The organism is Chryseobacterium bernardetii (genome assembly GCF_003815975.1).
Taxonomy (GTDB): Bacteria; Bacteroidota; Bacteroidia; order Flavobacteriales; family Weeksellaceae; genus Chryseobacterium; species Chryseobacterium bernardetii.
The window spans coordinates 4,181,933-4,297,275 of the sequence record NZ_CP033932.1 but is presented as its reverse complement, the minus strand read 5'-3'; the positions used below and the strand labels follow the sequence as shown (position 1 = coordinate 4,297,275).

General features: G+C 36.3%; 113 protein-coding genes and 5 tRNA genes (2 of these 118 running past the window's edge). 56 read left to right on the top strand and 62 right to left on the bottom strand.

Annotated elements, in window-relative coordinates:
* Window positions 1-578 carry the 3' portion of a redox-regulated ATPase YchF gene (gene ychF / locus EG339_RS19620; RefSeq protein ID WP_123871589.1) on the top strand. The gene continues 514 nt to the left of window position 1, outside the view, so 578 of the gene's 1,092 nt are visible here — the last part of the coding sequence; the start codon falls outside the window, past its left edge; the stop codon is at window positions 576-578.
* 169 nt (window positions 579-747) lie between these two features.
* Here the strand turns inward: ychF and EG339_RS19615 are convergent, their stop codons facing one another.
* From EG339_RS19615 to EG339_RS19605, 4 genes are read right to left on the bottom strand one after another with little or no spacing between them, the layout of a single operon-like run.
* Window positions 748-996 (bottom strand): hypothetical protein, encoded by a 249-nt coding sequence (locus EG339_RS19615; RefSeq protein ID WP_123871588.1) that lies wholly within the window; start codon window positions 994-996, stop codon window positions 748-750.
* A gap of 36 nt (window positions 997-1,032) precedes the next feature.
* Window positions 1,033-1,191 carry a hypothetical protein gene (locus EG339_RS24350; protein WP_164465363.1) on the bottom strand — a complete coding sequence of 53 codons (159 nt, stop codon included), beginning with the start codon at window positions 1,189-1,191 and terminating at the stop codon, window positions 1,033-1,035.
* A gap of 28 nt (window positions 1,192-1,219) precedes the next feature.
* Entirely contained in the window at window positions 1,220-1,378 is a 159-nt protein-coding gene (locus EG339_RS19610; RefSeq protein WP_123871587.1) for a bacteriocin, read from the bottom strand.
* 15 nt (window positions 1,379-1,393) lie between these two features.
* Entirely contained in the window at window positions 1,394-1,600 is a 207-nt protein-coding gene (locus EG339_RS19605; protein WP_123871586.1) for a bacteriocin, read from the bottom strand.
* Window positions 1,601-1,745: 145 nt separating this feature from the next.
* Here EG339_RS19605 and EG339_RS19600 point away from each other — a divergent pair, with 145 nt between their 5' ends.
* A complete protein-coding gene (locus tag EG339_RS19600) occupies window positions 1,746-2,684 on the top strand; it encodes a helix-turn-helix domain-containing protein (protein ID WP_123871585.1) in 939 nt (312 codons plus the stop codon).
* An 87-nt stretch (window positions 2,685-2,771) separates the two neighbouring features.
* Window positions 2,772-3,536, top strand: coding sequence for an SDR family NAD(P)-dependent oxidoreductase (locus EG339_RS19595; RefSeq protein WP_123871584.1), 765 nt, complete (start codon window positions 2,772-2,774; stop codon window positions 3,534-3,536).
* A 75-nt stretch (window positions 3,537-3,611) separates the two neighbouring features.
* Here EG339_RS19595 and EG339_RS19590 read toward each other — a convergent pair whose 3' ends face one another.
* The 4 genes from EG339_RS19590 to EG339_RS19575 form a co-directional block, all read right to left on the bottom strand.
* On the bottom strand, window positions 3,612-3,809 hold the full coding sequence (locus tag EG339_RS19590; RefSeq protein WP_123871583.1) for a hypothetical protein: 198 nt from the start codon (window positions 3,807-3,809) through the stop codon (window positions 3,612-3,614).
* Window positions 3,810-3,834: 25 nt separating this feature from the next.
* Entirely contained in the window at window positions 3,835-4,029 is a 195-nt protein-coding gene (locus EG339_RS19585; RefSeq protein ID WP_123871582.1) for a bacteriocin, read from the bottom strand.
* 30 nt (window positions 4,030-4,059) lie between these two features.
* The gene (locus EG339_RS19580) at window positions 4,060-4,230 is read right to left on the bottom strand and encodes a bacteriocin (protein WP_123871581.1); all 171 of its coding nucleotides are present in this window, start codon (window positions 4,228-4,230) and stop codon (window positions 4,060-4,062) included.
* A 153-nt stretch (window positions 4,231-4,383) separates the two neighbouring features.
* Complete coding sequence (locus EG339_RS19575) at window positions 4,384-5,532, bottom strand: methionine aminotransferase (RefSeq protein WP_123871580.1); 1,149 nt, start codon at window positions 5,530-5,532, stop codon at window positions 4,384-4,386.
* 304 nt (window positions 5,533-5,836) lie between these two features.
* On the opposite strand from EG339_RS19575, the gene EG339_RS19570 reads away from it, so the two are divergent.
* From EG339_RS19570 to EG339_RS19550, 5 genes are all read left to right on the top strand, one after another.
* Window positions 5,837-6,379: a DUF2867 domain-containing protein gene (locus tag EG339_RS19570; RefSeq protein ID WP_123871579.1), complete on the top strand. Its 543-nt coding sequence runs from the start codon at window positions 5,837-5,839 to the stop codon at window positions 6,377-6,379.
* 174 nt (window positions 6,380-6,553) lie between these two features.
* A complete protein-coding gene (locus EG339_RS19565; RefSeq protein WP_123871578.1) occupies window positions 6,554-8,443 on the top strand; it encodes a DNA topoisomerase IV subunit B in 1,890 nt (629 codons plus the stop codon).
* A gap of 87 nt (window positions 8,444-8,530) precedes the next feature.
* Complete coding sequence (locus EG339_RS19560; RefSeq protein WP_123871577.1) at window positions 8,531-8,947, top strand: hypothetical protein; 417 nt, start codon at window positions 8,531-8,533, stop codon at window positions 8,945-8,947.
* 8 nt (window positions 8,948-8,955) lie between these two features.
* A complete protein-coding gene (locus EG339_RS19555; protein ID WP_123871576.1) occupies window positions 8,956-11,544 on the top strand; it encodes a DNA gyrase/topoisomerase IV subunit A in 2,589 nt (862 codons plus the stop codon).
* 41 nt (window positions 11,545-11,585) lie between these two features.
* Window positions 11,586-12,227: a rhomboid family intramembrane serine protease gene (locus EG339_RS19550; RefSeq protein ID WP_123871575.1), complete on the top strand. Its 642-nt coding sequence runs from the start codon at window positions 11,586-11,588 to the stop codon at window positions 12,225-12,227.
* Between the two features lie 113 nt (window positions 12,228-12,340).
* On the opposite strand, the gene EG339_RS19545 is transcribed toward EG339_RS19550, so the two are convergent.
* The 6 genes from EG339_RS19545 to EG339_RS19520 all read right to left on the bottom strand — a co-directional run bounded on the left by EG339_RS19545 (window position 12,341) and on the right by EG339_RS19520 (window position 15,867).
* Window positions 12,341-13,240 (bottom strand): SDH family Clp fold serine proteinase, encoded by a 900-nt coding sequence (locus tag EG339_RS19545; protein WP_123871574.1) that lies wholly within the window; start codon window positions 13,238-13,240, stop codon window positions 12,341-12,343.
* Entirely contained in the window at window positions 13,240-13,452 is a 213-nt protein-coding gene (locus EG339_RS19540; protein ID WP_123871573.1) for a hypothetical protein, read from the bottom strand. Before EG339_RS19540 ends, EG339_RS19545 begins: the two co-directional genes overlap by 1 nt.
* A 111-nt stretch (window positions 13,453-13,563) precedes the next feature.
* Window positions 13,564-13,809, bottom strand: a complete 246-nt coding sequence (locus EG339_RS19535) for a hypothetical protein (RefSeq protein WP_123871572.1) — start codon at window positions 13,807-13,809, stop codon at window positions 13,564-13,566.
* Window positions 13,800-14,726, bottom strand: coding sequence for an IS1595 family transposase (locus EG339_RS19530; protein WP_123871571.1), 927 nt, complete (start codon window positions 14,724-14,726; stop codon window positions 13,800-13,802). Before EG339_RS19530 ends, EG339_RS19535 begins: the two co-directional genes overlap by 10 nt.
* Before the next feature lie 5 nt (window positions 14,727-14,731).
* Complete coding sequence (locus tag EG339_RS19525) at window positions 14,732-15,211, bottom strand: hypothetical protein (protein WP_123871570.1); 480 nt, start codon at window positions 15,209-15,211, stop codon at window positions 14,732-14,734.
* Window positions 15,212-15,651: 440 nt separating this feature from the next.
* Complete coding sequence (locus EG339_RS19520) at window positions 15,652-15,867, bottom strand: hypothetical protein (RefSeq protein ID WP_123871569.1); 216 nt, start codon at window positions 15,865-15,867, stop codon at window positions 15,652-15,654.
* 123 nt (window positions 15,868-15,990) lie between these two features.
* On the opposite strand from EG339_RS19520, the gene EG339_RS19515 reads away from it, so the two are divergent.
* The 3 genes from EG339_RS19515 to EG339_RS19505 all read left to right on the top strand — a co-directional run bounded on the left by EG339_RS19515 (window position 15,991) and on the right by EG339_RS19505 (window position 18,992).
* Window positions 15,991-17,079 (top strand): helix-turn-helix domain-containing protein, encoded by a 1,089-nt coding sequence (locus EG339_RS19515; protein ID WP_123871568.1) that lies wholly within the window; start codon window positions 15,991-15,993, stop codon window positions 17,077-17,079.
* Window positions 17,080-17,238: 159 nt separating this feature from the next.
* On the top strand, window positions 17,239-18,024 hold the full coding sequence (locus EG339_RS19510; protein WP_123871567.1) for an SDR family NAD(P)-dependent oxidoreductase: 786 nt from the start codon (window positions 17,239-17,241) through the stop codon (window positions 18,022-18,024).
* The gene (locus EG339_RS19505) at window positions 18,021-18,992 is read left to right on the top strand and encodes an NAD-dependent epimerase/dehydratase family protein (protein WP_123871566.1); all 972 of its coding nucleotides are present in this window, start codon (window positions 18,021-18,023) and stop codon (window positions 18,990-18,992) included. The genes EG339_RS19510 and EG339_RS19505 overlap by 4 nt, the downstream gene beginning before the upstream one ends.
* Before the next feature lie 48 nt (window positions 18,993-19,040).
* Here EG339_RS19505 and EG339_RS19500 read toward each other — a convergent pair whose 3' ends face one another.
* From EG339_RS19500 to EG339_RS19470, 7 genes are all read right to left on the bottom strand, one after another.
* On the bottom strand, window positions 19,041-20,582 hold the full coding sequence (locus EG339_RS19500) for an L-type lectin family protein (protein WP_123871565.1): 1,542 nt from the start codon (window positions 20,580-20,582) through the stop codon (window positions 19,041-19,043).
* 7 nt (window positions 20,583-20,589) lie between these two features.
* Entirely contained in the window at window positions 20,590-21,162 is a 573-nt protein-coding gene (locus tag EG339_RS19495; protein ID WP_123871564.1) for a hypothetical protein, read from the bottom strand.
* Window positions 21,163-21,716: 554 nt separating this feature from the next.
* Window positions 21,717-22,076 carry a DUF4180 domain-containing protein gene (locus EG339_RS19490; RefSeq protein ID WP_123871563.1) on the bottom strand — a complete coding sequence of 120 codons (360 nt, stop codon included), beginning with the start codon at window positions 22,074-22,076 and terminating at the stop codon, window positions 21,717-21,719.
* 43 nt (window positions 22,077-22,119) lie between these two features.
* The gene (gene prmC / locus EG339_RS19485) at window positions 22,120-22,968 is read right to left on the bottom strand and encodes a peptide chain release factor N(5)-glutamine methyltransferase (RefSeq protein WP_123871562.1); all 849 of its coding nucleotides are present in this window, start codon (window positions 22,966-22,968) and stop codon (window positions 22,120-22,122) included.
* The gene (gene yaaA / locus EG339_RS19480; RefSeq protein ID WP_123871561.1) at window positions 22,969-23,727 is read right to left on the bottom strand and encodes a peroxide stress protein YaaA; all 759 of its coding nucleotides are present in this window, start codon (window positions 23,725-23,727) and stop codon (window positions 22,969-22,971) included.
* Between the two features lie 4 nt (window positions 23,728-23,731).
* Window positions 23,732-24,433, bottom strand: coding sequence for a CPBP family intramembrane glutamic endopeptidase (locus tag EG339_RS19475; protein ID WP_123871560.1), 702 nt, complete (start codon window positions 24,431-24,433; stop codon window positions 23,732-23,734).
* Between the two features lie 54 nt (window positions 24,434-24,487).
* Window positions 24,488-25,099, bottom strand: coding sequence for an L-threonylcarbamoyladenylate synthase (locus tag EG339_RS19470; RefSeq protein ID WP_123871559.1), 612 nt, complete (start codon window positions 25,097-25,099; stop codon window positions 24,488-24,490).
* A 101-nt stretch (window positions 25,100-25,200) separates the two neighbouring features.
* Here EG339_RS19470 and EG339_RS19465 point away from each other — a divergent pair.
* The 5 genes from EG339_RS19465 (at window position 25,201) to EG339_RS19445 (ending at window position 25,717) form a co-directional block, all read left to right on the top strand.
* Window positions 25,201-25,273, top strand: a tRNA-Met gene (locus EG339_RS19465).
* 38 nt (window positions 25,274-25,311) lie between these two features.
* Window positions 25,312-25,384, top strand: a tRNA-Met gene (locus EG339_RS19460).
* Window positions 25,385-25,422: 38 nt separating this feature from the next.
* Window positions 25,423-25,495, top strand: a tRNA-Met gene (locus tag EG339_RS19455).
* Between the two features lie 38 nt (window positions 25,496-25,533).
* Window positions 25,534-25,606 (top strand) — tRNA-Met (locus tag EG339_RS19450).
* A gap of 38 nt (window positions 25,607-25,644) precedes the next feature.
* A tRNA-Met gene (locus EG339_RS19445) sits at window positions 25,645-25,717 on the top strand.
* Window positions 25,718-25,999: 282 nt separating this feature from the next.
* Here the strand turns inward: EG339_RS19445 and EG339_RS19440 are convergent.
* The 3 genes from EG339_RS19440 to EG339_RS19430 form a co-directional block, all read right to left on the bottom strand.
* Window positions 26,000-26,806 (bottom strand): class I SAM-dependent methyltransferase, encoded by an 807-nt coding sequence (locus tag EG339_RS19440; protein ID WP_123871558.1) that lies wholly within the window; start codon window positions 26,804-26,806, stop codon window positions 26,000-26,002.
* 48 nt (window positions 26,807-26,854) lie between these two features.
* A complete protein-coding gene (locus EG339_RS24795; RefSeq protein ID WP_123871557.1) occupies window positions 26,855-27,118 on the bottom strand; it encodes an Ada metal-binding domain-containing protein in 264 nt (87 codons plus the stop codon).
* Between the two features lie 141 nt (window positions 27,119-27,259).
* The gene (locus EG339_RS19430; RefSeq protein WP_123871556.1) at window positions 27,260-27,973 is read right to left on the bottom strand and encodes a 2OG-Fe(II) oxygenase; all 714 of its coding nucleotides are present in this window, start codon (window positions 27,971-27,973) and stop codon (window positions 27,260-27,262) included.
* A gap of 195 nt (window positions 27,974-28,168) precedes the next feature.
* On the opposite strand from EG339_RS19430, the gene EG339_RS19425 reads away from it, so the two are divergent.
* Entirely contained in the window at window positions 28,169-28,615 is a 447-nt protein-coding gene (locus EG339_RS19425; RefSeq protein WP_123871555.1) for a GNAT family N-acetyltransferase, read from the top strand.
* A gap of 332 nt (window positions 28,616-28,947) precedes the next feature.
* On the opposite strand, the gene EG339_RS19420 is transcribed toward EG339_RS19425, so the two are convergent.
* A complete protein-coding gene (locus EG339_RS19420) occupies window positions 28,948-29,529 on the bottom strand; it encodes a hypothetical protein (protein WP_123871554.1) in 582 nt (193 codons plus the stop codon).
* 258 nt (window positions 29,530-29,787) lie between these two features.
* Complete coding sequence (locus EG339_RS19415; RefSeq protein ID WP_123871553.1) at window positions 29,788-30,129, bottom strand: DUF2511 domain-containing protein; 342 nt, start codon at window positions 30,127-30,129, stop codon at window positions 29,788-29,790.
* 302 nt (window positions 30,130-30,431) lie between these two features.
* Here EG339_RS19415 and EG339_RS19410 point away from each other — a divergent pair, with 302 nt between their 5' ends.
* The 4 genes from EG339_RS19410 to EG339_RS19395 all read left to right on the top strand — a co-directional run bounded on the left by EG339_RS19410 (window position 30,432) and on the right by EG339_RS19395 (window position 34,189).
* A complete protein-coding gene (locus EG339_RS19410; protein ID WP_123871552.1) occupies window positions 30,432-30,797 on the top strand; it encodes a BlaI/MecI/CopY family transcriptional regulator in 366 nt (121 codons plus the stop codon).
* Window positions 30,798-30,802: 5 nt separating this feature from the next.
* Window positions 30,803-32,524, top strand: a complete 1,722-nt coding sequence (locus tag EG339_RS19405) for a M56 family metallopeptidase (RefSeq protein ID WP_123871551.1) — start codon at window positions 30,803-30,805, stop codon at window positions 32,522-32,524.
* A 55-nt stretch (window positions 32,525-32,579) separates the two neighbouring features.
* Window positions 32,580-33,485 carry a GLPGLI family protein gene (locus tag EG339_RS19400; protein ID WP_123871550.1) on the top strand — a complete coding sequence of 302 codons (906 nt, stop codon included), beginning with the start codon at window positions 32,580-32,582 and terminating at the stop codon, window positions 33,483-33,485.
* 137 nt (window positions 33,486-33,622) lie between these two features.
* Window positions 33,623-34,189, top strand: coding sequence for a sugar O-acetyltransferase (locus EG339_RS19395; protein ID WP_123872730.1), 567 nt, complete (start codon window positions 33,623-33,625; stop codon window positions 34,187-34,189).
* Between the two features lie 55 nt (window positions 34,190-34,244).
* On the opposite strand, the gene fsa is transcribed toward EG339_RS19395, so the two are convergent.
* Window positions 34,245-34,898: a fructose-6-phosphate aldolase gene (fsa, locus tag EG339_RS19390; RefSeq protein WP_066700362.1), complete on the bottom strand. Its 654-nt coding sequence runs from the start codon at window positions 34,896-34,898 to the stop codon at window positions 34,245-34,247.
* A 229-nt stretch (window positions 34,899-35,127) separates the two neighbouring features.
* On the opposite strand from fsa, the gene EG339_RS19385 reads away from it, so the two are divergent.
* The gene (locus EG339_RS19385) at window positions 35,128-35,616 is read left to right on the top strand and encodes a YdeI/OmpD-associated family protein (protein WP_123871549.1); all 489 of its coding nucleotides are present in this window, start codon (window positions 35,128-35,130) and stop codon (window positions 35,614-35,616) included.
* A 60-nt stretch (window positions 35,617-35,676) separates the two neighbouring features.
* On the opposite strand, the gene EG339_RS19380 is transcribed toward EG339_RS19385, so the two are convergent.
* The gene (locus EG339_RS19380) at window positions 35,677-36,234 is read right to left on the bottom strand and encodes a tetratricopeptide repeat protein (protein ID WP_123871548.1); all 558 of its coding nucleotides are present in this window, start codon (window positions 36,232-36,234) and stop codon (window positions 35,677-35,679) included.
* 182 nt (window positions 36,235-36,416) lie between these two features.
* Here EG339_RS19380 and pepE point away from each other — a divergent pair, with 182 nt between their 5' ends.
* The 4 genes from pepE (at window position 36,417) to EG339_RS19360 (ending at window position 40,641) form a co-directional block, all read left to right on the top strand.
* The gene (gene pepE, locus EG339_RS19375; protein ID WP_123871547.1) at window positions 36,417-37,109 is read left to right on the top strand and encodes a dipeptidase PepE; all 693 of its coding nucleotides are present in this window, start codon (window positions 36,417-36,419) and stop codon (window positions 37,107-37,109) included.
* Window positions 37,109-37,972, top strand: coding sequence for a hypothetical protein (locus EG339_RS19370; RefSeq protein ID WP_123871546.1), 864 nt, complete (start codon window positions 37,109-37,111; stop codon window positions 37,970-37,972). The genes pepE and EG339_RS19370 overlap by 1 nt, the downstream gene beginning before the upstream one ends.
* A 122-nt stretch (window positions 37,973-38,094) precedes the next feature.
* Window positions 38,095-39,468, top strand: coding sequence for a D-alanyl-D-alanine carboxypeptidase/D-alanyl-D-alanine endopeptidase (gene dacB / locus EG339_RS19365; RefSeq protein WP_123871545.1), 1,374 nt, complete (start codon window positions 38,095-38,097; stop codon window positions 39,466-39,468).
* Between the two features lie 6 nt (window positions 39,469-39,474).
* Complete coding sequence (locus EG339_RS19360; RefSeq protein ID WP_123871544.1) at window positions 39,475-40,641, top strand: sensor histidine kinase; 1,167 nt, start codon at window positions 39,475-39,477, stop codon at window positions 40,639-40,641.
* A gap of 207 nt (window positions 40,642-40,848) precedes the next feature.
* Here the strand turns inward: EG339_RS19360 and EG339_RS19355 are convergent, their stop codons facing one another.
* The 7 genes from EG339_RS19355 to EG339_RS19325 form a co-directional block, all read right to left on the bottom strand.
* A complete protein-coding gene (locus EG339_RS19355; RefSeq protein ID WP_123871543.1) occupies window positions 40,849-42,705 on the bottom strand; it encodes a M61 family metallopeptidase in 1,857 nt (618 codons plus the stop codon).
* A gap of 135 nt (window positions 42,706-42,840) precedes the next feature.
* Window positions 42,841-44,472, bottom strand: coding sequence for a M1 family metallopeptidase (locus tag EG339_RS19350; protein ID WP_123871542.1), 1,632 nt, complete (start codon window positions 44,470-44,472; stop codon window positions 42,841-42,843).
* 142 nt (window positions 44,473-44,614) lie between these two features.
* The gene (locus tag EG339_RS19345; RefSeq protein ID WP_123871541.1) at window positions 44,615-47,602 is read right to left on the bottom strand and encodes a reprolysin-like metallopeptidase; all 2,988 of its coding nucleotides are present in this window, start codon (window positions 47,600-47,602) and stop codon (window positions 44,615-44,617) included.
* A 282-nt stretch (window positions 47,603-47,884) separates the two neighbouring features.
* On the bottom strand, window positions 47,885-48,712 hold the full coding sequence (gene tatC / locus EG339_RS19340; RefSeq protein WP_123871540.1) for a twin-arginine translocase subunit TatC: 828 nt from the start codon (window positions 48,710-48,712) through the stop codon (window positions 47,885-47,887).
* 203 nt (window positions 48,713-48,915) lie between these two features.
* Window positions 48,916-49,602: a type 1 glutamine amidotransferase domain-containing protein gene (locus EG339_RS19335; protein WP_123871539.1), complete on the bottom strand. Its 687-nt coding sequence runs from the start codon at window positions 49,600-49,602 to the stop codon at window positions 48,916-48,918.
* A 101-nt stretch (window positions 49,603-49,703) separates the two neighbouring features.
* Window positions 49,704-50,264 carry a Crp/Fnr family transcriptional regulator gene (locus EG339_RS19330; RefSeq protein ID WP_123871538.1) on the bottom strand — a complete coding sequence of 187 codons (561 nt, stop codon included), beginning with the start codon at window positions 50,262-50,264 and terminating at the stop codon, window positions 49,704-49,706.
* 15 nt (window positions 50,265-50,279) lie between these two features.
* Complete coding sequence (locus tag EG339_RS19325; protein ID WP_123871537.1) at window positions 50,280-51,239, bottom strand: KpsF/GutQ family sugar-phosphate isomerase; 960 nt, start codon at window positions 51,237-51,239, stop codon at window positions 50,280-50,282.
* Between the two features lie 158 nt (window positions 51,240-51,397).
* Between EG339_RS19325 and recQ the strand changes: the two genes are divergently transcribed.
* From recQ to lpdA, 5 genes are all read left to right on the top strand, one after another.
* The gene (recQ, locus tag EG339_RS19320; protein WP_123871536.1) at window positions 51,398-53,602 is read left to right on the top strand and encodes a DNA helicase RecQ; all 2,205 of its coding nucleotides are present in this window, start codon (window positions 51,398-51,400) and stop codon (window positions 53,600-53,602) included.
* 445 nt (window positions 53,603-54,047) lie between these two features.
* On the top strand, window positions 54,048-55,127 hold the full coding sequence (locus tag EG339_RS19315) for a glycosyltransferase (protein WP_123871535.1): 1,080 nt from the start codon (window positions 54,048-54,050) through the stop codon (window positions 55,125-55,127).
* A gap of 63 nt (window positions 55,128-55,190) precedes the next feature.
* Window positions 55,191-55,535 carry a hypothetical protein gene (locus EG339_RS19310; RefSeq protein WP_123871534.1) on the top strand — a complete coding sequence of 115 codons (345 nt, stop codon included), beginning with the start codon at window positions 55,191-55,193 and terminating at the stop codon, window positions 55,533-55,535.
* A 31-nt stretch (window positions 55,536-55,566) separates the two neighbouring features.
* Window positions 55,567-55,953 (top strand): cupin domain-containing protein, encoded by a 387-nt coding sequence (locus EG339_RS19305; RefSeq protein WP_123871533.1) that lies wholly within the window; start codon window positions 55,567-55,569, stop codon window positions 55,951-55,953.
* A 130-nt stretch (window positions 55,954-56,083) separates the two neighbouring features.
* Window positions 56,084-57,487, top strand: coding sequence for a dihydrolipoyl dehydrogenase (gene lpdA, locus EG339_RS19300; RefSeq protein WP_123871532.1), 1,404 nt, complete (start codon window positions 56,084-56,086; stop codon window positions 57,485-57,487).
* A 322-nt stretch (window positions 57,488-57,809) separates the two neighbouring features.
* On the opposite strand, the gene EG339_RS19295 is transcribed toward lpdA, so the two are convergent.
* Window positions 57,810-58,256, bottom strand: a complete 447-nt coding sequence (locus EG339_RS19295; protein ID WP_123871531.1) for a hypothetical protein — start codon at window positions 58,254-58,256, stop codon at window positions 57,810-57,812.
* Between the two features lie 128 nt (window positions 58,257-58,384).
* Between EG339_RS19295 and EG339_RS19290 the strand changes: the two genes are divergently transcribed.
* The 5 genes from EG339_RS19290 (at window position 58,385) to EG339_RS19270 (ending at window position 65,748) form a co-directional block, all read left to right on the top strand.
* Complete coding sequence (locus EG339_RS19290; protein ID WP_123871530.1) at window positions 58,385-59,212, top strand: CvfB family protein; 828 nt, start codon at window positions 58,385-58,387, stop codon at window positions 59,210-59,212.
* Between the two features lie 226 nt (window positions 59,213-59,438).
* A complete protein-coding gene (locus EG339_RS19285; protein WP_123871529.1) occupies window positions 59,439-60,032 on the top strand; it encodes a TetR/AcrR family transcriptional regulator in 594 nt (197 codons plus the stop codon).
* A gap of 87 nt (window positions 60,033-60,119) precedes the next feature.
* Complete coding sequence (locus EG339_RS19280) at window positions 60,120-61,487, top strand: TolC family protein (RefSeq protein WP_123871528.1); 1,368 nt, start codon at window positions 60,120-60,122, stop codon at window positions 61,485-61,487.
* 6 nt (window positions 61,488-61,493) lie between these two features.
* Window positions 61,494-62,555, top strand: coding sequence for an efflux RND transporter periplasmic adaptor subunit (locus EG339_RS19275; RefSeq protein WP_123871527.1), 1,062 nt, complete (start codon window positions 61,494-61,496; stop codon window positions 62,553-62,555).
* A 7-nt stretch (window positions 62,556-62,562) separates the two neighbouring features.
* Window positions 62,563-65,748, top strand: a complete 3,186-nt coding sequence (locus EG339_RS19270) for an efflux RND transporter permease subunit (protein WP_123871526.1) — start codon at window positions 62,563-62,565, stop codon at window positions 65,746-65,748.
* 525 nt (window positions 65,749-66,273) lie between these two features.
* Here the strand turns inward: EG339_RS19270 and EG339_RS19265 are convergent.
* The 4 genes from EG339_RS19265 to EG339_RS19250 form a co-directional block, all read right to left on the bottom strand.
* A complete protein-coding gene (locus EG339_RS19265; RefSeq protein WP_123871525.1) occupies window positions 66,274-66,720 on the bottom strand; it encodes a KTSC domain-containing protein in 447 nt (148 codons plus the stop codon).
* A gap of 88 nt (window positions 66,721-66,808) precedes the next feature.
* Window positions 66,809-67,135: a hypothetical protein gene (locus tag EG339_RS19260; RefSeq protein WP_123871524.1), complete on the bottom strand. Its 327-nt coding sequence runs from the start codon at window positions 67,133-67,135 to the stop codon at window positions 66,809-66,811.
* 110 nt (window positions 67,136-67,245) lie between these two features.
* The gene (locus EG339_RS19255; protein ID WP_123871523.1) at window positions 67,246-68,007 is read right to left on the bottom strand and encodes a hypothetical protein; all 762 of its coding nucleotides are present in this window, start codon (window positions 68,005-68,007) and stop codon (window positions 67,246-67,248) included.
* Window positions 68,008-68,168: 161 nt separating this feature from the next.
* Window positions 68,169-68,927 carry a hypothetical protein gene (locus tag EG339_RS19250; protein ID WP_123871522.1) on the bottom strand — a complete coding sequence of 253 codons (759 nt, stop codon included), beginning with the start codon at window positions 68,925-68,927 and terminating at the stop codon, window positions 68,169-68,171.
* Window positions 68,928-69,155: 228 nt separating this feature from the next.
* On the opposite strand from EG339_RS19250, the gene EG339_RS19245 reads away from it, so the two are divergent.
* Window positions 69,156-71,456 (top strand): hypothetical protein, encoded by a 2,301-nt coding sequence (locus tag EG339_RS19245; RefSeq protein WP_123871521.1) that lies wholly within the window; start codon window positions 69,156-69,158, stop codon window positions 71,454-71,456.
* A 16-nt stretch (window positions 71,457-71,472) separates the two neighbouring features.
* Window positions 71,473-73,938 carry an SEL1-like repeat protein gene (locus tag EG339_RS19240; RefSeq protein WP_164466463.1) on the top strand — a complete coding sequence of 822 codons (2,466 nt, stop codon included), beginning with the start codon at window positions 71,473-71,475 and terminating at the stop codon, window positions 73,936-73,938.
* 564 nt (window positions 73,939-74,502) lie between these two features.
* Here EG339_RS19240 and EG339_RS19235 read toward each other — a convergent pair.
* Genes EG339_RS19235 through EG339_RS19195 form a run of 9 tightly spaced genes read right to left on the bottom strand, consistent with a single transcriptional unit; the run spans window position 74,503 to window position 79,566 of the window.
* A complete protein-coding gene (locus EG339_RS19235; protein WP_123871519.1) occupies window positions 74,503-75,141 on the bottom strand; it encodes a DUF2306 domain-containing protein in 639 nt (212 codons plus the stop codon).
* A 7-nt stretch (window positions 75,142-75,148) separates the two neighbouring features.
* Window positions 75,149-75,607 (bottom strand): DUF2750 domain-containing protein, encoded by a 459-nt coding sequence (locus EG339_RS19230; protein WP_123871518.1) that lies wholly within the window; start codon window positions 75,605-75,607, stop codon window positions 75,149-75,151.
* A 45-nt stretch (window positions 75,608-75,652) separates the two neighbouring features.
* Window positions 75,653-76,042, bottom strand: coding sequence for a hypothetical protein (locus EG339_RS19225; protein WP_185147660.1), 390 nt, complete (start codon window positions 76,040-76,042; stop codon window positions 75,653-75,655).
* A 53-nt stretch (window positions 76,043-76,095) separates the two neighbouring features.
* A complete protein-coding gene (gene nudK, locus EG339_RS19220; protein ID WP_123871517.1) occupies window positions 76,096-76,677 on the bottom strand; it encodes a GDP-mannose pyrophosphatase NudK in 582 nt (193 codons plus the stop codon).
* Complete coding sequence (locus EG339_RS19215) at window positions 76,664-77,023, bottom strand: DUF4406 domain-containing protein (RefSeq protein WP_123871516.1); 360 nt, start codon at window positions 77,021-77,023, stop codon at window positions 76,664-76,666. The genes nudK and EG339_RS19215 overlap by 14 nt, the downstream gene beginning before the upstream one ends.
* A gap of 53 nt (window positions 77,024-77,076) precedes the next feature.
* The gene (locus EG339_RS19210) at window positions 77,077-77,667 is read right to left on the bottom strand and encodes a Crp/Fnr family transcriptional regulator (RefSeq protein WP_123871515.1); all 591 of its coding nucleotides are present in this window, start codon (window positions 77,665-77,667) and stop codon (window positions 77,077-77,079) included.
* 6 nt (window positions 77,668-77,673) lie between these two features.
* Window positions 77,674-78,585 carry a TIGR01777 family oxidoreductase gene (locus EG339_RS19205; protein ID WP_123871514.1) on the bottom strand — a complete coding sequence of 304 codons (912 nt, stop codon included), beginning with the start codon at window positions 78,583-78,585 and terminating at the stop codon, window positions 77,674-77,676.
* A gap of 30 nt (window positions 78,586-78,615) precedes the next feature.
* The gene (locus EG339_RS19200; protein ID WP_123871513.1) at window positions 78,616-78,960 is read right to left on the bottom strand and encodes a hypothetical protein; all 345 of its coding nucleotides are present in this window, start codon (window positions 78,958-78,960) and stop codon (window positions 78,616-78,618) included.
* Between the two features lie 3 nt (window positions 78,961-78,963).
* The gene (locus tag EG339_RS19195) at window positions 78,964-79,566 is read right to left on the bottom strand and encodes an HPP family protein (RefSeq protein WP_123871512.1); all 603 of its coding nucleotides are present in this window, start codon (window positions 79,564-79,566) and stop codon (window positions 78,964-78,966) included.
* A 392-nt stretch (window positions 79,567-79,958) separates the two neighbouring features.
* Here EG339_RS19195 and EG339_RS19190 point away from each other — a divergent pair, with 392 nt between their 5' ends.
* Complete coding sequence (locus tag EG339_RS19190) at window positions 79,959-80,750, top strand: hypothetical protein (RefSeq protein ID WP_123871511.1); 792 nt, start codon at window positions 79,959-79,961, stop codon at window positions 80,748-80,750.
* Between the two features lie 107 nt (window positions 80,751-80,857).
* Window positions 80,858-81,880 carry a methyltransferase gene (locus EG339_RS19185; protein ID WP_123871510.1) on the top strand — a complete coding sequence of 341 codons (1,023 nt, stop codon included), beginning with the start codon at window positions 80,858-80,860 and terminating at the stop codon, window positions 81,878-81,880.
* Between the two features lie 112 nt (window positions 81,881-81,992).
* Here EG339_RS19185 and EG339_RS19180 read toward each other — a convergent pair whose 3' ends face one another.
* Window positions 81,993-82,355 (bottom strand): helix-turn-helix domain-containing protein, encoded by a 363-nt coding sequence (locus tag EG339_RS19180; protein WP_123871509.1) that lies wholly within the window; start codon window positions 82,353-82,355, stop codon window positions 81,993-81,995.
* A 325-nt stretch (window positions 82,356-82,680) separates the two neighbouring features.
* Between EG339_RS19180 and EG339_RS19175 the strand changes: the two genes are divergently transcribed.
* The 7 genes from EG339_RS19175 (at window position 82,681) to EG339_RS19145 (ending at window position 88,238) form a co-directional block, all read left to right on the top strand.
* Complete coding sequence (locus EG339_RS19175; protein ID WP_123871508.1) at window positions 82,681-83,013, top strand: single-stranded DNA-binding protein; 333 nt, start codon at window positions 82,681-82,683, stop codon at window positions 83,011-83,013.
* 14 nt (window positions 83,014-83,027) lie between these two features.
* Window positions 83,028-83,483, top strand: a complete 456-nt coding sequence (locus EG339_RS19170; RefSeq protein ID WP_225718379.1) for an HRDC domain-containing protein — start codon at window positions 83,028-83,030, stop codon at window positions 83,481-83,483.
* Window positions 83,484-83,608: 125 nt separating this feature from the next.
* Window positions 83,609-84,976 (top strand): histidine--tRNA ligase, encoded by a 1,368-nt coding sequence (gene hisS, locus EG339_RS19165; RefSeq protein ID WP_123871507.1) that lies wholly within the window; start codon window positions 83,609-83,611, stop codon window positions 84,974-84,976.
* A gap of 285 nt (window positions 84,977-85,261) precedes the next feature.
* Window positions 85,262-86,125: a PH domain-containing protein gene (locus tag EG339_RS24575; RefSeq protein ID WP_228459655.1), complete on the top strand. Its 864-nt coding sequence runs from the start codon at window positions 85,262-85,264 to the stop codon at window positions 86,123-86,125.
* A 10-nt stretch (window positions 86,126-86,135) separates the two neighbouring features.
* Complete coding sequence (locus EG339_RS19155; RefSeq protein ID WP_123871506.1) at window positions 86,136-86,999, top strand: PH domain-containing protein; 864 nt, start codon at window positions 86,136-86,138, stop codon at window positions 86,997-86,999.
* 18 nt (window positions 87,000-87,017) lie between these two features.
* The gene (locus EG339_RS19150) at window positions 87,018-87,653 is read left to right on the top strand and encodes a GNAT family N-acetyltransferase (protein ID WP_123871505.1); all 636 of its coding nucleotides are present in this window, start codon (window positions 87,018-87,020) and stop codon (window positions 87,651-87,653) included.
* A 54-nt stretch (window positions 87,654-87,707) separates the two neighbouring features.
* A complete protein-coding gene (locus EG339_RS19145) occupies window positions 87,708-88,238 on the top strand; it encodes a PH domain-containing protein (protein WP_123872727.1) in 531 nt (176 codons plus the stop codon).
* A 136-nt stretch (window positions 88,239-88,374) separates the two neighbouring features.
* On the opposite strand, the gene EG339_RS19140 is transcribed toward EG339_RS19145, so the two are convergent.
* Window positions 88,375-88,611 carry a YtxH domain-containing protein gene (locus tag EG339_RS19140; protein WP_123871504.1) on the bottom strand — a complete coding sequence of 79 codons (237 nt, stop codon included), beginning with the start codon at window positions 88,609-88,611 and terminating at the stop codon, window positions 88,375-88,377.
* 101 nt (window positions 88,612-88,712) lie between these two features.
* Complete coding sequence (locus EG339_RS19135) at window positions 88,713-89,555, bottom strand: isoaspartyl peptidase/L-asparaginase (protein ID WP_123871503.1); 843 nt, start codon at window positions 89,553-89,555, stop codon at window positions 88,713-88,715.
* A 536-nt stretch (window positions 89,556-90,091) separates the two neighbouring features.
* On the opposite strand from EG339_RS19135, the gene EG339_RS19130 reads away from it, so the two are divergent.
* Window positions 90,092-91,051: an IS110 family RNA-guided transposase gene (locus tag EG339_RS19130; protein WP_123871502.1), complete on the top strand. Its 960-nt coding sequence runs from the start codon at window positions 90,092-90,094 to the stop codon at window positions 91,049-91,051.
* A gap of 270 nt (window positions 91,052-91,321) precedes the next feature.
* Here the strand turns inward: EG339_RS19130 and EG339_RS19125 are convergent, their stop codons facing one another.
* Window positions 91,322-92,212, bottom strand: coding sequence for a cyanophycinase (locus EG339_RS19125; RefSeq protein ID WP_066694737.1), 891 nt, complete (start codon window positions 92,210-92,212; stop codon window positions 91,322-91,324).
* A gap of 197 nt (window positions 92,213-92,409) precedes the next feature.
* Here EG339_RS19125 and cphA point away from each other — a divergent pair, with 197 nt between their 5' ends.
* A complete protein-coding gene (cphA, locus tag EG339_RS19120; RefSeq protein WP_123871501.1) occupies window positions 92,410-95,040 on the top strand; it encodes a cyanophycin synthetase in 2,631 nt (876 codons plus the stop codon).
* Window positions 95,041-95,073: 33 nt separating this feature from the next.
* On the opposite strand, the gene EG339_RS19115 is transcribed toward cphA, so the two are convergent.
* The 9 genes from EG339_RS19115 to EG339_RS19075 form a co-directional block, all read right to left on the bottom strand.
* Window positions 95,074-95,532, bottom strand: a complete 459-nt coding sequence (locus EG339_RS19115; RefSeq protein WP_123871500.1) for a hypothetical protein — start codon at window positions 95,530-95,532, stop codon at window positions 95,074-95,076.
* A gap of 24 nt (window positions 95,533-95,556) precedes the next feature.
* Window positions 95,557-96,735 carry a hypothetical protein gene (locus EG339_RS19110; RefSeq protein WP_123871499.1) on the bottom strand — a complete coding sequence of 393 codons (1,179 nt, stop codon included), beginning with the start codon at window positions 96,733-96,735 and terminating at the stop codon, window positions 95,557-95,559.
* Between the two features lie 196 nt (window positions 96,736-96,931).
* Window positions 96,932-97,765, bottom strand: coding sequence for a type 1 glutamine amidotransferase (locus EG339_RS19105; protein ID WP_123871498.1), 834 nt, complete (start codon window positions 97,763-97,765; stop codon window positions 96,932-96,934).
* A gap of 33 nt (window positions 97,766-97,798) precedes the next feature.
* Window positions 97,799-98,920 carry a carboxylate-amine ligase gene (locus tag EG339_RS19100; RefSeq protein WP_066693312.1) on the bottom strand — a complete coding sequence of 374 codons (1,122 nt, stop codon included), beginning with the start codon at window positions 98,918-98,920 and terminating at the stop codon, window positions 97,799-97,801.
* A 30-nt stretch (window positions 98,921-98,950) separates the two neighbouring features.
* Window positions 98,951-99,904, bottom strand: a complete 954-nt coding sequence (locus tag EG339_RS19095) for an ATP-grasp domain-containing protein (protein ID WP_123871497.1) — start codon at window positions 99,902-99,904, stop codon at window positions 98,951-98,953.
* 269 nt (window positions 99,905-100,173) lie between these two features.
* Entirely contained in the window at window positions 100,174-100,887 is a 714-nt protein-coding gene (locus tag EG339_RS19090; RefSeq protein ID WP_123871496.1) for an alpha/beta hydrolase-fold protein, read from the bottom strand.
* 30 nt (window positions 100,888-100,917) lie between these two features.
* The gene (locus EG339_RS19085) at window positions 100,918-102,132 is read right to left on the bottom strand and encodes an ATP-grasp domain-containing protein (RefSeq protein WP_123871495.1); all 1,215 of its coding nucleotides are present in this window, start codon (window positions 102,130-102,132) and stop codon (window positions 100,918-100,920) included.
* A 140-nt stretch (window positions 102,133-102,272) separates the two neighbouring features.
* Complete coding sequence (locus EG339_RS19080) at window positions 102,273-103,688, bottom strand: M17 family metallopeptidase (protein ID WP_123871494.1); 1,416 nt, start codon at window positions 103,686-103,688, stop codon at window positions 102,273-102,275.
* Window positions 103,689-103,692: 4 nt separating this feature from the next.
* The gene (locus EG339_RS19075) at window positions 103,693-104,817 is read right to left on the bottom strand and encodes an alpha/beta hydrolase-fold protein (protein WP_228459654.1); all 1,125 of its coding nucleotides are present in this window, start codon (window positions 104,815-104,817) and stop codon (window positions 103,693-103,695) included.
* A 199-nt stretch (window positions 104,818-105,016) separates the two neighbouring features.
* Here EG339_RS19075 and glgB point away from each other — a divergent pair, with 199 nt between their 5' ends.
* The 7 genes from glgB to odhB all read left to right on the top strand — a co-directional run.
* Window positions 105,017-106,963, top strand: coding sequence for a 1,4-alpha-glucan branching protein GlgB (gene glgB, locus EG339_RS19070; RefSeq protein ID WP_123871493.1), 1,947 nt, complete (start codon window positions 105,017-105,019; stop codon window positions 106,961-106,963).
* A gap of 3 nt (window positions 106,964-106,966) precedes the next feature.
* Window positions 106,967-108,373 carry a glycogen synthase gene (locus tag EG339_RS19065; protein ID WP_123871492.1) on the top strand — a complete coding sequence of 469 codons (1,407 nt, stop codon included), beginning with the start codon at window positions 106,967-106,969 and terminating at the stop codon, window positions 108,371-108,373.
* A 1-nt stretch (window position 108,374) separates the two neighbouring features.
* Entirely contained in the window at window positions 108,375-108,911 is a 537-nt protein-coding gene (locus EG339_RS19060; protein ID WP_123871491.1) for an FEKKY domain-containing protein, read from the top strand.
* A gap of 15 nt (window positions 108,912-108,926) precedes the next feature.
* Entirely contained in the window at window positions 108,927-110,195 is a 1,269-nt protein-coding gene (locus tag EG339_RS19055; RefSeq protein ID WP_123871490.1) for a glucose-1-phosphate adenylyltransferase, read from the top strand.
* Window positions 110,196-110,426: 231 nt separating this feature from the next.
* Window positions 110,427-111,467 (top strand): SRPBCC domain-containing protein, encoded by a 1,041-nt coding sequence (locus EG339_RS19050; protein ID WP_123871489.1) that lies wholly within the window; start codon window positions 110,427-110,429, stop codon window positions 111,465-111,467.
* A gap of 125 nt (window positions 111,468-111,592) precedes the next feature.
* Window positions 111,593-114,406 (top strand): 2-oxoglutarate dehydrogenase E1 component, encoded by a 2,814-nt coding sequence (locus tag EG339_RS19045; protein ID WP_123871488.1) that lies wholly within the window; start codon window positions 111,593-111,595, stop codon window positions 114,404-114,406.
* A 38-nt stretch (window positions 114,407-114,444) separates the two neighbouring features.
* On the top strand, window positions 114,445-115,343 hold the 5' portion of the coding sequence (gene odhB / locus EG339_RS19040; protein WP_123871487.1) for a 2-oxoglutarate dehydrogenase complex dihydrolipoyllysine-residue succinyltransferase. It continues 355 nt past the right edge of the window; the window shows 899 of its 1,254 coding nt (coding positions 1-899); it begins with the start codon at window positions 114,445-114,447; its stop codon lies off the right edge, out of view.

Sequence of the window (115,343 nt, the reverse complement as noted above, 5' to 3'; positions counted from 1 at the left end):
ATGGAAAAAATGCAAGAGAATTTGCCGTTGATGATCTTACGAAATCAATCATTGGTGATGTTCAGCTTTTAACTAACAAGCCGGTTCTTTATGTTTGTAACGTAGATGAAAATTCTATCAAAAACGGGAACGAATGGATTGGTAAGATCGAAGAAATGGCTCAAAACGAAGGTGCTGAAGTAGTTGTATTAGCCGCTCAGATTGAAGCAGACATCAATGAGCTGGAAACTTTCGAAGAAAGAGAAATTTTCCTTGATGAATTAGGCCTTACAGAACCGGGAGTAAACCGTCTGATCAGAAAAGCTTATGACCTTTTAAAACTTCAGACGTATTTTACCGCAGGAGTAAAAGAAGTAAGAGCATGGACTATCGGACAGGGATGGACAGCTCCACAGGCAGCCGGAGTAATCCACACAGACTTTGAAAAAGGATTCATCCGTGCAGAAGTAATCAAGTATAACGATTATGTTACTTATGGTTCAGAAGTAAAAGTAAAAGAAGCCGGAAAACTTTCTGTAGAAGGTAAAGAATATGTAGTTCAGGATGGAGACATCATGCACTTCAGATTCAACGTGTAATAAAAAATATTAAAGTTAGTTTTATAAAAAAGCGCTTCCATAATTGTTTGGGAGCGTTTTTTGCATTGATTGGGAACAAATGGATTTTGTATTTCTGGTTTGAAATTCGAAATAAATACTACATTACAAAAAATGCTCCCTGAAATCAGAGAGCATTTTTGTAATTTCCTTAAAGCGGAATGCCTATGTCAAATCGGCACTTTGGTTCTACGCATTCTATAGAATAAACTACACATTTATTTACTATATCTGTACATCTTAATGATCCTCCACCTCCTTCTTGACAGGCTGGTTCATAACATGAAGGGCCATACTGGGTACATACTCCATTGTATGAACATATTTTTACTCCTCCGGCTATTGTTCTCAGCTCTTTTTTGTTCAGCTTTTTGCCGTTGTTCAGGTTTTGCTTTTCCATAATTTCTATATCTTAAAAATGGACTTAGTATTGTTCCTAGGGTTCTAATACAGGCTGGCATTGTAGTTCCGCACAAGCAAAAGAAATCTTTTTACAAGTCAGATCTGCAAGCAGGCACATTTCTTTTCCGCCTGTGATTACTCTTAATTCTTTTTTATTTAATTTTTTTCCGTTGTTTAGATTTTGATTTTTCATGATCTTCGTTTTAGATTAATATACCTATTTAAAAAGGAAATGGAGGTTCAGGAACATACCTGCACTCTCTTTCAGCGCATCTTATTCCTGTATCTATGCACCGTCCGGTTTCAGGATCCAGACACATCTGTAATCCGCCTTTGATGGACTTAAGCTCTTTCTTGTTTAGTTTTTTTCCGTTATTCATAGTCTTGGTTTTTCATTATTCTATTGTGATGGGCGCCGGTCTGCATTCTTTCTGTCCGCACACGGGAGAAATAATGGTACAGCCATTAGGATATGGAGATTCACATGGTTCATATGGAGTTGGGCAAAGTACCGGCTCCATACAGTTCAATAATCCTCCGGTAATGGATTTCAACTCTTTTTTGTTCAGTTTTTTACTGAACGGTGAAATTTGATTTTTCATTGTTTTGATTTTTAGTGAGTTAGTTGTGTACTAAAGTAGTAAAAATAATTAATTGTATATCACTTGATGTAGAAAAAAATCAAATAAATATTTTTGTTTTATTAAAAACCAACTTTGTATATTTGAATTTTACAACTCATTGCTTATGGAGAAAATAGCACATTCCTCACTAGAAGATTTTTACAGGGAAATGACGGCCAAGCTGGGAAAAAGCCTGGAAGATATTTTCCCAAAAGGCCTCCATAAGGATATTGGACATTTTAATGTATTTGATATAGCGCAAACTATTGAAAGAATAAAAAATACTTCCGAAATGCCTTATAACAGACGGAAATATTATAAAATAAGTCTGATTAGAGGGAGAAACAGGGCTGAATATGCTGATAAAACCGTTTCCATAGAAAAAAATGCACTGCTGTTTGCTACTCCTAAGGTTCCCTACCATTGGATTCCTGAGGATGCCCGGCAGTCCGGAAGTTTTTGTGTGTTTACAGAAGACTTTTTCATCAAAGATACGTCTTATAATGCCCTGGAAAATCAACCTATCTTTCAGCCGGGAGGCGTTCCTGTGTTTGAAATTGATGATGAATTGGCAGATGAAATAGAACTTCTTTTTAAAAAAATCAAAAATGAAATTGATTCAGATTATATATTCAAATACGATTTAATAAGAAACTATGTCTGGGAGCTGATTCACTATGGTCAGAAGCTCCAGCCTGCAACCAGAATCTCAATGGCAAAAGATGCTTCCATGAGGGTTGTATCTTTATTTATAGAGCTACTGGAAAGACAGTTTCCTATTGAATCAAAAGAGCAGAGGCTGCAATTGAAAACAGCAAATGATTATGCTGAAAGATTATCCGTACACGTTAATTATCTCAATAAAAGACTGAAAGAAAGTACCGGTAAAACTACTACGGAATTTATTGGCGACCGTATTATTCAGGAAGCGAAGATCCTCTTAAAGCAGACCAGATGGAACGTGTCTGAAATTTCTTATGCCCTTGGTTTTGAGGAAATAGCCCACTTTTCCAATTTTTTCAAAAGGAAGACATCATTTACACCTATAGAATTCCGCTCGTGATTTGAATTTTGCAAATTTTGGATTGATTCGGGTAAACTTTATCTGCCACAAATATTCCAACTTTGTATCACTAAAACAACCCAAAATATGGAAACAAAGACAAAAGTAGCATTGGTAACCGGAGGAAACAGAGGTTTAGGAAAAAATTCAGCCCTAAAGATCGCTCAAAAAGGTTTGGATGTCATCATTACTTATAGAAGTAACAGAGATGAAGCAGAAGATGTTGTTAACGAAATAAAAGAGATGGGCAGAAATGCGGTAGCGTTTCAATTGGATACAAAAGATCGTAAAAGTTTTGATGCATTTGTGAAAAATGTTACCACTCATTTACAAGAAACTGCCGGAAACCCAAACATTGATTACCTTATCAACAATGCAGGAACAGCTTTATATTCACCTATAACAGAAGTTACGGAAGAACAGATGGATGATATTGTTGATATTCATTTCAAGGGCGTGTTTTTCTTAACACAGAAGCTGCTGTCTTTTATCAATGATGGAGGAGGAATTATTAATATTTCTTCAGGATTGGCGAGATTTGCAACACCGGGTTCTTCCGTTTACGGCTCCATAAAAGCAGGCGTGGAGATGTTAACCAAATATATGGCTAAAGAATTAGGAATAAGAAAGATCAGAGCGAATGTAGTTGCACCCGGAGCTATTGAAACAGACTTCGGAGGCGGAAGAGTAAGAGACGATAAAGAGATTAATGATATGGTAGCCGGAGCTACAGCCTTGGGAAGAGTAGGGCTTCCTGATGATATTGGCGGAGTTGTAGCGTTCCTTTGTACAGAAGATGCAGGATGGATTAACGGACAACGGATTGAAGCTTCAGGAGGAATGTTTTTATAAATTGATCCAATAATTTATTCTAAAAAAAGAACCAACCTGATAAAGGTGGTTCTTTTTTTATGGTAGGCTTATCAGTTAAGGAAGTGCTATAGGACCATCTGGATCTATTGGCTCTATAGGTTCCGGCAGCTGGCATTCTTTTTCTCTACATCCGGGCCCGTAATATTTACAGTAACCGTTAGGGGCGCATGGGTAACTGCCCAGCCCTCCGTTGATTATCTTCAGTTCAGACTTTGCTAATTTTTTTCCTCTGCTTAAGTTCTTATTTTTCATGGCTTAGATTTTATCAGTGGTGTGGTTAAGGTCTGCATATTTTTTGCCCGCAATAAGGAGAAATCATGGCACAGCCATTTTCATCAACGTTTGATTGGCATGGCTCCATGTGTGGCAGGCAGATTTCCTGGGCAGGCATACAGTCCAGCATACCGCCTGCAATTGTTTTTAATTCTTTTTTACTCAGTTTCTTTGCTTTTAGAGAAGTTTGATTTTTCATATAGTGATATTTTTAGGTTAAGTGGCTAAATTAATTCCATGGTTCCAGTGGCAGGTCTGGTTTGCATTGATCCTCCGCACACTTGGGATGATACTGTCTGCATCTTAGTGAAGGATCAAGGCACATTAAAAGACCTCCGTTGATTGACCGCAGCTCCTTTTTATTCAGTTTTTTCCCTTTTGATGGTGATTTACTTTTCATGATTCTGATTTTTAATGAGTTGGTGATTACGAATATAAGAAAAGTTTTCACATTACATCACTTATTTGAGAAAAATATAAACATATTTTTTCTTATTTATTCTTGAAAATAAGTTTTTAATGATGGTTAATAAAATATTTTTGGATCTTACTGTTATATTTTTGAAAGATTCTCTAAAGCTTTTTCAAGTGTTTCCTGTTTCTTGGCAAAACACAGTCTGATCACATTTTCATTCAGTTTGTTTTTATAGAATGATGAAAACGGAACACTTGCCACCTTATGATTAACCGTCAGCTCACTGGCGAAATCAAAATCATTTTTATCTGAGATCTTAGAGTATTTTACAGCCTGGAAGTATGTTCCCTCACAATCCAAAAGGTCAAACGAAGTTCCTGAAAGTCCTTTTCTCAGGAAATCTCTTTTCTCCTGGAAGAACTGATTAAGATGAATATAATGTTCATCATTTTTCATATACTCTGCCAAAGCAAGCTGAACAGGGGTATTAACACAAAAAACATTGAACTGATGTACTTTTCTGAACTCATCTGTTAAAGCCTTTGGAGCAGCACAATATCCAACTTTCCAGCCTGTCACATGGAAAAGCTTTCCGAATGAAGCAACCAGCAAACTTCTTTCTTTCAATTCGGGATATTTACAGATGCTTAAATGCTGTTTTCCATCAAAGACAATATTCTCATACACTTCATCGCTTAAAATAAGAATAGAAGTGTCTTTTACCAGTTCAATAAGCTCATTGATATCTTTTTCTTTTAAGATTTTTCCTGATGGGTTGTTCGGATTATTAAGGATAATCATCTTGGTTTTATCGCTAATCAGGCTTTTTACAACAGTCCAGTCGATTTGATAATCCGGTGCTTTCATTTCAAATCGTTTTACAATACCACCAAATAGCTCAACGGTAGGTTCATAACAGTCATAAGCAGGTTCAAAAATAATGACTTCATCATCTTTTTTGATAAAAGCGGCAATAGCTGTAAAAATAGCTTGGGTTCCACCTGCAGTAACTGTAATTTCAGCATCAGGATGATAAATGCTTTGATGGCTGTTTTCAATTTTTCTTGCAATTTCTTCCTTTAAGCCAATCATTCCGCCTAGAGGTGCATATTGGTTAAACCCTTTTTTCACAAAATGATCTACGTTGTTTAACAATTCTGGATCCGGCATGAAATCTGGGAATCCCTGGGAGAGATTAATAGCCTCATTTTCATTGGCAAGCTGCGTCATTTGGCTGAAAATAGTAGTTCCTACATTGGAAAGTTTCGATAAAGGAAGTTGTATCATAAAACAGATTTTTGTGATACCGAATTTAATGAATTATTTAAAACACTGCTCATTTAAATATTAGGGCTGTTTAAACTTTACGGCACCACAAAGCTATAAAGCCACAAAAGCTTTTATTTTAAAACATTTGAGTTCACTTAAGCAGGTTTGTTTAATTCAAAAGCTTTTCTTTCAACCTCTTTTCATCTTTTTTAGCTATCAAAATAATGTTAAACATTTGTTTAAAAAAATACAATTTTTGCTTTTAAATATGCTTTGTGATGCTTACATTTGTTATGCTAAAAATAATTTAAAACCAATGACAATGAAAATTAAAAAGATTGAGTTTCCGGCAAAATCTATTTTGTACCAGGGGAAAGAAAAGTTTGATTATGTAGATAGTTTTGAAGGCGGAGTGGTTGGAAACGGACAGAATTTCGATATTACCCAAATCGGGAAGGCCTTTTTTACGAGCGGACCCAAGTGGGGGAAGAAAATGTTTGCTTTCAGAAACAAGGTAGTTGGATTGTTTGGTTTGAAAACAGGTACAGAAACAAATGCAGAGAAAGAAGCCAATGATTTTAGCTGTGAAGTAGGGGATCAGGTGGGCATTTTTAAGGTCTTTAACAAAACCAGCAATGAGATTGTTCTTGGTGAAGATGATAAGCATCTGGATTTCAGGGTTTCCCTGTTGTTTGATAAAAATCAGGGAGGGCAGGATGAGAATTCTTTAACGATTTCTACTACAGTAAAGTTCCATAACTGGCTGGGAGTATTGTATTTTTTGCCGGTACGTCCTTTTCATCAACTCATTGTTCCGGTTATGCTGAAAAATATGATCGGCAAGCTGGAAAGCGCTAAACAATAATTTAAGAAGCAAATGTCGGAATACAAACATTTGCTTTTTATTTTTCATGCAATTAAGTCTACTTTTTTCTATCATAAATCCTGATTTCAGGTAGAATGTTGATAAAAAAATGAAGACTAAAATTCGGATAATTTTGGACAATTTTGTACTTTTGTATGTTTGCTGAAATCATATATGTCACAAGAAATAAATCCAACCTACTCCGAAGAGAATATCAGAACCCTCGATTGGCAGGAACATATCCGTCTGCGTCCCGGCATGTACATCGGGAAGCTTGGTGACGGGTCCTCTGCCGATGACGGTATTTACATTTTGCTTAAAGAAATCCTGGATAACTCTATTGATGAGTTCAGGATGAGAGCCGGAAAAAGAATCGAAATAAAGCTGGATGACGGCAAGGTTACTGTTCGCGACTTTGGTCGTGGAATTCCGCTGGGAAAGGTGGTAGACGCCGTTTCCAAAATGAATACCGGAGGTAAATACGACAGTAAGGCGTTCAAGAAGTCTGTAGGACTGAACGGGGTGGGTACGAAAGCGGTAAATGCCCTTTCAGACTACTTCAGAGTGCGTTCTTTCCGGGATGGAAAAATGAAGGTTGCAGAATTCTCCCGCGGTATGATCAAAGAAAATTTTGATGAAAAAGATACCTCAGACAGAAACGGAACCGAAATTTCATTTATTCCGGATGGAGAGATCTTTCTGCATTTCAAATACAGAAAGGAGTATATCGAAAGAATGCTCCGTAATTATGCGTATCTGAACCCGGGACTGAAAATATTATTCAACGGTGAAACCTATTTTTCAGAAAATGGGCTTAAAGACCTTTTGGAGGAAGAGCTGGAAAGTGATATCCTGTATCCTATTGTTCACCTGAAGGACGATGATATTGAAGTAGCAATTACGCATTCCGATAAATCACAGACAGAAACCTATTTTTCATTCGTTAACGGACAGAATACAACACAGGGGGGTACTCACCTGAATGCTTTCCGTGAAGCCTATGTAAAAACAATCCGGGAATTCTTCAATAAGAGTTTTGATGCTTCAGATATCAGGAAATCAATTATTGCAGCTATTTCCATTAATGTGGAAGAACCGGTTTTCGAATCTCAGACCAAAACAAAACTCGGATCCAATGATATGGGGCCTAACGGACCAACCGTAAGAACCTTCGTGATTGATTTCCTTAAGAGCAAACTAGATAATTTCTTACACAAAAATCCTGAGATAGCTGAAGCCATCCAAAGAAAAATCCTGATTTCTGAGAGAGAAAGAAAAGAACTTTCCGGAATTCAGAAGTTGGCGAGAGAAAGGGCTAAAAAAGTATCTCTACACAATAAAAAGCTGCGTGACTGCAGGCAGCATTATAACGATCAGAAAGCCGAAAGAAAAGGAGATACCCAGATCTTCATCACTGAGGGAGACTCTGCATCAGGATCCATCACCAAATCAAGAGATGTAGAAACGCAGGCGGTATTTTCATTAAAAGGAAAGCCTCTGAACTGTTATGGGCTGACAAAGAAAGTGGTGTATGAAAATGAAGAATTCAACCTTCTACAGGCCGCTTTAAATATTGAAGAAAGTTTGGAAGACCTGAGATATAACCAGGTAATTATAGCAACCGATGCCGATGTGGATGGAATGCACATCCGTCTGCTGATGATTACATTCTTCCTGCAGTTTTTTCCGGATTTGATTAAAAACGGCCACCTTTATATCCTTCAAACCCCTTTATTCAGGGTTAGGAATAAAAAAGAGACAAGGTATTGCTATTCAGAAGCGGAAAGAGTAAAAGCATTGAATGAACTTGGAAAAAATCCTGAAATTACACGATTCAAAGGATTAGGTGAGATCTCTCCGGATGAGTTTAAGCATTTTATTGGAAAAGATATCCGTTTAGAACCGGTAGTGGTAGGGAAAGATCAGACCATAGACCAGCTACTGGAGTTTTATATGGGAAAAAATACACCAGACAGACAGACCTTCATTCTTGAGAATTTGGTAGTGGAAGACGACTCTGATATTGACAAAAAACAAATTCTTGATGAAGTAAGCAGCGAATAAGCTGAAGAACACCATATAAGAATCACAATGAGATTAAGTAACCGTAGTAAAACATCATTTTATAACTTCATAAATACACTGTTGATCATGTTTACAGTGTTTGGAATAGCAGGATTTTTAGTCAATAAGTATAGATTTCATGTGTTGGGAATCGAAAGCTACCTGATGATTATTATTCCCATATTAATGCTGATCATCTTTCACCTTAACGGACGACAGATTTTTGAATATGATAGTGATGGCGAAGCTCTGCATTTTAAGAACAGGAATATCATTCCTTTTTTAAGCAAGCCCCTTCATGATGAGTTTCCGAAATATAAACTGATAAAATATGACGTAATCAGTATAATCTTTATCAAAAGACTATATATTACCGTCTCCAGTAAGAATAACGGATCTGCAATACTAAAGTACCAGATTTCTTACTTAACCAGAAAAGAAGTAAATGATTTAAAACTCTCTCTGAATAAAGTTGTAAAAGCTAATAAAGAGAAAAAAGATTAATATAACAGATGACGACAGAAGAATATTCGCATGAGGGTGAAAGCTTGAAGAAAGTTTCCGGTCTCTACAAAGACTGGTTTCTGGATTATGCTTCCTATGTAATTTTGGATAGGGCTATTCCTTCGGTATATGATGGGTTAAAACCCGTTCAGCGAAGAATTATGCACTCTATGCGGGAACTGGAGGACGGCCGTTACAATAAGGTGGCCAATATCGTGGGAAATACCATGAAATATCACCCTCACGGTGATGCTTCCATTACAGACGCGATGGTGCAGATCGGGCAGAAGGAACTCCTGATTGATACCCAGGGAAACTGGGGAAATATCTATACGGGAGATTCTGCAGCAGCAGCAAGGTATATTGAAGCCAGGCTGACCCCTTTTGCCCTGGAAGTAGTCTTTAATCCCAAAACAACGGAATGGACAAAATCCTATGATGGCAGAAACAATGAGCCTATTGACCTTCCGGTAAAATTCCCTTTGCTTCTTGCACAGGGAGTGGAAGGAATTGGGGTAGGGCTTTCAACCAAAATCCTTCCGCATAACTTCAACGAGCTTATTAACGCTTCTGTAGCTTATTTAAAAGGAAAGAAATTCGAAATTTATCCTGACTTTTTAACGGCTGGTTATCTGGATGTATCAGAATACAATGACGGTCACAGAGGCGGAAAGGTAAGAGCCAGAGCCAAAATCACCCAGACGGACAAACATACGCTGGTGATCTCTGAACTTCCGTATTCCAAAACAACAAGTGATCTTATTGATTCTATCCTGAAAGCCAATGAGAAGGGAAAGATCAAGATTAAGAAAATTGAAGATAATACTTCAGATAAAGTTGAAATCCTGATCCATATTCATAACGATGTATCTCCGGACAAAACAATTGATGCTCTGTATGCCTTTACAGACTGCCAGGTAACAATTTCTCCGAATGCCTGTGTGATTGTGGGGGATAAGCCCATGTTTATGTCTGTTTCTGAGATTCTGAAAATGAACACGGATCATACCGTATCATTGTTGAAAAAAGAGCTTGAAATAGAACTCCACGAGCTTCAGGAAAGCTGGCATTTCTCCTCATTGGAAAGAATCTTCATAGAAAACAGGATCTATCACGATATTGAAGAAGTGAAGACCTGGGAAGATGTTCTGAAAACCATTGATAAAGGATTAAAACCTCATACAAAACATCTTCTGAGAGCCGTAACAGAAGAAGATATCTTAAAATTAACAGAGATCAGGATCAAGAGAATCTCAAGGTTCGATTTAGATAAATTTAAAGAAAATATCGCCTCCCTGGAAGGAAAAATAGAACAGGTAAAGCACCATCTTGCCAACCTGATCGCCTATGCTATTGAGTACTATCTGAATATCCAGAAGAAATACGGAAAAGATAAGCAGAGAAAAACAGAACTTAGGATCTTTGATACCATTGATGCAACCAAAGTAGCCGTTGCCAATGAAAAATTCTATGCTAATTTTGAAGAAGGTTTCATCGGGACTTCTTTGAAAAAAGATCAGTATCTGTTTGACTGTTCGGATATTGATGATATTATTACTTTCAGAAAAGACGGAAGCATGAAGGTAGTAAAAGTGGAAGCCAAAACATTTATCGGTAAAGATATCCTGCACGTTGCCGTATGGAAGAAAAACGATAAGAGAACAGTATACAACATGATCTACCGCGAAGGCAGGGAAGGACCTTATTATATGAAGCGTTTCTCTGTAACCGGTGTTACAAGGAATACAGATTATCCGCTGGCTTCAGATAAAAAAGGTTCGGAGACCTTATATTTTTCAGCCAATCCGAATGGAGAAGCGGAAACGGTTACGGTGCTTTTAAAACCCAACCCGAGAATCAGAAAAAATAAGATGGAAATCAATTTCTCTGATCTTGCCATCAAAGGCCGTGATTCCAAAGGAAATCTCGTAACCAAATATGCCGTAAAGAAAGTAGATCTTAAAGAAGAAGGTGTTTCTACACTGGCTCCACGAAAGATCTGGTTTGATGATACAGTAAGAAGGCTGAATGCTGATGGCAGAGGTACTTTACTGGGCAGTTTCAAAGGGGATGACAGGATATTAACGATCAATACTAATGGCGAAGTAAAACTCGTTTCATTTGATCTTGGAAACCGTTTTGATGATGAGTATCTGGTATTGGAAAAATGGAAGCCTGAGCAGCCGGTTACATGCATTTACTATGATGGCGAAAAAGATATTTATTTCATCAAGAGATTCCTGTTGGAAAATACATTGAACGTACAGACCTTCATGCCATCTGAGCATCCGAAGTCTTTCATAGAGAATGTAATTGTAGCGAATGATGCCACAGCAGAAATTATTTTTGCAAAGGATAAAGGGAAAGAACGCGATCCGGAGATCATTAATATTGATGAGTTTATTGCTGTAAAAGGAATAAAAGCAATAGGAAACCAGTTTACGAAATTTAAAGTAAAAGCCATTAATATCAATATTCCTGAACCTGTAGAAGAGGAACCTGAAGTATATGAAGATCCGGAGCCTACAGGTAGCATGGATGAAGATGGCGGAACCATCGGAGACCTGTTTCAGTCAGATGAGGAAACAGGAACATAATAAAGCATTTAAACTTATAGTAAAGAATAAAATAGCATCACATGGATATATTTGTTTTGATTATTATTGCAGCTACTTGTATCTTTAGTTACATGGGCTTCAACAATACGGTTCTTTTTGAAAAATATAAATTCAATGTTGGAGCTATTGCCAACCGTAAAGAATATATAAGGCTGATAAGCTCTGCATTTTTACATGCAGATTTTATGCACCTGTTTTTCAATATGCTTTCCCTGTATTTTTTCCAGGGGGTTGTGGTTCATTTCTTTGGGCAGATAGGATTTTTGATCATCTATTTCGGATCAATGATCCTTGGAAACTTATTCAGCCTGCAGATTTATCAGAAACAACCTTGGTATTCAGCCATTGGAGCTTCAGGAGCTGTTTCAGGAATTATTTTTGCCTCCATAGCCATGGCACCGAATGAGATCAGTGTGAATTTTTTACCGGGATGGCTGTTCGGGACTTTGTATTTCGGATATTCCGTATACATGATGCTGAATCCTAAACAATGGGATAACCTGGGGCATGCTGCCCATCTTGGAGGAGCTTTTTTCGGATTGGTATACTCTATTGTTCTGCACCCACAACTGGCAATGAGCAATATTTTATACCTTGGGGTGATGTCACTGCCATTAATTTATCTGGGATATCAGATTTTTGTCAGGAAGCGAATAAGATAAAAGACTATTTTTAATCTAGGTAATTATACGCCAGTTTACACTAGTTTGTTAAAAATAAAAAGAGGGCTAAATTAATCAGTCCTCTTTTATACTATTTATTAAAGTTGTTTTAATTAGTCAACTAATTGAACATAAGCTTTTCCCTCTTGATTTTCAATTATTTTATATGTTGGTGTTTGAGTTAGAGTTATTATGCTAGCATGATGAACACTTAAAACCTTATCCTGCAAATCTTGTTCAGATTCTAAATCAATTATTTTTAAACCAAGTCCTTTAAGAATTACAGGAGATAAATGTCTATCGTGAGATAAAGTTAATGCATGACTCCCTAATTCTGCTATTATAGCATTGGCTTTAGTTTCACTATCAGCCTCTCCATTAAACATGTTGTCTTTAAGCCAATTTTTAACCATATCTTCTGACCATTTAATAGCTTTTTCACATTCTCCTATTAATGTCGGATTATATTTAGAAAGGATCGTTTGCCAAACAGGTATTGTTAATGGATTAGCTATAATTTCAGCTTTTGCTTTTTCAAATTCTTCAATAATACCATGAGCAGGTATACCGATTCCAAGTTGAGGATCAATAGGTCCTAAATTAGAATGTTTTCCCATTAAAATCTCTTTACACGAACAAGCAATCATTGTTCCAGCGGACATTGCTGTCTGGGGAATTATTGCTCGTATGTCGTTTCCAAAAATTGATTTTAAATAATTAACTATTGATTCTGTTGCTCCAATTGAACCTCCTGGAGTATGTAAAACTAAGTCTAGACCTTTTGTTTTATCTAAACCATTAATCGTGGACATAAAGCCCATTTTATCAGAATCTGTAATATCAAATCTAAATCCATGTGATGATAAATGACCTTTCTGTAACCAACCAGAATAATATGTTAAAACGTTTCTACCTGTTTTATCAGATAATTGCTTTATATATTTTCTTCTGATTAAATCAAAAGGATTAGGTTGATTATTTATCTCTTCAACTATTTCGTTCCAAGTGGGCATTAGTCAATTGTATGAGTTGCATTAGAATTTATTGATAATCTTGTCCAATGAAGTTTTGTTTTTTTATTATCATCTTTATTAGACACAAATTTATCAATTCCGAAACCAAAAATTTCTGTTTTTGATTTTTCTTCAATCCCTAATTTTTTAAACAATTGCTCAGCCTCTTTTTGTTTGTCTAATCTTATTTTTTCGGCTTCTATCGTTTTCATATTAATATTTTTTGTAAAAGTAATTAAATATACGACAAAATAAGTCGCATATAAAAATATTTACAAATATATTATCAATATATAACATTTACAAAAATGTTAATTCCCAGATTAAGATTCTTTATCTTTCTTTTTAGGTTTAAAGTTTAAAACCTTTTTCATATTCAAATCGAATTCCACTAATTTAAGCACATGTTTGCCATCAACTAAAGGAATATTGTCTATGTAAATTATTTTAGTTCCATCGAATACAAAGTATTCATAATTTTTCTTTATATCTTCAACATAAAAATAATCTACACCATCTTTTGTAATGTATCTCACATTTTTTTCTTTAAGTGCTTCACCTAATGACATAATTCTTTATACTTAGTTCGGACATTTGAATTTGACAACAAATATCTGAATTTTTCTTGGTCTGTGACCTTTCTCAGGTTAAATCTATACACAAATTCATCAACATATTTTTGAAGATGCTTTTTTGAAACGTGATTGTACATTCCTGAAACACTTCTTTTCAGTATGTTCCAACTTCCTTCTATGTTATTTGTGTGTATATTATTGTCCTGCAAACTTACATACTCTTTTTTAGAATGGTCGATTACATTATGAGTATAATATTTATCTAAGCCTTTATAAGCCCACCATTCATCACTTATTAATATTGTTTTTTCAGGATTTACATATCTGCAAATCAAAGGTTGAATGCTTTTTCTTTTTGTATCATCTACAACATATGCATTCATTTTACCATCTCTTTGCAACATTCCCATTACAGGAACTTTGTCTTTAAAACTTCGTCCTTGTGAGTGTGGAACCTTCTTGTCTTTGTGACGGTTCTTGTTCTTACCACCAATAAAAGTTTCATCACATTCTACAATACCTTCAAGCTCATTATTATTCTCAATACCAAAACATGCTCTAATTCTTTGTAACATGAACCATGCTGTTGCTTGTCTCACTCCAATATCTTTTCCTAACTGTATAGAACTAATCCCTTTCTTGTGGGACGTAACAAGCCAAATAGCCATGAACCATTTACGAAGACTAACTTTAGAATTCTCAAACATTGTTCCTGTCTTAACATTAAAATACTTGCCTGTATTCTTGCATCTATATTGATTATTCTTACACTTATATACTTTTGAATTTTCATCAAAAGGACTTACAGGAAGTTTGTTCCATTTCAATATCTCCAAATAATCAATACAATCCTGTTCTGTTGAAAAGGTTTGAGTTAATTCAAATACTGATTTTATGTTGGTGTTAAACATATCTACTATTTTGTATTTTTAATGATTGTATTAGCAGCATCATACAGCCAACTAACATTACCTCTATAAAGACTTTCCATATTATTAATAACAGTCTTATTAAAAGATTCTATGATCCTGTTTTTACGATCATCAGATATATTTAAGGACTTTATTTGATAAAGAATATCATCTACAACAGATTGAGCATTTTTTTGATTGCTATTATATCTGTTCTGCAAAGTGGTTGCAGCGTTCCCCAAATTAGAAATATCTAATTCTTGAGGATCTTTATACTGATAAGGTTGCCTTGATTGTTGAGGGCTTTTTAAGCTATAATATTCCCATTGACCAGAGTAACTATTGTATTTTTCATAACCTATAAGGTTTGATGAAGAATCATAATATTCATATCTATTATAATATGAATTAAACTTTTTGGTTACAGTTTGGGAAAAACAAAAAGTCCCCATTAACATACATAAGGAAAAGATAATTTTTTTCATAGTGAATTTGATAATCCACTCAAACCCAAAGCAGAAATTTTAAGATTATAAATAAAGAAAGGTGTGGGTTTGTAGTCTTTATTTATTACCTGTGGCTCTGGATTGCCAAATGACATAAACAAGACAACCCACACCCATATAGGATGTAAGTGTCAGTTGTTTATTCTGTGTCATTTTGAGAAATTTTCCAGATTTCAGGTAACAGAATAAAAGCTAACGCTTTCTTTTTAATCGATAAATATTCCTACAAAAGTACAAAAATTATACCTTTTTTACTTATATTTAGGGCAAAACTTTCAGCTTATGGACAACGAAAAATTACTTGATACACTAAAAAGACAAACAAAAATTAATAAACAAATTGAAAAGATACTTAAATCTCTAACTTTAGGTGGAACAAGTCATGATCTCGATCAATTAAAGGATTTGATATCATTAAATCAATCTTCATTAGAAGAGGTTGAAAAAAGTATAAAGTTCTCTGAGGAATAGTCTTTCCATACATTTTCTATTTCTTTGTGTATGCTTGAATTTTCAAGTGTCCATTTTTCTAAAAAATTAAGAATTACTTTAATTTTCCAATATGGTTCACCTTGAAATTCTTTTAACAACTCTGTAATTAGTATTTCTACTTTTTGTTGTTTTGTATTTTCCATTTTGTAAAATTTAAAATTGTTAATAAAAAAAGACCTACTAATTTAATAGTTGGTCTTTGTTGTTTTGTTTTTTATGTTTGTGTAAACTAACGTATAGTTACCTTAATCTAAATATCAAAACCAATGAACACATCAGAATTCAACAGTTTCATCGTGATACTTATCTATGGTTCATTGGTTTTGCTTTCTCTGTTCAATATTGCTAATCCTTTAAAAGTTAACCGGAAAGCCAATTTCTGGTTTGGAATCTTCCTCTTTCTCTGGTCCACATTCTGGTTAGACGAAATTCTTTTTCTCATTACCGGTTCACCTATCGAGTTTCATTCCTTATTTCCTGTCCGCATTGTACAATATCTTACACCTGTCTTTTTTTATTTCAGCGTATTGTTTTATACCAATCCCTCTTTCAGGTTTAAAATAACAGATCTAAAGTTTCTGTTATTGCCGACAGCATTTGTGATATGCCTTATTTTGGCAAGGTTAGGCTATACCAGCCCTTTTGAACCTTTGAGCATTATCCTTATTCTGTTTCAGGCATTGTTCTATACCTTACTTTCTTATATTACTATCAGAAAGCACCAGCGAAAGATACAGCAGTTTTCTTCCAACACAGAAGGCATTAATTTGAACTGGCTGGAATATATTATCCTGGTCATTCTTGCCGTGAACATTATCTATGTAGTGTATAATCTGTTCTATGATCCAAAATCTCTAAATTTTTTCATCAACACCATATTTCTCCTGGTGGTTTATTGTGTTGGGTATTATTCTTTAAAACAACAAGAGATTTATCCGCTCGAAGAAAAACAGCGTGAAGAATTAATTTCCATTCAGAATGATTCAGATTCCGGTGAAGTAAAGCGAAAGCTTATTTCCGATGATGAGCTTACAAGAATCAAAGCTCAGCTTGAAAACATTATGGAAATCCAGAAACCTTATTTAGACAGCGAGTTAAACCTTATTAAACTTGCAGAAATGCTTTCCGTTTCTACCCACCATTTATCGTATGTTATCAATACCGGTTTTCAAAAGAACTTTTTCCAGTATGTAAATGAATTCAGGGTGGAATATGCCAAACTGCTTCTTAAGGATTCCGATAGTAAACTATCCATTCTGGGAATAGCTTATGAATCCGGCTTCAATTCCAAGACTTCCTTCAATACTACTTTTAAAAAAGTGACCGGACAAACCCCTTCCGGGTTCAAAAAATAAGTTCAGGATTATAAACTTTTACTTTTTGACATATTTAATGATTTGTTTATCAGTTGTTTGTATTGTTTTGTCCTTTTCTGGAAAAAATAGGTTCGCTGAGATAATCCGGAACTTTCAAATAGGATTTCTACGATAGCTTTGTACCGTAAAATTTAATCTATGGATACCAAAGAATCATATGCCGTGGTTACGGGAGCAAGCCAGGGACTTGGAAAAGCCTTTGCCGAAAACCTGGCCAGGAAAAAGATCAATGTTGTTCTGGTAAGTCTCCCGGATCAAAACTTAAAAGAACTTTCCCGGAAACTCGAAGAAATATACCAGATAAAAGCTTATTGTTATGAAGTAGACCTCTCTGTTAATGAAAATGTAATGAAGCTTACGGAATGGCTTAATTCATCTTTTAATATCCATATCCTGATTAACAATGCAGGCCTTGGAGGGACAAAGAGGTTTACAGAGGCAACTCCGGACTATATCAACACTATTTTGCAGGTTAACGTAACTGCTACATCACTTATTACCCATCAATTGCTCCCCAATCTTTTAAAACAGCCTAATGCTTATATCTTAAATGTTTCAAGTATGGCAGCATTCTCCCCAATAGGTTTTAAGACGGTATATCCTGCTTCCAAAAGTTTCATCCATTCTTTTTCAAGAGGATTGCGTGAAGAATTAAAAGACACGAATGTTTTTGTAAGCGTAGTGAATCCTGGTGCTATGAAAACCAATGCAGACGTATGCAGAAGAATAGAAAAGCAAGGCTTCTGGGGCAGGCTGACACTTTTAAATCCGGATAAAGTAGCAGCCCGGTGTATTCGGCAGTTATTTAAAAAAGATTCCGTAATTATGGTCAATCCAATAAGCTGGCTGGTGATGAAGATTCTTCCCATATGGATAAAGCTTCCCCTGATGACCCAAGCCATAAAAAGAGAGATCAAAGCATGAAAAAAGTTTTTGTAACCGGAGCTACAGGGCTTCTGGGAACCAATGTTATCATTAAACTATTACAAAGTGGTTATTCTGTTACTGCTCTGGTGCGCCAGAAAAGCAAATATCTGGGTGAAAAAAATGAAAATCTGAAGCTGATTGAAGGCAGCCTTGCTTCTGATCTTTCACCATACCTTGCAAACATTGATTGCTTTATTCATATAGCTGCAGAAACAAGTCAGAACCTGATCTGTTATGATGACTATAAAAAAATAAATTCTGATATGACCCTGAATCTTTTTTCCCAGGCTGAATCCTGCGGAATAAGACGGTTTCTGTTTGTAAGTTCAGCCAATACCATTGGATATGGAGACAGAGAACAGCCGGGAGATGAAAGGAAACTTCAGAAATATCCTTTTACAGATTCTTTTTACGCACAAAGTAAACTGGAAGCTGAAAATTATCTTTTAATGAACTGTAAAAATACAGAGATCGTTATTCTGAATCCTACTTTTATGATCGGGGCTTATGATACAAAACCGAGTTCGGGGAAGCTGATCTTCTGGGCCTGGAAAAAGAAACTGGTATTTTACCCTAAGGGAGGAAAGAATTTTGTAGATGTGCAAGATGCAGCCAGTGGAATATTAAGTGCTGTTCAAAACGGAAGAGCCGGAGAAAAATACCTTTTAGCCAATGAAAACTTAAGCTACAGGGAATTTTTCAAGAAAGTAAACCGTATTACAGATCAAAATCCCATCATGATAGCCATTCCTAATTGGGTTTTAAATTTCCTTGGATTGATGGGGGATGGTTTAAGAAAATTAAAGATAAAAACAAACCTCAGTACCTGCAATATGAAAGCACTTCAGATCAATAACTATTATTCTCATCAGAAGTCAGTAGAAGAGCTTGGGATTCAATATCATCCTGTTGATAAGGCTGTAGAGGATGCTATCCGGTATTTTATTAAAAACAATAAATATTAATTGTCATATCAGTAAAAAGCCAGCTTCTAAAAAGCTGGCTTTATTCAATTATCTTATTATGGTCTGGGTAACATTTCTATTCGAAATAACGCAGGCTTTGCTACAGTTATTTGTACTTGAAACCGTAACCTGAACCAGTGCAGGCAATGATCTGTATTCTTCCAAATTATAAGGAGATTCGGTACCATTACGTCCGCCGCCTTTAATATCATACTGTATTTGGGCAACTCCCGTAAAACCAGGCGCAGGCCTGAAAGAAAGCGCTCCGGTAGTAAATGAATAAGTCCATGTTCCCTGGCTGTTGGTATAAGCTCCACCGGTTATATTCGGAATCACAGCTCCATTACTATCCAAAAACCGGAATGAATTAAAATCCAGATTATCATATGAAAGTGTTGGAGGGTTTTGGCCACCTGCTGAAGAATAAGCGGCATCATTAAGTAAAGGGTAATACGTTGACTTAATCCCAGGGCAACCCGCAAACAGGTCATCCGTCACTTCAGCAGCGTAAGGTCTTGTAACTCCTAAGTTTTTCAATAAGTGTATGTTTTTAGCAGCTCCTGTGGAAGCAGCAAACCCAATTCTGAAAGTAGAAGGTGCTGATGTGTCCAGCGTTCTTACTGTGGTATTGGAGATGGTTGTCTCCGTATATTTCAGAGAAGTTGGATAATAATAATTGTCAATCACTTTTTCTTTCACATTTCCGTGCTGTATTTCCAGGGTTATATTGTAACCGCCGGCAGGATTGGGAATCAAAGTAACATAAGCTTTACGGAATCTTGCATCATTTTCATTTTGAGGAATCGTAGTTCCGCCACTTTCAATACTGAATTGCTGAAGACTTGTATTTTTGATGCCAATATATTTTCCTGTTGTAGTATCCAGATAAGCAGATCTGTTACTGCTGGCCGGGGAAGCATTGGTTGCCACACTGTAAAGCAAGGGATAACCGTTATAGCCCCCAGGCTCGGCTGATGACAGGTATTGGCTTCCGCGTTTACCTCTTAAAGAAACATTGCTTCGCCCATCGGCTAATGTAACTCCGAAGATTCCATTTCTGACCCTTTCAGTCTGTTTAAAAGTTGTTTTGAAATTCCCGAATTCATCCAGACCAATTCCCAGATAGGCTCCTCTCAGTCCTTCTGTAGATTCACCTCCCCGTACAAAAGTATATCCTAATCCACCTCCAAAATATCCCAGATTAAGCTGTTCTTTGGGAATAGATCCATCTACAAGGAATATAGAAATACCGTCTCCTCCGTTGATATTTCCTCCATAAATAGCGAACTCAAATTCGAATTTAATTCCCTGATCACTTTTGAATATCTTATCGGCAAGAATAACACCTCCTGAAATATTATTTACACTACGGGTAAGCCGTAATCCGTCTGTGGTAAAGGTAGCGTCATTCTGAACACCGCTTGTTGCTACTTTATAAGCTTCCTGTGGCTGCAGTCCCTGGGTGAAGTTGACAAAATACGGATATCCGGTACCCTGCTCATTCTGCGCCTGCATATTTTGGGCGAAAGCAACCAGGGGAAAGGTAAGCAGAAACCTTTTGTATCGCCCAATTGATTTACTTTTTATCATAATTCAATTATTTGACAACAAAAACAATATTGATAAAAGAGCAGTCTGTAGCAGCTGCTTTTACATCATACCTCATTACACCATCATCAGAAATAGTAATATTACTGAATACATTAGGATCTGCATCAGTTACATAATAGTAAAGATCTCTGCTGGAAGGGAAAAATGGGATAGCTGCAGGAGCACTCGTGCTTTTTGCTTTTGGTGATCCGAATTGGGTCTTATATAATGTATATAGATCTTTAGTTCTGCCAGTTGCAGTGATAGACGTATCGAAAGAAACGCTGGGCATGTAAAACATTTTTACAGCATTATTACTGATACATAGCCAATCCGGGCTGGTTGGTGTTCCCACATTCTGGCTTAAACATTTCTTATCCGTATCATAAATAAGAAGTGAGTTGGCAGGATTGGAAATTGCATCTCTTTGTGCAGTAGTAAGTCTTGGTATCAGCATTCCTTTGCTTTGGCTATAAATATCAAGTGCTGCGCTGGCATCAGGTGTGGGTGTGTTAATCCCAATCTGTGCAAATGAAAACGAACTTACTAAAACGATCGGTAGAAATAATTTTTTAATCATAATGTTCTTAATAATTTTTTATCTATGTTTTTTTATGTTTTTTTTAATGGTTATTTGTATGAAGGAAAAATCTTCAGACCGCATACTTCCAGAAAGGAAATAAAGATTTCCAGCACTTCATTGAAGCAATGAATGTTCTGTCCAAAGAATGACGTAATGGGCCCTTTATTTTAAAAGCCAATAATAGATTGAAAACAATGTTTCACAGAGAAACACTATTTGTCTCATCTAACCAGATAGTCGAAAAAATAAATTGAATTAAGTGGCAGTATAAGCCATTAAATAATTAAGATTCATATTCCCTCGTGTTTTTTGTAAATATACGAATAAAATATTTATCAGCTTGCTTTCAAAAGAATGTTTTTTTATTTTGTCCTTAGTGATTAATTAATTATTATATTTTGATTTAAAATTTTATACAATTAATAAATTATTGAGATTTTTTTTCATGCACATCTCTCTGTATTCTATTAAAGAATCTTAAAAGAACATTCGTAACAGGGAAAATAGGATAAAACTTTCTGTTTTATTTATCTAAATAATTGAAAAAGAGGTTATTTTGAAAAATTGATCAATGCTTCCTCCAGCGTTTCTACAAAATTGATATGTCTGGTTTTATTACTTTCAAAAATAAAATCTTTCATACTTTTACTTTCATACTTTTTGAAATCTCCAAGAATTGCCAACCCGATACGGTAGTTGGAAAATTTTTGCAGAATTTCTCCGGCAATTTTGGTTTTCAGATCAAAGAAACCGGGAGTGATATTTTTTTCATAGACAATTACTTTATCAAATCCCTGATAATAAATGTTTCCCATAAGATCCAGTCCATCTTCTGCAGATTGTATGATGATCTGATCTGAAGTAACTTCAGCAATTTTTATATTTCCGGCATTGTGTGGCTTAATGACCATGGGGTTTGTGATGTAAGGTTATTTTTATGAGAGATAAAATTACTTATTTTTTCCCATAAATAAACCGGTCATTTTCAGATAAGTCTTTTAATAACTGTGCGTTGGTGAAATGTTGATACAATTCCAGTGTTTCAGATCCAAGTTTTTGGTTGATCTCTAAAAACAAAAGACCATTTTTTTTCAGATGTTCTCTGGAATCCTCTGCAATCTTTCTGTAAAAGATCAAAGCATCAGAAGTAGGAGAGAAGAGAGCCATTGTAGGCTCAAATCCTTTTACGTAATATTCAATTTCTGTTTCTTCCTCAATTCCTATATAAGGTGGATTCGAAATAATAACGTCATATTCTTCAGTAAGTTGGGTATTCAGATAATCTGCATGAATAAACTTAACATCAAGCTGGTGATAATCTGCATTCCGTTTTGCGGTTTCCAGCGCCTTTTCAGAAAAATCTATTGATGTTATTGCCGCTTCCGGAAAATGTTTCTTCAAAACCAAAGGGATTACTCCGCTTCCTGTACCCACATCAAGGATCTTTAGTTCCGAATCTTTATTTCCTGAGTTTTGTATTTCCCGAATTGCTATTTCCAGAAGTTCTTCCGTTTCAGGGCGCGGGATCAAAACATGCTCATCCACAAGAAAAGTCATTCCATAAAACTCTGTTTCTCCAATAATCTGCTGATAAGGTTTCCCGGTTTTTAATTCGGAGACCATGGAACGAAGCTCTTGCTCATCATCTTTCAGAAGTTCCTGTTCAGAAAATCTTCTTTGCTCAAAAGAATTAAAACCTGCAATTTTCTGAATAAAAAGGGAAATTAAAAAAGCGCTTTCCGACTCGGTATACAGGTCGGAAAGTTCTGCTTTGAAATATTTTTTAAATGCTGATATTGTCATTTATCTTGTGAAAACCAGTTTTGTATCTGTTGATTTTTCTTCATTAATTCTGTATCCTTCATAGTTGAATGCCTTTACATCATCCAAAGTCTGAGCATTGGTTTCTGCACAGAATCTTACTACAAGGCCTCTTGCATGTTTGGTATAAACCACAATGGTCTTCAGTTTACCATCTTTCAGTTCATAAAAGTCGAAATCAATCACTTTATGATTCAGTTTTTTTCTGTCGATAACCTTTCCGTATTCATTGCTGGCCAAATGAAGAAGGATTTCTCCTTTTTTCATTTCAGTGTTCAGCTGTTCGGTAATCTTTTCTTTCCAGAACTCGTATAAATTTTTGTACTGATCGAACTCAAAAGGGCGTCCCATTTCGAGTCTGTAAAGCATAACCTTATCAGAAGGCTTCAGAAGTCCGTATAATCCGGAAAGAATTCTGTAGTTTTTCTGAAGATAGTCTACCGCCGCTTTATCAAGGGTTTTGGCATCCAATCCTCTGTATACCTCTCCAGTAAAAGCAAACATGGCAGGAGCTGACTCTTTAGCTGTAGGTTTTGATTTCCATTTTTGATTTCTTTCCCAATTCTCATCAGCCAGTTTAGATGATATTTCCATAAGTTCGGAAAGATATTTTGGGGATTTTTCTTTTAAATAAGTTTGTATAATAGCTGCCTCTTCAATGAATTTGGGTGTAGTGGATTTCAACAGGTCTGTTGAATATTCTACGTTCATTAATTTGGCAGGTGAGGTTACAATTTTCATAATATTAAAATACTGATAAATGTTTAAAATCAATAAAATTCATAGCCATGAGCGTGATAAAGTCTACCATAAAATGACAGACAATAAGAATTTTAATGTTTGAATATTTTTTATAAAACAGAGCAAAAACAACTCCAATAAAAAAAGGTACTACAACCTGACCGATGGTTCCGTAAGTGCTGTGCAGAATTCCGAATAAAGCAGCAGAGGCTAAAATCCCGGCAAGCGGACTGTTGTATATTTTTTCTATCCTGGGCTTTATATATCCCCGCATCAGAAGCTCCTCTACAGCACCGGCCGTAAAGCAGGTAAAAATAATTAAAAAATAATTATTTTTAAAAAGGGAAGTGAACTGCAGGATCTTATTACTGTCCTCTTTGTGGATTAAAAATTGGATCAATCCATTCAAAACAGCTCCTCCGAAGATGCAGATAAGGTATAAAACAATTACCGCTTTTATATTGAAGGCAATAGAGTAATTCTTTTCCGTTTTAAGTAAAAAAGAACCTTTCTCTATAAAAAGGCTGTATAGAAATGTGATGAGTAAAACGGCCCATATGGCAATTCTGCTGACAGAAAATGTATTTCCCGTAACAGACTTTGCCCATGTAATCATACTGATAACCGGAAAAACATACAGCATCACGATGCCTAAAAGCACAAATGTGAGCAGAATTCCTAAAGAATATTTTCCATTAAGCCCCATAAAACCTACAACCGTAATTCTTAACCTTGAACTTTAAACATCAAAAACATTGAACTAAATCATTCCTTTTCCCTGACGGATCACTTCAGGTTCTCCGGAAGTAAGGTCCACAATAGTTGATGCTACATTATCTCCGTACCCGGAATCAATAACAATGTCTACCAGATGATCATATTTTTCAGCAATCAGTTCAGGGTCTGTAGAGTATTCTATAATTTCATCATCATCTCTGATGGAAGTTGAGGCAATAGGGTGTCCCAGTTTTTCAACAATAAGCTGTGGAATTGGGTGATCCGGAACACGGATACCGATTGTTTTATGACCTTTATAGGCTAAAGGTAAGTTTTTGTTAGCCTCAAGGATAAATGTAAACGGTCCTGGAAGATGACTTTTCAGGAATCTGAAAACTGAAGTATCAATGGGTCTCGTAAAATCGGAAAGATGGCTCAGATCATTACAGATGATAGAGAATTTTGACTTTTCGAGCTTTATCTTTTTCAATTGAGCCAGCTTCTCCATGGCTTTTATATCAAAAATATTACAGCCAAGCGCATAAATTGTATCTGAAGGATAAATAATCAATCCACCATTGTTCAATGTTTTAATAACTTCATTCACAAGGTTTTCCTGTGGGTTGTCGGGGTAAATTTTTAATATCTTTGCCATAAAACAAAGATACAAATAATAAAATAGTTTTCATAAAAGTCCTTTATTTAAAAGAAAAATTAGGATTTTGAAAAAAAAGTCGTACATTTGCAATCCAATAACGCGGGATGGAGCAGTAGGTAGCTCGTCGGGCTCATAACCCGAAGGTCATCGGTTCGAGTCCGGTTCCCGCTACTAAGTAAGTGTTTTCGGTAGGCACTCTAAAAATACACCGCGGGATGGAGCAGTAGGTAGCTCGTCGGGCTCATAACCCGAAGGTCATCGGTTCGAGTCCGGTTCCCGCTACTAAGCAAGTGTTTTCGGTAGGCACTCTAAAAATACACCGCGGGATGGAGCAGTAGGTAGCTCGTCGGGCTCATAACCCGAAGGTCATCGGTTCGAGTCCGGTTCCCGCTACTAAGCAAGTGCTTTCGGTAAGCACTCTAAAAATACACCGCGGGATGGAGCAGTAGGTAGCTCGTCGGGCTCATAACCCGAAGGTCATCGGTTCGAGTCCGGTTCCCGCTACTAAGCAAGTGCTTTCGGTAGGCACTCTAAAAATACACCGCGGGATGGAGCAGTAGGTAGCTCGTCGGGCTCATAACCCGAAGGTCATCGGTTCGAGTCCGGTTCCCGCTACTCAACGAGAGAAGTAATTTTATATTACTTCTCTTTTTATTTTCTGTTACTTGCAGGAAGGCTTACTTTTTTGTAGCCGTTTCGTGGCTATTACTGGAGTTTTCGGGAATACTTTAATGCCAATATATTCACGGATTATTTATACAGTATCTATATAATTTTGTAAAAGCAACTGTATAGGGACAATATAGTTATTTATTTGTCTATTCGTGGCAACAATATAGAGTTTACTTAGCCTAAAAATCCTGATAAAATGTATGGAAACCCAAGGATTTAGAAAGATTAATGATTCTTCTTGGTAGCCATCACGGAATAAACCATAGGAATTTTATCTTCCAAATGTGCTATTCTGTATTTTTTAGGTTCAAATTCAACAGTTCTGTTGAAACAGTTATAAGGAGAATAATCAAATTCATCAAGGCTGTTAATTTCAAGTCCGTTTTTGATAAGGCTGTTCATTACTTCACTTAATCCGTGGTTCCATGTAACAGTAGATTCAGTGATGTCTGCGTTTCTGTCAGCGTAAGTCCCATTTACAGTTTCAACAATAGCCCCAGAATTAAAATATCTGTATCCTACAGTTTCAAAATTGTCATCAAACATCCATACTACAGGATGGAATTCAACAAATATAAACTTTCCGCCAGGTTTTAGGAAATGTGAAATAACTTTTGCCCATCTGTCCAGGTCCGGTAACCAGCCAATAGTTCCGTAGCTTGTAAAAACAATATCAAACTGTCTGTTCAGGTGATTAGGAAGATCGTAGATATCACTACAGATAAAGTGGGCATTTGAATTGGTATCATGGGCCAGTTTTTTGGCGCTTTCTATTGCTTTATCAGATAAATCAATACCGGTAACATCTGCACCAAGTCTGGTAAGTGAAATGGTGTCCTGCCCGAAATGGCATTGTAAATGCAAAATAGATTTACCTTTTAAGTCTCCTAACAGGCTAAGCTCAATATCGTTTAAGGAGCTGTTTCCTTTCAAAAATCCGTCAACATCATAAAATTCGGAATTAATATGGGCCTCCGTCCTGCTGTTCCAGGATTTTCTGTTAATTTCTATATAGTTATTTTCGGGGTTCATTTTGTAAATTACTTTTATCAATATCAAGCGACTAATTTACATAAAAATTTATTTTTGCTTTTGAAGAAGCGGATACTGTAATTTCCACTGTCTGTAGCTTTCTTTCATACAATGACCACAGGGGCGATATCCATTTTGTAAAGCTTCAGATTCATCAGTAAAGAAAACCCTGTTTTCTTTTTTCATCCTTTTTCCTGACTTACAGTTAAGTAATCCATAGATTTTCAGGTTTTTATTTCCACCCAAGCAAATTTCCTGCTTTCGTAATTTTTTTCTTAGTTCATCATCTGAGAGTTGTGAATGTAGTTGCATATTGCCAGTAGGGTAGCTAAAGGTTACAAGATAGAAGTTCTTGAAGCCTGCAGTTGAGATATTATTATATTGTAATTATTTAAATGGTTCATCATTAGTTTTCTGTCTACTATAACTTCCTGCTTCTATCTTCTGGCAGAATTAATTCTCTGCATCATGGAAAATAATGCCAAGGGCATACCGGTTTCCTGTTTTCACTTCACTTACTCCATGTTTCATATTCACTCTGTAATATCCTTTTGTTCCTTTTTCAGGTTTAAAATTAGTAGTAAATATAAGAATGTCTCCTTTTTTAGGTTTTAAAACAGTGGCTTTGGACTGTGCTCTAGGTATTTGCTGGGTGAGGACAAATTCTCCGCCGGTAAAATCCTTTTCGGGTTCGCTCAGCATCAGTACAATCTGAATGGGAAAATAAAGATTACCATATAGATCCTGATGTAAAGTATTGAAACCGCCTTCTCCATATTTTAAAATTAAAACTGTAGCTTTTTTCTGATCGTTAGCATGGCATTGCTGTAAAAAGACCTGATGCTCTAATGGGAAAGATGTGTCAATATGTAAGGCTTTAAACCACGCATTCGCAATAGGAGCAAGATGTGGATAGATCTGGGTACGTAAAGTATGAAGTAATTCCGGCAACGGGTAATTAAAATACTTATATTCTCCCAGGCCAAAACGATGTCTGGCCATAATAACTGTTTTACGATAGTGTTCAGGCTGGCTGTAACCGGAGATCAACTGGTCGCATTCATGATCTGATAATAGATTGGAAAGAATAGCATATCCGTTTTTATGCATAGAATCTGTAACAGACTGCCAGTCTGTGCTTTTAATTCTTTCGGGTAGATCTGTCATTGTTTTGTTTTTATTGGCCAAAGGTCTGAAGTTGTAGAGAAATATAAAATCCAAAACATGCGGTATTTAAGCTTTTAGAGAATATTTTTAAAACGGATCCTGATTTACTGGACTATCCTGATAACTTAAATCTGGATGATAAATACAGTCCTCTTTAAAGATACTTTTGCATTGTTAATTAAAATGAATATAACAATGAATTACACAATTAAAAAAGCGAGTCTTGAAGATCTTAATGAAACGGCAGAATTATTTAATCTTTACCGGATTTTTTATAGACAGGAATCTGATGTAGAAAAAGGAAAAGCATTTCTTAAAGAAAGATTCCTGAATAGCGAATCTGATATTTTCCTTGCCTGGGCAGATGGTAAAGCTGTAGGGTTTGTACAGCTTTATAAATTATTCCATTATACCAAATTACAAAAACAATGGCTGCTGAGCGATCTGTTTGTACACTCTGATTACAGAGGGAAGGGACTTTCTGTAGCATTAATTGACCGCAGTAAACAATGGTGTGAAGAAACAGGGGCTTGCGGATTAATGCTTGAGACTGAGAAAACAAATGAAATTGGAAATACATTATATCCCCGTTGTGGATTTGAATATGACGGCCTGCACAATTACTACCATTGGTGGAAATAGATAAAAAAGAATGATGGCTGAGGTGATAATATACTCCGATATTAGTTATTTATACTTCATAATAAGTAGTATTACTTCTACAATTACTAGTATTTAATTCTACAGTTATTCTTTTATGGGGAGGGCACATAGTCCTATTTTTGTGCAGCTCTTAGATCAAGGGTAGGACAGTTGATCTTATGAGTGATGCAAATTATCTCCGCCTTATTTCTACTTTTTCCCCAAGTTTTATGATTAGTACCACAAAACTGCTTTTGGCGGGGATTTTTTGCCACAAAAAAAGAGAACTGCTTTGCAGTTCTCTTTGTATATGGTTCGTATATCTGTTTCTTTTATTGAGCAAGTTGGGCATAAGGAGTTAGCTTGTTATCGTCACTCATCGTTGTTCCCAGGAATTCTCTTTTCTGATCGGCTTTCATTCTTCCCGCAGCATCATTGGCGTTGAAATAAGCTTCAGTAAGCTTTGTTGCAATATCAGCAGGCTTGAAATCAAACTTAGTGTCGCCTTCCACTCCTAAATATCCATTTTTTCTGGTAAGGTTGGAAATATAGTTGTTATAATTAATGAATGTATTTCTAAGATATTGGGTATGGTATTCCATACATTTTTTAGCTTTCTTGGAAGAATTGTTCAGGATACAGTTTTTCATATTATTTCTGTATAAAAACCATTCAGATTCTAAGATGCCATATTCTTTTCCCAATGCAGTTTTTCCGTTGATAACGATATTATTGTCGCCTTCTTTTGTAGCAATAGTCTGAAGATGCTGAATGACCAATGGAACTGTAGCTTCAATTTTAGATTTAGTGTCCTTTAATATGCTAAGATCAGCAGCGGGAGATTTTTTCTTTTGTGCTGTAGTAACGTTAAAAATAAGCAGCAGTAGTACAATCAATAAATTATATCTTTTCATGAGAAATTTTTAAGGCACTAAAATAAATATAATTTCCCGGTTTTAACAAATTCATTTTACTTTTATTTAATAAATTTTAACAAATCTACAATGTAAAGTCTTCATTATTGTATAAATGACGTTTTTGAGTACCTTGTAATGACGATGTTTTTATAAAATATCTTAATAATAAATAAAATTAATGCCTGTAAATGGTGTTATTGTTTAATTTATGAATGCATGTTTTCGTTTCAAAAATGAAATCTCATAAATATTTAATTATTTATTCTCACAGATCTTTAAACCTTCTTTAATAAAATCTCCATATGAAATTTTTAATCCAGCAAAGTCAGGATCATCCAGCCATATTTCCTCAACCTTGCTTATAGAAGGATCATTACGGGAAATTCCTTTTGCAGAGCCATTAAGTGCATAGGTTTTACCATTGCTTGCCCTGCAGTAAATTTCTTTATAACCTGAACAGTAAACTTCAATTTCGTTTACAGAGAATGGCCATTTTCCGGAATATTCATCTTTTGTAAACTTCAAAGTATCAGAAGATGCAGATTTAGAACAGGAAACGGTCAATAAGAAGATGAGAAAATAGCAGAATGTTTTCATGTATTAAATTTTATCCAAATATATGGTAGTATCTATTGCATTTATTATGGATTTCCGTAATGAGAATCTCAGATGAAAAGCTGTATTTTTTCTGCTAATTAATAGCTGACAGCCCATTTAATAAAAAAATAATATCTTTGAATGAAAATTATAACATTGATTTACAGGTAATTAATTATTAATTTTGTTTATCACTAAAAAAATAGTTGTTTGAGTCAATTTTATTTCTACATTTGTATAACTAATTTCTTAGTGATATAGAAATTCTCATTTTTATATCACTTTAATGAACAATGAAGGATATGAAAAACCAGACTTTAACAAAGGCAGAAGAACAGGTAATGCAGTATGTATGGAAACTGGAAAAAGGATTTCTTAAAGATATTCTAGAGCTCTTTCCAGAACCAAAGCCGCATACCAATACCGTTTCCACTATTTTAAAAGTATTAAAGGATAAGGAATTCGTAGATTATAATGTACACGGAAGACAGCATGAGTATTTTCCGCTGGTTACCAAAGAGCAGTACTCTGGAAAGACCATGAAGAGCCTTGTGAAAAACTATTTTAAAGGATCTTATAAAAGTGCCGTTTCATTTCTGGTAGAAAAGAATGAAATGACAGTAGAAGACCTTGAAATGCTTTTAAATGAACTTAAAAACAAAGACTAATAACCATGGAGACGATACTTCTATACTTTGGAAAAGTAATTTTATGTTCCGGTGTAATGTTTCTGTACTATCAGTTGTCTTTAAAAGACAAGACATTCCATCATTATAACAGATTTTATCTTCTGTTGGCAATTGTAATATCACTTTTACTGCCGCTTATTAAAGTGGATGATTTTACAATAGAAGTGAATAGTGATGTGTATTTGCTGCTTGATAAGATTCAGAATTTTAACACACAAAAAAACGTAAACAATGGTAACCTTTATTTTAACATTATTTTTTCAGCTCTGGGATTGGTTTCTTTCTACTTTTTAGGGAAGCTTATATACGGGATCTTCAAGATCCAGCAGTTTAAAGAACAGTTTCAGAAAGAAAGTTTTGACGGAATCAATTTTTACAGTACAGACTTAGCTGAAGCTCCGTTTTCATATTTTAAGAACCTTTTCTGGAAGAATACCATTACCCTGGATTCTGCCGTTGGAAAACAGATTTTAAAACATGAGATGGTACATATTGAACAGAAACATTCATTTGATAAGATTCTTATTGAAGTGGTGACGGCTGTTTTCTGGTTCAACCCGTTCTTTCATATCATTAAAAAAGAAATTAGTTTAATTCATGAATATCTGGCTGATAAAAAAGCCGTAAAGAATTCGGACACCAAAGCATTTGCGCAGATGCTTTTAGCAAGCCACTTTTCCGGAACCCAGTTGCCTGCAGCCAGTCCGTTTCTAAGTTCAAACCTTAAAAAAAGACTTAAAATGTTACAAAAACCAAAAACCAAATTCGGGTATGCGCATAGAATTCTTGCGTTGCCGGTTTTATTCACCGTAGCTTTTGCTTATCTGGTAAATGCTAAGAACAGAGAAATTGAAGAAACTAACCTTTCTATTAAAAAAGCAGTTTCTGAAATTAAAAAAGATACTGTAAAGGAAAAATCAGAAAAAAAGGAAAGTACCAGACTTCCTGATCCCGAAGATTCCAACAAGCAATTGGCTGAGCTTCAGAAAAAGATGGATGAAAAACAGAAAGAACTAAATAAACTGGATCCAGACAGTAAAGCTTTTGAAAAGAAAATGGAGGAAATTGATGATTTGGTTTCGGCCATGACGGATATTACGGATGAATCCAGTAAAGAGGTAGAAGAATATTTTAATTCTCCTGAATGGAAAAAGCAAATGGCGGATCTTGAAAATATGGATCCTCTTGATAAAAAAGAACTCCGAAAGATTGAAAGAGAGGCTGCCAAAGCCGCTAAAGAAGCCAAAAAAGTAGGAAAGAAAGCTGCAAAAATAAACATAGAAGCAGCGGAAATAGGAAGAAAAGCTGCCGAAAAGGCAAGAATAGAAGTTGAAAAATCTAAAATTGATGTAGAAGCGGCAAGAAAAGTAGCTGAACAGGCAAAAGTAATTGCTGAACAGGCCAGACAGGAAGCAGAAACGGCAATGAGGAATATAAGCTTCACAACAATAAATAGTTCTCCTAAAGTAATGGTTATGCAGGCAGATTTCATTAAAAAAGATGGAAATGGAGACATTACCATGAATGGAGTGAAAAAGTATAATATGAAAGGCTGGGATAATTTAAAATACTTCATTGATGGAGCTGAAGTTTCCAAAGAACAGGCCCATGCATTAAAGCCTGAAAATATTGCAAGCATCAATATTATTAAAGAAAACGCAGTGCGGGGAACGCAGAATGAAATAAGAATTCAGACTAAGAAATAAAGTTTAACCGGGCTTTGCCAATATCATATTGACAAAGCCTTTTTTATCATCTATTATGAAAAACAAAGTTCTATTTTTTATCTTCCTGGGAATGTTTGCACATGCACAGGTAAACAGGTTTTTCTATGAATATAAGTTTATTCCCGATTCTAATAATAAAGAAGAGGTGAAGAAGGAAATGATGTTGCTTGATATTGATAAAAACGGATCCAGCTATTACAGCCATGATAAATTTGTAGCGGATTCCACTGCACGGGCCAATATTGAGAAGCAGCTGAAATCAGGAGGTGGGAGCATCAGTATGAACAGAACAGAAAAACCGGGAATGGTTTCCTATAAAGTTACCAAGCAGTACCTTGATTTTAAGACCTATCTTTTCAGAAGTATTTCTATGGATAAATACAAAATTAAGGAAGATAAAAAACTGGAATGGAAAATTTTACCTGATCAACAAAAAATAGGCGAATACAAGGTTCAGAAAGCAACTACAAGTTTTGGTGGAAGAGACTGGACGGCATGGTTTACAACGGATATTCCTATTCAGGACGGCCCTTATGTATTTTATGGACTTCCTGGGCTTATTGTAAAAATTGAAGATGCCACAGGATCCCACAGTATGCTGCTGGTAGGTAATAAAAGTGTAAAGACACTAGGGAAGGAAGAAGAACTGCAGCTTCCTGGGAACGTAAAAATACTGGGACTGGATGGGAAAGATATTGAAGTAACCAAAGACCAGTTTAAGAAAGCATGGAAGGCCTATGTAAATGATCCTACCAAAAATGTGAGAGAACTGATGATGAGAAATGGCGGTGAATCTGGTGGAAAAGTAGCTTTTAAAGTGAAAACGGCAGACGGCAAAGAATTTTCAGACCCTAATCAGGTGCTCAAGGAAATGGAAAAGCGAACAAAAGACATGCTTCAGAAAGACAACAATCCGATAGAACCTGATCTGGTGAACTAAAATTATTATTTTCTACTGAACAGGATAGCTCAAAAGGTTGTTCTGTTTTTTTTTAGGTTGTAGGACTATGGCTTTTATTATAGAAAATATTTTTATTTTTAATGATCTTAATCTCAAATTTAAACTGGAAACCATTGATGACAGAAAAAGAAAAATGCAAAGCCGGACTTTTATATGATGCGAATTATGATTCTGAACTGATTCAGGAGCGTATAGCATGTAAAGACCTGTGCTTAGAATATAACGGATTGAAGAATTCTGATACAGAAAGAAGAAGACAATTGCTTAAGAGAATTTTAGGAAGCACAAAAGAAAACCTATATATTGAACCTTCTTTCTGGTGTGACTATGGGTATAATATTGAAGTAGGTGAAAATTTTTATTCCAATCATAATCTTGTGATATTGGACTGTGCTGCAGTAAAATTTGGAGATAATGTCTTTATTGGACCCAACTGCAGCTTTTATACAGCCGGACATCCACTTGATGCAAAACAGAGAAATGCAGGCTTGGAATATGCCCATCCGATTACGGTGGGAGATAATGTATGGCTGGGTGGTAATGTTGTAATTTTACCAGGCGTTACCATTGGTAATAATTCGGTAATAGGAGCAGGGAGTGTGGTTACCAAAAATATTCCGGAGAATGTTGTTGCAGTAGGAAACCCTTGTAAAGTTGTAAAAAATATTGAAGGAAATGAATAAATAAAGTCCCGGAAGCAGTTCCGAGACTTTTATATCTGAAAAAAACAGTCAGTAATTAAGATAGTTTCTGAGAATCAGCAATAAACTGAGCCAATCCGCTGTCTGTTAATGGGTGCTTTAATAAGCTCAAGATTGGAGGCAGTGGAGAGGTAATTACATCAGCTCCAATTTTAGCACAGTCAATAATGTGCATTGAATGACGGATAGAAGCTGCTAAAATTTCAGTTTCAAACATATAGTTATCGAAAATTAATCTGATTTCCTGAATCAGGTTTAATCCGTCAGTAGAAATATCATCTAATCTTCCAAGGAACGGAGAAACATAAGTAGCTCCTGCTTTAGCTGCCAAAAGAGCCTGCCCCGGAGAGAAGATCAATGTACAGTTAGTTTTGATTCCCTTATCAGAAAAATATTTTAATGCTTTGATACCATCCTTAATCATTGGAATTTTAACAACGATATTAGGGTGGATTGCAGCCAATTCATCTCCTTCTTTAATCATTTCTTCATACGTTGTAGAAAGTACTTCAGCAGAAATATCTCCGTCTACAAGTTCGCAGATCGTTTTATAATGGTTTTTGATTGCTTCAGCTCCCTGAATACCTTCTTTGGCCATTAATGAAGGGTTGGTAGTTACACCATCTAAAATTCCAAGATCTTTAGCTTCCTTGATTTGCTCTAAATTAGCTGTGTCAATAAAAAATTTCATTTTGTTAAATAGATTTATTGCTGCAAAGATAAGTCATTTAATTGAGTTCTGGGATATGATTTTTTCATGAGTGGACTTCAGTAGCAGAGTGATAAAATAATAGCCTTAAGTTAAGGAATATGAGGGCTTATGGTAAGTAGTGAGTAATCAATAATAAGTAAATTGAAGTTATAAAAGAATTGAAGGCTATGTAAAATCTAATACCTAATTTTGTTTAATACCATATCCCATGAAAAATACCACTTTTACAGCTACTCTTGAAATTATCGGAATCAATCCTTTTGTTTTTATCCCGGAAGAAGTTCTGGAGAAAATTTTTGAAACCTCAGGAAGAAATAAAAGTCCAATTCCGGTAAAAGGAACTATCAACGGAAAGGAATTTCAGCAGAACCTGATGAAATATCTTGGCGAGTGGAGGCTGTATGTCAATCTTATAATGTTGAAAAATTCACCCAAAAGAATTGGCGAAATCATTGAAGTGGTGCTGGAATATGATAATTCAGACAGAAGTATTGCGATTCATCCTCGGTTGGAAAAGGCTATAAAAGACAGTCCTTTGGCAGCAAGCAATTTTGAAAAACTGATTCCTTCAAGACGTCATGAGCTAATCCGCTATATCAATAATCTGAAAACGGAAGCCGGTATTCAGCGTAATATTGAGAAAATTATCAGGCATCTGCATGGTGAAACAGACTTCTTTGGGAAGATGATAGAATAAAAAGATTAATAAAAAGCAAAAAACAAACTCCGGAATTTCTTCCGAAGTTTGTTTTTGTTGTTATGAATTTAAAGCTTTGCTCAGTTTTATAGCATCCTGATTGTTAGGGTCGTACTGCAGTGATTTTGCAATATGTTCTTTTGCTTTATTCGGATCAGTTTGCTGTTCTGAGAAGGCTATATAGAAGTAAGCATATGCCAGATTCTTCTTATTCTGTTCTACTTCCTCAGGCTTTACAGCAGCAATATACTTTTCGTAAGCCATCTTTGCATTGGCATCATCTTTAGCTGACTGATAAGCGTAAGCCTGGCTGTAGTAAGCCGGAGCCCAATCCGGTAGCAAAACGGATATTTTTTTCCAGGTTTCAACCGCATTTGTCCAGTCTGATGCTTCCTGATAAGCGGTAGCCAATTTAGCTAAGGATTCTGTATCTTTTGGATTGGCTTCGATTTGTTTTTTAAGACCTTCAATAGTAGGGTTTTGCTGAGTGGCAGCAGCCTGAGTGGCAGTTTTATTTGCACTGTCCGTTTGAGTGGTTTGTGCACTTACAAAACTTGCACTTCCTACAAGAATTAAACCTGCAAATAGGTTTTTGATGTTAACTTTCGGCATTTTCATAATCTTATATTTTATAATTCGAGTTTCTAAAATTCAATAATAATTCCATAAAAGCTCAAATTTTAGAGGCTTTAAGTTTTTTTAGAAAATATTAACGGGATTCTTATTTTTTTTAGATTAATTTTTGATTCGTTAGTGTTTGAACCTATCTTTGTAAGTCTATTTTATAATCAAAATATCCTATGAATATTATATTAGCTTCTACTTCTACACTTTTTGGTGGAGAATATCTGGAATATTTAAGAGAAGAATTAATTCAGTTATATAAAGGAATTGATGAGATTGTTTTTGTTCCTTTTGCAAGGCCCGGCGGTATTTCCCATGATGATTATACAGCAAAGGCCCGCGCATTTTTTCAAACCATCAACATAAAAGTAAAAGGACTTCATGAGTTTAACGATAAAATTGAAGCTTTAAACCAGGCAAAAGGTTTCTTCACAGGAGGTGGAAACACATTTTTATTGGTGAAAACGTTACATGAAGAAGGACTGATGTCTGTTTTAAAAGAAAATGTAACCGGCGGAAAACCATATCTTGGGTGCAGCGCAGGAAGTAATATCGGTGGACAGAATATGAAAACAACGAACGATATGCCGATCGTTTACCCGCCAAGTTTTGACTGTATGGGATTGGTTCCGTTCAACCTCAACCCACACTATCTTGACCCGAATCCGGATTTAAAGCATAACGGAGAAACAAGGGAAACCCGCATCATGGAATTCCTTACCCAAAATGATCTTAAAGTAGTTGGCCTTAGAGAAGGAAACTGGATCAGAAGAATCAATGATACCATTACGGTGGAAGGAAGCGAACTGACCAGGATTTTTGAAAAAGGAAAAGAGCCTTACGAAATAGAAGCAGGAAGCTCATTATAATGATGCGGCAAGACATCAACAGCTTTATAGAACGTAATCTGAAGAATTTTTCAGTAAACAGCACCGGTTGGAATGATCTGATCGGAAAAATGCTGTCTGAACTGGTTGATGCAGGATGGAATATGGACCATGATGTCTTTGGCAAGGAGAACTCTGGAGAATTACGTTGTTATATTTATTCTGAGAATAAAGAATTGAATGCCAGGCTGGGAAAGGTCACCAACACCTATTCCCAACTTTCTCAAAAGGTTTGTGAGATTTGTGGCCATGAAGGAAAACTGAGAATGATTAATTCCTGGGAAACCACCTTATGTATTAATCATTTTATAGATCAGAAGCCCATCATGGAAATTGATGAAAAACAGAATGTTGTTTATAAACAGAAAGCTATTCTGAACTTGAAAGATATTGTGAAAGCGGAAGTAGAGTTTGATTTGAAAAAATTGAAACTTTACACTAAAAAACAGATCAGTACCGACAAATATTTCTCTTTTTCCAATCAGGAACCGAATTATTATAAGCTTTTAAGAATTGTTCCTCTACATTTGTTTTCTGAAGATATGCAGAGCAGAATTTCAGATTTGTTCGACCATCTGAAAGATTGTGAGGTATGTGGCCATAAAGCACTATATGGTAAATCCTGTTTACATTGTAATAATGAATCTTGGGGTGCCAATAAATATCACAAGGAAGATTATGGAGAAAAGTCCGAATATATAAAAGAATGCCAAATGGATATGTTTATAGACGAGGATGGCTATGAAGAGTATTTTAATTATGACCGTTCATTTGAGAAAACCTCCGGCCATCAGATCCTTTTCACTCCTGATGATCTTGAGGAATATAAGAAGCTTTTATTTTAACTATATTTGAGTTAGAGTTTTAAATAACAGAATCTGAAACACTGCTATACAAATTATACAACTATTGTTGGTATTGCTTCAGTTTTACAGCAAAAATTTAGTACAAAAAAACAAAAAATGCAATGAAAAAAACACTTGCAGTTCTCATACTTTCTGTACAGATAGTTTCAGCCCAGAATATGGCTCAGAAATTAGATAAGGCCACCAAAGATCTTATGGATTCCTCAGGCGCGGTTGCTTCCAGTTTATCATTTTATGTATCAGATGAAAATGGTAATTTTATATATGAATATCAGGGAAGTAAAGGGCTTTCTACAGCTTCTACCCAAAAAATATTTACAGCAGGTGCAGCTTTAGAAACATTAGGGAAAAATTATACCTATACCACTACATCAAGCTATTCCGGAAGCATATCCGGAGGAAATCTGAACGGGAATCTCTTCATCAGCTCCAATGGCGATCCTACTCTGGGAAGCTGGAGGTATGAAACCTATAAACCCGAGAGTTTTAAAAAGAAACTGATAGAGGCTATTAAGAATTCCGGAATTACAAAGATTTCCGGTGATCTGGTGATTGATGATTCTTATTTTGACCATCAGACCATTCCGGGCGGATGGCCGTGGGATGATCTGGGAAATTATTACGGAGCAGGAGTCTGGGGAATCAACTGGAGAGAAAACCAGTTTGATATTAATATCAATGGAACAGATTTTAAAAGCTTTTCCTATCCGCTGGAAAATGTAAAATGGCTGAATGATCTGAAAACGGGAGGCAGTTCCGATCAAAGTCTGATCTTTACAGCACCACATTCTAATGTTGCATTAATTAATGGAATGCTTCCCGGAGGAAAAACAGTAACGGTTTCAGGTTCCACACCCAATCCACCTTTACAGCTGGCAGCAGAAGTAAAGCAATGGCTAAAAGAGTCCGGTATTGAGCTTTCCGGGAAAGCGGTTACCAATTCACAACTTGAATTAGATGGGAAACAGGTTTTGGAAGCCCCTAAAAATAATATTATTCTTACCTATCAATCTCCAACACTGGATAAAATAGTTTATTGGTTTTTGAGGAAAAGTGTTAATCTTTATGGTGAAACTCTTATGAAGACTTTAGGAAAAGAGAAAAAAGGAAACTCTAGTTTCAAAAGTGGAGTAGCATATTTAAGGGAATTCTGGAAATCAAAAGGAATTAACCCTAACATGATCAATTTTGCGGATGGAAGTGGTCTTTCACCACAGAATTATGTTGCAGCAAAAGCGGAAGTACAGGCACTTTTATATGCTAAAAAACAATCCTGGTTTGAATCTTATTATGATGGCTTCCCAGTTCAGGACAATGGAATGAAAATGAAAAGCGGAACAATGAGGGATACCAAATCTTTTGCTGGCTATCATACTTCAAAGGATGGGAAAAAGTATGTGTTTTCAATTATTATCAATAATTACCAGGGGAGCGGAAGTGCAGAACTGCAGAAAATTCTTACTGTTTTAAAATAAATAACCTTGAGGAAATCTATATTAACCAGACTGAATAACTGGATCATTTTTGTTGTAATGACCACTTTGGTAATCGCCATTGTAGTGTCTTCTACAGCATTGATTAATTTCCTCCGGAAAGAGGAGATTAAAAGGATTAATCTGCTTTCCAAAGCTATCAGGATACAGCAGGAGGTAAAATCTCCTGATACCGATGTGCTGGATCTGTTACCTGAAATCCTTAATATTAACAACACCATTCCGTTTATTGTAACGGATAAGTATAAAAAACCCATCCTTGATCTGGGATATTATCGGAATATTCCTGAAAGCACCATCAAAAGTCCGCAAAAACTCCATAATCTGATCATGAATATGGAGAAAAACTATGACCCGATCGAAATAAAGGTTCCGGATGGGAATAACCAGTTCGTGTATTATGACAACTCCCGACTGCTTAATAACCTTAGATATTCGCCTTATATCCTAGGATTGTTTATTCTGCTGTATTTCGGATTTACTTTCTGGTTTTTTAAGACCATTAAAAAGACAGATGAAGGTTATCTTTGGGCCGGGCTGGCAAAGGAAACAGCACATCAGATCGGAACACCTTTATCTTCCATGATTGGCTGGATGGAAATTATGAAGCTGGAAAATCCTGATTCCGAAGGCGTACATGAGATTGAAAAAGATATTGAAAGGCTGAGGACCATTTCCGAACGTTTTTCAAAAATAGGTTCTGTTCCGGAGCTGAATGATATGGATTTCAATGAAACAATCCAGGAGAATTATGATTATTTAAAAACAAGAATTTCAGGAAAGGTAGATTTTACCCTTCACCTTCCTGCTTATAAGGTATTGGTTCCGCATAATAAAATCCTGATGAGCTGGGTTATTGAAAACCTGGTAAAAAATGCTGTGGATGCAATGAAAGGGGAGGGTGCTATTGTGATGTCCGTCTTTGAAAGGAATAAAAATATACTGATTGAAGTAAAAGATAATGGAAGTGGAATGACAAGTCAACAGGCCAGAAATGCCTTTAAGCCCGGATATTCTACCAAGAAAAGAGGTTGGGGACTGGGATTATCACTGGCCCAAAGGGTTATCCACGAATATCACAACGGAGATATTAAAATTTCCCAGACAGAAGTTGGAAAGGGGACTACATTCAGAATTACGATTAAAAAGGTTTAGCGTCATCATAGATCTAAGATTTTAAAGATTGGCCGATAATCTATTTATCAATAGACAAAATTTGTAAAACATTCATAGGGACGGGCTTTAGCCCGTCTTTTAATTTTATACCCAATCCATTGGCTTCAGCCAAAACTTTATACGAACGGTATTGTGCTTTATTTATAGCATAAAAAAGAGGCTGTCTCAAAAACAGCCTCTTTTCTATTATTTTTTACCCGTTAACCACTGATTCTGTAGTTTAAGTTCTTCCGGGCTTGGATTGGCTTTGAACTGAAGCGTTTCCATACTTAATTTATCCAGAATAGCTTTTCCTTTAAGTGTCATTTTTTCTTTCTTACCTGCATTGTCTCTTAAAATGGTTACGGTAACATCCTGTCCGTCTTTGATCGTTTTGGTATATCCGATAAAGTCCTGTATTTTTTGAATGTCAATAGCTTTTCCATCAAGAGCAAGCACCTGATCGGTAATTTTAAACCCTATGCTTTTAGCGAATGGAGATAAAGCAGAATTGTCATCAAAAGCCAATGCTTTATTCTTGTCATCATATCCTGTCTGGTTTGGATCTTTAATAAACCAGAAAATAGGCGCAGTTTCCTGTTTGTGAACTTCCACACCTACCATATTCAGATATTCTGCATAAGGTGTAGGCTGGCTTCCCGCAATATATTTATTGTAGAAATCCTTTATCTGAGGATAACCTGTAACGGCTACCAGTTCATCAATCAGCTTATCATCTTTGAACGGTTTGTTTTCCCCGAATCTTTGAGATAATTTCCTGATCATATCACGGTAACCCATTTCCCCATTCGAAAGTTTTCTCAGCTCAATATCCATACACATAGCCAGAAGGGCTCCTTTTTCGTATACATTTCTGTATTGATCCTTGTATTGGTCCTGCAATACATTTTTGCTCATTACCGTAAACGGCATGGTATCATTATAATTTTTGGAGTTGGTGATTTTTTCTCCAATTCTTTTAAGGAATTCATCCTTGTTAATAAGCCCCTCCTGAATCTGGAATAAGTTGGCAAAATATTCCGTCCCGCCTTCGTACATCCATAAATGCTGAGACATTTTCGGATCTGCATAATTAAAATAATGGATTTCTTCAGAATGGGTTTTCAGAGGATTAACAGTATGGAAGAATTCATGAGAAACCACATCTGTAATAGTTTGGTCAATAGCATCCTTAGGCATGGCTTCAGGAAGAACTACACTGGTAGATTCATGGTGCTCCAATGCTCCGAAACCTTTTATCATAGGACCATCACCACCTGATAAGTAAAGCATAATTGCATACTTTTTATTGGTATTCATATCCCCAAGGAATTTCTTTTGTGCCACTACCATTTTTTCAAGATTATCTTTGAAATCTGAAGCCTTATATTTTCCCGTTGGAGAGTAAACTCCTAAAACAAGGTCCATTCCTCCTGCATTGAAGGTAATGTAATCCGGTTTGGTATACATCAACGGAGAGTCGGTTACTTTTGCATAATTGGCAAGCGTATAGGTATCTGTAGATTCTGATTTATCCTGATCTACCAAAGCTGTTGTTCCGTAGAAATCAGTGGGTTTTTGAATAATAAGCTGATAAGGTACATCCTGCATGTTCTCAATATACCCGATAAAGCCATGGGTATTGATCATATATACTTTTCCTGCTTCAATATCAGTTCCTGAAGGGGAAAATACAGCTTTATGTTTTGAAGTATCCATTTCTTCATCAAAACTGTCATTCACAAGATAAGAGATCTTGCTCAGGTTTTGAGCATTTTTCAATGAATAACTGTTGTCATTAACTTTTGTGAAGGCTAATTCCTTTCCTTTATTGTCATAAAACTTAATGCCTTCTATAAATCTTCCGTAATCATCTACAGAATAAGTACCGGGAACCGTTTTAGGAAAATGAAATTTAATATCTCCCGATTTCATTTTCGGAAATTCCATCGTAACGGCTACTTTATCATCTTTTACATTAACGAGGTCAATAGTGGTTTTTATAGACTGGGCATTCGCTAAAAAAGCGGCGAAAAGTCCTAAGCTAAGTGCTGTTTTTCTCATTAGGTTTAAATTTATAGTTAAATAGTTGTTTATTTTTCCATTTTGTTACCGGATAGAGTATTAAACTTTTCTTAAAATTTTTAATAAAACAAAAAAGCAAACCTGTGAATTTGCAGGTTTGCTTTTTCTTACTTATTATTGAACACTCAGATAATTAATATAATAATTCTTATTCAATTCAACCGGGGTACTTTTCTTAAGTTTTATCGTCTGCCATTCTTCTGTTGGATTGATGGTCTGATCTCCATTGATAATGATCGGAAGTTTCAGGCTTTTCACAACATTTGTATATCTGAACTTCAATGTATCTCCATTTTGAGTATATTCAAGAGTAGGGATATTGATGGTTCTCAGATACTGATCAAAAACAGTAGAGAAATCAATACCCGATTTTGCTGAAATGTAATCTTCAATCTGCTTTGTGGTAACGGTCTGATGATAGAAATCTTTACCTAATCCTCTTAAGATCTGTCTGAATTTCTCATCATTATTAATAACCTGTCTTATCGTATGGATCATGTTGGCTCCTTTGGGGTACATATCGCCGCTTCCTTCATTTCTCACCCCATATTTTCCGATAATAGGAACATCATTATTAATTTTTCCTCTAAGACCTATCATATAGAGATCTGCTGATTTCTTATCCAGGTAATTTTCTGTAAAAAGGACTTCCGAATACATAGTGAAGCTCTCATGGATCCACATATCTGCCTGATCTTTTGCGGTGATATTGTTGGCAAACCATTCATGGCCGCTTTCGTGGATGATGATATAATCCCATTTCAGCCCGATTCCTGTTCCTGAGAGGTCTTTTCCACGATAACCGTTTTGATAGTCATTTCCATAGGCAACATTACTTTGATGTTCCATTCCCAGGTACGGAGAGTCTACCAGTTTATAAGAATCTTCATAGAAAGGATAAGGACCAAACCAATATTCGAAGGCGGAAAGCATTGGTTTTACCTGTTCAAATTGCTTCTTCGCTTTCTCAAGATTATAGTCAAGTACCCAGTAATCCAGGTCCAGTTTGCCTTTTTCCCCGTTAAAAGTATCTTTAAAATTAACATATTTACCTATATTCGGGATGATGGAATAATCGTTGATAGGATTTTTCACTTCCCAGGTATAGGTTGTTTTGTTTCCATTGTTTTTTTGATCAATCAATCTTCCGTTTCCAACCCCTACAAGGTCATTCGGGGTAATGATTTTCATGATAATGCCATTATCCGGTTCATCGCTCCAGATGTCTTTAGTAGGAAGCCATATAGAAGACCCGATTCCCTGAACGGCTGGGCTCATCCATGGATTTCCGCTTTTATCTTTAGTAAAAACCCATCCGCCATCCCAGGGCGCATTCTTTGCAATATGTGGATTTCCGGAATAATCCACATCAATAGTATATTTTTCACCCTTTTTGAATCTTTTCTTTGTAGTGATAAAGATAAAATCTCCATCCTGCTTAGAACTGGCTATAGGAAAGCTTGCCGTAATCTTCCCGGCCTTCATTGGCTGCTGAAGATCAATCTGAAATATAGGATTGGTGACATCCTTTATAATCTCAAGGCTAATCCTGTTTGTTCCTTTAATGCTTTTCTGCTCAAAATCAGGTTCTACGGAAAAATTGTATTTCTTAACATCCCAAAAGTCTCTGAATGGAGTATTGGAACCTTTCAATGTATCTTGTTTAGTATAAACCTTATCTTTTTCAAAGAACTGCCCGAAAGCAAGCCCGGAAACCAGTAAAAGTGTATATGACAGCTTTTTCATGTAAAATTAAATTAATAATCTTTTCAAAAGTATAAAATTAAATCAACAGCCGGGTAAAGATCGGATTAAAATACCAATTAATTATCTGCCATCTATAAAAAAAGCCCGGCATTAGCCGGGCTGTAATATAAATTGGAATTTCTTATTTTTTAATAAATTTCAGATTTGAAGTAGTTCCCTTATCTTCAATTGAAATAATATAAGCTCCGGTACTCAGTCTTGAAACAGAGATCTTGTTATCTGAGATCTGACCGCTCATTACTTTCTGTCCTGCCATATTCGTGATTGAGAATTGTGCTTTAGAAGAAACCTGAGTTACATTCAATACATCACTTGCCGGGTTAGGGAAGATCTGGATAGAAGCTTTGTCTTTAACTACATCGCTTGTAGAAAGCTGTGCCTGAATTGTTACAGGATAATCTTCAAATTCACCATACTGAACATTACTACATGCACTGCTAGGTGCCTGAGCATATGAATAGGCAACTCTCATAGTTACGTTTCCACCAGTATAAGCATCTGTAGGTACAGAGAACATTCCTGATGCAAGAGGAAGAGAATTAGCCTCACTAGCATAAATAATTTCAGAACTAGAGAAGAAACCATCTCTGTTAAAGTCGATCCATGCAGTTACCCCACTGTAATACTGACTTGTAGTAGGCCATGATTTGGTAATACTGATTGAATTTCCTGCAGATCCGGCTTTAAGGGTGATCAGTTTTGTAGGATCTGTAGTATAATCAGTATATAAATCTGCATTAGAAGTATTGGAAACAGGGTTCATTCCTGTTCCGGTTACTGTAACATTTGAAATAAATCCGGCAATATTGGCGTTTGCACCTCCAGTAACTGTAGGTGTACATTTAGTAAGAGAAGCGGTTGTAAAGTTAGAAGACGCTGAGAAATCTCCAAGTACTACACCACATTTACTAGCTATTTGTACTTCGTATTGAGTAGCTTCAGTAAGGTTAGAAATATTATAAGAGTTTGTTGTTACAGGAACTGTAGTCCATGTTGCTGTACCTGTTTTTCTGTATTGTAAAGTGTAGGCAGCATCTTGTTGGGCATTCCATCTTACACTGGCTGAGTTTCTTGTAATTCCCGTTACTGTAATTCCTGTTGGAGCAGTTGTAGTACAAGCACCGGAAGCATCAGCAACTGTAGCAGTTCCTATAGCATAGAAAATGTGATCAATAGCACTTACTCTGATCTTTACAGTAGATCCGGTTGCCAATGAATTAAATGCAAATGGTTCAGCTCCGTCATTTGGTGTGGAAGGTGTAATAACATTCCATGTAGCACCATTATCCGTAGTGTAATCTATTTTAACATTCTGTACATTATACGGAGCGTTATTTGTATTTACTACGTCCCAGGTGATTGCTGCCGGAGTATTTTTGTAAACGGTAGTTGAAGTTACTTTGAAAGGTCCTTCATTCCCTACATCCACTTTCATCAGGCTGCTTTGTGTCTGCTGCTGGTTGAAGTTAGGGTTATTATCTCTTGCTGTTACCATGAAATTTAATGTTCTAGGTACATTGGATACTGTTTCCCAAGAGGTATTACTTGGAGTATTGTTAAGAACATTTGATAACTTAGGGAAATAACGTGTTGGGGAAGTAGTAGGCATTATTGATCTGAAATTAGCACCGTTATTTCGGGTTGCACTTACAAATCCAAAGGCGCTTGCAGTAAGATCATACTGCTCCCATGTGTAGGTAATCGGATCGTTTTGTGCGTCCGTTGCTGAAGCAGTTAAGATAAATGGAGTTCCTTTTGGAATCATTCTGCTTGCCATTGGCTGTACTACAGGTGGTGTATTATTTACAGGCGTAATCGTACCACAAGTTACAAAATTAGTGTAATCAGCTACTTCTTCAATATTCTTTATATGGAAGTAAGCATCAGAATTCATCTGAACATTATAACTGGTAATACCTGCATATCCCATAATTGTAGAACCTGAACCAGGTTCCATGTGGGCTCCGTGAAGAGCAATAGACATGGTATGGGCAGCACCAAACTGATGTCCAATTTCATGAGCTACGAAGTCAATATCATAAGTATCTCCAAAAGGCTGATCTACAATATTAGGAGAGGTAATTCCTGCTCCTTTTGAAGTGTCATCATCATTGTTTTCCGGGTTTCTGCATACGTTACCTACGTCACCGGCACTACCTCCGCCGCCTCTGTGGCCAAAGAAGTGTCCTATGTCATAAGCATCGTTTCCTATACCTGCTGTATTGCTCAGTGTTTGCTGAACCTGTAGATTCCATGCTGCAGGAGCGCTGTATGATACTGCTCCCGTAGTTGGATTGGTGTTTACTATAACATCAGAATAAGGGTCTGTAGCAGGATCCGGAAATATTACCTGAGGGAAGTCCTGAACAATCATATGGATACCAAAATCCTTCTCAAAGACTCCGTTTACTCTGTGCATTGTAGCATTGATACGTGCTGCTGCCTGAGGAACACCTCCTGCAAGTTGAGTATATTCACCATTTACGGAGATTGCAATTCTGTAGGTTCTGTATTGCTGCTGGTTATTTTTATTAGGATTTTTAAAGCCGTTCAGAACATTTTTTGTGCTCGTCAGTTTAGCCATTTGCTTTTTTAAAGCTTCAGGTTCAGAAACTTTACATTCAAAAGGATCTTCACTTGATCTGTCAGATTTATAGAATACGCCATAAATATCCTTTTCCTTATTCATGGGCTCTATGAATTCATATTTTCCAGTGTTAGCATCAAATAACATTGATTGAAAGTCATTAGGAGCCGTAGTAAATCTGATCTGCTTATTAGGATTGTCTACTCCTACTCCGGAATAAGCTCCCAGTTCATATCTCTCTGCCATTGATTTAGCAACCGTTGGAGAGCTGTAAACGGAAAATTTTTCAATTTTCCCATTAGCTGTAGGTAAAGAAACAACTATTGGAGCGCCGCCTGTTCCTGCTTCCGGAGCATTTTTTAAAGCATCCCTCAAAGAAGCAAGATCAAACTTATAAGCATATTCGATTTTGACCTCTTTCCTTATAGGTGTAACCTTTTCAGACACCGGCAACCAGCGCTGTGCCTGTAAACCAGTCAAGCTTAAAGCTAAAGCGCAAACAAGAATAATTTTCTTTTTCATATAACTTTTTAATAAATTTAATTAATGCCTGTAAAAATAATAAATGTTTTTATTTATTTTTAGTTTTATTGAATATAAATTTACTTTTTTTAGATTTGTTTGAATTTGTGGCGATTTTAGATGGGTTATAAGAGTGATTAATCTCTTAATTTATACCATTATTTATTGAATATATAGGAGAGAATAAACGAAAATGCAATGAAAAAAGTAAATGCCGATCTCCTGATTAGGAGATCGGCATTTATTTAATCTTATGGTAATGAACTATTGTTCTTTGTGGCTTTATTTCTGTACAGCAGGGAGGGTTCCGTTGCTTTTCTGTACTTTTTTATAAGTGAAGGTACACATCATGATACTGAATTCATATAAGATCAATAATGGGAAAGCAGCCATCAGCATACTTAATACATCAGCCGGAGTAATAATTGCTGCAACTACCATGATCAATACGATAGCATGGCGGCGGTACGTCTTCATAAATACTGGAGTAAGAATTCCGATGCTGGTAAGGAAATAAATCAGAATAGGGAATAGGAAAATAACGCCCATACCTAAAACTACCTGTAAAAAAAGTGTAGTATAATCACTCAGATCATAAAGGGGAACAATAATATCTGAAATTTTAAAAATTACCCCAAAGTTTACTGCAAAAGGAAGAATTAAAAAGTATCCGCATAAGACCCCGGTCATAAAAAGCATCCATACTGCATTAATAATATAAATGGAATTCTTTTTCTCTCTTGGATGTAAAGCCGGGCTGATGAAACGCCATAATTCCCAAACGATGTAAGGAAATGCAGCCACCATTCCGCCAAAAACTGAAACTGCCATCATCACGTTGAACTGCTGATATAATCTTTGTACACGTACCGGGAAATCCTTCGGAAGGTGAATGCTGTCTTCTCCCAGGATCATCCTTGAAAAATGATTAACGATTTTAAACGTAGGAAAATCATTTCGGGTAGGTCCAAAAAAGATATGGTCCATAATCCAGTTGATATTAAAACCAACTACAAAGGCTGCAACGATGATAGCAATAATTGAACGGACCAAATGTCCTCTTAATTCTCCAATATGTCCAAGAAAGGACATCTCTTTGTTATTGTCCATATAGAATCTGTCAAAATGCCACCCGTAAAAGGTAAGCAGTTTAAGTCTGCGAAATTATGAAATAATAATCAGTATTTAGAATTTATTAGTCATGAATTTGTTCAGTTTAATGTTACAGATTGTTGATATATTGATAAACCCACTCCCGGATACAAAAACAGACAGCTCAAAAGGCTGTCTGTTATAATGATATCCAGTTACTGTTATTTTTTCAGAATCTCCAATACCTTTTCTGCCACAGCAGCTCCGGATTGAGGATTTTGGCCTGTTATCAGATTTCCGTCTGCCACTGCAAAAGGAATAAAATCCTGGTCTGCTTTTACATAATGGGCACCCCTGCTTTTCAATACATCTTCTGTAAGATAAGGCATGTGGTCAGCCAGTTCTGCCGCAATTTCTTCTGAATTTGAAAAACCAGTGACTGTTTTTCCTTCAATAAGAAGTTTTCCATTAGACAGTTTAACATTAAAAAGTCCAACAGCTCCGTGGCATACAGCAGATACAATTCCTCCGTTTTCATAAATGCTGCGTGCTATCTCCTGTAATTCTGTATTGTCTGGAAAATCCCAGACTACACCATGTCCGCCTGCATAGTAAATGATACTATAATCTTTAGGATCAATATCATTGGGCGTTAAAGCATTTCCCAATTTATTTCTGAATGTTTCATCAGCATAATACCTCCAGTCTACAGGTTGTACAAACATTTGCAGAGAAATAGGGTCAAGCGGGGTATAACCTCCTTTTGGACTTACAAAATCTATCTCATAACCCTGTTCTTCCAGTTTTTCATAAAAATGAACTGCTTCACCCAGCCATAAGCCTGTTGCTCTTTCCATATCAGGGTATTTTTCCACACTTGTCACTACGATTAATGCTTTCTTTTTCATTGGTATTATTGTTTAAAATTATAGTACAAAGGTTGGTTTTTTTACAGAGTTAATATAAGGATCTACCGCAAAAAAAAGATGTGACACAGGTCACATCCTTATTAATATAATCGGCTTAACGTTTCTCTTGAAACTCCCAGGTAGCTTGCAATAAGCTGTTTCGGAATATGATCCTTAAAACCGGGATACTGTTTAATAAAATCTTCATAACGCTCTTTGGCAGATTTGCTCATTAGTGAAAGGATCCTCTGCTGTAAGGCAACATACCCGAAATTTGACTTTACTCTGAAGAAATGTTCCATCACAGAAACTTTTGAACACAGAGTATTTAAATCTTCATAAGATACAGCATGCACCTCAGTATCTTCAATACAATCAACAGCTAAAGATGAGGTCTCCTGTTTGAAAAAAGCGGCAAAATCTGAAATCCACCAGTTAGAAGCGGCAAACTGAAGAATATGTTCTTTTCCGGTATTATCTATAAAACTGCTTTTGAGAATTCCTTTTTCTATCAGAAAAATTTCATGAACAGGCTGATATTCCTGTATCAGGAACTGCCTTTTCCTGAATCTTTTTTTTACAAAAAAACTTTGAATAACTTCAAATTCATCATCCGAAAGGGGAACGATTTCCTGAATATGCTCTTTTAGAAAATGACTCATTCTGACAGTCAAGAATTAATTGATTCCTTCATCAAGCAACTTATGCAGATCAATGATCCCGAAATATTTTCCGTTTTCAGTCACCACAAGCTGCCCGATATTATTGTCTTTTAAGATTTTCATAGCTTCTTTGGCTAGTGCATCCTTTTCAACAGTTCTTGGATGAGCAGACATAATATCTTTAGCAAGAACTTTAGTGATATCTTCCCCTTTCATCAGCATTCTTCTCAAATCACCATCAGTAATCACTCCAATAATCTGATCTTCATTGGTAACAACAGTAATTCCGTGGCTTGATGCGCTGATGGAAATAATAACATCTCTTATAGGGGCATCTTCTGAAACCTGAGGTTTTTGTGAAGACAGGAACTGCTCAACTTTTGATGTCAGGTTTTTCCCCAGGCTTCCTCCAGGGTGAAATTTAGCGAAATCATTCGCTTTGAAATCATTCAGTTCCATTAAGGCTACTGCAAGAGCATCTCCCAGTGCCATTTGAATTGTAGTAGAACTTGTAGGAGCCAGTTTATTAGGGCACGCCTCTACATCAACATGAGTGTCCAGAATAATTTCTGAAAATTCCGCCAGTTTACTGTTCTTGTTTCCTGTCATTCCAATTAATGCAGAAGAGTAATCCTTTAAATAGGGGACAAGATTAGCTATTTCAGGAGAATTTCCGGAATTGGAGATGCAAAGAACCACATCCTGTTTCTGGATCACCCCCAGATCACCATGAATAGCTTCCGAAGCATGCAGAAATTGTGATGGAGTACCGGTAGAATTCAGGGTAGCAACAATTTTGTTACCTACATGAGCAGATTTTCCAATTCCTACTACAATAAGTTTTCCTTTTGCAGAGTGAATAATTTCTACTGCCTGGGCAAATTGGTCGCCAATCCTGTTTTTTAGTTTTTCTAATTCTGAAATTTCAATTTCTAAAGTACTTTTAGCAATTGATATGATGTTGGTTCTATCCATTTTATGATAATAAGGTATACAAAAAAGTTTTCAAAAAACGTTATATTTTAAAAACAATATTTAATATAAATTTTATTTTTTATAAATTCGTTCGCTTTTATTTTAAGCAGAATTTTTATAACTTTGGGTTAGATGCAAATTTAGCAATAGAAAATTAGATGAGCGCAAAAAAAGCCAATTTATCAGGCGAATTGAAAAAGTATTTTGGGTTTTCTACATTTAAGGGACAGCAGGAACAGATTATAGAAAACCTATTAAATGGGAAGGATATATTTGTTTTGATGCCTACAGGTGGTGGTAAATCATTATGTTATCAGCTTCCGGCACTTATTTCGGAGGGAACAGCCATTGTTGTTTCACCTTTAATAGCGTTAATGAAGAATCAGGTGGATGCCGTAAACGGACTGTCATCCGATGATGGGGTAGCGCATGTATTAAATTCATCATTAAACAAGACACAGACAAAACAGGTTTTTGACGATATTAAAAGCGGAAAAACCAAGCTTTTGTATGTTGCTCCTGAATCATTGATTAAAGATGATTATCTGGACTTTTTAAAAGAAGTTAAGATTTCTTTCTTTGCTATTGATGAGGCTCACTGTATTTCAGAGTGGGGACATGATTTCAGACCGGAATACAGAAATCTTAAACAGATTATTGATAAGATTGCCAATGTACCGGTGATTGCCCTTACGGCTACAGCTACGCCGAAGGTGCAGGATGATATTCAGAAAACTTTAGGAATGACCAATGCCTTGGTCTTTAAAGAAAGCTTTAACCGTCCGAATCTATATTATGAGGTATGTCCTAAAATTAATATAGACAAGGAGATCGTTAAATTTATCAATCAGCATAAAGGAAAATCAGGAATTGTCTATTGTCTGAGCAGAAGGAAAGTGGAGGAATTCGCACAGCTTCTGCAGGTTAACGGGATCAATGCCCTTCCTTACCATGCAGGTCTGGATCAGAAGGTGAGAGTTGCTAATCAGGATAAGTTCCTGATGGAAGAGGTGGATGTAATTGTAGCCACCATTGCTTTCGGAATGGGAATTGATAAGCCGGATGTACGTTTTGTGATCCACTATGATTTCCCTAAATCATTGGAAAGCTATTATCAGGAAACCGGAAGAGCGGGAAGAGACGGCGGCGAAGGCCATTGCCTTGCATTCTATGATCCTAAAGATATTGAAAAACTGGAAAAATTCCTGGCTCAGAAGCCTGTATCCGAAAGAGAAATCGGACTACAGCTTTTAAATGAAGTAGTAGGCTATGCTGAGACCTCTATGAGCCGAAGACAGTATATTCTTTATTATTTCGGAGAAAGCTTTGATCCTGTGAAAGGAGATGGCGCAAAGATGTGTGATAATTCATCCAATCCTCCAAAACTAAAAGATGCTACGGCAGATTTAACGAAAGCTCTTGAACTGATTAAAGATACAGGAGAAAAGTTCAAAGCAAAAGATCTTATTTCTGTTATTGTAGGTAAAGAAACCGCCGTAACCAAGTCTTATAAACTTGAACAGAACCCTCATTTTGGGTTTGGTAAAGAGGAAAAAGACAATTATTGGAAAACTATTCTGAGACAGGCAACTGTTCAGAATTTCTTACAGAAAGATATTGAAACATACGGGGTCTTAAAAATTGCAGAAAAAGGAAGGAAAGTATTGGATGGTAAATCTAAGGATGTTTTCTTAATTGCTGAAGACCGGGAATTTGATCTTACACAGGCTAAAGCAGATAGCGATCAGCTGCAGCAGCAAGCCGGAGGAGGTTTAGACCAGAAACTGTTTAATCTATTAAAGGATTTAAGAAAAAAAGTAGCCAAAAAACACGGTATTCCACCTTATACAGTATTTATGGATCCGAGTTTGGAGGATATGACGGTTCAATATCCGATTACCGTAGATGAAATCAATAAAATTTATGGAGTAGGAGAAGGGAAAGCCAAAAAATATGGCAAAGAATTCGCTGACTACATTAAAACTTATGTTGAAGACAATAATATAGAACGTACTCAGGATATGGTCCTGAAGCAGGTGGCCAACAAATCCAGCCACAAAGTTTTCATTATCCAAAGTACTGATAAAAAGATCGACCTTGAAGATATTGCAAGAGCGAAAAATCTTTCTATGGATGAACTTCTTAAGGAAATGGAAAGAATTGTTTATCAGGGTACAAAATTGAATATCGATTACTATATCGAAGATAACTTTGACGAAGATATTGTAGATGGTTTCATGGAATTCATGAACGAATCTGAAAGTGACAGCATGAAGATCCTATTGGATGAATTCGGAGATGAATTGTCTGATGAAGAAGTAAGAATGCTGAGAATTAAATTTATCAGTGACGTTGCTAACTAATTAGTATATTAAACAATAAATATAAAGAAGTTCTTCCACAGAAGAACTTCTTCTTTTATGAAGAATTAGTTGAAAAACGCAAGGACGCAAGGAAGAATAATATTGGTGGTTTTAAGGCGCAAGAGAATCAAAGATTCTCAGCAAGGAAATGTATTTATATATGTTTAAAAAAATATCATGTAGAAAATTTACGCAAGTAAAATTATTCATGAATTCGTGGCATTATGAACCTATTTTAGCAGAATACAGTTTTATCGAAGATAAAATCTTTGCGCCTTAAAACATTATATTATGAAAATTTTTTGCGTCTTTGCGATTCCAACAAATAAAATTTTCATCATTAAGATTGCTTTGCCGTGTTCACAATGACTGCTAGGTCTAGTATAGAAAATCTTCAGTGCTCCAATATTTGAAAGATAACAAAACTTTTTACTAACTTTAACTGATGAAAAAAATTTCTGTCATATTTATTCTGCCGGACTTAGAAACCGGGGGCGCAGAAAGAATAGTTACCACTATAGCAAATCATCTTTCCAGGGATCTTTTTGAGCCTAAGATTTTGCTGTTACGTAAGCAGGGCGGATATTTAAATTTCCTGAAAAAAGATGTTGAAATCATCGATATCAATACAGAGAGAATAAGACATTCCCTGAAACCTATTTTAAGAGAGATCTACAGAAGAAGACCTGATATTGTATTTTCAGGTTTTGGAGAAGTAAATGCTTACTTATCTTTATTTATCAAGCTTTTCCCAAGAACAAAATTCATTGCCAGGGAGACGAATGTAGTTACTCAGCATGTTACCAGAAAGGAAATCAAGTTTTTCTATAATTTTTACAATAATTATCAGAAAATCATTGCACAAAGCGATGATATGATGAAGGATTTAATTGATAATTTTAATATTAAAAAGAAGAAAATTGTTAAGATCAATAATCCTGTAGATTTTGATTTTATTAATGAAAAGCTGAGCGTTTCATTAAAACCAGAAAGTTTTAAATATAATTATAAGAACGTGGTTGCCATTGGCAATTTATCAGCCAGAAAAGGTTTTGACAATCTGTTGAAAGTATTTTCAAGGCTCAAAAATGAAAATATCATGCTTCATATTCTGGGTGATGGAAAAGATAAAGATGTTCTGCTTCAGATGAAAGAGTTTTTAGGATTAAAAAATGTTATTTTCCATGGAAGACAGGAAAATCCTTATCAGTTTTTAAAATATGCGGATCTGTTTGTTCTTTCTTCAAGATATGAAGGTTTTCCCAATGTGCTTCTGGAAGCCGGAGCCTGTGGAACTTATTCCTTAGCCAATAACTGCCCGGGAGGAATTAATGAAATCATTCAGCATAATGTGAATGGCGAAATTGCCAATATTGAAAATTATGATGATTTTGCACAGCAGATCATTAAAGTAACACATGAGAACTATAACCGCGATGCTATTAAGAATTCCATTAAGTCCAGATTTTCAAAGAATATCATTTTAGATAAGTACGAAAAAGTTTTGCTGGATCTGGTGAAGTAGTATAATGTATTTGCCTTATGGATTATTATTTTCTTAGATTTGGAATCTGATAAATAAATAGTAATGAAAAAAATCCCCCAAATAGGATGCGCGTGTGAAAAACCTGACTATAGATATACTGAATACAGAAGCTCAGAATTAGGTGTAGATCATACCAATGGAAGGAATGGAGAAGTAACTATTCAACAGTGTAAGCTCTGCCAAAGAATATGGATTCATTATTTTGTGGAATATGAACATTATACCAAATCCGGAAGATGGTACAAAGGAATTGTTTCGAAAAAAGACCGCTCACAGATAACTCCGGAAAATGCAGTGGAGTATCTGGAAAGCCTTGAATGGTATGTATATGGAGGTTCATTTTTTGAAAGTACAGGTACTATTGGACATGGAAAGCTGAATGTGTAATATTTTTATATTGATTTAATAAATCGCAATCATGAAGCCATTTATAATTGTTATTTTAATACTGAATTCTGTGGCTATGCTTGCTCAGAATAAGGAAATCTCCAGGAAAGAACTGTTAAAAGCTGCCATAGGGCAGAAAGTAAATTCCACGGAGATCCAGGAGATTACAATGGCAGGAGGAAAAAGAGCGCCTGAACACCTCCATCCTTGTCCTGTTTTAGGGATAATAAATTCCGGTGAAGCAGTTTTTCAGATAGAAGGGCAGGAGAAAATGATCCTTCACGAAGGCGATGCTTTTTATGAGCCTAAAAATGTAAAAATTCTTCATTTTGACAATGCATCTGCAGAAAAACCCCTTGTCTTTACCGCCATTTATCTGAAGGAAGGCGGTGAGGAAAATATTAAGCTCATAAAATAACACTTTTCACAAAACTAAATCATATAATTATCATTTTTAAAATTGATAAAACTCACTTTGGTGCTTGGTAATTTATATGTAAATTTGTGAGAATTAAGATAGATAATAATAAACAAATTCATAAAATAACATGAGTCAATTCGATGTTACCGTAATAGGTTCTGGTCCTGGTGGTTATGTAGCTGCGATCCGTGCAGCACAGTTAGGTTTCAAAACAGCAATTATTGAAAAATATTCAACTTTAGGCGGAACTTGTCTTAACGTTGGATGTATTCCGTCAAAAGCGCTTCTTGACAGCTCTGAACATTTCGAAAATGCAAAACACAATTTTGCAGGTCACGGAATCATCATCAACGAGCCTCAGGCGGATCTTGCAAGAATGATTGAGCGTAAAAACGAGGTGATTAAGCAGAATACAGATGGAATCAGCTACCTGATGAGCAAAAATCAAATTACGGTTTTTGAAGGAGTAGGAAGCTTTGAATCTGCTACTCAGGTCAAAATCACTAAAAATGACGGTTCTTCTGAAACTATTGAATCTAAATATACCATCATTGCAACAGGTTCTAAACCATCTACTTTACCTTTTATCTCTCTTGATAAAGAAAGAGTAATTACTTCTACTGAAGCTTTGAACCTTAAAGAAATTCCTAAGCACTTAGTAGTAATCGGAGGTGGAGTTATCGGTCTTGAATTAGGATCTGTATACTTAAGATTGGGAGCTCAGGTAACTGTAGTTGAGTTCATGGATAAAATCATCCCTGGAATGGACGGAGCTTTAAGTAAAGAATTAACTAAAGTTCTTAAAAAGCAAGGTATGAAGTTTATGCTTTCTACAGCAGTTTCTGCAGTGGAGAGAAACGGAGATACTGTAAAGATTACCGCTAAAGATAAAAAAGGAGAAGAAGTAGTAGTAGAAGGAGATTACTGCTTGGTTTCTGTAGGTAGAAAACCTTATACAGACGGTCTTGGTCTTGAAAAAGCAGGAGTAGAATTAGACGAAAGAGGAAGAGTAAAGGTAAACGATCACCTTCAGACTAACGTTGCTAACATCTATGCTATCGGAGACGTTATCAAAGGTGCAATGCTTGCTCATAAAGCTGAAGAAGAAGGAGTTTTTGTTGCTGAAACTTTAGCAGGGCAAAAACCACACATCAACTACAACTTAATTCCTGGTGTTGTTTATACTTGGCCGGAAGTAGCAGGAGTTGGTAAAACTGAAGAGCAGTTAAAAGAAGAAGGAGTAGCTTACAAAGTAGGTTCTTTCCCAATGAGAGCTCTAGGAAGAAGCCGTGCAAGTGGTGATATCGATGGTCTTGTTAAAATTATTGCAGACGAAAAAACTGATGAAGTTTTAGGAATGCACATTGTAGGAGCAAGAGCTGCCGACCTTATTGCTGAAGGGGTAATTGCTATGGAATTCCGTGCAAGTGCTGAAGATATTGCAAGAAGCTCTCACGCTCACCCAACTTATGCAGAAGCTATTAAAGAAGCTGCGTTGGATGCTACAGCAAAAAGACCTATCCACATGTAATATCTGATTAAAGATTTAATCATTTAAATAGTAAAAGAGGAGCAAGCAATTGCTTCTCTTTTTTGTTTATCCTTAACTATATCCTTAGCTCTATCGGTATTTTAGTCATTGCGGGCAAAGTGAAGCAATCTCAATGATGGCAATTTTTATTTGTTGGAGTCACAAAGTACAAAATTTTAATAGTATGATGTTTAAGGCGCAAAGATTTTATCTCCGATAAAATTGTACTCTGCTAAAATATGTCTATAATGCCACGAATGCAATAATTTTAAACCACCTTGAAGCATAGAATAGTAAAAAGGAAAATATATTGAAAGTGTTCCTACATGATTTTCATTTTATCATAAAATTTCGAGTTATTAGGTGCAATATTAAATTGAATTCCGAATGTTATTCCTCTAAAATATTTTTCTTTGTGTATAGGAAAAGAATATCCTGTATTTAGAAATAAAGCATTTAGTAATGAAATACCAATTCTGGGTTCTATTGCATATTGATTAATAGAAGCACCATATAATAATGCATTATTGATATAATAAACATTCGCTTCCGGAATGAATTTATTGTTTTCATTGATGCGTGTGTACAGGACAGAAGGTCCTATAATTACAGATTTATAAGCGGATTCTCCAAATCTGAATTCCATTCCGGCCTGTAAAACATTTCTTCCTGTATAGCGGTAGGCTATGTTAATGGCTGTTTTATCCAATAGCTGAGCGTTTGAAGTAAAGGCGAAAAGAAGAAATGCTGTGACAAAATATTTTCTCATATTTTTGTTTTTTCTATACAAATGTACAGGTTTTAAATGCTTTTATAACGGTAAAAATGATTCTTAAAAGTATTCACTAGGTTATAATCTTCAAATTTCCGTACCTTTGTCAGCTAATTTTATCATCAATGCAACTCGGAAAAACTCAAAATTTACAAATTTCAGAAAAACTCAATTCAGGATGGATCTTAATAGACGAAGAATCCGGTGAAAAAGCTTTTCTTCCTAAAATTTTCATTCGTGAAGAACAGGAAGTTGGAGAATATATTGAGGTTTTTGTATATCAGGATGATGATAAACTGAAAGCTACCACTGAAATTCCGTTGGCAGAAGTGGGTGAGTTTGCGGTAATGAGCTGTGTACAGAGCCTTCCAAGCGGTGCTTTTATGGATTGGGGAATTATTAAGGATCTGTTTGTTCCATACAAACAACAGAAAACCAAGATTATTGAAGGGAAAAGATACCTGGTTTATCTTTATGTAGACGAAGATATGGAACTGATTACCGGAACCACTAAATTTAAACGAAATCCGCAATATCAGGATCTTCCGTTTAAAAAAGGAGATAAGGTAGATCTTATCATGATGAATGAAAGTGAGCTGGGATGGAATGTGGTTATCAATAAAAAATATATCGGTTTGATATATGCTTCCGATGTTTTCAAGAAGTTGTATCCATTGTCTGAAGAGAAAGGATATATCAAAGCCATTCGTGAAGACGGGAAAATAGACGTTTCCCTACAACCGGAAGGATTTGAAAACATTGATGAGTTCAAACAAAAGATTTTAGACAAGCTGGAAGAGAATTACGGACTTCTGTATGTTTCAGACAAATCTACTCCTGAAGAGATCAAAGATGAGCTTCAGATGAGTAAAAAGAACTTCAAGAAAGCTATTGGCGGACTTTATAAAGATAAAATCATCGATATCTCAGACGACAAAATAAAATTATTATAAAATAAAAAGAGCAGAATTTTCTGCTCTTTTTTTATTGATATCTATTTCTACATTGCTTTACAATAGGATCTCAAGGGTATACCCTGTTCTAATAATCCATTTTAAAATTCCAAACTTTATTACTGAAACCTGATGTAAATCATAATAATTGTGTTTAATTTTTTTGTTTAACAATTTTGTCAAAAACAAAATTCCATTTAAATTTGCACAAATTTGTTTAACAAAAATGTCAAATCAAGCAAAAAAAGACCAAACACAGGAATTGATTAAGGAGACAGCGAAGAAATTATTCTTTGTGAAAGGAAAATTTGATGCTACTACACAGGAGATTGCAGATGAAGCAGGTGTAAATAGAACTCTTATTAATTATTACTTCCGGTCAAGAGACAAACTAATTCAGATCATCTTTGATGAAGCACAGAAAGTAGAGCAGGAAAAATCAAAGATCATTCAGAATTCAGATCTTCCGTTCAAAGAGAAGATCAGTAAGTTTATAGAAAGCAGCCTTTCTACGAGTCTTCAATATCCGTATCTGGAAACTTATATTGTATCACAGATTAATAAAGGAACGTGCCACCACAGGGAAATTGAAGAAGATATTTTAGATAAGTTATATGAAGATATTAAAGAGGAAATGGAGCTGGGAAATATAGAAAAAATGGCTCCTGTTCAGTTCATTCTGAATATGGTTTCCTTATTGGTGTTTCCAAGTGCCATAAGACCATTATTTATGGAGAATCTTCTGATTAATGATGAGCAATATGATAAGATTATTTCGGAAAGAAAAGAGATCATCATTAATATGTTATTTAAAAATTAAAAAAATCTAAAGTATTTCTTAAAATGATTCGTCAGTTAGAAATAAAAACAAGGATAAGAATTAAAAAAATAAACGAAGTATAAAATTATGAATAGAAAACGTATAACTGCTACAAAGCTAAAAATTGGGATAGCTTCAGCATTTATGATTTTCGGTTTTTCATTGGTGTCTGCCCAGCAGCAGGTTTCCCTGCAGGAAGCAATCAAACAGGCCCTCCAGAATAAGGCAGAAGCTAAAAAAGCTGCTTTACAGGTCAAAAAAGCCGAATACAAGATTGATGAGGCCAGAGCCGGCGCTCTCCCTCAGATCAGTGCAACAATAAGCAATACGTACAATCCTATTTTGCAAAAATCTGTTCTTCCCGGGGAGATTTTAGGTAAACCTGGTGAATTGATCCCTGTTGCTTTTGGAACAAAATGGCAATCTGTAAACGTAGTAACTCTTAATCAGAACGTTTTTGATCAGAGAGTTTTTATTGGTCTTAAAGCAGCAAAATCTACAAGAGAATTTTATCTTTTAAATTCGGATTTAACCAACGAGCAGATTATTGAGAATGTTGCTACTGCATATTATCAGGTGTTCGTACAGGAAGAGAATCTTAAAACGGTGGAAGAGAGCTATGCCAATACGGAAAGGGTAAGAAACGTCATCAAAAGTTTGGTAGATAATGGCCTTGCTAAGCCAATTGACCTGGATCGTACCAATGTTCAGCTTACTAATATCGGTTCAAACAAGCAGCAATTAATTAATGCTGTTGAAGTTTCAAAAAATTCACTGAAATTCTATATGGGAATTCCTATTGATACCCCTATTGAACTTGAAGAAAAAACAATTGTACCGAATCCACAGCTATTGGATAGCAATGTAAATCTGGAGACGCGTTCTGAATTGAAAGTTTTAAATAAACAAAGAGAGCTTCTGGAATATAGCAAAAAAGCAACTATTGCCAATCTTTATCCTACGGTAGGACTTTCTGCAAACTACGGTTGGCAGGGACTAGGGAATAAGTTTCCTTATGCTACGGGATCAAGCCAGGGAACGAACTGGGGAGACTATGCTTCCATTGGTTTAGCGATTAAAATTCCGATTTTTATGGGAGGGGCTACCAAAGCTCAGATTCAACAGGCGGAAATCGATATTCAGGATCTGGATCAGGATATACAGAACCAAAAACTGAACTTGAGTTTAGATTATAAAAATGCAGTTTCCAATATGGAGAATGCAATAATCAATATTCAAAGCATGAAAGATAATGTGGACCTGGCAGAAAAAGTACAGAAAAATACTCAGTCTAACTATCAGTATGGTTTAGCAACACTTACAGAAGTATTGGATACTGAAAATGCTCTGACGCAGGCTAAACAGAATTATGCAAATGCATTACTGGACTATAAGCAGGCTGAAATCAAAGTAATTAAAGCAAAAGGAGAATTAAACACACTACAAAACCCATAATAAGCAATGAAAAAAACTTTAATATATATCATCGTAGCAGCTGTACTGGTTGGGTTGGCAGCTTACAAGATTGCAGGTAACAAAGAGAAGCAGACTCAGGAAGTAAAAGAGGTTGCCAAGCAGGTAGATAAAATCAACGTTAATATTGTAACGGTTTCAAGAGAGAATATCGATACAGACTATTCTGCGAACGGTACCTTCATTCCTAAACAGGAAATGAACCAGTCTTCTGAGATCTCAGGACGTATTGTCAGCGTTTTGGTGAAAGAAGGTTCAAGAGTAGGAGCAGGTCAGGTGTTAGCAACTATTAAAAGGGATGCTATCGAAGTTGATGTTACCCAGGCTCAGAATAACTTACAAAATGCTATTATCGACAACCAGCGTTACGAAAATGCATATAAAACAGGTGGGGTTACTAAACAACAGCTTGATAATTCAAGACTACAGCTGAAAAATGCTCAGGCTGCTGTGAGAGCACAAGGTGTTAAAGTAAATGATACAAGCATCCGTGCAGGAATCAGCGGTACCATCAATAAAAAAATGGTTGAGCCGGGAACAGTAGTTTCTCCGGGAACAGCAATGTTTGAGATCGTTAATATCAACAGCTTAAAGCTTTCTGTCTTAGTGGACGAAAGCCAGATCGGGAAAATCCAGCTAGGGCAGGAGGTTCCGATTAAAGTAAACGTTTTACCGGAAGATTCTTTTGTGGGTAGAATTACATTTATCGCTCCAAAAAGTGATGCTTCTTTGAATTTCCCGGTTGAGATTGAAGTTCAGAACAGAGGAAATTTAAAAGCAGGTATGTATGCAACTGCAACCTTTAAAACAAATCATGGCGCAGAAACTCAGAATATGCTTACAGTTCCTGCTGAAGCGTTTGTAAACGGAGTAAGTTCAGGACAGTTATTTGTGGTTCAGAATGGTATTGCTAAACTGATTAAAGTAACTGTTGGAAAAGTTTACGGAGACAAAGTACAGGTATTAAGCGGGCTGAATGGTGGTGAGCAAGTAGTAACCAGCGGGCAGATCAACCTGGACAACGGATCTAAAGTGAACATTATAAAGTAGACGATTTATGAAGTTAGCAGAAATATCGATTAAAAGGCCCTCGTTGGTAATTGTATTATTTACAATTCTGACGCTGGGAGGTATCCTGAGTTATACACTCATGGGATACGAATTGATTCCGAAGTTTGAAACCAACATGGTAACCATTTCCACGGTGTATCCGGGAGCTTCACCCGCAGAGGTGGAAACCTCCGTTACCCGAAAGATTGAGGATGCCGTAGGTTCTTTGGAAAACGTAAAAAAAGTAGAATCTTCTTCATATGAAAGTTTATCCGTAATCATGGTTCAGCTGAACAATGGTGCCGATGTTGACTTTGCATTGAATGATGCTCAGAGAAAGGTAAACGCTATCCTGGGAGACCTTCCGGATGACGTAAAAGCACCTTCACTGAATAAATTCTCATTAGATGATTTACCAATTATCACGATGAGTATTTCATCGGATAAACTAAACAGTAAAGACCTTTACGACTTACTGGATAAAAAGATTGAACCTATTTTCTCCCGTGTAAACGGAGTAGCTCAGGTTGACCTTGTAGGTGGACAGGAGAGAGAAATCCAGGTGAATCTGGATGAAAAGAAATTGCAGGGATACGGACTTTCTATTGGAGATGTTCAGCAGGCTATCCTTTCTTCAAACTTAGATTTCCCTACAGGTAGCTTGAAAACTAGAACCACAAAATCTACGATCAGATTATCCGGAAAATATAAGTCTACTGAAGAAATGAACAACCTTGTAGTTTCCAACAAAAACGGAGCACAGGTTCGTTTATCTGATATCGCCACTGTTTTTGACTCCCAAAAAGATGTTGAAAAAGTAGCGAGATTCAACCAGTTCCCAACGATCTTAATGCAGGTGAAAAAGCAGTCTGATGCCAACGCAGTGGCTGTATCTGAAAGTATTCAGAAAACCATTAAAACTGTAGAAGAAGCTTATAAAATTCAGGGAGTAAAAGTAAAAATTGTAAACGATACTACAGAATTTACCCTTGAATCTGCGAACCACGTAATTTTCGACTTATTCTTGGCGATTATCCTGGTAGCAATTGTAATGCTATTGTTCCTTCACAGTATCAGAAATGCATTCATTGTAATGGTTTCTATCCCGGCTTCACTGGTGGCAGCGTTCATCGGAATGAACCTGATGGGATATACTTTGAACCTGATGAGTTTACTGGGGCTTTCCCTTGTGGTAGGTATCCTGGTGGATGACGCGATCGTGGTACTGGAGAATATCTACCGTCACATGGAGATGGGGAAAAGCAAGATCAGGGCAGCGTATGACGGAGCTTCAGAGATTGGATTTACCGTAGCGGCGATTACATTGGTAATTGTGGTGGTATTCTTACCGATTGCGATGAGTTCAGGTCTTGTAGCGAACATTCTGGCTCAGTTCTGCGTTACGGTGGTTATTGCTACGTTGCTGTCATTATTAGCTTCATTTACCATCATTCCTTGGTTATCATCAAGATTCGGTAAGTTAGAGCATTTAACAGGGAAAAATTGGTTTGAGAAATTCATCCTTTGGTTTGAAGGACTTATCGATAAATTTACTCACTGGATTACAGATATCCTTGAATGGTGTCTGAAAACAACACTAAGAAGAATTTCTACTGTTGTTATTACATTTATTATTCTGATCAGTTCATTCTCTTTAGTAATCTTCGGATTTATTGGAGGGGAATTCTTCCCGCCGATTGACCGTGGTCAGTTCTTAGTACAGATGGAGCTTTCAAAAGATGCTACCGTTGAAAAGACCAACCAATTAACATTAGAGGTTGAGAAGTATCTTAGAAATGATAAAGATGTTGTAGACTTAATTACAACTGTCGGACAGCAGTCAACAGGTTTTGGTGGTGCTCAGGCAACTACTTACCAGTCTGAGGTTCAGGTGAACTTAACAGATAAATCTGAACGTTCTGAAAGCACCAACATCAAGGCTGCAAAAGTAAAAAGAGCCTTAGAAGAGAAATTCACAGGAGTTGAGTTTAAAACGGCTCCAATTGGTATCATGGGTGCGGAAAATGCGCCGATCGAAATGGTGGTAACAGCTCCTGATAACGCAACTGCTGTAAAAGAAGCAACAAGAATCCTTGAGCTATTGAAAAAGGTTCCGGGAGCAGTAGATGCAGAATTATCTACAGACTCTGGTAATCCGGAAGTACAGGTGAATATCGACAGAGATAAAATGGCTTCTCTAGGCTTAAACCTTTCAAGTGTAGGACAGACAATGCAGACTGCATTTAACGGGAATACAGATGGAAAATTCAGAGCAGGAGAGTACGAATATGATATTAACATCCGTTTCGGAGATCTTAACAGACAGTCTATTGACGATGTTAAAAACCTGATGTTTACAAATCCTCAGGGGCAGCAGGTTCGTTTGAGCCAGTTTGCTGAAGTAAAAATGGGTTCAGGACCGAGTTTGCTTGAACGTAGAGATAAATCTCCTTCTGTAAAAGTAAGAGCGAAAGCAGTAGGTAGACCGGTTGGGGACGTAGCAAACGAATGGGCTGCTAAGTTCATGAACGGGAAAAAACCTATTGGTGTAGATTACATCTGGAGTGGTGATATGGAAAACCAGCAGGAAGGTTTCGGTACTTTAGGAATTGCGTTATTAGCGGCTATCGTATTGGTATATCTTGTAATGGTATCATTGTATGACAGTTTCGTATATCCTTTCGTGGTATTGTTCTCTATTCCGTTGGCGATGATCGGGGTAATGGTAATCCTTGCCTTAACCGCTAATTCACTGAACATCTTCACGATGCTTGGAATGATCATGTTGATTGGTCTTGTAGCGAAAAACGCGATTATGATCGTTGACTTTACGAATGCGAGAAAAGCAGCCGGAGCAACCACTCATGATGCATTAATTCAGGCTAACCACGCCCGTCTGCGTCCGATCCTGATGACAACCATTGCGATGATCTTCGGTATGTTACCGATCGCATTGGCAACCGGTGCCGGGGCTGAAATGAACAAAGGTCTTGCATGGGTAGTAATTGGTGGTTTAACATCATCTCTATTCCTTACATTGATTATTGTACCGGTAGTATACTCTCTATTTGACTCTATCCTGAGAAGAATGGGTAAAGACAATAAAGTAGACTACGAAGCTGAAATGAAGGCAGATTATGTACACAGAGAATTAAATGAAGACGGATTTACGCCTAAGCATTTAGACAAATAAAAATATCATATACCTTTAATTAATCGAAAGCGCCTCAGAAAATCTGAGGCGCTTTTTTATAACCATTTATGGTGTTCCCTTGAGGCTGTCTATTTTATTTTTAGCTTCACTGAAAGCTGTTTCAATAGCTTCATATTTATCAATAAATAATGTGGCATCAGAACCATATTTTTCAAGTTTTATATACCAATGTACATTACCTGTATCTATATAATATCCAACCTGAAATCCATCTACCGTTACAAACTTATTTTCCAGGTAATCTGTATTAGCTAAAATATCATTATTAACTTCATTTTGAAGCGCTTTTAAAGCTTTTAAAACTTCATTTAAATCAGTATATTCAATAGAAGCTGTTGTATTGCTGTATTTTCCTTCTTTAGAAATTTGATAAAAATAAGCAGTAACTTTTCCGTTTGAAATTTAGTTACAATATAATGACTGGTCTAAACTTTTAATGAAGTTCTCATCATAAAAAAGGCTTTCGTATCAACCGAAAGCCTTCATATATTGTATCTGGAAAAATTAATCAGCCATAGCTTCTCCGGATTTTCTGTAAACAAAGTTTCCGTAGATATGTCTTCTGGCAAAACGGCTTGGAGAATCAGCGTTAACCATTTTGATATAGGTATTTCTCGGAACTCCCATATATTCGTAGGTTTTTCCATTCAAATGCTGAACTGTTAAAATCGATTTTTCAAGATAAAAATCCTGAATGTTAGATTGGGTAATGGTTTCCGTGTACTCTTCTTTATATTTTTCCTGAGTTTCAGGATTAATGCTTACCAGGAAATGATAGGCTTCAATCACAGACTTACTTCTTTCCTCCGCTGCTACTTTTCCTGCTTCATCATTGATAAATTTATCAGGATGTGTATCTTTCATTACATTTCTGTAAATGGTTTTTAACTCTTTTAAAGTTACATTTTTATCAACTCCAAGAAGGGTTCTGTGCTCACCAATTCGTTTCATAATCTGAATTCTTATTTTCGGGGTGCAAAATTAAGGAATTTAATTGGAAAAACTGTAACTTATTCATTATTAATTTATTTGAAGACGTTTATTCTCCATGAAAATATTCATAAGCATAACTTTCCAAATCTCCGCTTTCTGAAATAAGCTGTTCTTCCTCATCATAAATTTTAAAGCTTTGCTGTGAACCTCCGATACTTGCAGACCCATCCAACCCAAGAAGGATTGTATAAAAAGTGTCTGTTAAAAGATTAGAAATGATATTTTTTAATTGCTCAACCTGAACTTCATTGAGGTTCAATTCCCCAATTTTTGTGGAAACCAGAGTTTTATATTCGGATTGATTGTCAAACGCCGAGTGAAGAATATTTTGTTTTTCGAGATAGAAATTTTTTACAAACTCTTCCGTTGTCATAAGAGTGCTTTACTTTTAAATTATATAGAGCTTTATAGAGGTCTTCCGTTAGTATATAACTAAAAACAGCACTCAGAAAGAGTACTGTTTTTATCATTTTTTAATGCCAGTTAAGGTTCATCACAATTTTTCTTCAGTTTTGTAAAGATTTTATCGAAATCCCTGTAAACATTTCCTTCCTCATCACGTTTCTGTCTGAAGCTGCTGTTGGCACAGTTGTGAAAGCTAAGCCCGATCATGTCTATTAATGCATAGTCTTCCCTTTGCGGATCCTCCATTTTAGCATTGAAACGGTTCATTACACCTTGCGGATCTGCATTGTTCTTACTTTTCAGTTCCGTATAAGCTTTCCATGAAGCAAACATTTTTTCTCTGTCGGGAGAAGATATGGCATCAATGGATTCTCTGCAGGTTTCGTAAAATTTGCTGTTTTTAAGCGTGGAAGGGTCCGAAAAGGCAATAATTTCTTCTTTGTTCAGCTCATATTCATTTTCAAAAGTCTGAATGGCATTTTCATACAGTTTTTTCCATACCGGCTGATTGATGACTTTAAGGCTGTAAAGTTCCTGTTTTTTCTCCTGATATTGTTTTTCCAGGTTTTCCAGGTGCTGATCTTTATTTTTACGGATTTCTTCAAGGCTGGAAAGTTTAAAAATAGGATTCGTATCAAAATGAACCCCATTGAACTTGTATAAAAGTTTGTTAACCCCGTCTATTTCCTCTTTTTCATATTTGGAAGCATCAAAATATCCCTTGTTGTCACAATTGAAAGTCTGATAGCTGTACGGTGTCAGATTGGTTTTTACAGGACCTTTTTGGCCCCAAACAATAGCAGATAAAGCCAGGGATAACCCGACCATCATTTTTTCCATGCGCATAGTTGTAGAAAGAATCCGAATTTTCTAAAATTTCAGCACAAAATTAAGGCTTTAAATCCGAAAACTAAAAGCTTTAGTCCATTTTATATAGTTATTTTTGTTATTGAATGGGAATTTTAATTTTTTGCTTTTAAATAGGGAGTTTCCCGAAAATTTTAAGGCTCGTCACAATGTCTTTTTACTTTGGCGAAAACCTTTTCGAAAGTTTTAAATAAAGAATTATCCGATTCAGCTTCTGGTCTGAAACTATGATTTGCACAGTTGTTAAAAGCATTCATCAGGTCAATAATTGCGTAATCAGCTTTTCTTGGATCATTCCACTTAGCTGTAAAGGCGTCTTTTGCTTCGGAATAAGATCCTTGCCCATTTTTAGCTTCAAATAAGCTTTTCCATACCGAATACATTTTCTCCTTATCACTGGCAGTCATTGCATCTGCATATTCCTTACAGGGAGTATAAAACTTACTGTTTCGAAGAGATTGCGGATCTGCATAGCCCATAAGCAGAGTTTTATTCAGCTGATATTCGTTTTCCAGAAGGATAAGAGCGTCTTCCTGCTGTTTTTTCCATACCGGAAGGTTTATGAGTTTCAATGCTTCAAGTTCTTTTTTCCGTTCCAGATATTCTTTTTCAGTCTGCTGTAAAAGCTGAGTGCTGTTGCTGCGAACCTTGTCATATTTTACAGGGTTAAAAACAGTAAGAGAAGTAAACGGAGACTGAGCCAGAGGAGCCAGAAGCTTATAAGTGCCATCTATCTCTTCTTTTTTATATTTTGAAGGGTCAAAATAGCCTTTAACATCACATCCGAAAGTTTGATAAGAGTAAAGAACCAAAGGACTTTTCTTGGCAGGACCTTTTTGGGCGGTCATCATCATAGATAACGCTAAAGAAAGCCCTGTACATAATTTTTTCATGTTTTTTATCGTTGAAAAATATATATATTAATTGGAGGTAAAATTAAAATTTAAAACACCAACTTCTATTATAAATCAGAATTATTTACTCCCTGATTTCCGGTATTTATAAGGCTTGCCGTTTGTTTTTCCTTTTGTTTTTTATATTTTGCATCGTGATCATTAGCCCTTATCCTGCCTGGCCGGAAGGGAAATATAATGACTGATTTATATAATAAAATATTAATAATGTACGATAATTTAGAACAGCTGTTTTACAGGGGAGATCTGGAACAGTGTATTGCAGAAGGAGAACAATACTTATTATCCCATCCGGAAGACGAAGAAGTCTTATTTTTAATGGCAGTAGCTTATCATGATATTGTTTACTATGAAGGGCATGAAGCGGTTTACGATGCCATCAGGGATCACGTTATCCCTTACTTACGAAGAATACTTCAGTTAAATCCCAACAATCAGAAAGCATTATACAATATCCTGGATTATCCTTTAGGAAATGAATATAACCTGATGCAGATCGCCAGAAGTAAAAAGCATATTACCCAGGAAAATAAGGCAGAGTTTATCCGCTATGCAGAACATATGCTGGAAGATCCTGACTATGTAGCATATGGCTATGATTTTTTAGTTAAAATATATGAATCCCTTGAAGAAAATAAAGCACTCTTGAACAGTCTTGAAGCTGCCATGTATTATTCTAAAAAAGAATATGCTGACAACCGTGAGATCAGGGATAAAAATACTTCGCTTTACTGGATCAAGAAGATCTATTTACTGGACCGAACAAAGATGGTCTCAGGGAAGGAGCTTACAGACCTTATTGATAAAGAACATGCTACTTTTGTAAGCCGGAATGAATATGATCTTATCAATCTTGCCGATATTGCGTTTGAAAATAACGCACCTGATCTTTCATTGAAGATGATGCTAAAGGCTATTAATGGTGAAAATTCAGCAGTTCATATTCATGAAAAACTGGCAGAATGGCACCAGCGTTTTGCCGGACTCATTCAAAACGGATTTAATAATCCTGATGTTTTCTACTATCAGTTAATTATTGAAAGAAACTATAATGATCTGCTGAACCTTTCCCCTGATTTTTATTACCATCATGCTCTGGAAGTAATCAACTCCCATTCGGAACTATTCTCAGGATATCATTTTGCAGGCACATTCCTATATGAAAATGAGCGCTATGCTGAAGCTATTCCTTTATTGGAAAAAGCAGTGCAATTATCATCCAATGCTACGGCCTGGAGAAGAAAAGTAGAGTCAGAATATCTTTTGAATGGAACCCTGCCATCCAAAATCCCTGTGTTTTCTGATGATCCTACAGATATCTATAATGAAGGGGTTTTGCTGAACGAGTGTATAGATGCATTGGAAGATGAAAGTGATAAAATGAAATGGCATGAAGCAGGCCGGATCGTATATGAGCAGGCATATGAAGCGTTCCGGAAATATTTTGAGGAAGGTAAGTTTGAGAGTGATTATTACAATGATCTGCATACCAGGGCGATGTGCTGTAATAATTTAGCCATTAAGTATTCGTTGCTGGGAGATTATGAAACAGCAGTAAAGACTGCTTCTGAAGGACTCATATATTCAGAGTTTATGGAACTTCATCTGACCCTGATTGATGCTTTGGTGAGTGGAGGAAACTATGAAAGGGCAGAAAAAGCACTGAATAACTACTTCAATCTTTACGGAGAATCCGAAGACTATTTTTATAAAAGCCTTTACAACAGGGCACTTCAGGTTCAGCTTCATGAATTACTGGGAGCTGACGATGTTTATAAAGAAGCAGAAGAAGTTCTGACCTATGCCTATCAGCATACTATGGAAAATCCTGAAATTGATGATTATGACTACAGGGATCTGGAAGCCGGAAAAAATAAATTGGAAGGTATTTTGTTTCATCATCTGGACAGCCAGGATCTTCATATCAGGAAAGCTTATTATGAAGGGATGGCAGAACGTTTTCCCCAGGAGCCGAATCCTCAGTATGCGCTGATGCAGATTTATAATGAAGAGGAAAACTATGAGCAGACAGCCTTAGCAGCAAAAAGATATCTTGAAAATAAAAAAGAATTCCTTTTAGATGCTTTTGATAAAGCAAAAACCATTTATATGATTGTTAAAAATAATTTTCTGCAAGGTAATTATCAGGAAGCGGAAACAGTATTCAGTCAATATGATGCAGAATGTGAATCAGCAATGGACCCCGAAGAATATGTGCTTTGGTTAAGCTATGGTATCCGGGTTTACGAAAAGCTGAACCATAAAGAGCTGGCTTTATCCCTTGCAGAAAGATTCAACACCATCTATAATACTGAAGGGTGGAGCTATGATGATCTTGTGGAAAGCGTTGAGTTAGCAAAAGCGGTTGTTTTATATCAGTCTGGAAATATAAAAGAAGCCCATGCGATATTGGATCAGGTGCGTTCGGTTGCAGAGTATGATCCTGTTGCGGATGAATATAAAGCTTCATGGAAAAAACCCGGGCTGTTTTCTAAATTCGGATTTTAATTATTTAAGAATAGAAATGGCACATCGTCTTTATGTATATAATGTAGATTCAAAAACCGGGGAGCAGTATCCATACTATATGGGAGAATGGAATTATGAGATCCCGGAATTGTTTCTTCCTTTATTCTCCTGTGATCCCAAGGCAAAAGGGAAACTCCTGTACTTTGATAAAATCAATGGAGTAGAAAAGCTAAAATCATTCTACCAGTTGTTGGGAGAGCATTATCAGCTGTTGTACAAAAAGGCTTATTATGAGCCTGTCAACAAAATGTTTGAGATGCTGGATGCTCTTCCTTACGATACTTTCCTAATAGATGCGTGGGATGTCTTCAATATGAATGAAGAAAAGCACAGTGATCAGGCCAAAGAATGGGTGCTGGAAATTAAGGAAAAAAGCAAGCTGTATGATAAAGCTATGGCCAAACAGAATCTGGGATGGCTGGAAAAAGAAATCTTCGCAAGAAGGGGATATGATACCTTTTTAGATCTGCTGCAAACAGACTGGATTGAGTATGGTCTTGGGTATTGGAATGAAGATCTGTATAAAGATATTTCGGAGTCTTTTGAAGACAATGGTCTTTGGGGACTGAAAGATAAAAAAGGGAATGTCATTATTCCGCCTGTTTATGAAGAAATATTTGCCTTTAGCGAAGAAGGAATTGCAGTAGCACAGAAAGATGGTAATTACGGCTACCTGAGAAATGATGGGAAGGTTCTTATTGACTGTATCTATGAAGAGGTTTATGATCCTTTTTTTATCGGCAATAAGAATTATGGAATTATAGAAATTGATCAGAAATGTGGGTTAATTAATATTGAAAACAGGGAAATTGTGATCCCCTGTGAATATGAAGAATTGGAGATGTTAAGGCATACTGGGCTTTTCAATGCTAAAAAGAAAGGAAAGTATTGTCTTATTGATGCATCCAATAAACCGATCATTGAGGACTATTCTGAGACACCTTTTGAATTTGATTATTCTGAATTACTCTATCGTAAGCTTGAAGGAACTTCAAAAAGAGCTTTTTATACATTTGAAGGTATTTTCCTGGGAGAATATCCTGAAGACACACTGAACCATATTGCGGAGGGATATTATTTCGCTAAACCGAATAAGTTTCAGAAAAAAATTAATATTATAAAGGCAGATGGAAGTATTTTAGATTCTGAAATAGACACTATGATGGCTATGGGAGACTACAGCTACACTTCTTTTGCCTATAAAAAAGCGAAGGAATGGTATATTTATGATACCAAGGCCGGAGAGTTCAGGTTAAAAGAGCATACCATTGAAAATATCCAGAGAGACTGGTATTCTCAGTTTATGAAGGATGTATTTTTGCTTTCCGATGAAAATGGCTGGGGCTTATACAATGCTGCGGAAGACCGATGGCTGTTGCCTTCTTCCAAAGAATATAAAAAGATTGAATCCTGCAGAGAAGAAATCTTCCGGGTTACCACTTCCAACGGGATGTTTTATTTCGATCAGAAAATAGGAACACAAAGCAGTATTTATGATTATATTGGTGAAGGGATAGATCATTATAAACAGATGCTTTGCCTTTATAAGGGAAATGAGATGTTTATCCTGGATACTAAAAGACAATTACATCAGATCTCCGATAATCAGATGGGAGCCCTGTATGAAAAAAGATATAATCTTCGTGGAAAAGATCAAAAGTATTTCCTTGATTTTTATAAAATATGGACTGAAAAAAAAGGTTCAGGCTATGAACAGTATTTTGATGATGCAACCCTCATGTTACGGGCTGAAGAATATACCAATGAAGGAAAGATTAAAGACGCTGTAAGACTCTATGAAATAGGCGTAAAGCGTGGGAATACAGATATGATGGTGGAACTTGGATATATTTATGTTCATGATGATTACCCTGAGTTTTACGATCTGGAAAAAGGTCTTGCCCTCTACGAAAAAGCGGCTTCTAAGAATCACGCTATTGCATGGAATAACCTGGGTTATCATTATCAGAACGGCATTGGATATCCTCAGGATATTAAAAAAGCTTTAAAGTGTTTCAGGAAGTCCGCAGAATTAGGAGAAGGGCTGGCAATGCAGAACCTTGGACTTCTTTATTTCTATGGAGACTATGTATTACAGGATTATGACCTTGCTCTGGATTACTATAAGCAGGCAGAAAAGAAATTCTATTTTAATGATGAAAAATTAGCTGAAATCTATTATCAGAAAAGTGATTATGACAATCTTCAGCGCTATTTGAAAAAAGATACGCAGGGTACTTATTCCGATATCTATTACGGAATTATGTATGATGAAGGATTGGGTGTAAAAATAAGCCCTAAAAAAGCTATTAAACACTATGAAAAATCCCTGCAGCACAGTTATTACACTACGGCATTGAGCAGGCTTTTATACTTTTATAAAGAAGATCCGGCTTTTGCTGATCCGGCGAAATACCAATACTGGAAGAGATTCGGTGAGGAGAATGATATGGAGATTTAGATAGGATTTTTGAAACCCAAATAACACTAATACTTTCACAATACCAAAATTATTAGTGTTATTTGCGCTTTAAATTCGTAATATCAGTTTTTCTTATAATTTTAAAATAATAATTTTATGATGATTTACTTTTTTCTCATTTTAATTGTGGCTGTATTTGGAGGGATTTCTTATCTGATAATGCGTTTTTGTAGTAGGTGGACCCGGAATCACAAATATGAAGTGCTTTTTAATACCTTAATTTTTATCGGATCATTTTTTCTGATCTCCTGTCTCAGTCTTTATATTTTTATTTCAAATCTTGATTTTTCCAGATAATTCTGGCCTTAATCATTTTATAAAATATCATTCTATGGATTTTGACTGGATTTACCTTATTGTTTTTTTGTTTTTCATCTTTGTAATGGGCATTTTTGGAGGGATTTCCTATGTGGTGATGCGTTTTTGTAACCGGTGGACAATGAAACATAAATACAAAAAATTGCTTAATACTTTGATATTTATAGGTTCATTTCTATTAATCTCCTCTATCTGTATTTTTATTTTAATCACGAATGTTTCTTTTCAACGGTAGAATTTTTTTTTTCCTAAAAAGTAATACGCAATCAAAAGGTTAATAATAAGGGCAAGCCATACATTCATGCCATAAAAAAGCTCATAATCATGAAGCTTTTCATTATAAAACAGATTCTTTATAATTCTGAAAGTAATAGCCGTTGTTGTCACGGCATAGCTTAAAATCATAAAGTTTTTATGTCTGATAATATTTCTCTTTTTAATAGAAAGTACAGCAATTACTGTAAAATAGGCCCAAAGAAAATCCTGAATCAGAAATCCTGTTATCCCTATCAGTCCGCCATTCGAAAACAATCCCAATACGAGACAGACCGGAACATTGATAATAAGAATATTGTAAACATAAATCTGTCCGATTATCTTATGCAGCTTTCTGTTTTCTTTTAAGAATTGTGGTGAAAATTGAGTTAAACCAGCCAGAAGACAAAGCGTAATTGAAAAAATATGGATGTAGAAAAAAGCCATCCAATAAGGATTGTTAACTACCTGTTGCTTAAAGGCAAGAAATCCCACTGTTTTATCAAGAGAAGTGTATTGGGAAATTGTTTTCAGCATCAGAATACTGAAAATAAAAACCGAAAACACTGCGACCACTTTAGCAATCTTTACTCTCAATGAATTTGTCATGAACCTTTTAGTCTTTTAATACTTCTCTGATCTGGTCTTCCATATCTTCAAGATCATTGAACTTTCTTAGCAATAGTGATTTTCTGTTTTTCTTAAGCTCTTTAATAATTTCAAGAGCTAATTCTAAAGGTTCAGCTTCATAGCCAAACAGGTTGCTGTCAAAATCAACACCCACCATCAGTCCATCACTGTTCATTCCCAGGCACCAGTTCTCCAGAAACTCATTAAGCGGAATAGGAGAGGCCTCATATTGGTTCCATTCCCTGTCTACACAAGATTTTGCCCTTGCTGCATTTGCCCAGAAACAGATGAGCTGCACAGGTTCACCATCTTCGTATTCCAGATCGTTGGAATAGGAAGTAGCATATCCTTTATCGTCTTTTAAGCCATAAACTATTTCTGTTTCGCTTACTTTTCTGATAAAATCCTGATAACGGTTCTTTAAGGTAATGTGGTCTTGAAGCATAGATATAAATTATGGAGTGATGTTTCTCTGTTTTATAAATCTTGGTTAAGGATTGCTCTGGGTATTAACATGTACAATCTCTGGATTTTCCCCGTCACTGTTCCGTTTAGATCTTCCCAGTAGTCCTATCTCAAGGTCATTAGGAGTCTCACTGTCCAGTTCAGATGGATGCACATAAGTATACATGCCATATCCATGTCCGGAAACAAGCCAGCCTTCAGTAGAATTCAGATGAATGACACTGAAATCTCCTGCAGAACCCCCGGCAAATACAGGGCCGAATTCCTGCATTAGTTTGATGGCTTCATTCTGTATGTTTTCTACAGTACTAATATCGTCAAAAATAATATAAGTATCATTTTTAAAAAGAACCCAGTCCTGAAATTTAGGATTGATTGCAAGTTTTACATGCTGAAGAGTTGATAAGTTATTCATAGTTAATAAGCTTTTTAAAATTATGTTTCTGTCTTAAATTTTTTAGGAAACCATTACAAAATCCCCTTTATTCTCAAATGCTGCAACAGCATAATGGTTTTGGCATCCTTAATTTCTCCAGTGTCAATCATGGTAAGTGCTTCATTAAAAGATAATTCCAGTACTTCAATCTGCTCGCCTTCCTCTTCAAGACCGCCACCATCATTAATTTTCATATCACTGGAATATTCGGCAACGAAAAAATAAAGGATTTCCGTTACAGAGCCGGGAGACATATAGGCTTCAAATACCTTTTCAACCTTTGAAATCTTGTATCCTGTTTCTTCTTCCGTTTCCCTTTTGATACAGTCTTCAGGATTATCATTGTCTAATAGACCTGCGCAGGCTTCAATAAGCATTCCGGAAGTATTTCCGTTGATATAAGTGGGTAATCTGAATTGTCTGGTCAGAATAACAGTGTTGGATATTTTGTTATAGAGCAAAATAACCGCTCCGTTTCCACGGTCATAAGCTTCTCTGCTTTGGATTTCCGTAGTTCCATCCTTTTTTCGGACCGTAAAAGTTACTTTATTTAAAGTATACCAGTTGTTAGATAAAATATCTGTTTTTAAAATAGTAATATCAGGATTTTGCATAAGGAATATCTTCTATATTATAATAAATGGTAAGGCCTTTTTCTCTGGCAATTCTTACATCCTCATCGGCTCCTTTTGAGTCTCCTTCAATACGGAGAACTGCATCGCACTTTTCAAGAATACGGTGGGCAGCCGGGTATTGTATCTCTTGCCAGGCCTCATCTCCAATTTGTATGGAGTCTGCCAGTTTAATCAATGGGAGTGCCACCCATTCTCCAATGATGGGAATATGTCCCTTTCTGAAAATTGGTAAGGCGGCCGCTTCCAGGTTATTTAGGTTCTGCTGAATAAGTTCAGGATTGTCATTGGTTCCGCTGCGGTAAGGACCTGCAATAAGTATGAGCATAATTTTTTTTGAGTAAAATAACAGAACTTATAAGATAAAAAAAATAATATAGTTTAAGAGCAGTTACTTTTTTGCTTATTTGTTTTAATGATACTTAAAAATTCAGGAGTAACTCCTAGATAAGAAGCAATCTGTTTTTGAGTAACGCGTTCTGCAGCCAGCGGATACTTTTTAAGAAAATTATAATACCGTTCTTCTGCAGGGAGAGATAAATTTTCAATGATACGGAGTTGCTCCCTGATATAGGCATTTTGCATCATAATTCTGAAAAACCTTTCAAATTTAGGAACCCTGCAATACAGTTTATCAAGGTTGTCTTTAGAAAGCTGTAGAATTAAACTTTCTTCAAGCGCTTCAATATTCAGCATGGCAGGCTTTTCATTAATAAAGCAATACATATCTGTAATCCACCAGTCTGAAATAGCAAACATGATGGTGGATTCTTTTCCTGAGGCATCTGTATAAAATGCTCTTAGAATACCTGATAAAACAAAGTTGATGTCTTTACAGAACTGTTGCTGTTTTATAATCTGCTCTTTTTTCTGAATCTTTTTTTCTTTCAGGAGAGACAAAAAATAAGAGGTTTCTTCGTCACTTAAAGAAATATGTCTGGAGATATTCTTTAGAATTAAACTTTCTTCCATACACAATTATCTCTCTTTGTTTAGTAGGCTATTCAGTGCTTCATACAAATCAGGAAACTTAAACTGAAAGCCTGCATTCTGAAGTTTTTGAGAAGAAGCCCTTGAGCCTTCCAGGATTGCATTTGCCAGCTCACCAAACAGGATTTTTAAAACAAAGGTTGGAACGTTAGGCATAAATAAAGGTTTTTTCAGTACCTCAGCAATTTTTTTGGTTAATTCTGAATTGGTTGTATGCTGGGGGGAAACCGCATTATAAGCTCCATGGAAGCTCGTGTTTTTAAGAGCGAACTCATAGATAGAGCAAATATCTTCAATATGGATCCACGGCATATATTGTTTGCCGCTTCCCAAAGCCGAACCAATGCCATATTTTATAGGAGGAAGCATTTTCTTTAAAGCTCCATCCTTTTCAGAAAGAACAACAGCTGTTCGTACCTTAACAACTCTTTCTGCAAGGTTCTGCTCTTTAAAATGATCGGCAGCTCTTTCCCATAGAACAACAACTTCACTGAGGAAGTCGTGGCCTGGCGGATCTGTTTCAGAATATATTTTTTCAGTAGTTATTGTTCCGTAAAAATTAATACCGGATGCAGAGATAAAAGATTTTAGTTTAATCTCTTTTTTTCTTAAAGTATTTCGTAATAATGCGGCTGAATCTACTCTGCTGGAAATCAGTTCTTTTTTTCTTTCCGCCGTCCAGCGCTTTTCTGAAATATTGGCGCCTGCCAGATGAATAATGTGGGAAATATTTTCGAAGGCAGATTCATCAATGGTACCCTTTGTGATATCCCATTCATATTCATTTACCTGTCTTTTTTTGCGGGTAAGGAACCTTACCTCAAATTCATTTTCAATCTTTTTTGCCAGTTCTTTTGCAATAAGACCGCTTGCTCCGGTAATCAAAACAACTTCTTTCATACATATCTATTTTGTGGTGGTATAGGATGGTTATGCCTGATTTTTAACGATCAGAATGAAATCTTCTTCCAAAAGCTTATAACCGTAATCATAAATAAACTTGTATTCGGATCCGTTTTTATAAACTTTTATGTTGGTGAAATAATCAAAATCAAAGCCGAGACTGTCTAGTTTGGATTTGGCAACTTTTGTTTTCCCATCAATATTTACTTCCGTAAGGATTCTGTAATTCTTACGGAGTTTATTATTGATATTTCGCATCAGATTCGTAGAATCTTTGTTCTGCTTGTTGTTATAGGCGTTCCGGCAGGCATCATTGCAGAATTTTTTATCAGACCTCCCGATGATTTTTTCGCCACATTCCAGGCAATTCATAATTTATTTTTTCATTTTATGCCCATGAGCATGTTTTTTCTTTAACAATCTAACAAACCTGCTGTGTGAAGGATAGCTCCTGTTGGAGGTTATATTATTGAAAAACAAAGCCACAAGCAGCAGGATAATACACCCCGAAAGAACCGGAGAGATAACGTACCAATATCCTAATTCCGGAATTTTCCCCGTAGAGCTTACCGCAATAAGAGCTGTTGCTCCGCCTGGCGGATGCAGGGTTTTGGTATACTGCATCAAAACTATAGAAAAGGCTACAGCCAATGGGGCAGAAAGCCATATAATATCCGGAACAATCTTAAAAACTGTAACGCCAACCAATGCAGAAAGCACATGCCCTCCCACCAAATTTCTGGGTTGAGCCAGCGGACTTTGGATAGCTCCATAAATAAGAACACTTGAAGCTCCAAAAGAACCGATCAGGAATATATTTTCCGTCTCCGGTAAAGAATGAGACTGTATAAAGGCAATTAGTCCAATTCCGAAAAAAGCACCTAAAAATGACCAGAAATGTTCCCTGTAATCAACAAGTGTTTCTTTATAGATCACATATTTCGAAACTCTGTATGTTCTTTTTATGGCCTTCTTCATTCAGGTTGTTCTTCTTTATTTGTATTTTGAATAAATGGTTCTTGTAAGACAAAGATACATAATTATCCGTTTGTAAATGGATAGTATTAAGGATGATTTATGCTTTATTAATCATAGTTCCTAAAAAATATTTATTTAAGGCGAAATTATATGAAAACATGAACACATTGCTGCAAAATAAAATATTTTCTTGTTCTTAAAACGTATATCAGTCTTTTACTTATAAAATTACTCAATAAAGCTTTGTAGCCACAATTACATACTTTTTTATTGTTGTTTTTTTATTAGAATTTTATACAACTTACTTGTTTTCATTTAAATATATTTAATTTTTATTTCACAGTATTGTGTTTTTTTGTAAATTCGATATGAAAAAATTAAAAAACATAGCCATGAAAAATTCTAATTTATTTATTAGCATTTTATGCTCTTCATTCGCTTTTGCTCAGGTAGGGATTAATACAACAAGCCCTCAGGGAGTTTTAGATGTTACCTCAGCTAATTCTGCTGTTGTTCTCACCAGAAATGCCAACCCTCCTGCAAATGTTACCGCACCTACCGCAGGAATGGTTATTTATGATTCTAGTAATAAAACACTTAGGTACTACAACGGCACACAGTGGAGTACTGTCATTTCTTCCCAAACCCTTACAACAGCTAATGAAGGAGTGGTAAAGCTGAACAGTGGAGCAGGTGTAAAACCTTCATTTGCATTCAGATCTTCCGGAGGAGTTCCTTTAATGACTTACCAAAACATTGTCTATCAAACTCCAATGAACATTGTGACAGACTTTGCATCATCTCCTACAACCACATGGCCGGAAAATATTATCAACCCGGTACCCGGAGATATATATGATTCGGCAACAAATCGGTTTTTAGAAAACCCTATTGCCGGACAAGTTCATATGTGGAGAGTTATTGTAAGTTATGCCAACAAGAATAATGGTTCTGTAGCCTTCGTAACGGTAAACCTTTCAAATCCTGTTCCGCCTTCAACATTTTCAATAGATCAGACCGCTGTTGCTCCTAATGGGGTAACCTCCGGAGATCTTGTTTTTTACCTGGTGAGTGTTGCCGATCCTTTATCTATAGGCAGCGGATATCTTATTAAAATAAAATCTGATACCCCATTGGATGCCACTATCAGTAGTATAACAAGGATTTCTCAGGCCAAAGATTAATCTTATTATTAAAACTTAATTTCAAATTTAACATGTGTCAGGCAAGAACAAGTTGCTCAGGTTTGTTCTTGTTTTTTATACGCAATAGATAACAATCTAATACGATTATGAAAAAAAACATTAAACCGGAGTTTACTTTTAAAATGTTTGAAATACTCGGTGGTTTATGGCTAACCGGATGTGTAAAAACAGCTGCTGAACTCAATATTGCAGATTTACTGGCCTCTGGTCCTAAAACTATTTCTATTCTTGCAGAAGAAACACAATCGCATGAAGCCCAACTGTATCGGGTAATGAGAGCGTTGAGTGGTGTAGGAATATTTGAAGAATCAGAAAATAAAACTTTTACTTTGAACGATTTCGGAGCTGCCCTGCAAACCGATGTTCCCGGAACAGCAAAAAATTTTGTTCTGACCATTATGAATGAACATTTTCCGGCTTACGGAGAGCTTACCTACGCAGTCCAGACCGGTGAGGTTCCTTTTGAGCGCATCCACGGATTAAGTCTTTGGGAATACAATAAAAAAGATCCGGAAATAGGGGAGAATTTCGGAAAAGGTATGACCGGAATGTCCGGGATGGAGCTTAATGGGATTATGGAAAATTATGATTTCAGTCCCTACAAAAAAATAGTAGATATAGGTGGTGGTAACGGGGTTCTTATTCATACTATCCTGGATGCCAGCCCTGGCGGCCATGGAATTATTTTTGATGAAGCCCATGTAATTGAAAAGACAATTCAGCTTATTCCTGAACATTTAAAAGAGAGATGTACGGTAGCTGTTGGAAGTTTTTTTGAAAAAATTCCGGAAGCTGCAGATTTGTATACCATGAAATGGATTATGCATGATTGGAGTGATGATGAATGCGTACAGATCCTTAAAAATTGCTGTCACGCTATGCCCAAAGGCGCAAAGCTATTGATCATAGATGCTGTTATTCCGGATGATTCGCTTAATACACCTCATATTGCCAAACTCTTGGATATTGTGATGATGTCCTGCCTCACAGGAAGAGAAAGAACACTGGATGAGTTTAAACAGCTTATACAAAAAGCAGGATTAAAGTTTAGCCGCTTTGTTGATATAGGAACACCCAGCAAAAGTATTGTTGAATGTGAAAAAGCCTGACCTGAAAACTCAAAAGATTTATACATTATTTATTCAAAAGAAAATCAGGATAGAACTTCTATCCTGATTTTTATATCTTGGTATCAGCAGGCTAAACAAATGATGCTATCAATTACTTTTTCAATCTATTGATTTCCTCTTTTAGCAGGCTGATGTATTCCTGCATTGTTTTAATGATTTCTATGCTTAATTCATTTGAGAAATTATTAACATTATTTCCAATAGCACCAGATGCTCCCGGACTATCATTAAAAACCGGATTATTTACAACAATATTTGGTTCATCTTCTTCGTAAATCTCTTCTAAAGTAACATCTAAAAACTTTGCAAGTTTAGCCCATTCTGCTTTTGTTATCCCTACAGTTCCAGCTTCTTTCCTGCTATAATTAGATACATCAGTTGGAAGCATATCAGCAATTTGTTGCTGAGTGAAGCCTTTTTGTTTTCTTACTTCACGTAATTTTACTTTTTGCATGTTCGACGTTTTTACAAATTTGCAAAAAATAACTTATAAAATATAGTGGGTTTCAAAATTTTTATCAACAAAAATAAAATTTATTATTCCTGTATAAGCTCGCATTATTCCTTTTTATTCTTAAAATATTTTAGGATTTTTTACCATAGAATACAAAAATTATTCAACAATTTTAATTTTATTTACCCGACTACAAACGACTACAAACGAATTTAAATAGTTTATAACCGGCTGGCTTCCGGTGATATCGCAAACTTTGCAACAGAGATTTGAGAAAACAGTGAACGTCTCATATCTGGAGTACTAATCATTAAATCTAAAAGTTATGTCACTAAGAAACAAAGTAACATTAATTGGTTACACAGGTAAAGAAGTTGAAATGGTAAACTTCGACAACGGAAATGTAAAAGCAAGTGTATCTTTAGCAACAAGCGATCACTACACCAATGCTAAAGGTGAGAAAGTAGAAGAGACGCAATGGCACAATCTTATTGCCTTCGGGAAAGTTGCAGAAATTATGGAAAAGTATGTTCCTAAAGGAAAAGAAATTGCCATTGAAGGTAAGCTTACGTACAGATCTTATGATGATAAAGACGGCGTAAAGCGTTACATTACGGAAATTAGAGTAGATGAGATCCTGTTGTTGGGAGGTAAATAATTCTAAAAACTCAAATGATGAAAGTAAAAGTTTTTAAGATCAGGCTTTCTGAAGAGCTTCTCTACAAAGATCAGAAAATGCTTGACGATTTTCTGGAAAGAAATGATATTATAAAAGTGGAAACTGCTTTTGTAAATGACGAATGTTATTGGTCTGTGATCCTGTATTTTGAAGAACTAAAATTGGTGAAAAATACAGTAAAAGAACCAAAAATGGCAAAATACTCTGCAGAAAATGATTTTTTGAACTCTGATGAAGAAAAGATTCTTGATGCCCTGAAGCTTTGGCGGTCAGAGAAAGCAAGAGAACAAAATCTGCCAAGCTACTTCATTGCAAGTAACAAAGAGCTTATGTCTGTAGCCAAGTATAAACCCGCCAGAAAAGAAGAACTGCTGGAGATTAAAGGATTCGGAAAACATAAAATTGAAAATTACGGTGAAGAAATACTGGAAATCCTTGAAAGTATCTGATTTTTCGGAATAGAATGATCTTATGAACTCTTAAAGCTGGGGAAGATTGCTTCTTCAGCTTTTTTATGCTGTGTAAAGTCCCTGCAATTCCGTACTTTTGTACCTATCAAAATGACATACAATAAATGAAGCCAAGTTTAGCAAAAGGAACGAGAGATTTTACAGCACAGGAAGTTTCCAGAAGAAAATATATCATCAATATTCTACAGAATAATTTTGAATTATTCGGATTTCAGCCATTGGAAACACCAAGCTTTGAAAACCTTTCTACTTTAACAGGAAAGTACGGAGAAGAAGGAGACCGTTTGATTTTTAAAATTCTGAACTCAAGTATTAATGAAGCCAAGGAAGAGAAAAAACATCAGATGCTTCAAGACTTTCAGAGAGCATTGGATAAACCTTTCAGTTCAGAAAGCTTAACGGATAAAGCACTTCGTTATGACCTTACTGTACCTTTTGCCAGATTTGTAGCCATGAATCACGGGAAATTAACGTTTCCGTTCAAACGCTTCCAGATACAGCCGGTGTGGAGGGCAGACAGGCCTCAAAAAGGAAGATACAGAGAATTTTATCAGTGTGATGCAGATGTAGTAGGAAGTGAAAGCCTGCTGCAGGAGGTAGAGCTTGTTCAGTTATACCTGAAATCATTTGCTGATCTGAAAGTTCCCGTTACCATTCACATGAACAACAGAAAAATCCTTTCCGGATTAGCAGAATATGCAGGAATTACTGATAAGCTTATTGATTTTACAGTAGCTTTGGATAAGCTGGACAAAATAGGAAAAGAAGGCGTTGTTAAAGAATTGTTAGAAAGAGAGATTTCTCAGGAATCTATAGATAAATTAGACTTCTTATTCAGCCAGTCTGATGACGCTCTGGAAAATCTTCTTCAGTTAAAAGAAAAATTTGCAGGCAACGAGATCGGGCTAAAAGGAGTAGAAGAGTTGGAATTTGTACTTACACAATCTATGAACCTTGGGGTTGACATGCAGAACCTTGTATTCAATATTACTTTAGCAAGAGGGCTTGATTATTATACGGGAGCAATCTTTGAAGTGAAGGCTGATGAAGTGGCGATGGGCTCCATTGGCGGTGGCGGTAGATATGACAACCTTACAGAAGTTTTCGGGGTGAAGAATATCCCGGGAATTGGTATTTCATTCGGGTTAGACAGAATCTATCTTGTAATGGAAGAACTGAACCTTTTCCCTGAAGAAGCTTCTTCTAAAATAGAATACTTATTTGCTAATTTTGGGGGTGAGGAAACTACAGAAGCTCTGAAATTAATTATGCAATTGAGAGCCAAAGGTATTTCAGCAGAATTATATCCTGAAAATGCAAAAATCAACAAGCAATTTACTTACGCTGAGAAAAAAGGAATTAAAAACCTTGTTTTCTTAGGAGAAGAAGAAATTAAAAATAATACAGTAACCTTCAAGAATCTTGAAGCCGGAGAACAGAAAACTGTTTCTTTGGATGAGTTTTTAGGATAATATTTTTATATATAGCACAGAACAGCTCGGGATTTTAAATCCTGAGCTGTTCTGTTTTTAGAAAGGAAGATTTAAAATATTGTCTAAAAAGGGCCTTAAAAATTAAAATTCAATCAGAAATTAGATTGAATAGTAGGTTTACAGAAAGAAATTACAAGAACAAGAGAAAAAATAGAAGATTTGAATATTTTTGAAGGCAAATATAGAATCAGAATTTGTAATTTGGGCTGAAAGAAAAAACACGCTAAAGCTGTTTTGCTTATAGCATTAAAAATTAAAAACCAGATGAATACTATTTGCGCATTATGCGGAACCCCGCTAACGTCTACAGATATGCTTATTGGTAGAAATAAGCTGGCAGATGGAGGCTATTTGTGTGCCGTATGTTTTAATAAAGCAATTACGATCAATAGCGATCTTATCAATAACTTACATCAGTTCTATTTCTCTGAAATAACAGGAATATTTCTTAAAAATAAAATTGATGCAAGCCAGAACCCCGGAAGTTCTTATTCTGGAGCAGGCAATTATACATATGATGCTCCTACCAGATTGGATGACATAAAAGATCAGATTGTGGCTCTTAAAGCAAGATTAAGTGTTTTAGCCAATGAAGAAGTGAATGAACTGGATAAAGTGCTGGATCAGAATGAAAGATTAATCGCCATTGCAGAATGCGTAAACCTCCATAATAACAGAGAAGGGATTATTTTTTCAACCCAGTGGAGAGTGATTTTTATGGATAAAAAATTCCTGGGCGGTATCGTTAAAAACGAATATACACATAAAGATATTATTTCTCTGGAACAGGCTGAAAACCTTTTATATTCAGTATTAAAAGTCAATACCAGAGGAGGGACTGTTGAATTTAAATTGCATAATAAAGGTGACGGAAGAACATTCTGTGATACGGTAAACAGTCAGATCAGAGAGCCCGAAAGAACAGCCGGTAATCAGCCGGTGCAGCCGCAGTCATTCTATCAGAATATTCAGAACTCTGTCCCTCAAAATATACCTAATAATGCTCCGAAAGGATCTTCGGAAGATATTTTTGAGCAATTGGAAAAGCTCGGCAAGCTAAGGCAGATGGGCATTTTAAGTGAAGAAGAATTTACGGAGCAGAAGAAAAAACTGCTGAATAAATTATAAAAAATAAGAAATGAATAACAGTTGTTCATTATGTAATACAGAGTTAACCTCCATGGATAAGCTTCTGGGCGAGAATAAGCTTTCAGATGGTGGTGTATTGTGTAATAAATGTTTAGATAAAATAAGTTACCTTAACCAGGAAGTGCTTTATAATCTTAATCAGTTCAATATTAATGATATTCATCGTATTATTCAGAATAAAAATCCAGAACAGAATACCTCTGTGGTAACACAGCAGGAAAATCTTCCTATGGCCATTGCTGAGGAACCGGAAAATATCTCTAAGGAAGAATATAAAAGAAGAAAACAGAAAATTAAAGCTGAGCTGGAGAGGCTGAATGCCAATCTTTCTGTATTCACAAAAGGAGAAATCAAGGAACTTCCTTCCCTGATTTCTGAGGAAGAAAAAATCCTGGGAATTACAGATGCCCAGTTTATTAATACCCTGGATGCAGGCATATTGGTGGCAACAACCCAAAGAATACTTTCTGTATCAAAATCTATGTTTGGAGCCGCAAAAATTAACGACTTCCTTAATGAAGCAATTAAATCGGTAAGCTTTGTAACGCATCCAAGATCACCAATCATTAAACTTCACTTAGAAGAAAGGGTGGTGGAGTTTGAATGCTATATGGATAAAGAAGATTCCGAAAAGTTCTATGATATTATAAGATCTATTTATAACAATCCGGTACAGCAATCTCAGTATAAGCCACAAGCGGATTCTGCCATTGACAATACAAGAACAAACCCAACACTTTCCTTTGAAATTCTTGAACAGTTAGAAAAACTTGGAAAACTGAGGGAAAATGGTATTCTTACTGATACCGAATTTACAGAGCAGAAAAGAAAATTGCTGGGGCAATTAAAATAAATCTTTACCACCTTAATCATGAAAGATAAAACAGAAATTGTAAAAAGCTGGCTTAAAGGATGGTGCTTGTCAAGGGAAATTTCCTTTCCTGTTGAATATAAGTCCGGGTTTAATGTATTCGTGGGAGATGAGAAACAAAAAGAGCGATACGTGTTTCCTGAACTTAATGATGATTTTTTTCAGCTGGCCCAGTCAATTGATGAACCCTGGGTTTATCTTAAAGTAAGTACTTCGCCTGATCAATTTATGGGAAATATTCCTGGAAAATGGCAGTTACAGGCACAAGGATATATGATGACCTGTTTTCATCCTATGGTCTTCCCAGAGATCAGTCTTGCAAAAGGATATCACCTGGAGTTTTCTGAATATAATACAACTTTTGTGATAAGAATTGTAACAGAAAATGGAGAGCAGGCTTCAATTGGACGTGTTTCTTTGATAGATGACGTTGCTGTTTATGATAGAATTGTTACCGAAATAAAACATCAAAGGAAAGGGCTTGCCTCTTTTTTATTAAAAGAACTGGAGAAGACAGCATTATCAAAAGGGTTTACTCATAATCTTCTTGTGGCTACAGAAGAGGGTAAGCTATTATATGAAAGTTTAGGCTGGAAAGTGTACGCTTTGCATTCTTCTATTGTCATTCCATCTTAGTGAATATTCATTGAATTGAAAAGATATATTAATTTAGACACATAAGCTATAACCATGGGATCAAGACTTGACGAAATAAAAGAAGAATTAGAAAAACTGGACATCAATCCTACTATTTTTGCCAGAAAGGAAATCCATGCATTACCGGATATTCTTTCCATAGATGAAAAAATAGTTTACCTTGTTGAAGGCAGAAATAAAACCACACAGCACCATATCATTTTAGTGGCTACAGACAGAAGACTCATGTTTGTAGATAAAGAATTTATGTATGGATTAACAGTGGAGGATTATTCTTATACCAAAATAAGCTCAATACAATATGAGACTGCGGTGATGCTGGCTTCTATAGATATCCAGGTTTCTGATGATCTGGTTGAGATAGATGGAGTAGGAAAATATGAAGCTAAACTCTTTTGTGAAAAAGTAAGGGATTTCATGTCCCGCCCTGAAGAATATTTTCCTAAGGCTGAACCTACTGTTCTAGATCAGTTGGAACAGCTGGGAAGATTAAAGGCTAACGGTATTTTAAATGAAGAAGAGTTTAACGAACAAAAGAAAAACCTGTTGAATAAATTAGCCTGAGTTCAGCTAATTTTTAATTAAACACAAGTTTTTTATTTTGAATCATAAACTGTTGAAGCTATAAAACAAAAAGTCATCGCAAACTACTACGATGACTTTTTTCTATATGAATGTTAAAAACTACTGTCTGTTTTTTTTAGTTTAAAGAATCTTCGGCTTTTGTTTTCACCTCGTCTACTTTATTCTGAACCTGGGAAGCAACATCATTGGCTTTGCTCTTAAGGTCATTTCCCCATTTATTCAGATTATCTTTTGCTGTATTGATTTTGTCTTTTACAGCTTGTTGATCTTCAGGGCTTGAATTCTTATATTTCCAATAAGCTAATGCACCTAATCCTAGTAAAGCTAATAAGCCTTTTGTTTTATTTCCCATGATTTCTATTTTTTTAAAGATATTAATATTAAAATTTGTTATTAATACATATGTAAAATACGTGCCAAAAAATTAGACAGAATTATAAAATAATGTTAAAATTAAGAAAAGATGTCGAAATTTTCACCGTCAAAACTGGCGAAAACCATAGTAGGATAGGAGTCCTGATGATAAATATTTCCATCTTTATCAATGGCAATGGCACCTGCAAATCCGTCAATCATTTTAAGTTCGTCAAAAGTTTTGCTGAAAGCAGTTTTAAGGCTCATTCCATCTGTTACACGGGTAACAATTTTAGCAGCCGTGGCATTGCTTACAATATCTTCTCCTACACCGGTACAGCTTACTGCACAGAATGCATTGGCATAATTTCCGGCCACTGTGGCAGAGTCTGAAATTCTTCCAGGGATCTCAAAACCTTTTCCGCCTGTAGAAGTGGCAACAGCCAGTTTCCCTTCTTTGTCAATAGCTACACAGCCTACTGTACCTTTGCCGCCGTTATTCAGTTTGGCTTCATATTCTCTTCTTCTCTGTGGAATTTCTGTTGAAAAATTCTCGAATCCATGTTCTTTGGCGTATTTTTTTGCTCCCTGTCCGCCTAAGACCCTGTCGTCTTCACCAATCAGGTCTTTTGCTACAAAAATTGGATTTTTTACATCCTGAATATTAATGACACCACTTAATTTTTGTGTTTCACCATCCATAATAGCCGCACTCATACGGATCACTCCGTCACTTTGAATCTGCGAGCCAATTCCGGCGTTGTACAAAGGATCATCTTCCAGCAAAGAAACGGCATAGGCTACCGTATCAAAGGCGGAATGAGTCTGAAGATAACGAAATGCTTTTTCAGTAATTTCTTTTAAAGAGTTCTGTTTTGCCGTCTTTACTTCGTGGCTTTGGTCACTTTCTGAGAAAAAGCCTCCGTGGATGATGATTTTCATAGGATAAGAGTTGATGAATATTTTTACGAAGGTAATTTATTAATAAAAGATAAAAGATAAAAGATAAAAGATAAAAGATAAAAGATAAAAGATAAAAGATAAAAGATAAAAGATAAAAGATAAAAGATAAAAGATAAAAGATAAAAGATAAAAGATCTTGTTGGTAAACTTCTTTTTATCCATACGGATAGCAACATCAACAGGGTTGGTCTTTCCCTTTGTTTTAATTCTTAACAGTTTTTATAGTATTAATAATAGTTTGGATTCCTACGGAATGACAAATATTGTTTGTATCATGTATTTTGAAAACCTGACTTCTTTTTGTCATCCTATGTTTGCAAAATATTAGATTTAACAAACAAAAAGGAAAAGAGAGTAAAGAATAAGGTTATCAATTGTCATTAGTCTCACAGACCGTTCGGAATGCTAATCCCTTTACTCTTTTACTACCAAACCTGAACAGATCATTAGGTAACAAGCCTGTATTTAGGATAGATAGGTAATAGTAGTATTCTCTTTCCTGTAAAATTATAGGTATGGGTAAAATTATAGGAATTGACATTAGTAAGCAAGTTTTTGATGTAAGCTTTTTGGAAGGGAATCTTTGGAAGCATAAGGTCTTAAGCAATAAATTATTAGGTTTTGAAAAACTGATAACCTTCATTGAAAAAGAAGATATAGTAGTGATGGAAGCTTCAGGTACTTATTATCTTCCTTTAGCAGAATATCTTTATTCACAGGGGATTAATGTAGTGATAGAAAATCCTCTTTCCATCAAACGTTATGCTCAATCAAGACTCAAACGAGCCAAAACGGATAAAGCAGATTCGAAGGTTATTGCTGAATATGGCAAAAAGAATTTGGATGAGCTGAGTTTGTGGAATCCTGAGAGTAAAACGTGCATCAGAATTCGTCAAATGCATACAAGAATCCAAATGATTCAGAAACAAACCAGTCAGACTTATAATCATTTAGAAGCTTTCAGAAGCAGTGGTTTTCTGGATGAAAAGTTAGAAATAGAAATGAACAATTCCATAGAACAACTTCGACTAGGAAAAGAAATATTGGAATCGGAGATAGAAAGGCTGGCCTTGGAAGAATTTGAACAAACCATTGAATGTCTTACCAGTATTCCCGGAATCGGAATAAAAACAGCTATTATGCTCATTGTGATTACAGATAATTTTAAAAAGTTCGAACATCATAAGCAACTCATTGCTTTTGTAGGATTCAGTCCTCGGATTTATGAAAGCGGAAGCAGTGTGAGAGGACGCTCAAGTATTTGTAAGATGGGTAAATCTCAGATCAGAAAGCTATTGTATCTATGCAGCTGGTCAGCCAAACGCTGGAATAAAAAACGTAAAGAAATGTATGAAAGACTTATCACAAAAGGAAAAGCAGAAAGAGTGGCAAAGATAGCTCTTGCCAATAAACTCTTAAAACAAGCATTTGCTATCGGAAAGAATAAAGAAAAATATAGAGAAGATTTTTGTTAAATAATTTGCTTTTTAACACAGATCATTCCGAAGGAATCTCTATAAATTTATTAGTAACAATTTGAAAGATAAAATATTTTGTTGTTAAACCTCTTTATTCATATATATTAATATCAATATCAATAGGGGCGGGCTTTAGCCCGCTCAATAAATAAGATATTTCAATTCCACTGGCTTTAGCCAAAACTTATTTTATGGTCTGTTATAATTAAGGTAGTGAAACAAAAAAAACGAAACCGAGGTTCCGTTTGTATAGCTGTATTTGTTGCTCTATTTATCTTGTGGAATGGGATTGAACTGTGAATTCTCAATCGTCAGTGTTTTAGTTGTTAGATCATAATGATCATTCATAGACATGACATGAACCGTTAAATTATCAATAGAAATAGGTTCTCCAAGATTAATATTAGTCAAGTTAGTATCCTTAATAAATCTTCCGTCAACTAAAATCACAAGTCCTGAACCTACAGCAGTCATTACATCATTATGAATGAAAAGTCCTGTATCTTCCCCCAGTCCGATTCCTAAAGTTCTTGGATTGTTTACTACTGCCTGGAAAAGACGTCCGATTCTGCCTCTTTGTACAAAATGCGTGTCAATGATAACATTATCAATTAATCCCAAGCCCTGTGTAGTTTTAATTTCTCCTTTTAATAGAGCCTCAGAGCTGCTTCCCTGGTAGATCATATTTTCAGAAGCGGCAGCAGCGCCGGCTGAAGTTCCGGAGTAAATAAAATCCTGCTCCTGATATTTTAAGAGAATGGTATCGTGAAATCTTGTCCCACCCAGAATGGATGTCAGTCTTAGCTGATCTCCACCGGTAAACATCATCACATCTGCAGCATTGGCTCTGGCTACCATAGCATCAGAATTAGCTTCTTCACGGTTATGGATATCAAGGATATTTACGTTTCTGGCACCCAGAAACTCGAATGCCTTTTTATATTCTGCACCTACGATCTGAGGAATTTGGGAGGCCGTTGTTACGATTTCAATTACAGAATCTTCCTTATGTTTTGATTCATTGATAATCTTTCGCAAAATTCCACGCTCAAAAAAATTAAGATTCTTTTCAATATTCTGATCATAATCGGTTTCAGCAAAGCTGCCTTTATTTACAGCACCTCCGATAACTATTAATTTTCCTACAGGTTTAGTCATGGTACAAAATTAAAAAATAATTAACATGTTTGGCGAATTTTATGCCATCTTTAGTTGATTTTTAATGTTTTATAAATGTTAATTAAATTTAATTATTTTTTAATAAATCTTCAAATGTGGTGTGGTTTTGTTTGGGGTTTTATACTATATTTGATTGTAAAATAAGTTATTGTTAACTGCTAAAATGCCAATAGACTATGAAAATCGAAAAGATTCAGGCACTGCGAGGTCCTAATATCTGGAGTATCAGGAGAAAGAAGCTGATACAGATGAGGTTAGACCTTGAGGAAATGGAAAATTATCCTACCAATAAAATAGAAGGATTCAGGGAGAGAATTGAAAAATTAATCCCGTCACTGATTACCCATAGGTGTTCAGAAGGAGTGGAAGGAGGTTTTTTCCATAGGGTGGAAACAGGAACCTGGATGGGGCATGTTATTGAGCATATTGCTTTGGAAATACAGACCTTGGCCGGGATGGATGTTGGCTTTGGAAGAACCCGGGAAACGAAAACACCTGGAGTGTATAATGTGGTATTCAATTATCTTGAAGAAAATGTAGGAATTTATGCTGCTGAAGAAGCGGTAAAAATTGCAGAAGCTTTAATTGAAGGCAAAGAATATAATCTGAATGCCTGTATCCAGAAACTGAAAGAAATCAGGGAACGTGTACGTTTGGGGCCATCTACCGGAAGTATCGTAGAAGAAGCCGTTTCCAGAAAAATACCATGGATCAGGTTAGGAACGAATTCACTGGTACAGCTTGGATATGGAGTTAACCAACAGCGTTTTCAGGCTACGATTACCGGTAAAACAAGCTCTATTGCTGTAGATATTGCCTGTAACAAAGAATTAACTAAAAGGATGCTTCATGATGCGGCAATTCCTGTACCCATAGGAGATCTTGTAGTGGATGAGGAAGATCTGAAAAGTGTCATCAGAAAAATAGGGTACCCCATCGTTTTAAAACCTCTGGACGGAAACCATGGAAAGGGTTCTTCCATCAATGTTAATGATTGGGATGCAGCTAAAATAGGACTAGAACATGCCCAGAAATATTCAAGAAAAGTAATTGTTGAAAAATATATTACAGGATATGATTTCAGGGTGTTGGTAATTGATAATAAAATGGTGGCTGCGGCAAGAAGAGTTCCTGCTCACATTGTTGGAGACGGGGAACTAAGTATTCAGCAGCTTATTGATAAAGAAAACCAGGATCCGAGAAGAGGATATGGCCACGAGAATGTCCTTACCGAGATTGAAGTGGATAAAGATACTTTGGAACTGCTTGAAAAACTTCAATATACGCTTGAAACCATTCCACAAAAAGGTGAGGTGGTTTACCTGAAGTCTACAGCAAACCTTTCTACGGGTGGAACGTCTATAGATGTTACGGATATGGTACATCCGGAAAATATCACCATGGCAGAAAGGATTTCCAAAATTATTGGCCTGGATGTTTGCGGGATTGATATCATGGCGGAAAATCTTACGCAACCCTTAAAAGAGAGCGGCGGGGCGATCATAGAAGTTAATGCTGCGCCAGGATTCAGGATGCATCTGGCTCCAAGTGAAGGTTTACCAAGAAACGTTGCCGCTCCGGTTGTAGATATGTTATATCCACAGGGAAAACCCTTTACCATTCCGATTATTGCCGTTACAGGTACCAATGGAAAAACCACAACAACAAGACTGATTTCCCATATTGTGAAAAGTAATGGCTATAGAGTTGGATTTACCACCTCAGATGGAATTTATATTCAGAATACAATGCTGTCAAAAGGAGATACTACCGGACCGCTTTCGGCAGAATTTATTTTAAAAGATCCTACTGTTGAATTTGCTGTTCTTGAAACGGCAAGAGGAGGAATCCTTCGCTCGGGATTAGGATTCTCTCAATGTGATATCGGGGTTCTTACCAATATTGAGGAAGATCACCTGGGAATGAATGATATTCACAGTTTAAGAGATCTTACCAAAGTAAAGCGTGTTGTATTAGACAGTGTAAAGAAGACCGGCTGGAGTGTACTGAACGCAGACAATGAATATTCTATGAAAATTGTAAATGATCTTGACTCTAACGTAGCTATTTTCAGTATGGATGAAAATAATCCGTATATTGTAAAATTTGCGAAAGAGGGAAGAATCACCTGTGTTTATGAGGAAGGTTTTGTAACCATTAAAAAAGGCGATTGGAAGATCAGAATCGGTAAAGCTAAAGATTTCCCGATAACGATGGATGGTAAAGCCAGGTTTATGATCGAAAACGTATTGGCAGCCAGTTTGGCCAGTTATCTTTACGGATTTGGAATTGAAGATATTTCCAATTCACTAAGAACCTTTATCCCAAGTGCTCAGCTTACTCCGGGGAGATTAAATGTCTTTAAATTCAAAAGCTTTAAAGTATTGATTGACTTTGCCCACAACCCATCCGGATATGAGGCAATAGAAGATTATTTGAAAAATGTGGAAGCTACTAAAAAAATAGGAATCATTTCCGGTGTTGGAGACAGAAGAGATAATGATATCAGAGAATGTGGGAAGATTGCTGGAAGAATGTTTGATCATATCATCATCCGTAATGAGAAACACCTTAGAGGAAGAACAGAAGAGGAGATTAACGGATTGATTATTGAGGGAATGCAGGCTTCAGGAAAAGATGTCAGCTATGAGATTATTCCTAAAGAAATAGAAGCTTTGAAACATGCTATGGGAATGGCTGAAGAAGGAACATTTATCACAGCTTTGAGCGATGTGATTTCCAATGCTATTGATCTGGTACAGGAATATCAGGCAAGAGAATTGCTGGAAGACGATAAAAATATATAGAAAGACCTCCGGAAATTCCGGAGGTCTTATTTTTTATAAGCTTTCCCAGGTTTTCTTTATGCTCTGCATTTTTGTAAGATAGAAATACAAAGGGATGAGTTCTAATCTAATTGTAAAGCTGATCGCTGGAATGGTGAAAGGGATAATTACCATCATAATGAGACAAATTGCAATCCCGATAATGGCATCAGCTATTGCTGCCTGTGGTGCCCATTTTTGCTCAAACCAAAGCCCGTAAGCAACAATTCCTTTGAATAAGAACAGGAAGGAGATCAAAAGCCCTGTCATTGAATAGGGATGATTAGCCTTTATCCCATATATCGATAAAGAAATATGAGTCATCAGAGAACTCGCCATCAATATAATAGCAGCTGTTGCGCCCCCAATTAAAAAGATCCATAGAAATATTTTAATCCAGGTAGGTAATAAATTTCTTCTCCGTGTTAAAATGTTGTTGTCAAATTCTGCAAAAGCGGTTTGCTTTTCTTCCATGTATTATTTAGTTTTATAAGTTGTTTATCCAAAAAAAGCATTTGAACTTCCAATCCAGATAGCATCTTTTTTATTAAAGTCTACATTCACCATTGCGGCTTTGGTCATTCTTCCAAGATTTTCCAGCAGGATAGGACGTTCGTCATTTTCCCGCCAAATATACAATAAACGAATCTCTGCTTTTGAAAACTCTCCGTTGATATCTTCAAAAACAGGTTCATAGGTTACTTTTCTTTGCAGGATATAATTTTCTTTGTCTTCAATAGCATCAGTGATCTCTTTCGTTGGGTTTAAATTCACGCCGCTTCCCGCAAATGAAAACAATGGTTTCAATACAAAGTTTTCAAGATTTTCATCTTCCGGAAATTCATGAAGAAAATAACTTTTAGGAACAAACTGATGTTTTAATAATGGCAACAGGAATTTAGAAATCTTAAAGAACCAGTTGGGATGGGTGATCCATTTTACATCAACTTCTTCACGGAAATCAAATGCTGTTTCAAGATCTGGGATTCTGTCAAGTTCATCAAATATGACACGGTTGTAAATTCTTTTAATCTCTACAAGCTGCCCATTATTTTCATAATATAATTTCTTACCTTTTTTATTTACCTTGGTCAGACACACTGTTTTAATACCTAATAACTGTTCTGTCAGGGCAAAATCAATAGCTGTTTTCTGCTTTTCAGGGAAAATTTCAAGAAGAATTACGTTTTCCGGATTCTCATCACCCACAATCAGATCCTTTAAATACTGCTTAAAATCTTCATGAGGCATTGTATTGCGGATGTTTGAAAGGAATGGATATACTTCACAGAATGTATCTTCATAAGTCTTTTGAAAGGCGTATAGCGATGGAAAAGCCTGAAGTTCGATCAATTGGGGTTCAATGTCTCCGTTTTTGTTTTTACATACACCAAAATCTATGGTGAAGAAATGAGGCTGGTCTGTATCATTGGGAACTCTACAGTTGTCAGGAATAGCTTTCTGAAGAGTTTCAGCCGGTAGTGCTTTGATCTGGCTGATGATACTTTCGCTGGCATCAATTAATTTATTTTCAAATTCTTTGGTAAGGAATATCGGACTTTCTGAAATTCTGAACCCTGGCTCTATACCACCTTTTTGTTTTAAAATTTCCTTCAGTTTTTTATATTTTTCATCCGAAAACGCCTCGTTGAACTGTTTTCTGTATTTTGGGATCATATTTTCTCTTTTGTGATGTTAAAAAAATCGAGCAGCAATGCCCGATGTTTATAAGATGGAAGCCTGAAGAGGGGAGCTTTTGAAGACAGGATTTTAAAATAAGATCAATCTACTTATCCTCATTAAAATCAAAGGCTGGCCAGAAGTTCATTTACTGCCCGTAACTTCAGCCTATTTCTTCCAGCTTCCCGTCTTTTTAAGCCAAAGATTCAGCTTCCTTCAAAATGTTTTTTTTTGCAAACTGCAGAAATCTTGGAAGAATCTGGTTTCTGGTAAGGATAATTTTATCTTCATCATCTATTCTGTCCATGGTTTCAAGATATTTTTCCATTCCGAAGTTTTCAATCATAGCTTCTTTATTTTTCTTATCTTTCAGGTTTTCCAGCATACCTTCAGGATTAGCTTCCGGATGAAACTGTGTTCCAAAAATTTCATCTGAAAAACGAATAGCCATCACAGCTCTTTCTAAGTTGATATGGGCACGGAATTTTTCAATAGCAAGAATCTGCATTCCTAATTCCTGAAGCCGGTCAAAATCCGGTCTGATAAACTGGTATGCTCTTGAATCTACTGCATAAAAAGGCTCCGGCAGGTTCTTAAATAAAAACTCATGTTTTCCTTTTTCAGTTTTATGAATCGGCATTACTCCAAAGGAATAGGATTTTCTTTTACAGATATCCCCTAATTTCCAGTGAATACTTGCCAGCTGGAACGAGTGGCAGATCAGGAAAAGATACTTTTTATCTTCACTGTATTTATTATGTTCAAAAATGGAATCTAAAAAATGAGCAAACCTGTCTTCCCAGGCAAAACCTTCACGGTGTGGAGTACCCGGTCCGCCTGAAGAAATAAAAATATCAAAGTCTCCGATTTCCGGCATTTCATCTTTAAACCTCACATCAAACGTCCTGATGGTCACATTTTCTTCAGAGTTCTGCTGAAATGTTTCAGAAATTTCTTTAATGTTTCTAAAGCCTTGATTAACATGGTTGTTGTTCATGTCCAGCAGAGCAATTCGAATATCTTTCATTACATCATATTTTTTGTAAAGTTACCAAAAATATTATGAAGCGGGTTCACCATGGGTGATGCCATATTCTGTTTCTGAGATCATATAATCTACCACTTTAGTAAGATCACCGGTTTCCTTAAAGATCTGTAGCTGTCGGTCGGCTCCCGTTCCGTTTTCAAGAATTTTCCAGGCATATTCAACCTCTTTCCGGCATCCCAAATCATCTACAACATCATCAATAAACTCTAAAAGTTCTTTTAATAATAGAGGATACGGAACAGATTCTTCTTTTCCAAAATCGATCAGGTGGGCTTCAATACCGCTTTTGGAGGCACGCCATTTATTTTCGTTCAATAATAGTCTTCTGTAACTTCTGAAGCTGAGGTTTTGCTGGTGTAGCTTATAAATTTTAGCCACTAAACTCTGCATAATGGCAGCAAGACATACGGTTTCATCAATTCTTAATGGCATATCACAAATCCTGAATTCAATGGTAGGGTAGAACGGGTGAACCCTTAAATCCCACCATATTTTTTTAGCATTGTCAATAGTCCCTGTTTTTACTAAGAGATCAACGTAGCTGTCAAACTCTGCTAGTGAGTTAAAGTAGCTTGGAATACCGGTTCTGGGGAACTTGACGAAAATTTCCTGCCTGTAAGATTTAAAACCTGTATACCTTCCAATCCAGAAAGGAGAATTGGTGGATAGGGCATATACGTGAGGCAGAAAGTAACGCATTACATTCTGAATTCTTACTCCTTCTTCACGGTTAGGAATTCCAATATGTACGTGAAGCCCGAAAATAAGGTTCTCGCGGGCTACATCCCCCATATCATCAACAATTTTGATGTATCTCTCTCCCTGAGTGATCGTGTTGTCTGACCAATGGGAAAAAGGATGGGTTCCACCTCCGGAAACACGGAGCCCCTGTTCGTGGGCTGTGTTGATGAGGTGTCTTCTTAGATTGGTTAATTCTGCACGGGCTTCCTGAATATTCTGGCAGATTCCGGTTTCCATTTCAATCATGGATTCATGCATTTCGTGCTTTAGGTTTTCACTCAATACTGCTTTTCCGCCTTCAATGATTTTTGATACGTGAGAAATCAAATCCCTGCTTTCAACATCAATGATCTGATATTCTTCTTCGATTCCAATAGTAAACTGATGATGCATTGTCTTGTGTTTTTTTATTCTTTTTCAATATTATTTTATGGAATCTTTCACGAAGGTTCCCCAAGTGATATTAGGTTTTCCCGAAACATATTCCTTGGCTTTTTCAATAGCCAGCTTAGCAGCATGCTCTATAATCCATGCAAAGTTCTCTTCTCCTACAGAGTTCCTGTCTGCATCAGGAGCCGGATTACAGAAGTCGATTGCATAAGGAATACCGTCTCTTACAGCAAATTCTACGGTATTGAAGTCATATCCTAATGCTTCATTCATCTTAATGGTATAATCATGAATGGTTTTCAAAAGTTTTTCAAGTTCTTCGCCTTGTGTCTGGTGGGTAGTGGCATATCTCAAATGATGTGGGTTTCTAGGCTCATAAGGCATAATGTGAACATATTTCCTGCCTAAACAATACACTCTGTAATAATCATCAAAAATAATTTCTTCCTGAACCATCATTACCAATTGTTCTGTTTCTCCAAGTTTGTTCCAGAGATCATCAGGGTTTTCCACTCTGTATACGTTTTTCCAGCCACCACCATCGTGGGGTTTCATATAAGCAGGAAATCCTACATAATTGAAAATATATTCCCAATCGTGTGGGAATTTCAGGTTTCTGAATGAAGTTTCTGAAGTATTGTCCGGTCTTTCATGAGAGGGAAGCAACACGGTTTTGGGTAACGGAATTCCGAGTTTGCTCATCAGGGCATTATTGAAAAACTTTTCATCAGCACTCCACCAGAACGGGTTATTGATAACATAAGTACCATTAAGTGCTGCATTTTTTAAATACGCTCTGTAAAAGGGAACATCCTGCGAAATTCTGTCTATAATTACGGCATATCCATAATCTGCACCCTGCTCAAGTTTGTCAATCGTAACAGGTTCAGCCACAATATCTCCACCGCCCAGTTCATTAACCTTGTCTATAAATGCCCAGGGAAAGGTATCTTCCATACCGAATAGAATTCCTACTTTTTTTGTCATAATTTTTGTTTTTAATGAGGGTATATTTTTCTATTTTTTGTCAATGTGAATAGATGAGGTTTGGGTTCTTATTTTGACCAACCTGCCCAATCTTCGCTCTGCCACCCTTCCGGAGGAGGGGAATACCACGTCTTCAACTGTGATATTCGGCAAACTGAAATCCAAGATCTTCAAAAATTTAAGTGTACTTGTCAAACAGTTAGTAGTCTCTTCAAATGACTTAAGTGTTAAACTTTTGTGGTTAAAATAAGGGTTAAACTATAAATATGTTAAGAGAAATAAGCTCCAATAAAGGTTGGGAAAACCATTCTCCACAATGGCCAGTCGTGGCCAATCCATTTTCTCTCATCATACCAGAAATCAATACCTTTTGACCTTAAGATCTCCGCCATTTCAATATTTTTGTTTTTACAGATATCCTGATCTGAGGTACTTAATACAATATGCATATGTTTGTATTTCCAGGCTTCATCATTTCTTACAAACTCTCTTGGGCAGTTGAAGTATACCAGGTCATCAGAATAACCGTCCATAAAATTCCTTATGCTGAAAGCTCCTGAAAGGCAAAACAGATGAGAAACCACATCCGGGAACCTGAAGGCGAAATTAGCGGCATGATAACCACCAAAACTTGCTCCGGCTACTGCTACACGATGGGTTTTATGAAGCTTTTGGATGTAAGGTACAAATTCCAGTATCAGAAACTGTACATACCGTTCATAATTTTTGATTCTCTGTTGCGGAGATATTTTTTCATCATAAAAACTCCAGCTGTCAATGGTCTGAATATTATAAAGCTTTACTTTTCCCTGTTCTATGAACCAATTGATACTTCCGTTAAGATGAAAATCATGGTTCTGGGTATATTGTCCCTGTGAGGTTGGAAACATGATGATAGGGTAGCCGTAATGTCCGGTCACTTCTACTTTAACACTTATTCCTAAAATGTTGGAATAGTAATCTGTATGTTCTATATGGGGCATTTATATTTTTACTTTAAGGATGGGTTATCGTTAACTGCTCAGTTTACTGGTTTTAGGAGGAAGAATGTTAAGCATTTCTGTGTTAATCTTTTCTGCCGCATTGTCCAGCCTTTCTTGTATTACAGATGCATCGTTGGATTTATAAACAATTCCCACATGATGATCTATAGGAAGAAATTGTATGGCTTCTTCGCATTCAAATTTGCTGTAATCAGGTTCTTTATCCTTGATAAGAGCAATAATAAGCCCGGCATAATATCCTGTAGGAGGAGAAATGGTGTAGCTTTTATTTCTTAAAAGTGCATCTTCAATCTTCGCCCACTCTCGCCAGATATTGATGCTGCTTGAAGCTTCTACCAAATCAGGAATATGAGCACCGCCTACTCTTGAAGAAGTTTCAAGGAAGTACCATTTTCCATCTTCTTTTCCACGGATGAACTCTGTATGTGTAGCTCCGTTCATCAGCCCGAAGCTGGAAAGTACTCTGGAATTGATTTCTTCCAAATCTTTGAATTCCTCAGAGTATCTTCCTAACGTTTTGGATCTGAACACACCGCCTTCGTGAGAAACCTGCATAGGCGGAGCCAGATATTTTGATGAAGAAGTAAAAACAATTTCTTTGTTGAAGGTTAAGCTGTCCACATGATACACATCTCCCGGTTTAAAGCTTTCAAGAAGGAAAAGATGTCGTTCTTCACCCAGTACTTCCAGTGCCTCATGAAGCTGTTCTTTTGTGGTAATCTTTTTGATTCCTGATGCTGATGCTTCTGAACGGGGCTTCAGGACCCAGGGAGCAGAAACTCTTTCCACAAACTCATTCACTGTATCATCATTAAAAACGGCAGTAAATTCAGGAACATTAATTCCCGAATCTTTTGCCTTCTGACGCATTGCCAATTTATCTCTGAAATAACGGTGCGTGGTCTGTCCCATTCCCGGAATACGGAAAGTTTCACGGATCAGGGCAGCCTTTTCCACGTCATAATCATCAAGAGCGACTACAGCGTCAACTTTTCTGGTCTTCATCAGGTGGGAAAATCCCTGAATCAAATGGTCCAGGTTCCATACAGAGGGCTTGATCTCAGGCATATAAAATACCTCATCAATGGCATGCCAGGGCCAGTTTTTTTCTTTAAGATTTTCTGATGTTACTAAGATTATTTTATTACCGAGCCTCTTCATTTCGTCCATGAAATCATAGCCCTTGTAATAGCACGAAATGCATACTATAATTTTCTCCTCCATATAATGTTTTTTAAGTTTTAGTGAATTATCAAAAATAAAAACAATTCTTTGTTATTTGATTAATATTAAAAATCAAAATATGATATGCTTTTCTAAATCACTATTCAAGTATACAGAGAATTTTTGTAATAAACTAATTTTTAGTGATAATTTTCAATTAAATCCGTGAGCAATTGAACCCCATAACCGGTAGCTGCTTTTTCTTTGGCATATCCTACATTTCCAAAAGCTACACCGGCAATATCCAGATGTGCCCATTTAGGATGGTTTTCAATGAAATGTTCTAAGAATTTGGCGGCAATAATACAATCTCCAACAGGTTTTAGAGACATGTTTTTTAAGTCGGCCACATCAGACTGTATATCATCTTTCCACACATCCCATAATGGTAAATTCCACAGTCTTTGGTTGGTATGATCTCCGGTTTTTATCAAAAGGTTTTTCAGTTCTTCATTATTTGAAAACAGGGCACCGCAGGTATCTCCGAACATTCTTACTGAACTTCCCGTTAAGGTAGCCAGGTCAATAAGGAAATCTGTTTTATAGTTTTTGGTCAAATAGGCCAGTCCGTCAGCAAGAATCAGCCTGCCTTCTGCATCTGTATCCATCACTTCAATGGTTTTTCCGTTATAGGCGGTAATAACATCACTTGGAAGCAAAGCTTTTTCAGAAATAGCATTATCTGTGATCGGAAGTACAGCTATAATATTAACCGGCAGTTTCATCTCCGCAGCATAGATCAACGTTCCTAAAACAGCCGCAGCTCCACCCATGTCCGATTTCATATAGTGCATATTGGTAAAGGGTTTCAGAGAAATTCCTCCTGTATCAAACAAGACACATTTTCCAACCAACCCAAATGTTTTGGCATTTTTAACCGTTGTTTTATATTCCAAAATGGTAAAAGCAGCATCATAAGCACTTCCCTGATTCACGGCAAGGTAAGCTCCCAGACCTAATTCTTCACATTTCTTGCGGTTGAAAACAGTATATTTCAGATCGTATTTTTTAGCCATATTTTTAAGGTACAGGCTAAAGGTATCCGGCCTTTTTAAATTGGCTGGCTTATTCATCCATTCCTGACATGCAATTTGTCCGTTGCTTAAAGCTTCGGCTTTCTGGCTGATATGGTCTAGTTTTTTCTGACTTAAGTTTTCAAAATGAAGTTCAAATTTTGCATTCCAGAAAGGATGATTTTTTTCAAAAGGATAGTGGTAAGTTCCGATGAATAATCCTTTCACAAATTCCTCAAACTGTTTTTCATTAAGGAAATCAGCAAGAAATAATGTAGGGGCTGACTGCAGTTTTTCCTTTTGGGTCTGTGAAAATTTCACGGCCACCTGCTGAAGCTCGAAATTCTGTAAAGTGGACTTTCCGAGTCCGATAAAATAAGTAATTCCTTCTTCATGGGCATTGATAAATACTTCATGCTTTTTTCCGGTGAAGAAGGTTGCGATGTTTTTATTGAAGTTTTTACTTGTTTTGATCCATTCTTCTTCAGTAAATAAATGGAAAACCTGAGTGTAATTTTTATTTTTTTTGTTGATCAGTTTCATAAATTTAGTTCTTAATGCTTTGTTGTTGCGGCTTTACTTCAACGGGATTTTCGGTATTGTCATAGAACAGCCATTCAATAGCTCTCGGGAATTCCTGTGACCAGTAAAATTCACTGTGTGTTCCTTCAGGGTTGATGTTGGTTCTGAATTCAAAATCAAAAAGGTTCTTTTTCTCCCATTTTTTCAAATACTCTTCAAAAATATGAATTCTTTTGACCATTTTAGATCCTTCCTGTCCACCACCATATAAGTATATTTTTGTTTTGAATGGAACCCGGAAGCTCATCATCGGAAAATTATTATTAGGTTCTACCCAAAGAGAAGGGGAAAAGATCAATAATTTGGAATATACTTCTGGATAAAGAAATCCACTGTAAATACTGATTAATGCTCCCAGTGAGCTGCCTCCGATTCCGGTATTGTCACGGTCTTTTTTAGTGCGGTAATTTTCATCCACGTAAGGCTTTAAGGTATCTGTAATAAAACGGATGTATTTTTTACCTTCTGAACCATTGGCCACATGATCATTATCAAAAATATATTCCTTAATCCTGTCTTCACTTCCGTGTTCTATGGCAATAATGATGAGATCACCACGTCCGTATTCTGCAAGAATGGAGAGTTTCTTGTCAATTTCCCAGTTTCCGAAGCCGCTTCCTTCATTGAACAGGTTTTGGGCATCCTGGAGATATAAAACAGGGTAAGTTTTATCCGAAGTATGATAATCATAAGGAAGTACTGCCCAGATTTTACGGTAACGATCTAGCTGCGGGATGTAGAATTTCTCGGAGATCACTTCGGCGGTAGGGAAGAATTCCTCTTTGAAAGGACCCCAGTTTAATCTCCATTTTTCTACCGTATCAAAGGTTTTCTGTAGAATTTTTTTTGCTTTCCGGTTAGGGGTAATATTCCCGTATTTATCTAGCTCTACATTTTCCCAGCCGCCTTTGGTGAATTTATATTCAATTTCATCAGCAAGCTTTTCATCTTCGATTTCTATGAAATAATGACTGGCGTCTGACTGCTGGAGTTTGTATTGATCGTCCTTGGGATTCCAGTTATTGAAATTCCCGGTGATAAATACCGGCCTGTCATCTTTTTCATCAGTATAAAGTTCGAATCTCATCATAAGTGTTTAATAATTGATTAGATTGTTAAATTTATAAAAAAGATTGTTTGAGAATCATAAAAAAAGTGAATTAAAAAATGATATATTTGATAAGAAACGAAAGAGGAAAAATGGCATGATAATTATTTGATATATAATTAACCGCTATTATCAGTATTTTTCGTAGTTTCAGACAAAATATAAATACAAACTGGTCTTGATGAATTCTGTTAAAACCTATACGCTTTTCACCGATCATGATGTGTACCTTTTTAAAGAAGGCAGACATTATAAGCTGTATGGTAAATTTGGAGCACATTCTGTTGAAAAGGATGGTGTAAAGGGAGTTTATTTCTCAGTTTGGGCACCCCATGCTAAAAAAGTTTCTGTAATAGGAGATTTTAATAACTGGAACCATAAAGATCATATTCTGTTTCCAAGATGGGATGAGTCCGGAATCTGGGAAGGTTTTATAGACGATTTACCGTGGGGTACCTTATATAAATATGCCATTGAGACGGCTAGGGGAGAAATTTTAGAAAAAAGTGATCCTTATGCTTTAAGTTGGGAACAGAACATTCAGGCTGCTTCATTGGTTTCCACAACATGGTATGAATGGAATGACAGCAAGTGGATGGATAGCCGCCACGTGAAAAACAGTTTGGAGGCTCCCATATCTGTATATGAACTGCATTTAGGATCGTGGGTAAGAGAAAGTGACCGCCCTGATCAATTTTTGAACTATCGTGATATCGCTAAGAAACTCGTTCCTTATATAAAAGAAATGGAGTTTACGCACGTAGAGTTTATGCCCGTAATGGAATATCCTTATGATCCAAGCTGGGGATATCAGATCACGGGATTTTATGCCGCAACTTCACGTTTCGGCTCACCACAGGACCTGATGTTCCTTATTGATGAGCTTCACCAGAATAATATAGGCGTTATCCTGGATTGGGTACCTTCACATTTTCCGGGAGATGCCAATGGACTTCATCGTTTTGACGGTTCCTATTTATATGAACATGAAGATCCGAGAAAAGGGTTTCATCCTGACTGGAAATCACATATCTTTAATTATGGAAGGAACGAAGTGAAATCTTTTCTGATTTCCAATGCCATGTTCTGGCTGGATCGTTATCATGCAGACGGGCTTCGTGTGGATGCGGTTACTTCAATGCTTCATTTGGATTATTCCAGGAATGAAGGCGAATGGGAACCAAATATATATGGTGGAAACGTTAATCTTGAAGCCAAAGCTTTTTTGCAGGAATTCAATACTGCTGTTTATAAAGAATTCGGAAACAGTATTATGACCATTGCTGAAGAAAGCTCAGATTTTCCAATGCTTACCAAACCTGTTCATGATGGCGGTGTTGGCTTTGGAATGAAATGGATGATGGGTTGGATGCATGATACCCTGGATTATTTTAAAGAGGATTTTGTCAACAGGAAGTTCCATCATCATAAACTTACCTTTGCCTCTATGTATATGTATAATGAAAATTATATGATGCCTTTATCTCATGATGAAGTGGTGCATGGGAAATCCAGCCTTATTTATAAAATGAAGGGCGATGAATGGCAGAAATTTGCCAACCTCCGTACCTTATATGTATATATGTATACCCATCCGGGAGCCAAACTGCTTTTTATGGGTGATGAATTCGGACAAACCAGTGAATGGAACTTTACCCGAAGCCTTGATTGGCATCTTCTGAAATATCCTGTTCATAAAGGACTGCAGGATTTGGTGAAAGAACTCAATCATTTATACAGATCCGAATCCGCTTTATATGAAAATCAATTTGATAAACATGGCTTTGAATGGATAGAAGCAGATGATCTTGAAAATTCAGTTTATGTGTATCTTAGGAAAGGAAAAAGAAGAGATGATATTTTGATGACGGTATTGAACCTCGCTCCAAAAGTTTTGGATTACAAAATAAAGATTCCCAACGGAACGCATTGGGAGGTTATATTCAATTCTGATGATGAAGGATACAGCGGAAGTGGAGTAGCACCTGAGATCTTGGATGAAAAATATAAAGACGGAACAGAACACCAGAAGTTCATGACCATCAAATTACCGCCTCTGGCAGGAATTATTTTGAAGCAGCAAAAAGATAAAAAGTATAAATTACACAGAATTAAACACAAAAGATAAAGAATGGTTATCTATCATTTAAGCACAGAATGTTATCCTGTAGCTAAAGTAGGTGGGTTGGCAGACGTTGTTGGTGCCCTTCCTAAATATCAGAATAAAGTAAAAGGAATAGAAGCCAAGGTGGTAATGCCGTGGTATAATAAACCTTTTGTCCGTGAACATGAGTTTGAAGTGGTATTTGATGGTTTTATTCATCAGGGACCCAATATGCTGCAGGTTCAGGTTATGAAGGAAAAAACCAATGCTTTGGGTTTTGAACTTTATATGGTGAGAATTCCCGGGCTTTTGGATAGAGATAATCCTTATGGCTACCAGGATGAAAACTTTCAGTTTCTTGCATTCCAACACGGGGTTCTGCATTGGCTGTGTGCAATGGAATTAAGGCCGGATGTTCTGCATTGTCATGATTATCATACAGGATTAGTCCCTTTTATGGTAGAAAATTGCATGGAATTTAGCTTTCTGAAAGGGGTGAAAACCATAGGTACCATCCATAACGGTGAGTATCAGGGAATGATGAACTGGAATATGGCGAATTATATGCCTTCTTTTGATGCCTATAAATGGGGATTAATGGACTGGAATGGATTAATGAATCCATTGGCCAGTATGATTAAATGTGCCAATGCCTTCACTACCGTTTCCGAAGGATATCTGGAAGAGCTTTTCATCAGCTTCCGTGGACTTGAAAGCCTGGTTCGTCAGGAATTCGGAAAAGCTTACGGGATCATCAACGGAATTGATACCGAAGTCTGGAACCCGGAGACTGATCCGATGCTGGATTTTAATTTTAATATCAAAAATGCAGTGGTCCAAAAGAGAAAAAACAAGGAAAAGCTTTGCAAAGAATACGGACTGAACCCGGAATTGCCTTTGTTTGCTTTCATTGGAAGATTTGCTACGGAAAAAGGTGCAGACCTGCTGCCTGACGTAGTATGGAAAAGTATTAAACAAAGTTATGGTGCCTTAAATATCATGATCCTGGGCTCAGGAAATATTTATATTGAAAATAAACTTAAGGAATACGATTATACCTACACCAACTTTGCTTTGGATTTGGGATATAAGGAACACCTTTCTCATAAGATCTATGCCTCAGCAGATTTCCTGTTGATGCCATCAAGAGTAGAACCATGTGGTTTAAACCAGATGTACTCTATGAGGTACGGAACCGTTCCTGTAGTAAGATATACCGGTGGATTGAAAGATACGGTAGAAGATATTTCAACAGGCGGGGCAGGGCTGAACTTTACCTATCCGGGTGTAGATGATATTGTACATGCGATGAACAGAGCGCTTGGCATCTATCATCAAAACGGAATAATGGAAGAACTTATTCATGCCAACATGAATTTTGACTTTGCATGGGAGAAATCTGCCGAAAAATATATAGCTTTATATAATAGCTGATATGATACGTTTTGTTTCTTTTTTATCGATCATAATACTGCTGTCTTCCTGTAAAAAAGAAGATGAAGGACTCCGTAATGGCTATTTTTGGTTATACAGGGCAGGTTTTAAAGATTTGCATAGAGAAGAAGCAGCCAACGGCATTTCTGAAAAATGGAAAATAAAATGGATAGATGCGGGAGATTGTACGATTGATTATGAAAGACAGGAAAAGATAATTAAAGCTAATAAAAAAACTCGGGCAGCTATTGAAAATAAATATGGAAAAGACTGGGAGGTAAGATATAATAAGGATGTGGAGGATTTTATGATGAAGCGGGTGGATGTAATGGATGTACTCATCATCAACAAACTTTTCCGAAACAAGCTTAGAGAATATAATATTCCTATTGATGACGTAGACAAAGACATAAAAGAGTTGAATGATAAAGGACAGTATGAAGTAGCCGTCATTAATCCAAAACTGAAATATGAAAATAGAATATGTTTCAGAGTTAATGTAGACACCAAAAACAGAACAGTAAACTTAATAAAATAAAAACGCAATATATTTATGAACCGAAATGTAATCTCTATTGTATTGGGAGGTGGAAGAGGAACAAGATTATTCCCGTTAACGTATACCAGATCAAAACCGGCAGTTCCTATTGCAGGAAAATACAGACTGGTGGATATCCCTATTTCAAACTGTCTGAACTCAGGATTGAATAAAATCCTGGTGCTTACTCAGTTTAATTCCGCATCTCTGAACTCGCATATCAAGAACTCTTATCACTTTGATATCTTCAGCAAGGGTTTTGTAGATATTCTTGCCGCGGAGCAAAATGTGGAAAATGACAGCTGGTACCAGGGAACAGCAGATGCCGTTCGCCAATCTATGAAGCATCTTGAAAAATATGACTATGACTATATCTTAATCCTTTCCGGAGACCAGCTTTATCAGATGGATTTCAGGGAGATGTTGGATTTTCACATTGAAAACGGAGGCGATCTTACCATTGCAACCATCCCGGTTAATGCTAAAGATGCAACCGGCTTTGGAATCTTAAAATCTGATGATGAAGGAAATATAACCTCCTTCTATGAAAAGCCGGATTATAGTATGCTGGATGGCTTGAAATCTGAAGTTTCGGTAGAGAATAAGCATAAAGGGAAAGAGTTCCTGGCCTCTATGGGGATTTATATTTTTACCAAAAATATCCTTAAAAAAATGTTTGAAGAAGGCGCCGGAGATGATTTCGGAAAAGATATTATCCCAAGTTCCATTGGAAAATATAAAACATTAAGTTATCAGTATGAAGGATATTGGACGGATATCGGAACTATAGAATCATTCTACGAAGCCAATCTGGACCTTTGCCTGGACCTTCCTCAGTTCAACCTGTTTTCCTCCTCGCCAATCTATACAAGAGCGAGAATGCTTCCGCCTTCAAAAATCAACGGCTCTTATGTAAGTAAGGCTGTTTTCGGGGATGGGTGCATCATCATGGCAGATAAGATTGAAAATTCTGTTATTGGAAACAGAACCAGGATAGATAAAGGAAGCACCATTGTCAATTCCTATGTAATGGGAGCAGATTTCTATCAAAATACCACAGAAATTGTATTAAACGACAGAGGTGGCCGCCCCAACATGGGAATCGGGAAATATTGTTATATTGAAAAAGCAATCCTTGACAAGAACTGCTATATAGGAGACAATGTGAAAATTATCGGTGGAAAACATCTTCCTGACGGTGATTATGGAACCTATTCAGTACAGGATGGAATCGTTGTAGTGAAGAAAGGTGCCGTGCTGGCCCCGGGAACACATATAGGGTAAAGAAAGGAATTAAGGAGCTGGAGGCTGGAAGTTACAATAGCTGATTACTAATATTATTTGAGTTTTTTATTAAAATATGATATTGTTAATAAAAGATTGTTAGTAATTATTGGATAACATTAACTTCCATCTTCCCGCTTCCAGCCTCTTAACAAGGTTAATTATTGTTAAACATACAACCAGAGTGATCGGCGTATTGGTCACTTTTTTTATTTGTATTATTTTTGTGCGATGCGTATTTTTAAATATCTGACTGTACTTATTGTTCTTTTGGGGGGGGCTTATGCTGCTTCCATGTATTATTTTGTAGATGAAAGTAAGAACTTTACCGTTGAAAAGGAGATTGATTATCCGGTAGATAAAGTTTTTGCCCAGTTCAATAATCTCCAGAATTTTACGAGATGGAATAATTTTTTTACCAGTTCACAGTCTATGGATATAGATTATTATACGCCTTATGAAGGGCAGGGAAGTGCCATCAGCTACGTAGACAAACAAAATGATACCGATGGCGAAATGTTTATCCGTTACGAGAATCTCAATAAGACATTAAGATACCAGCTTTTTGAAGATGAAAATGAAAATCCAACGCTGGTTGATGTTAAATTCAAGCCGATTTCCGCAGAAAAGACCAAAATTACATGGTATGTACATACTCCGAAACTTTCCGTTTGGAGAAGGGTCGAAAATTTCTGGACAGAGGACCGTTTTGCTGAAAATATCAACAAAAGTATGGTCAATCTTAAAAATTCGCTCGGGAATAAAGTGGAAAAAGACAACCAGATGGCAGCCATCAAGTATGACAGTCTGATGGTGGAAAATGAAGAAGATAAGCTGTTATTGGGGATCAACGTAAGTACAGCCAATAAAAAAGATGCGCTTTACAAAAATATCGTGATGAATTATAACAAAGTGTATAATTTCGTATCGATGGATCTTGGTAAAAAAGATGATGAATTCGGGTATCCGGTCCTGATGACAGATGCAGATAACTATAAAGATAAAGAAGTTTCCTACTTCCTGGGAATTCCACTTTCCAAGAAAATAGGAGTGTCTGACAATAACTTTAATTTTAGGTCTGTAAACCCATCACAAAACTATGTAATGTACTACAAAGGGAGCTATGAAGGCAGAATTAAGGCCATTCAGCAGCTGATTCAGAAAGCCAAAAAAGATGAGATGCGCTTCGGAGATATCCGCCAGACCTTTATTGAACGTCCGATGGAAGGCCAGGATGTTAACCTTAAGCTCTCATTATCAGTGTATAAGTAATTTTTTTTTGATTATTTTTTTCTTAAGTTTTTTTAACGGTTTCAGACTGTTCTAACTCGGTTTTTTTTATTAAATTTGAAGATTAATTCTACAAATAAATTTTAATAAATAGATAAACTGTAATAATGGACAGATTTTCATTCCTAAACGCAGCTCATTCTCAGTTAATTGAGGATTTATACCAACAGTACTTAAAATTCCCGGATTCTTTAGAACCATCATGGAAAGCTTTCTTTCAAGGCTTCGATTTTGCTTTGGAGAACTACGGAGATGACGATAACATTCAATTTACTCAGGCTTCGGCCAGCGCTGCTCCAGCAGTACAACAGATTTCTCAGGCAGTATCAGGCGGAGAAGTTCCTGAACACATCAAGAAAGAATTTAAGGTCGTAAACCTTATTGAGGCTTACAGAACAAGAGGGCACCTGTTTACAAAAACAAACCCGGTTAGAGAAAGAAGACACTATACACCTACTTTAGATATCGAAAACTTCGGTCTTTCTAAGGAAGATTTAAATACAAAATTCAACTGTGCTGTTGAAACAGGAATGAAAGAGCCTGCTACTTTGGCAGATCTAATTAAGCACCTTGAAAATATTTACTGCGATTCTATCGGGGTAGAATATATGCACATCAACAATGTTGAAGAAAAAGATTTCATCAAAAAATGGCTTCAGGTAAATGAAAACCATCCAAGCCTTTCTGCGAATGAAAAAACAGAAATTTTATTAAAATTAAATCAGGCAGTAGCCTTTGAAAATTATCTTCATACAAAATTTGTAGGTCAGAAAAGATTCTCACTGGAAGGTGGTGAAACTTTAATCCCGGCTTTAGATCAATTAATTTCAAGATCTTCTCAGTTAGGTGTAGATGAAGTTGTTTTAGGGATGGCTCACAGAGGAAGATTAAATGTATTATCTAACATCTTCGGAAAATCTTACAAGCAGATCTTCTCAGAATTTGAAGGAAAAGAATTCGAAGAAGACGTATTTTCAGGTGACGTTAAATATCACCTAGGATCATCTAAAAAGATCAAAACAGCTTCAGGAGAAGAAGTTTGCATCAACCTTACTCCGAACCCGTCTCACCTTGAAACCGTTGCAGCTCTGGTAGAAGGAATCTGCCGTGCAAAAGTAGACGATAAGTATAAAGACTATTCTAAGGTATTGCCAATCATCATTCACGGTGATGGTGCTATTGCAGGGCAGGGAATTGCTTATGAAGTAGCTCAGATGATGACCCTTGAAGGATACAGAACAGGAGGTACTGTTCACATCGTTGTAAACAACCAGGTATCTTTCACTACCAATTTCCATGATGCCAGATCTTCAACATACTGTACAGACATTGCAAAAGTTACAGAATCTCCTGTAATGCACGTAAATGCTGATGATGCTGAAGCAGTAGTCCACGCCATCCATTTTGCTGCTGATTTCAGAGCGAAATTCGGAAAAGATGTATACATCGATCTATTGGGATACAGAAAATACGGTCATAACGAAGGGGATGAGCCAAGATTTACTCAGCCTAATCTTTATAAGGCTATTTCTAAGCACCCGAACCCAAGAGAAATCTATAAAGATAAATTAATCAACGACAGCGTTATCTCTAACGATATCATCAAGAAAATGGAAGTCGACTTCAAAGCACTTCTTGACAAAGATTTTGATGCCTCCAAAGAGATTGAGAAAAACGTAATGGACGTCTTCATGGCTGAAGATTGGACAAATTATCCAATCGGAAAAAGAGGAGCAGTTCAGTTGCCTGTTGATACAAAATATGACTTAGCTAAGCTGAAAGAGTTGGCAATTAAAATGTCAACACTTCCGGCTGATAAAAAATTCATCAACAAGATTACAAGACTTTTCGAAAACAGACTCAAGGCTATTGAAGGAAACTCATTAGACTGGGCGTTAGGAGAGTGGTTAGCTTATGCTACGCTGCTTGTGGAAGGTCACAACGTAAGAATCTCCGGGGAAGATGTAGAAAGAGGAACATTCTCTCACAGACATGCTGTTGTAAAAACGGAAGATACAGAAGAAGAATATATTCCGTTAAGACACGTTTCAGAAAACAGATTTGATGTATTCAACTCTCACCTTTCAGAATACGGTGTTCTAGGTTTCGACTACGGGTATGCAATGGCTTCTCCAAATACATTAACCATCTGGGAAGCTCAGTTCGGAGATTTCGTGAACGGTGCTCAGATCATCGTTGACCAGTATTTAGCTGCAGCAGAAGAAAAATGGAAAATCCAGGACGGATTGGTAATGTTATTGCCTCACGGTTCAGAAGGTCAGGGTGCAGAACACTCCTCAGCAAGATTAGAGAGATTCTTAACACTTTGTGCTAATGAAAACATGGTTGTAGCAAATATTACTTCACCAGCCAACTACTTCCACTTATTGAGAAGACAGTTGAAGTGGGCATTCAGAAAACCATTGATTGTCATGAGCCCTAAATCTTTATTGAGACACCCTAAAGTAGTTTCTCCGCTTGAAGATTTTGCAACAGGTTCATTCCAGCCAATCTTAGACGATCCAGCTGCAGATCCTAAAAAAGTAGAAAAATTAGTTCTTTGTTCAGGTAAACTGTACTTTGAATTATTAGCGAAGAAAGAAGAACTGAACTGTGAAAATATTGCCTTAGTAAGATTCGAGCAGTTATATCCACTTCAAACGGATGCTATTGAAGCGATCTTCAGCAAATACGAAAACAGAAAAGAACTAGTGTGGGCTCAGGAAGAACCTGAAAACATGGGAGCTTGGTCTTATATCCTGAGAAACTTCAGAGATACAGGAATTCAGGTAGTAGCTCCGGTACCAAGCGGTGCTCCGGCTCCGGGTAGTCACAAAATGTTTGAGAAAAATCAGAATGCAGTGATCAACAGAGTATTCGACAGAGACGATGCTCCTGCAAAAAGACCAGTAACAGCTTAATTAAATAATAATCAATTAAAAAATAAAAAATACTCGATATGTCAGTTTTAGAAATGAAAGTTCCTTCACCGGGCGAATCAATTACAGAAGTTGAAATTGCAACTTGGCTTGTAAAAGATGGTGATTATGTAGAAAAAGATCAACCTATCGCTGAAGTAGACTCAGACAAAGCAACTCTTGAATTGCCGGCAGAACAAAGTGGTGTTATCACTTTAAAAGCAGAAGAAGGTGATGTGGTACAAGTAGGTCAGGTAGTTTGTTTAATTGATATGGATGCTGCTAAACCAGAAGGTGCTGCACCTGCTGCTGAAGCTCCAAAACAGGAAGAAGCTCCAAAAGCTGCTGAACCTGCTAAACAAGAAGCTCCGAAACCAGCTGCTCCAGCTGCTGCTCCAACAACATATGCTACAGGAGCTCCATCTCCGGCTGCTAAGAAGATCCTTGATGAAAAAGGAATGGATGCCACCCAGGTTGCAGGAACAGGAAGAGACGGAAGAATCACTAAGACTGATGCTGAATTAGCTGCAGTTCCTGCATTAGGAGGAAGCCCTCTTACTGCTACAGGTTCCAGATCTACTACAACTACCAAACTTTCAGTTTTAAGAAGAAAAATTGCTCAGAGATTAGTTTCTGTGAAGAATGAAACAGCGATGTTAACAACTTTCAACGAAGTTGACATGTCTGAAATCTTCAGATTAAGAAAACTATATAAAGAAGAATTCGCTCAAAAGCACGGAGTTGGACTTGGTTTCATGTCTTTCTTCACAAAAGCTGTTACAAGAGCATTACAAATGTATCCGGATGTAAATGCATCTATTGACGGAGACTTCAAAGTAAACTACGATTTCTGCGATATTTCAATTGCAGTTTCAGGTCCTAAGGGATTAATGGTTCCTGTATTGAGAAATGCAGAAAACATGTCTTTCAGCGCTGTTGA

Bases quoted from the DNA above. Each gene is read 5' to 3' on its own strand.
- EG339_RS19615 (WP_123871588.1), bottom strand. From the start codon at position 996: ATGGAAAAGCAAAACCTGAACAACGGCAAAAAGCTGAACAAAAAAGAG.
- EG339_RS24350 (WP_164465363.1), bottom strand. From the start codon at position 1,191: ATGAAAAATCAAAATCTAAACAACGGAAAAAAATTAAATAAAAAAGAA.
- EG339_RS19610 (WP_123871587.1), bottom strand. From the start codon at position 1,378: ATGAATAACGGAAAAAAACTAAACAAGAAAGAGCTTAAGTCCATCAAA.
- EG339_RS19605 (WP_123871586.1), bottom strand. From the start codon at position 1,600: ATGAAAAATCAAATTTCACCGTTCAGTAAAAAACTGAACAAAAAAGAG.
- EG339_RS19600 (WP_123871585.1), top strand. From the start codon at position 1,746: ATGGAGAAAATAGCACATTCCTCACTAGAAGATTTTTACAGGGAAATG.
- EG339_RS19595 (WP_123871584.1), top strand. From the start codon at position 2,772: ATGGAAACAAAGACAAAAGTAGCATTGGTAACCGGAGGAAACAGAGGT.
- EG339_RS19590 (WP_123871583.1), bottom strand. From the start codon at position 3,809: ATGAAAAATAAGAACTTAAGCAGAGGAAAAAAATTAGCAAAGTCTGAA.
- EG339_RS19585 (WP_123871582.1), bottom strand. From the start codon at position 4,029: ATGAAAAATCAAACTTCTCTAAAAGCAAAGAAACTGAGTAAAAAAGAA.
- EG339_RS19580 (WP_123871581.1), bottom strand. From the start codon at position 4,230: ATGAAAAGTAAATCACCATCAAAAGGGAAAAAACTGAATAAAAAGGAG.
- EG339_RS19575 (WP_123871580.1), bottom strand. From the start codon at position 5,532: ATGATACAACTTCCTTTATCGAAACTTTCCAATGTAGGAACTACTATT.
- EG339_RS19570 (WP_123871579.1), top strand. From the start codon at position 5,837: ATGAAAATTAAAAAGATTGAGTTTCCGGCAAAATCTATTTTGTACCAG.
- EG339_RS19565 (WP_123871578.1), top strand. From the start codon at position 6,554: ATGTCACAAGAAATAAATCCAACCTACTCCGAAGAGAATATCAGAACC.
- EG339_RS19560 (WP_123871577.1), top strand. From the start codon at position 8,531: ATGTTTACAGTGTTTGGAATAGCAGGATTTTTAGTCAATAAGTATAGA.
- EG339_RS19555 (WP_123871576.1), top strand. From the start codon at position 8,956: ATGACGACAGAAGAATATTCGCATGAGGGTGAAAGCTTGAAGAAAGTT.
- EG339_RS19550 (WP_123871575.1), top strand. From the start codon at position 11,586: ATGGATATATTTGTTTTGATTATTATTGCAGCTACTTGTATCTTTAGT.
- EG339_RS19545 (WP_123871574.1), bottom strand. From the start codon at position 13,240: ATGCCCACTTGGAACGAAATAGTTGAAGAGATAAATAATCAACCTAAT.
- EG339_RS19540 (WP_123871573.1), bottom strand. From the start codon at position 13,452: ATGAAAACGATAGAAGCCGAAAAAATAAGATTAGACAAACAAAAAGAG.
- EG339_RS19535 (WP_123871572.1), bottom strand. From the start codon at position 13,809: ATGTCATTAGGTGAAGCACTTAAAGAAAAAAATGTGAGATACATTACA.
- EG339_RS19530 (WP_123871571.1), bottom strand. From the start codon at position 14,726: ATGTTTAACACCAACATAAAATCAGTATTTGAATTAACTCAAACCTTT.
- EG339_RS19525 (WP_123871570.1), bottom strand. From the start codon at position 15,211: ATGAAAAAAATTATCTTTTCCTTATGTATGTTAATGGGGACTTTTTGT.
- EG339_RS19520 (WP_123871569.1), bottom strand. From the start codon at position 15,867: ATGGAAAATACAAAACAACAAAAAGTAGAAATACTAATTACAGAGTTG.
- EG339_RS19515 (WP_123871568.1), top strand. From the start codon at position 15,991: ATGAACACATCAGAATTCAACAGTTTCATCGTGATACTTATCTATGGT.
- EG339_RS19510 (WP_123871567.1), top strand. From the start codon at position 17,239: ATGGATACCAAAGAATCATATGCCGTGGTTACGGGAGCAAGCCAGGGA.
- EG339_RS19505 (WP_123871566.1), top strand. From the start codon at position 18,021: ATGAAAAAAGTTTTTGTAACCGGAGCTACAGGGCTTCTGGGAACCAAT.
- EG339_RS19500 (WP_123871565.1), bottom strand. From the start codon at position 20,582: ATGATAAAAAGTAAATCAATTGGGCGATACAAAAGGTTTCTGCTTACC.
- EG339_RS19495 (WP_123871564.1), bottom strand. From the start codon at position 21,162: ATGATTAAAAAATTATTTCTACCGATCGTTTTAGTAAGTTCGTTTTCA.
- EG339_RS19490 (WP_123871563.1), bottom strand. From the start codon at position 22,076: ATGGTCATTAAGCCACACAATGCCGGAAATATAAAAATTGCTGAAGTT.
- prmC (WP_123871562.1), bottom strand. From the start codon at position 22,968: ATGACAATATCAGCATTTAAAAAATATTTCAAAGCAGAACTTTCCGAC.
- yaaA (WP_123871561.1), bottom strand. From the start codon at position 23,727: ATGAAAATTGTAACCTCACCTGCCAAATTAATGAACGTAGAATATTCA.
- EG339_RS19475 (WP_123871560.1), bottom strand. From the start codon at position 24,433: ATGGGGCTTAATGGAAAATATTCTTTAGGAATTCTGCTCACATTTGTG.
- EG339_RS19470 (WP_123871559.1), bottom strand. From the start codon at position 25,099: ATGGCAAAGATATTAAAAATTTACCCCGACAACCCACAGGAAAACCTT.
- EG339_RS19440 (WP_123871558.1), bottom strand. From the start codon at position 26,806: ATGAACCCCGAAAATAACTATATAGAAATTAACAGAAAATCCTGGAAC.
- EG339_RS24795 (WP_123871557.1), bottom strand. From the start codon at position 27,118: ATGCAACTACATTCACAACTCTCAGATGATGAACTAAGAAAAAAATTA.
- EG339_RS19430 (WP_123871556.1), bottom strand. From the start codon at position 27,973: ATGACAGATCTACCCGAAAGAATTAAAAGCACAGACTGGCAGTCTGTT.
- EG339_RS19425 (WP_123871555.1), top strand. From the start codon at position 28,169: ATGAATTACACAATTAAAAAAGCGAGTCTTGAAGATCTTAATGAAACG.
- EG339_RS19420 (WP_123871554.1), bottom strand. From the start codon at position 29,529: ATGAAAAGATATAATTTATTGATTGTACTACTGCTGCTTATTTTTAAC.
- EG339_RS19415 (WP_123871553.1), bottom strand. From the start codon at position 30,129: ATGAAAACATTCTGCTATTTTCTCATCTTCTTATTGACCGTTTCCTGT.
- EG339_RS19410 (WP_123871552.1), top strand. From the start codon at position 30,432: ATGAAAAACCAGACTTTAACAAAGGCAGAAGAACAGGTAATGCAGTAT.
- EG339_RS19405 (WP_123871551.1), top strand. From the start codon at position 30,803: ATGGAGACGATACTTCTATACTTTGGAAAAGTAATTTTATGTTCCGGT.
- EG339_RS19400 (WP_123871550.1), top strand. From the start codon at position 32,580: ATGAAAAACAAAGTTCTATTTTTTATCTTCCTGGGAATGTTTGCACAT.
- EG339_RS19395 (WP_123872730.1), top strand. From the start codon at position 33,623: ATGACAGAAAAAGAAAAATGCAAAGCCGGACTTTTATATGATGCGAAT.
- fsa (WP_066700362.1), bottom strand. From the start codon at position 34,898: ATGAAATTTTTTATTGACACAGCTAATTTAGAGCAAATCAAGGAAGCT.
- EG339_RS19385 (WP_123871549.1), top strand. From the start codon at position 35,128: ATGAAAAATACCACTTTTACAGCTACTCTTGAAATTATCGGAATCAAT.
- EG339_RS19380 (WP_123871548.1), bottom strand. From the start codon at position 36,234: ATGAAAATGCCGAAAGTTAACATCAAAAACCTATTTGCAGGTTTAATT.
- pepE (WP_123871547.1), top strand. From the start codon at position 36,417: ATGAATATTATATTAGCTTCTACTTCTACACTTTTTGGTGGAGAATAT.
- EG339_RS19370 (WP_123871546.1), top strand. From the start codon at position 37,109: ATGATGCGGCAAGACATCAACAGCTTTATAGAACGTAATCTGAAGAAT.
- dacB (WP_123871545.1), top strand. From the start codon at position 38,095: ATGAAAAAAACACTTGCAGTTCTCATACTTTCTGTACAGATAGTTTCA.
- EG339_RS19355 (WP_123871543.1), bottom strand. From the start codon at position 42,705: ATGAGAAAAACAGCACTTAGCTTAGGACTTTTCGCCGCTTTTTTAGCG.
- EG339_RS19350 (WP_123871542.1), bottom strand. From the start codon at position 44,472: ATGAAAAAGCTGTCATATACACTTTTACTGGTTTCCGGGCTTGCTTTC.
- EG339_RS19345 (WP_123871541.1), bottom strand. From the start codon at position 47,602: ATGAAAAAGAAAATTATTCTTGTTTGCGCTTTAGCTTTAAGCTTGACT.
- tatC (WP_123871540.1), bottom strand. From the start codon at position 48,712: ATGGACAATAACAAAGAGATGTCCTTTCTTGGACATATTGGAGAATTA.
- EG339_RS19335 (WP_123871539.1), bottom strand. From the start codon at position 49,602: ATGAAAAAGAAAGCATTAATCGTAGTGACAAGTGTGGAAAAATACCCT.
- EG339_RS19330 (WP_123871538.1), bottom strand. From the start codon at position 50,264: ATGAGTCATTTTCTAAAAGAGCATATTCAGGAAATCGTTCCCCTTTCG.
- EG339_RS19325 (WP_123871537.1), bottom strand. From the start codon at position 51,239: ATGGATAGAACCAACATCATATCAATTGCTAAAAGTACTTTAGAAATT.
- recQ (WP_123871536.1), top strand. From the start codon at position 51,398: ATGAGCGCAAAAAAAGCCAATTTATCAGGCGAATTGAAAAAGTATTTT.
- EG339_RS19315 (WP_123871535.1), top strand. From the start codon at position 54,048: ATGAAAAAAATTTCTGTCATATTTATTCTGCCGGACTTAGAAACCGGG.
- EG339_RS19310 (WP_123871534.1), top strand. From the start codon at position 55,191: ATGAAAAAAATCCCCCAAATAGGATGCGCGTGTGAAAAACCTGACTAT.
- EG339_RS19305 (WP_123871533.1), top strand. From the start codon at position 55,567: ATGAAGCCATTTATAATTGTTATTTTAATACTGAATTCTGTGGCTATG.
- lpdA (WP_123871532.1), top strand. From the start codon at position 56,084: ATGAGTCAATTCGATGTTACCGTAATAGGTTCTGGTCCTGGTGGTTAT.
- EG339_RS19295 (WP_123871531.1), bottom strand. From the start codon at position 58,256: ATGAGAAAATATTTTGTCACAGCATTTCTTCTTTTCGCCTTTACTTCA.
- EG339_RS19290 (WP_123871530.1), top strand. From the start codon at position 58,385: ATGCAACTCGGAAAAACTCAAAATTTACAAATTTCAGAAAAACTCAAT.
- EG339_RS19285 (WP_123871529.1), top strand. From the start codon at position 59,439: ATGTCAAATCAAGCAAAAAAAGACCAAACACAGGAATTGATTAAGGAG.
- EG339_RS19280 (WP_123871528.1), top strand. From the start codon at position 60,120: ATGAATAGAAAACGTATAACTGCTACAAAGCTAAAAATTGGGATAGCT.
- EG339_RS19275 (WP_123871527.1), top strand. From the start codon at position 61,494: ATGAAAAAAACTTTAATATATATCATCGTAGCAGCTGTACTGGTTGGG.
- EG339_RS19270 (WP_123871526.1), top strand. From the start codon at position 62,563: ATGAAGTTAGCAGAAATATCGATTAAAAGGCCCTCGTTGGTAATTGTA.
- EG339_RS19265 (WP_123871525.1), bottom strand. From the start codon at position 66,720: ATGAAACGAATTGGTGAGCACAGAACCCTTCTTGGAGTTGATAAAAAT.
- EG339_RS19260 (WP_123871524.1), bottom strand. From the start codon at position 67,135: ATGACAACGGAAGAGTTTGTAAAAAATTTCTATCTCGAAAAACAAAAT.
- EG339_RS19255 (WP_123871523.1), bottom strand. From the start codon at position 68,007: ATGGAAAAAATGATGGTCGGGTTATCCCTGGCTTTATCTGCTATTGTT.
- EG339_RS19250 (WP_123871522.1), bottom strand. From the start codon at position 68,927: ATGAAAAAATTATGTACAGGGCTTTCTTTAGCGTTATCTATGATGATG.
- EG339_RS19245 (WP_123871521.1), top strand. From the start codon at position 69,156: ATGTACGATAATTTAGAACAGCTGTTTTACAGGGGAGATCTGGAACAG.
- EG339_RS19240 (WP_164466463.1), top strand. From the start codon at position 71,473: ATGGCACATCGTCTTTATGTATATAATGTAGATTCAAAAACCGGGGAG.
- EG339_RS19235 (WP_123871519.1), bottom strand. From the start codon at position 75,141: ATGACAAATTCATTGAGAGTAAAGATTGCTAAAGTGGTCGCAGTGTTT.
- EG339_RS19230 (WP_123871518.1), bottom strand. From the start codon at position 75,607: ATGCTTCAAGACCACATTACCTTAAAGAACCGTTATCAGGATTTTATC.
- EG339_RS19225 (WP_185147660.1), bottom strand. From the start codon at position 76,042: ATGAATAACTTATCAACTCTTCAGCATGTAAAACTTGCAATCAATCCT.
- nudK (WP_123871517.1), bottom strand. From the start codon at position 76,677: ATGCAAAATCCTGATATTACTATTTTAAAAACAGATATTTTATCTAAC.
- EG339_RS19215 (WP_123871516.1), bottom strand. From the start codon at position 77,023: ATGCTCATACTTATTGCAGGTCCTTACCGCAGCGGAACCAATGACAAT.
- EG339_RS19210 (WP_123871515.1), bottom strand. From the start codon at position 77,667: ATGGAAGAAAGTTTAATTCTAAAGAATATCTCCAGACATATTTCTTTA.
- EG339_RS19205 (WP_123871514.1), bottom strand. From the start codon at position 78,585: ATGAAAGAAGTTGTTTTGATTACCGGAGCAAGCGGTCTTATTGCAAAA.
- EG339_RS19200 (WP_123871513.1), bottom strand. From the start codon at position 78,960: ATGAATTGCCTGGAATGTGGCGAAAAAATCATCGGGAGGTCTGATAAA.
- EG339_RS19195 (WP_123871512.1), bottom strand. From the start codon at position 79,566: ATGAAGAAGGCCATAAAAAGAACATACAGAGTTTCGAAATATGTGATC.
- EG339_RS19190 (WP_123871511.1), top strand. From the start codon at position 79,959: ATGAAAAATTCTAATTTATTTATTAGCATTTTATGCTCTTCATTCGCT.
- EG339_RS19185 (WP_123871510.1), top strand. From the start codon at position 80,858: ATGAAAAAAAACATTAAACCGGAGTTTACTTTTAAAATGTTTGAAATA.
- EG339_RS19180 (WP_123871509.1), bottom strand. From the start codon at position 82,355: ATGCAAAAAGTAAAATTACGTGAAGTAAGAAAACAAAAAGGCTTCACT.
- EG339_RS19175 (WP_123871508.1), top strand. From the start codon at position 82,681: ATGTCACTAAGAAACAAAGTAACATTAATTGGTTACACAGGTAAAGAA.
- EG339_RS19170 (WP_225718379.1), top strand. From the start codon at position 83,028: ATGATGAAAGTAAAAGTTTTTAAGATCAGGCTTTCTGAAGAGCTTCTC.
- hisS (WP_123871507.1), top strand. From the start codon at position 83,609: ATGAAGCCAAGTTTAGCAAAAGGAACGAGAGATTTTACAGCACAGGAA.
- EG339_RS24575 (WP_228459655.1), top strand. From the start codon at position 85,262: ATGAATACTATTTGCGCATTATGCGGAACCCCGCTAACGTCTACAGAT.
- EG339_RS19155 (WP_123871506.1), top strand. From the start codon at position 86,136: ATGAATAACAGTTGTTCATTATGTAATACAGAGTTAACCTCCATGGAT.
- EG339_RS19150 (WP_123871505.1), top strand. From the start codon at position 87,018: ATGAAAGATAAAACAGAAATTGTAAAAAGCTGGCTTAAAGGATGGTGC.
- EG339_RS19145 (WP_123872727.1), top strand. From the start codon at position 87,708: ATGGGATCAAGACTTGACGAAATAAAAGAAGAATTAGAAAAACTGGAC.
- EG339_RS19140 (WP_123871504.1), bottom strand. From the start codon at position 88,611: ATGGGAAATAAAACAAAAGGCTTATTAGCTTTACTAGGATTAGGTGCA.
- EG339_RS19135 (WP_123871503.1), bottom strand. From the start codon at position 89,555: ATGAAAATCATCATCCACGGAGGCTTTTTCTCAGAAAGTGACCAAAGC.
- EG339_RS19130 (WP_123871502.1), top strand. From the start codon at position 90,092: ATGGGTAAAATTATAGGAATTGACATTAGTAAGCAAGTTTTTGATGTA.
- EG339_RS19125 (WP_066694737.1), bottom strand. From the start codon at position 92,212: ATGACTAAACCTGTAGGAAAATTAATAGTTATCGGAGGTGCTGTAAAT.
- cphA (WP_123871501.1), top strand. From the start codon at position 92,410: ATGAAAATCGAAAAGATTCAGGCACTGCGAGGTCCTAATATCTGGAGT.
- EG339_RS19115 (WP_123871500.1), bottom strand. From the start codon at position 95,532: ATGGAAGAAAAGCAAACCGCTTTTGCAGAATTTGACAACAACATTTTA.
- EG339_RS19110 (WP_123871499.1), bottom strand. From the start codon at position 96,735: ATGATCCCAAAATACAGAAAACAGTTCAACGAGGCGTTTTCGGATGAA.
- EG339_RS19105 (WP_123871498.1), bottom strand. From the start codon at position 97,765: ATGAAAGATATTCGAATTGCTCTGCTGGACATGAACAACAACCATGTT.
- EG339_RS19100 (WP_066693312.1), bottom strand. From the start codon at position 98,920: ATGCATCATCAGTTTACTATTGGAATCGAAGAAGAATATCAGATCATT.
- EG339_RS19095 (WP_123871497.1), bottom strand. From the start codon at position 99,904: ATGACAAAAAAAGTAGGAATTCTATTCGGTATGGAAGATACCTTTCCC.
- EG339_RS19090 (WP_123871496.1), bottom strand. From the start codon at position 100,887: ATGCCCCATATAGAACATACAGATTACTATTCCAACATTTTAGGAATA.
- EG339_RS19085 (WP_123871495.1), bottom strand. From the start codon at position 102,132: ATGGAGGAGAAAATTATAGTATGCATTTCGTGCTATTACAAGGGCTAT.
- EG339_RS19080 (WP_123871494.1), bottom strand. From the start codon at position 103,688: ATGAAACTGATCAACAAAAAAAATAAAAATTACACTCAGGTTTTCCAT.
- EG339_RS19075 (WP_228459654.1), bottom strand. From the start codon at position 104,817: ATGATGAGATTCGAACTTTATACTGATGAAAAAGATGACAGGCCGGTA.
- glgB (WP_123871493.1), top strand. From the start codon at position 105,017: ATGAATTCTGTTAAAACCTATACGCTTTTCACCGATCATGATGTGTAC.
- EG339_RS19065 (WP_123871492.1), top strand. From the start codon at position 106,967: ATGGTTATCTATCATTTAAGCACAGAATGTTATCCTGTAGCTAAAGTA.
- EG339_RS19060 (WP_123871491.1), top strand. From the start codon at position 108,375: ATGATACGTTTTGTTTCTTTTTTATCGATCATAATACTGCTGTCTTCC.
- EG339_RS19055 (WP_123871490.1), top strand. From the start codon at position 108,927: ATGAACCGAAATGTAATCTCTATTGTATTGGGAGGTGGAAGAGGAACA.
- EG339_RS19050 (WP_123871489.1), top strand. From the start codon at position 110,427: ATGCGTATTTTTAAATATCTGACTGTACTTATTGTTCTTTTGGGGGGG.
- EG339_RS19045 (WP_123871488.1), top strand. From the start codon at position 111,593: ATGGACAGATTTTCATTCCTAAACGCAGCTCATTCTCAGTTAATTGAG.